This window comes from Azospirillum sp. UENF 211521 (assembly GCF_058780535.1).
In genome coordinates, this window is sequence record NZ_JBSNCF010000002.1 from 1,416,534 (window position 1) to 1,531,876 (window position 115,343).

Annotated in this window: 94 protein-coding genes and 1 pseudogene (2 of these 95 cut by a window edge); 54 read left to right on the plus strand and 41 right to left on the minus strand. The window is 70.5% G+C overall.

Features of this window, described 5'->3' with window-relative positions; all coding sequences use genetic code 11:
* On the plus strand, nt 1-863 hold the 3' portion of the coding sequence (locus ACWPN5_RS23210) for a LysR substrate-binding domain-containing protein (protein WP_492297590.1). 76 nt of this gene lie to the left of the window's left edge; 863 of the gene's 939 nt are visible here — the last part of the coding sequence; its start codon lies beyond the left edge, outside the window; its stop codon occupies nt 861-863.
* Nucleotides 864-897: 34 nt separating this feature from the next.
* Here the strand turns inward: ACWPN5_RS23210 and ACWPN5_RS23215 are convergent, their stop codons facing one another.
* Nucleotides 898-1,185: a hypothetical protein gene (locus tag ACWPN5_RS23215; RefSeq protein WP_145689449.1), complete on the minus strand. Its 288-nt coding sequence runs from the start codon at nt 1,183-1,185 to the stop codon at nt 898-900.
* 270 nt (nt 1,186-1,455) lie between these two features.
* Complete coding sequence (locus ACWPN5_RS23220; protein WP_145689450.1) at nt 1,456-2,187, minus strand: SDR family NAD(P)-dependent oxidoreductase; 732 nt, start codon at nt 2,185-2,187, stop codon at nt 1,456-1,458.
* A gap of 269 nt (nt 2,188-2,456) precedes the next feature.
* On the opposite strand from ACWPN5_RS23220, the gene ACWPN5_RS23225 reads away from it, so the two are divergent.
* The 6 genes from ACWPN5_RS23225 (at nt 2,457) to ACWPN5_RS23250 (ending at nt 10,023) form a co-directional block, all read left to right on the plus strand.
* Nucleotides 2,457-3,884, plus strand: coding sequence for an FAD-binding oxidoreductase (locus tag ACWPN5_RS23225; protein ID WP_492297593.1), 1,428 nt, complete (start codon nt 2,457-2,459; stop codon nt 3,882-3,884).
* A 63-nt stretch (nt 3,885-3,947) separates the two neighbouring features.
* A complete protein-coding gene (locus ACWPN5_RS23230) occupies nt 3,948-5,030 on the plus strand; it encodes an ABC transporter substrate-binding protein (RefSeq protein WP_492297594.1) in 1,083 nt (360 codons plus the stop codon).
* A 147-nt stretch (nt 5,031-5,177) separates the two neighbouring features.
* Nucleotides 5,178-6,308, plus strand: a complete 1,131-nt coding sequence (locus tag ACWPN5_RS23235) for an ABC transporter ATP-binding protein (RefSeq protein WP_492297596.1) — start codon at nt 5,178-5,180, stop codon at nt 6,306-6,308.
* 1 nt (nt 6,309) lies between these two features.
* Complete coding sequence (locus ACWPN5_RS23240) at nt 6,310-8,094, plus strand: ABC transporter permease subunit (protein WP_492297598.1); 1,785 nt, start codon at nt 6,310-6,312, stop codon at nt 8,092-8,094.
* Nucleotides 8,095-8,144: 50 nt separating this feature from the next.
* Nucleotides 8,145-9,065, plus strand: a complete 921-nt coding sequence (gene dapA / locus ACWPN5_RS23245) for a 4-hydroxy-tetrahydrodipicolinate synthase (RefSeq protein WP_200476480.1) — start codon at nt 8,145-8,147, stop codon at nt 9,063-9,065.
* 85 nt (nt 9,066-9,150) lie between these two features.
* Nucleotides 9,151-10,023 carry an IclR family transcriptional regulator gene (locus tag ACWPN5_RS23250; RefSeq protein ID WP_186466187.1) on the plus strand — a complete coding sequence of 291 codons (873 nt, stop codon included), beginning with the start codon at nt 9,151-9,153 and terminating at the stop codon, nt 10,021-10,023.
* Nucleotides 10,024-10,028: 5 nt separating this feature from the next.
* On the opposite strand, the gene ACWPN5_RS23255 is transcribed toward ACWPN5_RS23250, so the two are convergent.
* The 4 genes from ACWPN5_RS23255 to ACWPN5_RS23270 form a co-directional block, all read right to left on the minus strand.
* On the minus strand, nt 10,029-12,566 hold the full coding sequence (locus ACWPN5_RS23255; protein ID WP_492297601.1) for a dipeptide ABC transporter ATP-binding protein: 2,538 nt from the start codon (nt 12,564-12,566) through the stop codon (nt 10,029-10,031).
* A gap of 8 nt (nt 12,567-12,574) precedes the next feature.
* Nucleotides 12,575-13,522 (minus strand): ABC transporter permease, encoded by a 948-nt coding sequence (locus tag ACWPN5_RS23260; protein ID WP_145689457.1) that lies wholly within the window; start codon nt 13,520-13,522, stop codon nt 12,575-12,577.
* A gap of 10 nt (nt 13,523-13,532) precedes the next feature.
* Nucleotides 13,533-15,104, minus strand: a complete 1,572-nt coding sequence (locus ACWPN5_RS23265; protein WP_492297603.1) for an ABC transporter substrate-binding protein — start codon at nt 15,102-15,104, stop codon at nt 13,533-13,535.
* 103 nt (nt 15,105-15,207) lie between these two features.
* The gene (locus ACWPN5_RS23270; protein ID WP_492297605.1) at nt 15,208-16,116 is read right to left on the minus strand and encodes a LysR family transcriptional regulator; all 909 of its coding nucleotides are present in this window, start codon (nt 16,114-16,116) and stop codon (nt 15,208-15,210) included.
* A 111-nt stretch (nt 16,117-16,227) separates the two neighbouring features.
* Here ACWPN5_RS23270 and ACWPN5_RS23275 point away from each other — a divergent pair, with 111 nt between their 5' ends.
* The gene (locus ACWPN5_RS23275; RefSeq protein ID WP_492297606.1) at nt 16,228-17,643 is read left to right on the plus strand and encodes an MFS transporter; all 1,416 of its coding nucleotides are present in this window, start codon (nt 16,228-16,230) and stop codon (nt 17,641-17,643) included.
* A 3-nt stretch (nt 17,644-17,646) separates the two neighbouring features.
* Here the strand turns inward: ACWPN5_RS23275 and ACWPN5_RS23280 are convergent, their stop codons facing one another.
* Complete coding sequence (locus tag ACWPN5_RS23280; RefSeq protein WP_492297608.1) at nt 17,647-18,126, minus strand: VOC family protein; 480 nt, start codon at nt 18,124-18,126, stop codon at nt 17,647-17,649.
* A 99-nt stretch (nt 18,127-18,225) separates the two neighbouring features.
* Here ACWPN5_RS23280 and ACWPN5_RS23285 point away from each other — a divergent pair, with 99 nt between their 5' ends.
* Complete coding sequence (locus ACWPN5_RS23285) at nt 18,226-18,414, plus strand: hypothetical protein (RefSeq protein ID WP_145689462.1); 189 nt, start codon at nt 18,226-18,228, stop codon at nt 18,412-18,414.
* A gap of 22 nt (nt 18,415-18,436) precedes the next feature.
* On the opposite strand, the gene ACWPN5_RS23290 is transcribed toward ACWPN5_RS23285, so the two are convergent.
* Nucleotides 18,437-19,111, minus strand: coding sequence for a GntR family transcriptional regulator (locus ACWPN5_RS23290; protein ID WP_211111340.1), 675 nt, complete (start codon nt 19,109-19,111; stop codon nt 18,437-18,439).
* A gap of 157 nt (nt 19,112-19,268) precedes the next feature.
* On the opposite strand from ACWPN5_RS23290, the gene ACWPN5_RS23295 reads away from it, so the two are divergent.
* The 7 genes from ACWPN5_RS23295 (at nt 19,269) to ACWPN5_RS23325 (ending at nt 27,839) form a co-directional block, all read left to right on the plus strand.
* A complete protein-coding gene (locus ACWPN5_RS23295; protein WP_492297610.1) occupies nt 19,269-20,090 on the plus strand; it encodes an ABC transporter permease in 822 nt (273 codons plus the stop codon).
* A gap of 67 nt (nt 20,091-20,157) precedes the next feature.
* Entirely contained in the window at nt 20,158-21,162 is a 1,005-nt protein-coding gene (locus ACWPN5_RS23300) for an ABC transporter substrate-binding protein (RefSeq protein ID WP_492297611.1), read from the plus strand.
* Nucleotides 21,163-21,254: 92 nt separating this feature from the next.
* Nucleotides 21,255-22,025: an ABC transporter ATP-binding protein gene (locus tag ACWPN5_RS23305; protein ID WP_492297612.1), complete on the plus strand. Its 771-nt coding sequence runs from the start codon at nt 21,255-21,257 to the stop codon at nt 22,023-22,025.
* A 35-nt stretch (nt 22,026-22,060) separates the two neighbouring features.
* Nucleotides 22,061-22,924 carry an alpha/beta hydrolase gene (locus ACWPN5_RS23310; RefSeq protein ID WP_492297614.1) on the plus strand — a complete coding sequence of 288 codons (864 nt, stop codon included), beginning with the start codon at nt 22,061-22,063 and terminating at the stop codon, nt 22,922-22,924.
* Nucleotides 22,921-23,907, plus strand: a complete 987-nt coding sequence (locus tag ACWPN5_RS23315; protein WP_492297616.1) for an ornithine cyclodeaminase family protein — start codon at nt 22,921-22,923, stop codon at nt 23,905-23,907. The genes ACWPN5_RS23310 and ACWPN5_RS23315 overlap by 4 nt, the downstream gene beginning before the upstream one ends.
* Before the next feature lie 30 nt (nt 23,908-23,937).
* On the plus strand, nt 23,938-25,632 hold the full coding sequence (locus ACWPN5_RS23320) for a methyl-accepting chemotaxis protein (protein ID WP_492297618.1): 1,695 nt from the start codon (nt 23,938-23,940) through the stop codon (nt 25,630-25,632).
* Between the two features lie 170 nt (nt 25,633-25,802).
* Nucleotides 25,803-27,839, plus strand: coding sequence for an NAD(+) synthase (locus tag ACWPN5_RS23325; RefSeq protein WP_492297619.1), 2,037 nt, complete (start codon nt 25,803-25,805; stop codon nt 27,837-27,839).
* Nucleotides 27,840-27,842: 3 nt separating this feature from the next.
* Here the strand turns inward: ACWPN5_RS23325 and ACWPN5_RS23330 are convergent, their stop codons facing one another.
* The 3 genes from ACWPN5_RS23330 to ACWPN5_RS23340 all read right to left on the minus strand — a co-directional run bounded on the left by ACWPN5_RS23330 (nt 27,843) and on the right by ACWPN5_RS23340 (nt 31,171).
* Nucleotides 27,843-28,346: a hypothetical protein gene (locus tag ACWPN5_RS23330; protein ID WP_145689470.1), complete on the minus strand. Its 504-nt coding sequence runs from the start codon at nt 28,344-28,346 to the stop codon at nt 27,843-27,845.
* A complete protein-coding gene (locus tag ACWPN5_RS23335) occupies nt 28,343-29,836 on the minus strand; it encodes a nitrilase-related carbon-nitrogen hydrolase (RefSeq protein WP_492297621.1) in 1,494 nt (497 codons plus the stop codon). Before ACWPN5_RS23335 ends, ACWPN5_RS23330 begins: the two co-directional genes overlap by 4 nt.
* A 144-nt stretch (nt 29,837-29,980) precedes the next feature.
* Entirely contained in the window at nt 29,981-31,171 is a 1,191-nt protein-coding gene (locus ACWPN5_RS23340; RefSeq protein WP_492297623.1) for an OpgC family protein, read from the minus strand.
* A 181-nt stretch (nt 31,172-31,352) separates the two neighbouring features.
* On the opposite strand from ACWPN5_RS23340, the gene ACWPN5_RS23345 reads away from it, so the two are divergent.
* Nucleotides 31,353-32,108: an SGNH/GDSL hydrolase family protein gene (locus ACWPN5_RS23345; protein ID WP_492297625.1), complete on the plus strand. Its 756-nt coding sequence runs from the start codon at nt 31,353-31,355 to the stop codon at nt 32,106-32,108.
* 171 nt (nt 32,109-32,279) lie between these two features.
* Here ACWPN5_RS23345 and ACWPN5_RS23350 read toward each other — a convergent pair whose 3' ends face one another.
* The 5 genes from ACWPN5_RS23350 to ACWPN5_RS23370 all read right to left on the minus strand — a co-directional run bounded on the left by ACWPN5_RS23350 (nt 32,280) and on the right by ACWPN5_RS23370 (nt 35,943).
* Nucleotides 32,280-33,014: an amino acid ABC transporter ATP-binding protein gene (locus ACWPN5_RS23350; protein ID WP_014197879.1), complete on the minus strand. Its 735-nt coding sequence runs from the start codon at nt 33,012-33,014 to the stop codon at nt 32,280-32,282.
* Nucleotides 32,992-33,651 (minus strand): amino acid ABC transporter permease, encoded by a 660-nt coding sequence (locus ACWPN5_RS23355; RefSeq protein ID WP_492297627.1) that lies wholly within the window; start codon nt 33,649-33,651, stop codon nt 32,992-32,994. The genes ACWPN5_RS23350 and ACWPN5_RS23355 overlap by 23 nt, the downstream gene beginning before the upstream one ends.
* On the minus strand, nt 33,648-34,319 hold the full coding sequence (locus ACWPN5_RS23360; RefSeq protein ID WP_035677589.1) for an amino acid ABC transporter permease: 672 nt from the start codon (nt 34,317-34,319) through the stop codon (nt 33,648-33,650). The genes ACWPN5_RS23355 and ACWPN5_RS23360 overlap by 4 nt, the downstream gene beginning before the upstream one ends.
* A 78-nt stretch (nt 34,320-34,397) precedes the next feature.
* A complete protein-coding gene (locus ACWPN5_RS23365) occupies nt 34,398-35,189 on the minus strand; it encodes a transporter substrate-binding domain-containing protein (protein WP_035677591.1) in 792 nt (263 codons plus the stop codon).
* A 61-nt stretch (nt 35,190-35,250) separates the two neighbouring features.
* The gene (locus tag ACWPN5_RS23370) at nt 35,251-35,943 is read right to left on the minus strand and encodes a GntR family transcriptional regulator (RefSeq protein ID WP_200476450.1); all 693 of its coding nucleotides are present in this window, start codon (nt 35,941-35,943) and stop codon (nt 35,251-35,253) included.
* A 267-nt stretch (nt 35,944-36,210) separates the two neighbouring features.
* On the opposite strand from ACWPN5_RS23370, the gene ACWPN5_RS23375 reads away from it, so the two are divergent.
* From ACWPN5_RS23375 to ACWPN5_RS23385, 3 genes are read left to right on the plus strand one after another with little or no spacing between them, the layout of a single operon-like run.
* Complete coding sequence (locus tag ACWPN5_RS23375; RefSeq protein ID WP_492297630.1) at nt 36,211-37,002, plus strand: SDR family NAD(P)-dependent oxidoreductase; 792 nt, start codon at nt 36,211-36,213, stop codon at nt 37,000-37,002.
* Nucleotides 37,003-37,050: 48 nt separating this feature from the next.
* Nucleotides 37,051-38,223, plus strand: coding sequence for a zinc-dependent alcohol dehydrogenase (locus tag ACWPN5_RS23380; RefSeq protein ID WP_200476446.1), 1,173 nt, complete (start codon nt 37,051-37,053; stop codon nt 38,221-38,223).
* A 14-nt stretch (nt 38,224-38,237) separates the two neighbouring features.
* On the plus strand, nt 38,238-38,771 hold the full coding sequence (locus tag ACWPN5_RS23385; protein WP_145689480.1) for a cyclase dehydrase: 534 nt from the start codon (nt 38,238-38,240) through the stop codon (nt 38,769-38,771).
* A gap of 130 nt (nt 38,772-38,901) precedes the next feature.
* On the opposite strand, the gene ACWPN5_RS23390 is transcribed toward ACWPN5_RS23385, so the two are convergent.
* The 7 genes from ACWPN5_RS23390 to ACWPN5_RS23420 all read right to left on the minus strand — a co-directional run bounded on the left by ACWPN5_RS23390 (nt 38,902) and on the right by ACWPN5_RS23420 (nt 46,742).
* Entirely contained in the window at nt 38,902-39,105 is a 204-nt protein-coding gene (locus ACWPN5_RS23390; protein ID WP_114857739.1) for a YbdD/YjiX family protein, read from the minus strand.
* 27 nt (nt 39,106-39,132) lie between these two features.
* Entirely contained in the window at nt 39,133-41,199 is a 2,067-nt protein-coding gene (locus ACWPN5_RS23395) for a carbon starvation CstA family protein (protein ID WP_492297633.1), read from the minus strand.
* Nucleotides 41,200-41,343: 144 nt separating this feature from the next.
* Nucleotides 41,344-41,631: a DUF3325 domain-containing protein gene (locus tag ACWPN5_RS23400; protein WP_145689484.1), complete on the minus strand. Its 288-nt coding sequence runs from the start codon at nt 41,629-41,631 to the stop codon at nt 41,344-41,346.
* A gap of 2 nt (nt 41,632-41,633) precedes the next feature.
* On the minus strand, nt 41,634-43,256 hold the full coding sequence (locus ACWPN5_RS23405; protein ID WP_492297635.1) for a PepSY-associated TM helix domain-containing protein: 1,623 nt from the start codon (nt 43,254-43,256) through the stop codon (nt 41,634-41,636).
* A gap of 13 nt (nt 43,257-43,269) precedes the next feature.
* Nucleotides 43,270-43,551, minus strand: a complete 282-nt coding sequence (locus ACWPN5_RS23410) for a DUF3649 domain-containing protein (RefSeq protein WP_492297637.1) — start codon at nt 43,549-43,551, stop codon at nt 43,270-43,272.
* On the minus strand, nt 43,548-44,288 hold the full coding sequence (locus ACWPN5_RS23415; protein ID WP_492297639.1) for a cobalt ABC transporter substrate-binding protein: 741 nt from the start codon (nt 44,286-44,288) through the stop codon (nt 43,548-43,550). Before ACWPN5_RS23415 ends, ACWPN5_RS23410 begins: the two co-directional genes overlap by 4 nt.
* A gap of 30 nt (nt 44,289-44,318) precedes the next feature.
* Nucleotides 44,319-46,742, minus strand: a complete 2,424-nt coding sequence (locus tag ACWPN5_RS23420) for a TonB-dependent siderophore receptor (RefSeq protein WP_492297641.1) — start codon at nt 46,740-46,742, stop codon at nt 44,319-44,321.
* 655 nt (nt 46,743-47,397) lie between these two features.
* Here ACWPN5_RS23420 and ACWPN5_RS23425 point away from each other — a divergent pair.
* From ACWPN5_RS23425 to ACWPN5_RS23520, 20 genes are all read left to right on the plus strand, one after another.
* Nucleotides 47,398-55,128: a beta strand repeat-containing protein gene (locus ACWPN5_RS23425; protein ID WP_492297643.1), complete on the plus strand. Its 7,731-nt coding sequence runs from the start codon at nt 47,398-47,400 to the stop codon at nt 55,126-55,128.
* 134 nt (nt 55,129-55,262) lie between these two features.
* Entirely contained in the window at nt 55,263-56,660 is a 1,398-nt protein-coding gene (locus tag ACWPN5_RS23430) for a TolC family protein (protein WP_492297645.1), read from the plus strand.
* Nucleotides 56,657-58,339 (plus strand): ATP-binding cassette domain-containing protein, encoded by a 1,683-nt coding sequence (locus tag ACWPN5_RS23435; RefSeq protein WP_492297646.1) that lies wholly within the window; start codon nt 56,657-56,659, stop codon nt 58,337-58,339. Before ACWPN5_RS23430 ends, ACWPN5_RS23435 begins: the two co-directional genes overlap by 4 nt.
* Nucleotides 58,336-59,724: an HlyD family type I secretion periplasmic adaptor subunit gene (locus ACWPN5_RS23440; protein ID WP_492297648.1), complete on the plus strand. Its 1,389-nt coding sequence runs from the start codon at nt 58,336-58,338 to the stop codon at nt 59,722-59,724. Before ACWPN5_RS23435 ends, ACWPN5_RS23440 begins: the two co-directional genes overlap by 4 nt.
* Before the next feature lie 181 nt (nt 59,725-59,905).
* Nucleotides 59,906-62,992 (plus strand): ABC transporter substrate-binding protein, encoded by a 3,087-nt coding sequence (locus ACWPN5_RS23445; RefSeq protein ID WP_492297650.1) that lies wholly within the window; start codon nt 59,906-59,908, stop codon nt 62,990-62,992.
* Between the two features lie 14 nt (nt 62,993-63,006).
* The gene (locus tag ACWPN5_RS23450; protein ID WP_492297652.1) at nt 63,007-63,396 is read left to right on the plus strand and encodes a hypothetical protein; all 390 of its coding nucleotides are present in this window, start codon (nt 63,007-63,009) and stop codon (nt 63,394-63,396) included.
* 1 nt (nt 63,397) lies between these two features.
* Complete coding sequence (locus ACWPN5_RS23455; RefSeq protein ID WP_492297654.1) at nt 63,398-63,862, plus strand: hypothetical protein; 465 nt, start codon at nt 63,398-63,400, stop codon at nt 63,860-63,862.
* Nucleotides 63,859-64,587, plus strand: a complete 729-nt coding sequence (locus ACWPN5_RS23460; protein ID WP_492297656.1) for a hypothetical protein — start codon at nt 63,859-63,861, stop codon at nt 64,585-64,587. Before ACWPN5_RS23455 ends, ACWPN5_RS23460 begins: the two co-directional genes overlap by 4 nt.
* Entirely contained in the window at nt 64,575-66,797 is a 2,223-nt protein-coding gene (locus ACWPN5_RS23465) for a type VI secretion system protein (protein WP_492297658.1), read from the plus strand. The genes ACWPN5_RS23460 and ACWPN5_RS23465 overlap by 13 nt, the downstream gene beginning before the upstream one ends.
* 1,447 nt (nt 66,798-68,244) lie before the next feature.
* Nucleotides 68,245-68,757 carry a YcjF family protein gene (locus ACWPN5_RS23470; protein ID WP_145689502.1) on the plus strand — a complete coding sequence of 171 codons (513 nt, stop codon included), beginning with the start codon at nt 68,245-68,247 and terminating at the stop codon, nt 68,755-68,757.
* Nucleotides 68,758-68,813: 56 nt separating this feature from the next.
* The gene (locus tag ACWPN5_RS23475; RefSeq protein WP_167555913.1) at nt 68,814-68,984 is read left to right on the plus strand and encodes a hypothetical protein; all 171 of its coding nucleotides are present in this window, start codon (nt 68,814-68,816) and stop codon (nt 68,982-68,984) included.
* Nucleotides 68,981-69,742 carry a substrate-binding periplasmic protein gene (locus tag ACWPN5_RS23480; RefSeq protein ID WP_492297660.1) on the plus strand — a complete coding sequence of 254 codons (762 nt, stop codon included), beginning with the start codon at nt 68,981-68,983 and terminating at the stop codon, nt 69,740-69,742. Before ACWPN5_RS23475 ends, ACWPN5_RS23480 begins: the two co-directional genes overlap by 4 nt.
* Before the next feature lie 9 nt (nt 69,743-69,751).
* A complete protein-coding gene (locus ACWPN5_RS23485) occupies nt 69,752-71,461 on the plus strand; it encodes an ATP-binding cassette domain-containing protein (protein ID WP_492297663.1) in 1,710 nt (569 codons plus the stop codon).
* Between the two features lies 1 nt (nt 71,462).
* A complete protein-coding gene (locus ACWPN5_RS23490) occupies nt 71,463-72,779 on the plus strand; it encodes a prohibitin family protein (protein ID WP_145689507.1) in 1,317 nt (438 codons plus the stop codon).
* A gap of 7 nt (nt 72,780-72,786) precedes the next feature.
* The gene (locus ACWPN5_RS23495; RefSeq protein WP_492297665.1) at nt 72,787-74,466 is read left to right on the plus strand and encodes an ATP-binding cassette domain-containing protein; all 1,680 of its coding nucleotides are present in this window, start codon (nt 72,787-72,789) and stop codon (nt 74,464-74,466) included.
* Nucleotides 74,467-74,547: 81 nt separating this feature from the next.
* On the plus strand, nt 74,548-75,702 hold the full coding sequence (locus ACWPN5_RS23500) for an SDR family oxidoreductase (RefSeq protein WP_492297667.1): 1,155 nt from the start codon (nt 74,548-74,550) through the stop codon (nt 75,700-75,702).
* 23 nt (nt 75,703-75,725) lie between these two features.
* The gene (locus ACWPN5_RS23505; protein ID WP_492297669.1) at nt 75,726-76,151 is read left to right on the plus strand and encodes an SET domain-containing protein; all 426 of its coding nucleotides are present in this window, start codon (nt 75,726-75,728) and stop codon (nt 76,149-76,151) included.
* Entirely contained in the window at nt 76,148-76,975 is an 828-nt protein-coding gene (locus tag ACWPN5_RS23510; RefSeq protein WP_492297671.1) for a hypothetical protein, read from the plus strand. The genes ACWPN5_RS23505 and ACWPN5_RS23510 overlap by 4 nt, the downstream gene beginning before the upstream one ends.
* A gap of 60 nt (nt 76,976-77,035) precedes the next feature.
* A complete protein-coding gene (locus ACWPN5_RS23515) occupies nt 77,036-78,220 on the plus strand; it encodes a porin (protein ID WP_492297673.1) in 1,185 nt (394 codons plus the stop codon).
* A 140-nt stretch (nt 78,221-78,360) separates the two neighbouring features.
* Nucleotides 78,361-78,783 carry a VOC family protein gene (locus ACWPN5_RS23520; protein ID WP_492297675.1) on the plus strand — a complete coding sequence of 141 codons (423 nt, stop codon included), beginning with the start codon at nt 78,361-78,363 and terminating at the stop codon, nt 78,781-78,783.
* Nucleotides 78,784-78,823: 40 nt separating this feature from the next.
* On the opposite strand, the gene mnhG is transcribed toward ACWPN5_RS23520, so the two are convergent.
* From mnhG to ACWPN5_RS23565, 9 genes are all read right to left on the minus strand, one after another.
* Nucleotides 78,824-79,225 carry a monovalent cation/H(+) antiporter subunit G gene (gene mnhG / locus ACWPN5_RS23525; protein ID WP_492297677.1) on the minus strand — a complete coding sequence of 134 codons (402 nt, stop codon included), beginning with the start codon at nt 79,223-79,225 and terminating at the stop codon, nt 78,824-78,826.
* On the minus strand, nt 79,222-79,503 hold the full coding sequence (locus ACWPN5_RS23530) for a K+/H+ antiporter subunit F (protein WP_145626980.1): 282 nt from the start codon (nt 79,501-79,503) through the stop codon (nt 79,222-79,224). Before ACWPN5_RS23530 ends, mnhG begins: the two co-directional genes overlap by 4 nt.
* A complete protein-coding gene (locus ACWPN5_RS23535; RefSeq protein ID WP_492297679.1) occupies nt 79,500-79,988 on the minus strand; it encodes a Na+/H+ antiporter subunit E in 489 nt (162 codons plus the stop codon). Before ACWPN5_RS23535 ends, ACWPN5_RS23530 begins: the two co-directional genes overlap by 4 nt.
* Nucleotides 79,985-81,604, minus strand: a complete 1,620-nt coding sequence (locus ACWPN5_RS23540; RefSeq protein ID WP_492297681.1) for a monovalent cation/H+ antiporter subunit D — start codon at nt 81,602-81,604, stop codon at nt 79,985-79,987. The genes ACWPN5_RS23535 and ACWPN5_RS23540 overlap by 4 nt, the downstream gene beginning before the upstream one ends.
* Nucleotides 81,605-81,627: 23 nt before the next feature.
* Entirely contained in the window at nt 81,628-81,972 is a 345-nt protein-coding gene (locus ACWPN5_RS23545; RefSeq protein WP_145689519.1) for a Na+/H+ antiporter subunit C, read from the minus strand.
* Entirely contained in the window at nt 81,972-84,950 is a 2,979-nt protein-coding gene (locus tag ACWPN5_RS23550) for a monovalent cation/H+ antiporter subunit A (RefSeq protein WP_492297683.1), read from the minus strand. The genes ACWPN5_RS23545 and ACWPN5_RS23550 overlap by 1 nt, the downstream gene beginning before the upstream one ends.
* Nucleotides 84,951-85,065: 115 nt before the next feature.
* The gene (locus ACWPN5_RS23555; RefSeq protein WP_492297685.1) at nt 85,066-85,554 is read right to left on the minus strand and encodes a PTS sugar transporter subunit IIA; all 489 of its coding nucleotides are present in this window, start codon (nt 85,552-85,554) and stop codon (nt 85,066-85,068) included.
* A gap of 496 nt (nt 85,555-86,050) precedes the next feature.
* Entirely contained in the window at nt 86,051-86,995 is a 945-nt protein-coding gene (locus ACWPN5_RS23560; protein WP_145689525.1) for a D-2-hydroxyacid dehydrogenase family protein, read from the minus strand.
* Complete coding sequence (locus ACWPN5_RS23565; RefSeq protein ID WP_492297687.1) at nt 86,995-87,978, minus strand: phosphoribosylaminoimidazolesuccinocarboxamide synthase; 984 nt, start codon at nt 87,976-87,978, stop codon at nt 86,995-86,997. Before ACWPN5_RS23565 ends, ACWPN5_RS23560 begins: the two co-directional genes overlap by 1 nt.
* A gap of 96 nt (nt 87,979-88,074) precedes the next feature.
* Here ACWPN5_RS23565 and ACWPN5_RS23570 point away from each other — a divergent pair, with 96 nt between their 5' ends.
* Nucleotides 88,075-88,788: a 4'-phosphopantetheinyl transferase family protein gene (locus tag ACWPN5_RS23570; protein ID WP_492297689.1), complete on the plus strand. Its 714-nt coding sequence runs from the start codon at nt 88,075-88,077 to the stop codon at nt 88,786-88,788.
* On the opposite strand, the gene ACWPN5_RS23575 is transcribed toward ACWPN5_RS23570, so the two are convergent.
* Nucleotides 88,778-90,658 (minus strand): FHA domain-containing protein, encoded by a 1,881-nt coding sequence (locus tag ACWPN5_RS23575; RefSeq protein WP_492297691.1) that lies wholly within the window; start codon nt 90,656-90,658, stop codon nt 88,778-88,780. The two genes, ACWPN5_RS23570 and ACWPN5_RS23575, sit on opposite strands and share 11 nt — an antisense overlap.
* 166 nt (nt 90,659-90,824) lie before the next feature.
* On the opposite strand from ACWPN5_RS23575, the gene dacB reads away from it, so the two are divergent.
* The 4 genes from dacB to ACWPN5_RS23595 all read left to right on the plus strand — a co-directional run bounded on the left by dacB (nt 90,825) and on the right by ACWPN5_RS23595 (nt 95,008).
* The gene (gene dacB, locus ACWPN5_RS23580; RefSeq protein ID WP_492297693.1) at nt 90,825-92,291 is read left to right on the plus strand and encodes a D-alanyl-D-alanine carboxypeptidase/D-alanyl-D-alanine endopeptidase; all 1,467 of its coding nucleotides are present in this window, start codon (nt 90,825-90,827) and stop codon (nt 92,289-92,291) included.
* Nucleotides 92,292-92,526: 235 nt separating this feature from the next.
* Complete coding sequence (locus tag ACWPN5_RS23585; RefSeq protein WP_188261729.1) at nt 92,527-93,159, plus strand: chemotaxis protein; 633 nt, start codon at nt 92,527-92,529, stop codon at nt 93,157-93,159.
* A 5-nt stretch (nt 93,160-93,164) separates the two neighbouring features.
* Nucleotides 93,165-93,986: a class I SAM-dependent methyltransferase gene (locus ACWPN5_RS23590; RefSeq protein ID WP_492297695.1), complete on the plus strand. Its 822-nt coding sequence runs from the start codon at nt 93,165-93,167 to the stop codon at nt 93,984-93,986.
* Nucleotides 93,983-95,008 (plus strand): endonuclease/exonuclease/phosphatase family protein, encoded by a 1,026-nt coding sequence (locus tag ACWPN5_RS23595; RefSeq protein ID WP_492297697.1) that lies wholly within the window; start codon nt 93,983-93,985, stop codon nt 95,006-95,008. The genes ACWPN5_RS23590 and ACWPN5_RS23595 overlap by 4 nt, the downstream gene beginning before the upstream one ends.
* On the opposite strand, the gene ACWPN5_RS23600 is transcribed toward ACWPN5_RS23595, so the two are convergent.
* The 3 genes and pseudogenes from ACWPN5_RS23600 to panD form a co-directional block, all read right to left on the minus strand.
* Nucleotides 94,963-95,532: a hypothetical protein gene (locus ACWPN5_RS23600; protein WP_492297699.1), complete on the minus strand. Its 570-nt coding sequence runs from the start codon at nt 95,530-95,532 to the stop codon at nt 94,963-94,965. The two genes, ACWPN5_RS23595 and ACWPN5_RS23600, sit on opposite strands and share 46 nt — an antisense overlap.
* Before the next feature lie 69 nt (nt 95,533-95,601).
* Nucleotides 95,602-95,844 carry a hypothetical protein gene (locus ACWPN5_RS23605; RefSeq protein ID WP_145689542.1) on the minus strand — a complete coding sequence of 81 codons (243 nt, stop codon included), beginning with the start codon at nt 95,842-95,844 and terminating at the stop codon, nt 95,602-95,604.
* A gap of 218 nt (nt 95,845-96,062) precedes the next feature.
* Nucleotides 96,063-96,461: pseudogene (gene panD / locus ACWPN5_RS23610) on the minus strand (aspartate 1-decarboxylase); the annotation flags it as partial.
* A gap of 283 nt (nt 96,462-96,744) precedes the next feature.
* On the opposite strand from panD, the gene ACWPN5_RS23615 reads away from it, so the two are divergent.
* From ACWPN5_RS23615 to ACWPN5_RS23650, 8 genes are all read left to right on the plus strand, one after another.
* Nucleotides 96,745-97,296, plus strand: coding sequence for a chemotaxis protein CheW (locus ACWPN5_RS23615; protein WP_492297702.1), 552 nt, complete (start codon nt 96,745-96,747; stop codon nt 97,294-97,296).
* Complete coding sequence (locus ACWPN5_RS23620; protein WP_145689545.1) at nt 97,293-98,762, plus strand: CheR family methyltransferase; 1,470 nt, start codon at nt 97,293-97,295, stop codon at nt 98,760-98,762. The genes ACWPN5_RS23615 and ACWPN5_RS23620 overlap by 4 nt, the downstream gene beginning before the upstream one ends.
* Nucleotides 98,762-99,385, plus strand: coding sequence for a chemotaxis protein CheW (locus tag ACWPN5_RS23625; protein ID WP_145689547.1), 624 nt, complete (start codon nt 98,762-98,764; stop codon nt 99,383-99,385). Before ACWPN5_RS23620 ends, ACWPN5_RS23625 begins: the two co-directional genes overlap by 1 nt.
* Entirely contained in the window at nt 99,382-101,061 is a 1,680-nt protein-coding gene (locus ACWPN5_RS23630; RefSeq protein WP_200479928.1) for a methyl-accepting chemotaxis protein, read from the plus strand. Before ACWPN5_RS23625 ends, ACWPN5_RS23630 begins: the two co-directional genes overlap by 4 nt.
* 61 nt (nt 101,062-101,122) lie before the next feature.
* On the plus strand, nt 101,123-103,366 hold the full coding sequence (locus ACWPN5_RS23635; RefSeq protein ID WP_492297705.1) for a hybrid sensor histidine kinase/response regulator: 2,244 nt from the start codon (nt 101,123-101,125) through the stop codon (nt 103,364-103,366).
* On the plus strand, nt 103,363-104,463 hold the full coding sequence (locus ACWPN5_RS23640; protein WP_492297707.1) for a chemotaxis protein CheB: 1,101 nt from the start codon (nt 103,363-103,365) through the stop codon (nt 104,461-104,463). The genes ACWPN5_RS23635 and ACWPN5_RS23640 overlap by 4 nt, the downstream gene beginning before the upstream one ends.
* On the plus strand, nt 104,460-105,260 hold the full coding sequence (locus tag ACWPN5_RS23645) for a response regulator (RefSeq protein WP_145689555.1): 801 nt from the start codon (nt 104,460-104,462) through the stop codon (nt 105,258-105,260). Before ACWPN5_RS23640 ends, ACWPN5_RS23645 begins: the two co-directional genes overlap by 4 nt.
* Nucleotides 105,261-105,349: 89 nt before the next feature.
* Nucleotides 105,350-106,945: a hybrid sensor histidine kinase/response regulator gene (locus ACWPN5_RS23650; RefSeq protein ID WP_145689557.1), complete on the plus strand. Its 1,596-nt coding sequence runs from the start codon at nt 105,350-105,352 to the stop codon at nt 106,943-106,945.
* Nucleotides 106,946-106,982: 37 nt separating this feature from the next.
* Here the strand turns inward: ACWPN5_RS23650 and fdhD are convergent, their stop codons facing one another.
* From fdhD to fdnG, 4 genes are all read right to left on the minus strand, one after another.
* On the minus strand, nt 106,983-107,801 hold the full coding sequence (gene fdhD, locus ACWPN5_RS23655; protein WP_492297710.1) for a formate dehydrogenase accessory sulfurtransferase FdhD: 819 nt from the start codon (nt 107,799-107,801) through the stop codon (nt 106,983-106,985).
* A 67-nt stretch (nt 107,802-107,868) separates the two neighbouring features.
* The gene (locus ACWPN5_RS23660; protein ID WP_040134720.1) at nt 107,869-108,501 is read right to left on the minus strand and encodes a formate dehydrogenase subunit gamma; all 633 of its coding nucleotides are present in this window, start codon (nt 108,499-108,501) and stop codon (nt 107,869-107,871) included.
* Nucleotides 108,498-109,427, minus strand: coding sequence for a formate dehydrogenase subunit beta (fdxH, locus tag ACWPN5_RS23665; RefSeq protein WP_145689562.1), 930 nt, complete (start codon nt 109,425-109,427; stop codon nt 108,498-108,500). Before fdxH ends, ACWPN5_RS23660 begins: the two co-directional genes overlap by 4 nt.
* Before the next feature lie 3 nt (nt 109,428-109,430).
* Entirely contained in the window at nt 109,431-112,511 is a 3,081-nt protein-coding gene (fdnG, locus tag ACWPN5_RS23670; protein WP_492297712.1) for a formate dehydrogenase-N subunit alpha, read from the minus strand.
* A 490-nt stretch (nt 112,512-113,001) separates the two neighbouring features.
* On the opposite strand from fdnG, the gene fdhE reads away from it, so the two are divergent.
* The gene (gene fdhE, locus ACWPN5_RS23675; protein ID WP_492297714.1) at nt 113,002-113,916 is read left to right on the plus strand and encodes a formate dehydrogenase accessory protein FdhE; all 915 of its coding nucleotides are present in this window, start codon (nt 113,002-113,004) and stop codon (nt 113,914-113,916) included.
* Nucleotides 113,917-113,938: 22 nt separating this feature from the next.
* Here the strand turns inward: fdhE and ACWPN5_RS23680 are convergent, their stop codons facing one another.
* Nucleotides 113,939-115,343, minus strand: partial view of a cache domain-containing protein gene (locus tag ACWPN5_RS23680; protein ID WP_492297716.1) — the 3' portion only. It continues 704 nt past the right edge of the window; 1,405 of the gene's 2,109 nt are visible here — the last part of the coding sequence; its start codon lies beyond the right edge, outside the window — the gene reads right to left on this strand; it ends in the stop codon at nt 113,939-113,941.

The following is a 115,343-nucleotide window of genomic DNA, read 5'->3' on the forward strand; positions in this document are numbered from 1 at the left end:
CGCAGGATCTCGGCCTGACGCCCTCGGCGATCAGCCATCAGGTGAAGATTCTGGAGGAGCAGCTCGGCATCCGGCTGTTCCACCGGGTGCACCGGTCGGTCGCGCTGACCGACGACGGGCGGGCCTACGCCGCGGAGATCATCGCCGCCTTCGCCCGGATCGACACGGCGACCCGCAACGTCACGACGACGGGCAGCGGCACGACGATCCTGACCGTGCGCTCGATGCCCAGCTTTGCCGCGCAATGGCTGATGCCGCGGCTGGGGCGGGTGAAGGAGATCCACCCCGCCATCGACATCCGCCTGCGCGCGTCGGTCTCACCCATCGACCTGACGACGGGGGCGGTCGACGTGGACATCCGCTACAACCCCGGCCCGCCGCCGGCCGGCTGCGTGCTGGAGCTGTTTCCCGACGACGTCATCGTGCCGATGTGCTCCCCGGCGCTGGCGAACGGGCTGAACCCGATCCGCAAGCCGTCGGACATCAGCCGCCACATCCTGATCCATTCGGAAATCAACATCGTCGGCTGGCGCGACTGGGCGAACCGGCACCGCGGGGTCGAGCTGGACATGGAGCGCGGCCTGCGCTTCGACCGCTCCTTCATGGCGATCAACGCCGCGGCGAACGGCATGGGCGTGTGCCTGGACAGCCTGCTGCTCGCCCGGCAGGAGCTGCTGGCGGGCCGGCTCATCATCCCCTTCCCGACCCGTGGCCTGCGGGCGCAGGGGCATGGCTTCGTGACCCTGAAATCGACCGCCAACCTTCCCAAGATCCGGCTGTTCCGCGAGTGGCTGTTCAGCGAGCTGGAAGCCGGACGGCAGTGGGAGGAGCAGTTCCTGTCCTCACTGAACAAAAGCGATTAGGGCCTGTCAGGCGGCCGTGATGTTCGGCGGGTGCTTACAGTCCGCTGGCTTCGTCGTTCTTCTTCGCCTTCTCTTTCTTCGCCTGATCGTGATGCCACTTGATGGCGAAGAACATGCCCGTGCCCAGCACGATGATCTTGAACGGAAAGAAGACCATGGGGAACCAGTCGTACATTTTGAACATCTCCAAGCTTTGACGCTGCCCATCGTCGGGGAACCTGACGGCGGTCAGGTCGGGCGCGTGTCGTTGTCTGCGGGCGGGGCCGTCAGCCGGGTCGGCGTCGGAGCAGTCCGGACCACCGACCTCGCAGCGGGCGACCACGCACGCCGGTGCCGGGAGGGGGACGAGGCGGCCACTCCTGTTCGGATGACATCGCGTGTTCCTTCAGGAGGCAATGCCTGCATTCAATGCGTGATCCTATGCTCCATTTAGACCGACAATGTCAATTTGAATGCATCCAATACGCGTTCGAAATTCATACAAGCATGGGGGATATGGCCGATGCCCCGGCCGGAAGGCCGGCCGCTTGCCGCACGGTCTCGCGCAGACTCCCGGCGGTCCTTTGGAGCACGGACGGTACCGGAGGACGGGTCAATAGGGCAGCCGCCGACCGTCCCATGCGAACAGGCCACCGCTGTCCGTCGGCGTCAGATCGCCGAGGACACGGAGCAGATGCGCGGCGGCGACGTCGGCGCTGAACAGCCGGTCCGCAGCCACCCCGGCCTGGAAGGGGTGCGACAGGGGGGTGTCGACGGTGCCCGGATGCAGCGCGACGCAAACGGCCTCCGGCCGTGAGCGCGCCAGTTCGATGGCCGTGGTCCGGACGATCTGATTGAGCGCCGCCTTGGACGCCCGGTAGCCGTACCAGCCGCCGAGCCGGTTGTCGGCGATGCTGCCGACCTTGGCGGAGAGCGCCGCGAAGACCGCCCGCCCGCGCCGCGGCAGCCGCGGCAGGAAATGCTTGGCGGCCAGCGCCGGGCCGGTGGCGTTGACCTGGAACAGGCGCGCCATGGCGGTCGGGTCCAGGCTGCGCCAGCTCTTCTCCGGTTGCACCGCGTCCTGGTGCAGCAGGCCGCTGGCGATGAAGACGAGGTCGACCGTCCCCGCCATTGCCGCCGCCTCGGCGATGGAAGGCTCGTCGGCGAGGTCGAGAAAGCCGGTGCGCAGCTTGTCCGCCGGGGCGATGGGGCGGCGCGACAGGGCCACCACCTCCGTCACTCCCGGATCGGCCAGCAGCCGCTGCGTCACGGCGGCGCCGATGCCGCCGCTCGCCCCGATCACAGCGGCCCGGATCGACGTGGTGAAACCCGCGATTCCGCTCATGACGCCCCCTCCCGCGGAGAGTGACAACACCGCGCTCCGCCAATGGTTCAACGGCGTCGAGCGACGGCGGCGCGAACCGCCCCGCGTTTCAAATCTTGCGTCCGATCCCGCCGATAGGGTCGGAGGGTGCCTGTAACGACGCTTCCGCGCACCGAAAATTCGCCCTCTCTGCAAAAAGAGGTTTGTTGGAGCACATATCTCAAGCTATCATATTCCAGTTGTTGTAATCGTATATCGATCATTTACTGACTGGATCAAGGAGATCGCGGGTGGACGTGATCGCTGAACTGACGAGCCTGATCGGCGCCGACGCCGTCCTGACCGACCCCGCCGATCTGGACGCCGTGACCGAGGATTGGCGCGGGCGCTACCGCGGCCCGGCGCTCTGCCTCGCGCGTCCCGCCAACGCCGGACAGGTGGCCGACGTGGTGCGCTGCTGCGCCAAGCACGGCGTGCCGGTCCTGCCGCAGGGCGGCAACACCAGCCTGTGCGGCGGCGCCGTCCCGTCGGAGACCGGCCCCGCCCCGGTCATCCTCAGCCTGACCCGCATGCGCGCGGTCCGCGCCATCGACCCGGTGAACAACACGATGGAGGTCGAGGCCGGCTGCGTCCTCGCCACCGTGCAGGAGGCCGCCGCGGCCGCCGGGCGGCTCTACCCGGTCAGCCTGGGCGCCGAGGGCTCCTGCCAGATCGGCGGCACCATCGCCACCAACGCCGGCGGCACCTCGGTCCTGCGCTACGGCAACACGCGCGAGAACGTGCTGGGGCTGGAGGTCGTGCTGGCCGACGGCACCGTCTGGTCCGGCCTGTACGGCCTGCGCAAGAACAACACCGGCTACGACCTGAAGCATCTGTTCATCGGCTCGGAAGGCACGCTCGGCATCATCACCGCGGCGACCCTGAAGCTGCACCCGCTGCCGACGCGCCACGCGGTGGCCTGGGTCGGGATGGCGTCGCCGGAGGACGCGCTGACCCTGCTGACCCGCGTGCAGGAACGCAGCGCGGCCCGGCTGTCCGCCTTCGAGATGATCAACCGCCTGCAGCTCGACCTCGTGGTCGGCAACGTCCCCGGCCGGCGCAGCCCGATCGACAGCGCGGCCGACTGGCACGTCCTGATCGAGCTGTCGGACAACGGCTCCGGCGAGGCGCTCGACGCCGAGCTTCAGGCGATCCTGGAGGACGCCTTCGCCGACGGGCTGCTCAGCGACGCGGCGCTGGCCGCCAGCGAGGCGCAGCGCCACGCCATGTGGGAGATCCGCCACAGCGTGTCGGAGGCCAACAAGAAGGCCGGCGTCGGCCTGACCACCGACTGCGCGGTGCCGCTGTCGGCGGTGCCCGCCTTCATCGCGTCGGCGACCGCGGCGGTGCGCGCCCTGGTGCCCGATCTGCCGGTGATCGTGGTTGCCCATCTCGGCGACGGCAACGTCCACTTCATTCCCTTCTTCAGCTTCGATGCCTGGGAGGCCGCCGCATCGGGCGACCGCGACGCGCTTGCCGCCGCGCTGCGCCACGCCGTCAACGACGAGGCCGCCCGGCTCAAGGGCACCTTCAGCGCCGAACACGGGATCGGCCGCGTCCAGCTCGCCGAGATGGCCCGCTACAAGCCGCCGGCGGAGCTGACGCTGATGCGCGCGGTCAAGCGGGCGCTCGACCCGCAGAACATCTTCAATCCCGGACGGCTCCTGCCGCCGGGCTGACTTCCGCCTTTCCTTCCTCCGCAGCCTTTCCGCCGTCCCGGCCCATCCTCGAGGAGTTCCGACATGAGCACACGTCAATCCGGCTGGTCCCGCCGCACCCTGCTGAAAGCCGGCGCCGCCGGCACCGCGGCGCTCGCCATGCCGGCGATCTGGAGCCCGGCCCGCGCGCAGAACAAGCGCATCGTCGTGCGCGACGACGGCGGCATCTACACCAAGGCCTACGGCGAGGTCTTCTACAAGCCCTTCACCGCGGCCACCGGCATCGAGGTCGTCGGCGTCCAGGCCAACGCCGAGCCGACCGCCCAGATCCGCTCGATGGTCGAGGCGAAGTCCTACACCTGGGACATGGCCAAGATCAGCGAGCCGGCCATCCTCATGCTGACCAGCGGCGACAAGCCGATGCTGGAGAAGCACGGGCTGGAGAACGATCCGGCGGTCGCCGGCATTCCCAAGCAGTACATGTCGGAATACGGCGTCGGCACCAACGTCTACACCACCGTGCTGGCCTACCGCACCGACGCCTTCAAGGGCCGCAAGGCGCCGGCCTCCTGGAAGGACTTCTACGACGTCGCCGGCGTCGCCGGCCGCCGCGCCCTGCGCAAGCACCCCTTCGACACCATCGAGCAGGCGCTGATGGCCGACGGCGTGCCCACCGGCGAGGTCTATCCCTGCGACTTCGACCGTGCCTTCAAGGCGCTGGACCGCATCAAGAAGGACATCCCGATCTTCTGGACCAGCGGCGCGCAGGTCGAGCAGATGCTGATCTCCGGCGAGGTCGATCTCGTCCCGACCTGGGTGTCGCGCCCGCAGGCGGCGATCGCCGCCGGCGCTCCGGTCGGCATCGTCTGGGACCAGAACATCTGGGGCCTCGACAACTGGGCCATCCTGGCCGGCACCCCGAACGCCGACGCCTGCCGCCAGTTCATCAAGTTCACCTGCGACCCGAAGCGTCAGGCGGAGCTGGTGAAGTACTTCCCGGCCGGCGTCACCATGCCCGACGCCTTCAAGCACATCGACCCGGCGGTCGCCCCCAACTGCCCGACCTTCCCGGCGAACATCGAGAAGGGCGTCAAGATCAACGCGCAGTTCTGGCTGGACAACCAGCAGAAGGCGCTCGAGCGCTACAACGCCTGGCTGCTTAGCTGAGGCGACGGGACGTCGCGTCCCCGAAGACCTGTTGCTGAGGGCCCGTTTCTGAAGACCCGCGGTCGGCCGCCCCTCCCTGCTTGGCGGGGCCGGCCGCGGGGCTCCCGCATTCTTCCCCACTTTCTTTTCGACGCGAGGAGACCTGCCATGTCGTCGTCCAGCCTAACCGTCCAGGGCCTCGCCAAGCGCTACGGCGATTTCGTGGCGCTCGCCCCCACGGATCTCGTGGTCGCCGACGGTGAATTCCTGACCCTGCTCGGCCCGTCGGGCTCGGGCAAGACGACGTTGCTCAGTCTGCTCGCCGGGCTGGTTCCGCCCGACGAAGGAATCGTGCGCATCGGCGCGCAGGACGTGACCTACGCCCCGCCCTACGAGCGCGACATCGGCGTGGTGTTCCAGAACTACGCCCTGTTCCCCCACATGACGATCGCCGAGAACATCGCCTTCCCGCTGAAGATGCGGAAGATCCCGGAAGCCGAGGCGAAGAAGCGCGCCCGCGAGGCGCTTGAGATGGTCCACCTGCCGCACATCGCCGGGCGCTACCCGCGCGAGCTGTCGGGCGGCCAGCAGCAGCGCGTCGCGCTGGCCCGCTGCATGGTCTACAAGCCGTCGATCATCCTGATGGACGAGCCGCTGGGCGCGCTGGACAAGAAGCTGCGCGAGCACATGCAGCTCGAGATCAAGCATCTGCACCGCGAGCTGGGCACCACGGTCGTCTACGTCACCCACGACCAGGAAGAGGCGATGACGATGTCCGATCGCATCTGCCTGATGAATTCCGGCCGCATCGAGCAGCTGGGCACGCCGGCCGACCTCTATTTCCGCCCGCGCACGCTGTTCGTCGCCGACTTCCTCGGCGAATCCAACCTGCTGCCGGCCTCGCTGGGGCCGCGGGTGGGCGACGAGGCGGAAGTCCGGCTGGGCAGCACCGGCCTTCCGGGCCGCGCGCTCGCCAACGGCCAGGACCTGCCGCCGGGCTCCCCGGTGCGGGTGATGGTGCGGCCGCAGAACCTGACCATCGCCCGTCCGTCGGGGGATGAACCGGCCGTGATGGGCCGGGTGTCCGACGTGATGGTCACCGGCAGCCTGACCAAGGTCTACATGCAGCCGCTCGACGACGCCCTGCCGCCGCTGGTCGCCGCCTTCGCCACCCGCAACGAGGCCGAGGCGATCCGCATCGACGACGTGCTGGCGCTGTCCTGGGACAGCCGCGACGCCGTGGTGATCGCGGACCGCGGCCCGGCGGCCATGCCCGCAACCACGGCCAAGGCGGCCTGACATGAGCGACCAGATCATGACCATGTCCCACGCCGCCCCACGGCGCGGCGCCCCGCCGGCCTGGCGCAAACCGGTGCTGATGGGCGCCCCCATCGTCCTGCTGCTCACCGTCTTCCTGGTCTTCCCGGTCGGGCAGCTCCTGGCGCTCAGCGTCTACAACGGCCAGGGTTTCACGCTGGCGCCCTACCAGCAGCTCTTCTCGTCCAGCCTCTACGTCACCGTGCTGTGGATCACGCTGAAGATCTCGCTGGCGACGACGCTGGTCGCGGTGGCCGGGGCCTACCCCATCGCCTACCTGATCTCCGTCACCAAGGGTCCGGCGAAGAGCCGCCTGATCTTCTGGGTGCTGCTGGCCTTCTGGACCAGCTTCCTGGTGCGCGCCTTCGCCTGGGTCATCATCCTCGGCCGCAACGGCGTCATCAACGGCACGCTGATGTCGTTGGGCATCATCGACCGCCCGATCGACCTGCTCTACGGCTTCGGCTCGGTTCTGGTCGGCATGGTGCACGCCATGCTGCCGCTGGCGGTGATGACCATGCTGGCGGTGATGGAGAACATCGACCGCACCCTGCCCCGCGCCGCCAGCACGCTCGGCGCGCGTCCCGGCACCGCCTTCTGGACCGTCTATTTCCCGCTGTCGCTGCCCGGCGTCGCCGCCGCCGCGATCATGGTCTTCGTGACGGCCATCGGATTCTTCATCGTGCCGGCCCTGCTCGGCGGGCGGCGCGAGACGATGATCACCCAGCTCATCATCGACCAGATCCAGCAGACGCTGAACTGGGGCCTGGCGGGCGCCATCTCGGTGCTGCTGCTGATGGTGGTGCTGGCGGTGTTCCTGCTCTACGACCGCGTCTTCGGCTTCGCGACGCTGACCGGCGAGACCGCCGTGGCTGCGCACAACCGCGACACCGCCATGCGGCGGCTGGGCGGCCGGGTGCTCGGGCTTCTCGGCACGGCGAGCGACGCGCTCATCGGCCTGTTCCCGCGCCGCCGCCCGCGCGGCACCGGCGAGATGCCGTCGGCCGGCCTGCGCACGCTGGTGTGGGCGATGCTGGTGCTGATCAGCCTGCCGGCCTTCCTGATGGTCCCGCTGTCCTTCGGCGAGGCCGGTCTGGCCTGGCCGCCCACCGGCTTCTCGCTGCAATGGTACGAGCAGCTGTTCCAGTCGCCGCTGTGGATGCAGGCGCTGACCCGCTCGCTGGTGGTGGCCTTCGGCACCGGCCTGCTGTCGATGGCGATCGGCGTGCCGGCCGCCTTCCTGATGGTGCGCAGCCGCATGCGCGGCAAGGGCGCCATGCTGGCCTTCATTCTGTCGCCGGTGATCGTGCCGCGCATGATCATCGCCGTCGGCATGTTCTACCTGTTCGCCCAGATGGGGCTGGTCGGCACCATCCTGGGTCTGGTGATCGGCCACACGGTCGTCGCCGTTCCCTATGTGGTGATGACGATGACGGCGGTGCTGCGCAACTACGACACCCGGCTCGACCTCGCGGCGCAGAGCCTGGGCGCCCGTCCGCTGGCCGCGCTGCGCCACGTCACCTTCCCGATCCTGGGCGCCGGCATGCTGTCGTCCTTCCTGTTCGCCTTCGCCACCTCCTTCGACGAGCTGACCATCTCGCTGTTCTCGTCGGGCGGGCTCAGCGCCACCCTGCCCAAGCAGTTCTGGGACGAGGTGACGCTTCAGGTCTCCCCCGTCATCGCGGCGGTGTCCACCGGTCTGCTCGTCTTCGTCGCGGTGCTGATCTACGCCGCGGACCGGCTGCGCCGGCGCAGCCTGGCCTCCTGACCAGCGCCCGCGCCGACGCGTCCATCTCTTCGCACTTCCAAGGATACATCATGCTCGATGCCACCAAACTCCGCGGCATTCTGCCCGCCACCCCGACGCCGGTGACCGCCGACGGCACCATCGACGTCGCGGCGTCGAAGGCGCTGTTCTCCTGGCTGAACCGCCAGGGGATCGACGGGGTGGTTCCGCTGGGCGGCACCGGCGAGTACGGCGCGCTGGCGCGCGCCGAGCGCAACCGCTTCGCCGCCTTGACGGTCGAGGCGATGGCCGGCCGGAAGCCGGTGATCGCCGGCGTCCTCGACACCGGCTACCACGACGCCCTGGCCGCGGGCCGCGATTTCGCGGCGGCCGGCGTGGACGGCCTGCTGGTCCTGACGCCCTACTACACCAACCCGACCCAGGCCGGCATCCGCGACTATTTCCTGCGCTACGCCGACGAGTCGCCGGTGCCGATCCTGATCTACGAGATCCCCTACCGCACCCGCATCGCCGTCGATCCGGAGGTGCTGCACGAGCTGTCGCGCCATGAGCGGATCATCGGCATGAAGGCCTGCAACACCGACATGTACCATTTCCTGCGCACGATGGCCGGGCTGGACCCGTCCTTCGCCATGCTGAGCGGCGAGGACACGCTGTTCCCGATGCATGTGGCCGCGGGCGCCAAGGGCGGCATCGTGGTCACCGCCAACCTCCTGCCGCGTGCCTGGCGCATGGTCTTCGACCTCGCCGCGTCCGGCAAGACCGCCGAGGCGCTGGAGGTGCACCGCACCCTCATCCCGATGATGAACCTCGCCTTCGCCGAGACCAACCCCGGCCCGATGAAGTCGGTGATGGATCTCATCGGCGTGAACGCCCCGGCGATGCTGCCGCCGCTGCGCGAGCCGCGGGCGGAGCTGCGCGAGGCGCTGAAAAGCGAACTGTCGCGCCTCCTGACCACCTATGAAGGGCTGCCGGCCGCCGCGGTGGCCTGACCGGTAGCAACGCTTGCGCGTGGCATCCGGCACGCCGGATGCTATGCGTAGGCGAACCATGCCGACGACGCGAGGACGAGCACCGATGAAGGCCGGAAAGACCACCAGGACGGGCGGCATGGCGGAGGAGGACGGCCAACAGGCCGGCACCGCGCCGGCCGTGAAGCCGAAGGCCGACCCGCGCGAATCCTCGCTGTTCGTCGGCTCGACCGAGAAGACCTTCCAGATCCTGCACGCCTTCGACGGCCCGCACCGGCAGATGCCCTTGTCCGAGATCGCCAAGGCGGCGGGGCTGGACCGCAGCGCCGCCCAGCGGCTGGTCTACACGCTGGAGACGCTCGGCTACCTGCGGCGCGTCCACGGCACGCGCAACTACGCGCTCAGCCCGAAGATGCTGCAGTTCTCCTACAACTACCTGCGGGCGAACGAACTGATCGAGAAGGCGTCGCCCTATCTGCTGGAAATCAGCCGGAGCGTCGGCGAGACCGCCAACCTCCAGGAGCTGGACGGCCACGAGATCGTCTTCGTCGCCCGTTTCCCCGGCCGGCATCTGGTGAACATCGACATCATGGTCGGCAGCCGGCTGCCCGCCTACTTCACTGCGTCGGGAACCGCCATCCTGTCGCGCCTGTCGGAGGAGGAGCGGGAGGAGATCCTGGCCCGCACCGACCTCCGCCCGCTCACCCCCTTCACCGTGAACGACCCCGGCCGGCTGCGCGCCCGCGTGCAGGAGGCGGCCGAAAAAGGCTACGCCGTGGTGACCAACGAGACGGTGATGGGCGACATCTCGGTCGCCGCCGCCATCACCGACGAGCATGGGCACGCGGTCGCCGGCCTGAACATCTCCGTCCCCACCACCCGCTGGACGCCGGAAACGGCCGAACAGGAACTCGCCCGCCATGTGCTGGTGGCGGCGACCTCGATCTCCGTCAACAAGTTCGCCGGCTACCCGCGGTAACGGCGTCAGGACGGAAGCGTCGGCACGGCGGCGATCAGCCGCCGCGTGTAGGGGTGCTCCGGCGCGGCGAACAGGCGGTCGCCCGGCCCTTCCTCGACGATGGCGCCGGCGGCCATCACCACGACCCGGTCGGCGATGGCCTCGACCACGGCAAGGTCGTGGCTGATGAACAAATACGTCAGCCCATGCCGCTCCTTCAGCGCCGCCAGGAGATGCAGCACCTGCTGTCGGACCGAGACGTCGAGGGCGGACACCGCCTCGTCGAGCACGATGATCCTCGCCCCGGCGGCGAGCGCCCGCGCGATGGCGACGCGCTGCGCCTGCCCGCCCGACAGCTCATGCGGGTAGCGGTCCAGGATGGCGGGGTCGAGGTCGACCGACCGCATCAGCCCGGCCAGCCGCCCCTCCCGCTCCGCGGCGGGCACACCGGCCAGGAAGCGCAGCGGCGCCGTCAGGGTTCGCCGGATCGTCTTGCGCGGGTTGAGCGAGGACAGCGGGTCCTGGAAGACATACTGCACCGTCCGGCCCAGCGCACGCGGCCCTTCGGCGGCCAGCTCGGCGAGGGGACGCCCGTCGAGCCGGACGGTCCCGCCGGTCGGCCGGCTCAGCCCGACGAGGCTGCGGGCGAGCGTCGACTTGCCGCTGCCCGACTCCCCGACGATCCCCAGCGTTTCCCCGGCGGCCACCCGCAGCGATACGGCTTTCAAGGCAGTGATCGCCGGGCGTGACCGCCCGAACAGGGACCGGCGCGCCGCGTAGGTCTTGACCAGATCGCGAACCTCGACCGCCCAGCCCACCGACGACGCCCCCCGCGGCGACGTCTCCGGTCGCCGTGACCGCCCGAGGACCGGCACGGCGGCGAGCAGGCGCCGGGTGTAGGCGTGCCGCGGGCGGGTGAGGACGCTGCGGGTGTCGCCCTCCTCGACGATTTCCCCCTGGAACATCACGGCCACCCGGTCGCAGAGGCGGGCGATGACTCCGAAATCGTGGCTGATGAAGACGACGGCGAGGCGGCGGTGGCGGCGCAGATCGTCCAGCAGGTCCAGGATCTCGGCCTGGACGGTGACGTCGAGCGCGGTGGTCGGCTCGTCGGCGATGATCAGCTCCGGGTCGTTGGCCAGCGCCATGGCGATGCCGACCCGCTGGCGCTGCCCGCCCGACAACTCGTGCGGGTGGGCGTGGACGAGGGTGGCGGGGTCGGGCAGCTTCACGGCGGCGAACAGTTCCACCACCCGCCGGTCGGCCTCAGCCCGCGGCACCGGGCGATGGGCGCGCAGCGCCTCGGCCACCTGCGCGCCGACCGGCATCAGCGGATGGAGCGTCGTCAGCGGGTCCTGGAAGACATAGGCGATCCGCCCGCCGCGCAGCCGTTGCAACGCCCCGATCGGCAGCGTCAGCAGATCGTCTCCGGCGAACCGCACCGATCCGCCGCGAACCACGCCCGGCGGCGAGGCGACGAGCCGTGCGATGGACAGCGCCGTGACCGACTTGCCGGACCCGGACTCGCCGATGATGCCCAGGCATTCGCCGGGGGCGACGCACAGGTCGACGCCCTTCACCGCGTCCACCGGGCCGTCCGCCCGATTGCCCGCCGTGTCGAAGGCCGTGCGCAGGCCAGTGACCTGCAGCAGCGCGCCAGGGTCCGGGGCCGAATTCCCGCCGCCCCCGGCAGCCCGCTCCACCCGCGTGGCGGCGCCCGGCGCGCCGGGGATGCCGGAGCGCAGGCGCGGGTCGAGCGCGTCGCGCAGCCCGTCGCCGATCAGGTTCATGCTCATCACGATCAGGAAGACGACCAGCCCCGGCACCGCCGCGACGTGCGGCGCGGTGATCAGCGCCTTGCGCCCCTCGCTCAGCATCGAGCCGAGGTCCGCCTGCGGCGGCTGCGACCCCAGCCCCAGGAAGGACAGGCCGGCGGTCTCCAGGATCATCCAGCCCACGGTGGTCGAGGCGGTGATGATGATGACCGGCAGGACGTTGGGCAGCACCTCGCCCAGCAGGATGCGCGCCTCGCCCATGCCGGACAGGCGTGCCGCGTCCACGAACTCCCGGCGGCGCAGGCCGGCGGTGGCGCCGCGGACGTTGCGCGCGAAGAAAGGAATGTTGGCGACCACCACGGCGTAGAGCGCGTTGAGCAGCCCCGGCCCCAGCGCCGCCACGATGGCGAGCGCCAGCAGCAGGTAGGGGAAGGCCATCAGCACGTCGATGCCGCGCATCAGCACGCCGTCGGTCCGCCCGCCCGCGTAGCCGGCGACCAGGCCGATGGCCGACCCGACCAGCGCCGCGAGGAGGGAGGCCGCGACGCCGACCCCCAGGCTCAGCCGCGTCCCCCAGACCAGCCGGGCCAGCACGTCGCGCCCCAGGGTGTCGGTGCCGAGCCACGCCCCGGCGCTGAAGGGCGGCAGCAGGCGCCGGGCGGGGTCGATGGCGTCCGGGTCGGCCAGCGGCAGGACGGGCGCGGCGAGCGCGGCCAGGACGATCAGCGTCAGCAGCACGAGCCCCAGCGCCGCCAGCCGGTTGCGCATCACGCGGCGCAAGAGAGCCAAGCCGCCCCTCACGGCGCGATCCTCGGGTCGAGCAGGCGTTGCAGTATGTCGGCCAGCAGATTGAACAGCACATAGCTGGCCGCGACCACCAGGACGCCGCCCTGGACCAGCAGCACATCGCGCGTCGCGATGGCGTTGACCAGCATGCGGCCGATGCCCGGCCACTGGAACACCGTCTCGATGTAGACCGCTCCGCCCAGGACGAAGCCGGCCTGGATGCCGATCACCGGGATCACCGTCACCATGGCCGCCCGCAGCGCGTGGCCGAACACCACGCGGCGCTCCGTCAGCCCCTTGGCGCGGGCGGTGCGGACGAAGTCCTGGCGCAGCACCTCCAGCATGGCCGACCGCGTCAGCCGGGCGATCACCCCGGCGGCCACGATGGCGAGCGTCGCCGCCGGCAGCGCCAGATGCCACAGCAGGTCCGGCAGGTCCCCGCCGCCGTAGATGGAGACCATGCCGCTCACCGGCAGAAGCTGCCAGCGGACGGCGAAGACCAGGATCAGCAGCAGGCCGAGCCAGAAGGTCGGCATGGAGATCCCCACCAGCACGGCCAGAGTCACCAGCTTGTCGGCGAGGCCAAACTGCCGCACGGCGGACAGGATGCCGGCCAGCAGCCCGAGCACCGACGCCAGCACCAGCGCGGCACCGGCCAGCACCAGCGTGGCGGCGAAGCGCTCCGTCACCTCGTCGAGAACCGGCCGGTTGAGGCTGGAGGAACGCCCGAGGTCGCCCGCCAGCACGTTGCCCAGCCACGTCGCGTAGCGCACCGGCAGGCTGTGGTCGAGGCCGAGGTCCTGGCGGAGCCGCGCCACGTTCTCCGGCGTCGCGTAGGGGCCGAGGATCGCGGTCGCCGGGTCGCCGGGGATCAGCGCCATGATCAGGAAGACGATCACGCTGAGCCCGAACAGCACGGGGACGAGCGCCGCGAGGCGGCCGAGGATGTAAGACCTCACGGGCGCCCCCTCAATCCTTCGACACGCGGTCGAGCAACAGGAAGAAGGACGGCTCCAGCGCGAAGCCGCGCACCGCCGCGGTGGTGACGGCGTTCTGCTTCCAGTGCGCCACGAAGGCCCAGGGCGCATCCTCCACGATAATGCGCTCGGCCTGCCGGTAGAGCGCCCCCCGCTCGTCCCGGTCGCCGCTGCGCCGCGCCCGTTCCAGCAGCCGGTCAAGCTCCGGATTCGCGTAGTAGCCGGAGTTGAACCCGCCCGCCTCCGGCAGAGCGCCGGAGCGCAGGGTCAGGTACGGCAGGGTGTCAGGATCGTTGGTCATCCAGGCCATTTCGGCCATGTCCGCCGCCTCGCCCAGCCCGCCGTTCACCCGCGCCAGGAAGCTGTTCCATTCGTAGGTTTCGATGGTGACGGCCAACCCCACGGCGGCGAGGTTCGCCTGGATCGCCGTTCCCATGGCGACGGAGTCGAGCATCCCGGACCCGCCCTCCGCCACATAGAAGGTGAGCCGCGCGCCCTCCGCCTTGGCCTCCTTCAGCAGCGCCCGCGCCCTGTCCGGGTCGTAGGGATAGCCCGTGGCCGCGGGGTCGGTGGCCCAGTCGAAGGCGGGGGCGGTGGGGCCACGGGCCGGGATCGCCGTGCCCTGCAAAATGCTATCGGCGATGGCCCGCTTGTCGATGGCGTAATTCACCGCCTGCCGGACGCGACGGTCCTTCAGCGGCCCGTGCCGGGTGTTCAGGATCAGGAACCACAGGTGCGGCCCGGCCTGCTCGTGCACCCGGAAGCCGTCGCCGTCGCGGAACTGCGACAGCGCGTCGGCCGGCACCTCCACCATCACGTCCAGGCCGCCGGCCAGCATCTCCATCGCCCGGGTGTTGGGGTCGCTGACCGGGCGGAAGATCACCGCGCGCAGTTTGGCGGGTGTGCCCCAATAGTCCGGGTTGCGCTCGATGGTCAGGCGCCGGCTGCCCTGCCACTCGACGAAGCGGAAGGGTCCGGTGCCGACCGGCCGCCGGCCGAACCCCCGGCCCTCCTTCATCACGGCCGTGGGCGAGACGATCAGGCCCGTCGGGTAGGCGAGGTTGGAGAGGAAGGGCGCGAAGGGCTCCTTCAGCATGATGCGGACGGTGAGCGGGTCCGGCGCCTCGACCCGGTCGATGGCCGCGAAGAAGAAGGCCAGCGGGAAGGGGCCGGTGTCCGCGGCTGGATGCGCCTTGTCCAGCATGCGGTCGAAGTTGAATTTCACCGCCTGGGCGTCGCAGGGCGTGCCGTCGTGGAAGGTGACGCCCGGACGCAGCGCGAAGCGGTAGGTCAGCCCGTCGTCGGAGACGGTCCAGCGCTCGGCCAGCGCGGGCTCGACATCCAGGGTTCCGGGCCGGTAGCGGACCAGCCCTTCATAGAGGTTGACCAGGATGCGGAAATCGTTGGTGGCGGTGCTGACCGCCGGGTCCAGCGACGCCGGTTCGGCGATCTGGCCGACGACCAGCACGTCCTTCGGCACCGGCGCCGCCCGGAGCGGCGCGCCCGGCAAGGCGAGAAGAGCGCCGAGTAGCAGGCCCGCGAGCGCGCGTCGGAGTCCAGTCATTGCGTCCCAGTCGTCGAAGTCGATCCGACCGTATCAATGCCGGGAAGGGGAGGTTGTTGCGCCGCTCCCGCTCCGCCGCGGCCCCCTTGCGATGCTTCGCGGGTCAGTCCGGCTCCCGGCAGGCGGCGAGAATCCGACCGCGCAGCCAGCGGTGGGCCGGGTCGGCGTCCTGCCGGGGATGCCACATCTGCGTCACCACGACCTCGTCCAAGACGGTCGCCAGACCGGCGGGAAGCGGCAGGGTGCGCACCCCGGCCACCCCGGCGGCGAGCTGGCGTTCGGACACCAGCGCGGTCAGGTCGGAGGCGCGGACGATCGCCAGGGCCGCCGGGAAGCTCGGCACCACCGCCACCACCTTGCGGGCGAGGCCGAGGGCGGCCAGCGCCTCGTCCATGCGGTCGCGCACCAGCCCGCGCCGCGAGGTCAGCACATGGCCGCAGGCGGCGTACTGGTCCGGCGTCACCGTCTCCAGGCGGGCCAGCGGGTGGCCCTCCCGCACGGCGGCGACCAGCCGGTCGCGGAGCAGGCTCTGCACCTTCAGCTCCGGCGTGGTTTCCGAATGCACCCCGATGTCGAGGTCGATCAGCCCGTCGCGCAACGCCTGCGCGTCGCGGTTGCCTCGCGGCGCGAAGCGCAGAAGGACGCCGGGCGCTTCGGCGGCGACGCGGCCGACCAGCCGGGCCGCGTAGACCTCGATGAAGCTCTCGCTGGCGCGCAGGGTGAAGCCGCGCTCCAGCCGGGCGATGTCGATGGCCTCCGCCGGACGCAGCACCGCGCGGACCTCCTCGGCGAGGCCGGGCACCCGCTCCCGCAACTGGACGGCCCGCGGCGTCGGGACGAGGCCGCGCCCGGCGCGGACGAGCAGCGGGTCGCCGGTGACCGCGCGCAGGCGCGCCAGGGTGCGGCTCATCGCGGACTCGCTGAGGCCGAGCCGGCGCGCCGCCTTGACGACGCTGCCCTCCGACAGCAGCGCATCGAGCGCGAGGAGGAGGTTGAGATCGGGATCGGCCATGGAGCCCGAGGCTAACACATGGCGCTTGGTGCAGGAATAACCTGCACGGGCGGCGTCTTCCGCCATGCCAAGTGGAGAGCGACATTGATCCAACCCCTGTTGGAGACGCCAATGCCCCGTTCCGCCCTTGCCCGAACACCCGATTCCCCGCATCCCGACGGGCTGCCCATGCCCCGCCGCGCCGTGGCCGGCGCGTCCGTCATCGCGGCGATTGTGCTCGTCGTGCTCGACGCCGCCATCGCCAACCTCGCCCTGCCGACCGTCGCCAACACGCTCGGAGTTCCACCCGCCGACACCGTCTGGATCATCACCGCCTACCAGCTGGCGCTGGTGATCGCGCTCCTGCCCGTCGGCGCCCTCGGCGAGAGTCTCGGGCACCGCCGGGTGTTCACCGGCGGGGTGCTGCTGTTCACCGTGGCCTCCGCCGGCTGCGCCCTGGCGCCGACGCTGCCCTGGCTGATCGCCGCGCGCTTCGTGCAGGGGCTCGGCGGCGCGGCGGTGATGGCGCTGGGCGTCGCGCTGCTGCGCTTCGTCTATCCGCAGCGGCTGCTCGGCGCCGCCATCGGCTGGAACGCCCTGGCCATCGCGCTGGCCTCGGCGGCGGGACCGACGATCGGGGCGGGCATCCTCGCCGTCGCCCCCTGGCCCGTCCTGTTCGCGGTCAACATCCCGGTCGGGATCGTGGTTCTGGCGACCGCCCGCGCGCTGCCCGCCGTCGCGGGAACCAAGCGCCGCCTCGATCCCGCCAGCGTCGCCCTCAACACCGGCTTCTTCGCAGCCCTGGTGATGGGGGCGGAAGCCATCGCATCACAGCCCCTGCGCGGCGGCGCGCTGCTGCTGGCCGCGACGCTCTGCCTTGCCGGGCTGGTCCGGCGCGAAAAGGACCGCGAGGCGCCGCTGGTGCCGCTCGACCTGCTGCGGGTGCGCTCGTTCCGCCTGTCGGTGGTCGCCTCCGTCCTCTGCTTCACCGGCCAGATGGCCGCCGCCGTGGCCCTGCCCTTCTACCTGCAGCACGGGCTCGGCCAGGGCATCGTCACGGCGGGGCTGTTCCTGGTGCCGTGGCCGCTGGCGACCGCCGTCGCCGCACCCATCGCCGGCCGGCTGTCCGACCGTGTGGGAACGGGCTGGCTGTGCGCCGTGGGCGGCCTGCTGCTCGCCGCCGGCCTCGCCCTGTCGGCGGCCTGGCCGCTGGAACAGGACCCGCGGCCGCTGCTGGCCTTCATGGTGATGTGCGGGTTCGGCTTCGGGCTGTTCCAGACGCCCAACAACCGCAACATGCTGCTGACCGTGCCCAAGGCGCGCAGCGGCGCCGCCGGCGGGATGCAGGGCACCGCGCGTCTGGTCGGCCAGACCGCCGGCGCGGTGCTGATGACCGTGCTGTTCTCGCTGCTGTCCGGCCCGGAGGCGGCGCCGCGCCTCGGCCTCGCCGTGGCCGCCGCCCTCACCCTGGTTGCCGGCCTGACCAGCCTGCTGCGCGTCCCTGCGAAAGGCGCGGCGGAGGCCGTAGAGGCGCCGGCCCTCCGGTGATCGTCAGCCGCGCCGCGCGGCCTCGATCGCGGCGACGTCGATCTTCGTCATGCCCATCATCGCTTCGAAGGCGCGCCGCGCTTCCTCGCCGCCGGCCGCCAGCGCCTCGGTCAGCACGCGCGGCGTGATCTGCCAGGAGACGCCCCAGCGGTCCTTGCACCAGCCGCAGGCGCTTTCCTGCCCGCCGTTTCCGACGATGGCGGTCCAGTAGCGGTCGGTCTCCTCCTGATCGTCGGTGGCGATCTGGAACGAGAAGGCTTCGGTGTGCTGGAACGTCGGCCCGCCGTTGAGGCCGAGGCAGGGAATGCCGGCGACGGTGAACTGAACCGTCAGCACGTCGCCCGCCTTGCCGGACGGATAGTCGGCGGGCGCGCGGTGAACGGCCCCCACCGAACTGTCGGGAAAGACCGTGGCGTAAAAACGGGCCGCGGCCTCCGCGTCCGTATCGTACCAGAGGCAGATGGTGTTTTTGGCGGTCGTCATGGCGTGTCCCTTCCCTGTCGGAGCGTTGCCGATGCGCGTGAGGATACGCCCCCGCCCTTGTTGACGGGAAGGTTGCAATCCCTTTTGCAGAGGTGGCCCATGAGCGACCCGAAGACGCCGGACGACGCCGGCGTGCATCCCCCGCGCAGCTACGACCCCGACAGCCAGAAACCGGCCAGCGATCGCCCCAATGATCGGGACGAGGCCGCGCCCGGCACGCCGGGAACCGGCGAAAACATCGACCCCAGGACCGGCGAGACCTTCACCGAGGGCATCGGCGGCGCCTGATTTCCGCCGTCGCCGCCCGCCTTTATCGTCCGGCGGCTAAAGCCTGCATGGTCACGCGGGCGGCGCTGGCGATGTGCTCGTCGTAGAGCTGGCGCGTGCGCGCTGTGTCGCGGGCGGTCATCGCCTCGAAGATCTCGCGAATTTCGCGGATCGTGTTGGGCAGCCGCCCCGGCTCGGCCAGCGACACCCCGCGCAGCAGCTGGATGCGGTTGTGCAGCGCCTTGAGGATCTGCGCCATCGTCGGGTTGCCGCAGCCGGCGATCAGCGTGTCGTAGAACATGGTCTTCGCCGTGCGGATGCGCGACGGCACGCCTTCCGCCGCCGCCGCTTCGAAGGCCGCCATGGCGTCGGCGAGGATTGCCCACTGTTCCGGGCTGGCCTGGGCGATGAACTCCGCCGCAGCCAGACTCTCCAGCGCCCCGCGCACCTGATAGATCTGCCGCACGTCCTCCGCCGTCAGGGTCACCACCTCCAGCCCGCGCTGGGGCACGTTGTGGACCAGCCCCTCCGCCTCCAGCTGGCGCAGGGCCTCCCGCAGGATCGGACGGCTGACCTGCAACGTCTCGCACAACTCGCGCTCGACCAGCCGGTCGCCGGGGGAATAGCGCCCGTCGGCGATGGCCGCGCGCAACAGGTCGATCACCTGCTGGCGCAGGGGAGCGGCGACGCGGACAATATTTATCGGCAAATTTGACATAAAATTTCTCTTCTTGTCAGACAGTATGACGATCTGCTTGCGCCACACTACCACCTTCGATTAGCATACGTATCAACGACGATCCAAGGTGGCGGCCCAGAGGGCCAAACGCCACACCCACCACACCATACCATCACCTCGCACACAGGAGGCAGGCGTGCAGCGGAGTGCACAAGCGAGCGCCGATTCAAAAAGCGCCGGCGAGCCTGAGGCGGCGTCCGATCCCAACCGGCAGAGGCGCCGCGAACGGCTGCTCCAATTGGGCACGCTGGTCCTGCTGCTCGCCGTCTGGGAATTCGCGGCGCGCGACGCCAACAAGCTGCTGGTCGCGGTGCCCAGCGACATCGCCATCGCGACCTGGGAGCTGCTGCTGAACGGCGAGCTGTTCTGGGCCACGCTGGACAGCATGTCGACCTTCGTCCTGGGCTTCATCATCGCCTCGATCATCGGCATCGTGGTCGGCTTCGCGATGGGCACGAACCGCACGGTGGAGGTGATCCTCGATCCCTACATCAACGCGCTCTACGCCATGCCGCTGGTGGCGCTGATCCCCATCCTGATGCTGTGGGTGGGCATCGGCTTCCTCGCCAAGATCACGATCATCATCCTGTTCGCGGTCTTCCCGGTGATCATCAACACGGTCACCGGCGTGAAGAACGTCGACCGGCATTATCTGGACATCGGCAAGGCCTTCATGGCCTCGCGGTTCATGGTCTACCGCCAGATCATCGCGCCCTACGCCCTGCCCTACGTGGCGAGCGGCCTGCGCATCGCGCTCGGCCGCGGCATCATCGCGATGATCGTGGCGGAGTTCCTGACCTCCATCTCCGGCCTCGGCGGCCTGATCATCAACTACACCAACGCGTTCGAGACGGCCAAGGCCTTCGCCCCGGTCCTGGTGGTGGCCCTGCTCGCCAACGCGCTGACGGTTCTCGTTCAAAAGGTCGAAGAGCGTTTCGGCCGCTGGCGCCGCCGCTGAGCGGCCCGCCTCCCCCCACACCCCACGCGCCCCACACCACACCGGATTTGAGGAAGGAAGAGGGATCATGAGCATGATGTCCCGTTCGCTGAAGGCCGCCCTGCTGGCGGGTGCCGTCTCCGTGGCGATGAGCACCGCCGCGCTCGCCGCCGACGCGCTGAAGATCGGCATGCCGGCCAAGATGTTCCTGAACCTCGTCGAGTTCGTCGCGCAGGATCAGGGCTTCTACGAGAAGAACGGCCTGACGGTGGAGCTGGTGCACATCGCCGACAGCTCCATCCCCGTGCGCTCGCTGATCGCCGGGGAGCTGGACGTCAGCCAGGCCGGCATGTCGGAGACGCTGGCGGCGGCCGACAAGGGCGGCGCGCTGAAGACCATCGGCGGCGTCCACACCGGCCTGCATTACGCCTTCTACGCCAACGCCGCGTCGGGCGTGAAGGACGTCACCGACCTGCCGGGCAAGAAAGTCGGCATCTCCTCCCCCGGCTCGCTGCCGCACGTCGTCATCACCGCCCTGATGCGCCAGGCCGGCATGAGCGAGGACCAGATCAAGTCGGTCCAGTGGGTCTCGCTGAAGGGCTCCTCGGCCCGCATCAACGGCATCCTGACCGGCACCATTGACGCGACCGTCTCCAACTACGACCCGAAGGCCGCGCACGACAAGAACGCCAAGGTGCTGTTCGTCGTCTCCAAGAAGCTGCCGAACTACGTGATGACCCCCTGGGACGTCAACGACGCGACCATCGCCAAGAAGCGCGACGTGCTGAAGCGCTTCGTCAAGGCGGAGCTGGAGGCGACCCGCTGGATCTTCGACAACGAGAAAGGCGCGCTGGACGTCGCGAAGAAGCACTTCGACTACAACGACGAGCAGCTCGCCGAGTTCTACGAGTTCTACAAGGTCGGCGGCATCTGGAACCCGAACGGCACCGTCACCGCCGATCAGGCCAAGTACATGCAGGAGCTGAACGTCGAAGGCGGTCTGCAGAAGGCCGTCCACCCGGCCGAGAAGGTGCTGGACACCAGCATCGTCCAGGAGGTGCTGGCGGAGATCGGCAGCTACAAGCAGCCGTAATCCTCCCGTCGGGGCCGGCGTCGCACCGCCGGCCCCTCCCCCGCTTTGCCCCATTCCGCCCGCCGTCCCGCTTCAAGACCCGGTGCCGTCCCATGCCCAAGCTGTCCGTCCGCAACCTGACCAAGCGCTTCCCGGTGTCCGGAGGGCCGTCGATGACGGCGCTCGACGGCGTGGACCTGGACGTGGAGGAGGGTGAGTTCATCGCCTTCGTCGGGCCCAGCGGCTGCGGCAAGACCACGCTGCTGCGCATCATCCAGGGGTTGGAGACGGCGACCAGCGGCGAGATCCGCATCGACGGCAAGCCGGTCACCGGCCCCGGCCACGACCGCGGCTTCGTCTTCCAGCAATACGGCCTGCTGCCCTGGCTGACCGCCGCCCAGAACATCGGCTTCGCGCTTGAGGCCAAGGGCATCCCGCCGAACGGCCAGGGCGAGACGACGGAGCGCGTGCTCGCCACCGTCGGGCTGAAGGGCTTCGGCGACCGCTTCCCGCACCAGCTCTCCGGCGGCATGCAGCAGCGCGTCGGCATCGCCCGCGCCCTGGCGATCGAGCCGGAGATCATGCTGCTGGACGAGCCGTTCGGCGCGCTCGACGCGCTGACCCGCGAGATTTTGCAGAACGAAATGCTCGGCCTGACCGAGCGCATGGGCAAGACGATCCTCTTCGTCACCCACAGCGTGGACGAGGCCGTCTGCCTCGCCGACCGGGTGGTGGTCATGTCGCCCCGCCCCGGCCGCATCCGCGAGATCGTGCCCATCGACATCCCGCGCCCGCGCGCCAGCCTGGGCGAGGCGCTGCGCGACACGCCGGAATACGTCGCCAAGCGGCACCAGCTGTGGAACCAGCTGATGGACCTCGTCTGAGCGCCCCCCTTCTCCGGAACCCAGGAGGTCCCATCGTGTCAGTCACCCCCGACGATCACGAGTGGCAGTACAACCCCCGCCATTCCGTCCCCGACTTCGCCCGCCACGCCGAGCGCGCCGCCGCGCTGAGCCGCGCCGCCCGGGAACGGAACGCCGGACGGTACGATATCGCCTATGGCGACAGCCCTCTGTCCACGCTCGACGTGTTTCCGGCGGCAACGCCCGGCGCCCCGCTGCACGTCTTCCTGCACGGCGGCTATTGGCGCGGGCGGGACAAGGCCGACTACAGCTACGTCGCCGACGCGCTGGTGCCGCGCGGGGTGACGACCGTGGTCATGAACTACGACCTGTGCCCGGCGGCGACCCTGCCGGAGATCGCCCGGCGCACCCGCGAGGGACTGCGCTGGATCCACCGCAACGCCGCGGCGCTCGGCGGCGATCCCGACCGTCTCACCGTGTCGGGCCATTCCGCCGGGGCGCATCTGATCGCCATGGCCCTTGCCGACGACGCCGGGGCCGACGACGCCGGGGCGGACCGGCTGGAGGATGGCGCCATCAAGGCCGCCGTCCTGATCAGCGGCATCTACGAACTGGCGCCGGTGCTGGGCATCACCGTCAATGAGACCATCGGGCTGCGCCCGGAGATGGTCGACGGGGTCAGCCCGATGCGCCACCCGCCGTCCACCGCCACGGCCCTGACGGTCGTCGTCGGTTCGGCGGAGACGCCCGCCTGGATCGCCCAGTCGCGCGACTTCGCCACGCTGTGCCGGGGCCGCGGCTCGCGCTGCTCCTATCACACGCTGGCCGGGGAGGATCACTTCTCGATCATGGCACGGATGGAAAGGCCGGACGACGCGCTGTCGCGGCTGGTGCTGGATGCGGCTGGAGTAAAAGAATGATCGTCATCGATGAAACCGCCGCCCGCCGTCTGGTGTCCCCCGCCGACGCCATCGACGCCATGGACATGGCCTTCCGCGAAGTCTCCCGCGGGCAGGCGCGCAACTTCCCGGTGGTCCGCGAACGGCTGCTGCCGGGACCCGACGTCTACGGCATCAAGGCCGGCGGCGACCTCGCCATCGGGCTGCTCGGGCTGAAGATCGGCGGCTACTGGACGGGCAACCGCGCCCGCGGCCTGACCAACCACCAGTCCACCACCGTGCTGACCGACCCGGAGACCGGTTGCCCGACAGCACTGGTCAGCTCCAACCACCTGACCGGGCTGCGCACCGCCGCCGCCTGCGCCATCGGCATCCGCGAGTTGGCCCGGCCCAACGCCCGGGTGCTCGCCCTGATCGGCACCGGCGGACAGGCCGCGCACCATCTGGAGGCGGCGCTTCTGGTGCGCCGCTTCGACCGCATCCTGGTGGCCAACCGCGACCGCGCGCGGGCCGAGGAACTGGCGGCCTCCTTCGCCGGACCGGTCCCTGTCGAGGTGGTGGACGCCGAGACGGCGGCGCGCAACGCCGACGTGCTCATCACCCTGACCACGGCGCGCGAGCCGGTGGTCCAGGCCGGCTGGGTCCGCCCCGGCACGCACATCTGCGCCATGGGCGCCGACACCGCCGGCAAGCAGGAGCTGGACCCGATGATCCTGCTCGGCGCCTCCGTCTGGGTGGACGACTGGGCGCAGGCCTCCACGCTCGGTGAATGCCAGCACGCGCTGGCTCTCGGGCTGGCCCGCGAGTCCATCCGCGGCACGCTGTGCGACGTGCTGGAGGGCAAGGCGCCCCGCCGCACCGACGCGGACGAGATCACCGTCTTCGATTCCACCGGCATGGGCATCCAGGATCTGGCGATCGCCGCCTGGGCCGTCCGCGCCGCCGACAGCGACGCCGGGGCCGAAGCCGGCCCCACCATCCACCGCATCGATTTAGCGCGTTAACACCCAAACTGGGCGCCGCCCGAGGCCGACATGCAGTTGAAGAATGTGCGCATCGCCGGGAAGATTCTCGGCATCGTCGTGGTGCTGGGCACCGTTTCGGTGTCCACCGCCCTGGTCAGCGGCTATGGCCTCGCCACGCTCGGCGGGGAATTGAACCGGGTCGAGGAGGCGGGCCGCGAGGCGACGCAGGGCGCCCGGCTGAACCGCTATCTGGTCGAGCTGAGCCGCGCCGAGTACCAGATGGGCGCCAACCCGGCCAGCGTCGCCACCATCGAGGCCGTCGTCGCCGACCGCAAGGCCGAGGTCCGCGCCCATCTGGACCACGCCCGCACCGCCGCCGACGCGCAGCAGCGCCCGCTGCTCGACGGCATCGAAAGCAAATACGCCGCCTACGTCAGCAGCCTGGACGACACGGTGGCGGCGGCGAAGAAGCACGCCGACATGGGCATCACCTACGCCCGGCGCGAGGTGCTGAACAACGTCTCCGGCAGCCAGGAGTTGGTCGAGGGCCTGATCCAGTCGGTCCAGGAGTACAACGGCCTCACCGTTGCCAAGACGGCGCGGATCTCCGAGGAGGCGGAGGCGCTCGCGGACCGGACCACCTGGCTGATCGCCGCGGTCGCCCTGCTCGGCATCCTCGCCAGCGGACTGATCGGGCGCTGGCTGTCGGCGCGCGGCATCGTCGGCCCCATCGTCGAAGCGGTGTCCTGCCTGCGCCGTCTGGCCGGCGGCGATCTGGCGGTGGTCATCACCGGCGCCGACCGCCGCGACGAGGTCGGCGACATCGCGCGGGCGCTCGCCGTCTTCAAGGACAACGCGCTCGACCGCCAGCGCATCCAGGACGAGCAGGAGGCCGAGGCCCGGCATAAGCTCGACCGCGCCGAGGCGGTCGGCGCCACCATCCTGCGCTTCGACCGCGAGGTCGGCGAGGCCCTGCACGTCATGAAGGACGCCGCCGCCGCTCTGGAGGCCACCGCCAACTCCCTGTCCGCCGGGGCCGAGCAGGCGTCGGAGCGGATGACCGTCGTGGGTGCGGCCGCCGAACAGACCGCCGCCAACGTCCAGACGGTCGCCGCCGCGACGGAGGAGATGACCTCCACCGTTCAGGAGGTGTCGCGCCAGATGAACGAGGCGCGCGGCTTCGCCGACGAGGCGACGCGGCAGGCCCAGCAGGCCCAGCAGCGGGTCGGCGCCCTGACCGAATCCGGCCAGCGCATCAACGAGGTGATCGACCTCATCCAGGGCATCGCCAGCCAGACCAACCTGCTGGCGCTGAACGCGACCATCGAGGCCGCCCGCGCCGGGGAGGCCGGCAAGGGCTTCGCCGTGGTGGCGAGCGAGGTCAAGCAGCTCGCCAACCAGACGGCGCAGGCGACCGACGAAATCCGCAGCCAGGTCGGCGCCATGCAGGAGACCATCGGCGGCGCCGTGTCCGCCATCCAGACCATCGCCACGGTGATCTTCCGCCTGAACGAGATGGCCACCGCCGTCGCCGCCGCCGTCGAGCAGCAGGGGGCCGCCACCGCCGAGATCGGCCGCAACGCCGTCCAAGCGGCGCAGGGCACGGCGGAGGTGACGGGGACCATCGGAACGCTGCGCGTCGCCTCCGAATCGACCGCCGCCGGATCGGCGCAGGTCCTGCAATCCGCCCGCGAGGTGGCCGGCCGCGCCGTGGCCCTCAAGAGCAGCGTCGACGCCTTCATCGCCGAGGTGAAGACGGCCTGATCCCTCCCCGTTCCGTCGGCCATGATCAATGGGTTGAGCGGCGCGTCAGCAACCGCCAGAATGCGACGGGCGAGACGACCGGCGGCCTCCGCCGGTTTCCCTCCTGTGGGCTTGACCGCAGGACCGGTTGGGAGAGGATCACGATGACGGTTGACGGCGCGGCTCGGACCATGAGCTTTGGATCACTCTACCGCCATGGGATGGCCCGGGTCGCCGCCTGCACGACGCCCTGCACGATCGCCGACCCCATGGCGAACGCCGCGGCGGTGCTGGACAGCGTGCGGGAGTGCGACGAACAGGCGGTCGCGATCGCGCTGTTCCCCGAACTGGCGCTGTCCGGCTACGCCATCGACGACCTGTTCCTTCAGGACTGCCTGCTCGACGCGGTGGAGAAGGCCGTTACCCACCTCGTGGAGCAGTCACGCGACCTGATGCCGCTGATCCTCGTCGGCGCGCCGCTGCGCCACGCCGGCCGCGTCTACAACACGGCGGTCGCCGTGCATCGCGGCCGGCTGCTGGGCGTGGTTCCCAAGGTCCATCTGCCCAACTACCGGGAATTCTACGAGCGCCGCCATTTCGCCTCCGGCGCGGGCACCGAGGGTGGGACGATCCGCATCGGCGTCCACAGCGCACCCTTCGGCCCCGACCTGCTGTTCCAGGCGGAAGACCTCGACGGGCTGGTGGTCCACGCCGAGGTCTGCGAGGATCTCTGGGTCGCCGTCCCGCCCAGCTCCGAGGCGGCGCTGGCCGGGGCGACGGTGCTGGCGAACCTGTCGGCCAGCAACATCACCATCGGCAAGGCGGAGACCCGCCGCCTGCTCTGCAAGTCGCAATCGGCGCGCTGCATCGCCGCCTATCTCTACTCCTCCGCCGGCGCCGGGGAGTCGACCACCGATCTGGCCTGGGACGGGCAGGCGTCGATCTTCGAAAACGGCGAGACGCTGGTCGAGACCGAGCGCTTTCCCAAGGGCGCCCAGATGGCCGTCGCCGACGTCGACCTCGACGTGCTGCGCCAGGAACGGCTGCGCATGGGCACCTTCGACGACAACCGCCGCTCGCACGGGACGGCCTTCCGGCGGGTCGCCTTCCGCGTCGATCCGCCCGGCGGGGACCTCGGGCTGCGCCGCAACGTGCCGCGCTTCCCCTTCGTCCCGGCGGCGCGGGAGCGGCTGGAACTCGACTGCTACGAGGCCTACAACATCCAGGTCGCCGGGCTGGTCCAGCGGCTGCGGGCGACGGGCATGCCGCGCATCGTGATCGGCGTGTCGGGCGGGCTTGATTCCACCCACGCCCTGATCGTCGCCGCCCGCGCCATGGACCTGCTCGACCGGCCGCGCACCGACATCCTCGCCTTCACGATGCCGGGCTTCGGCACCAGCGACAAGACCAAGGGCAACGCGCTGCGCCTGATGAGCGCACTCGGCGTGTCGCACCACGAACTCGACATCCGTCCCGCCGCCAACCAGATGCTCAAGGACATGGACCACCCCTTCGCCCGCGGCGAGGCGGTGTACGACGTGACCTTCGAGAACGTCCAGGCGGGTCTGCGCACCGACTACCTGTTCCGCCTCGCCAACCAGCGGGGCGGCATCGTGCTGGGCACCGGCGACCTGTCGGAACTGGCGCTCGGCTGGTGCACCTACGGCGTCGGCGACCAGATGGCCCATTACAACGTCAATTCGGGCGTCCCGAAGTCGCTGATCCAGCATCTGATCCGCTGGGTCATCGGCTCCCGCCAGTTTCCGGACGAGGTGCTGGGCACGCTGGGCGACATCCTGTCCACCGAGATTTCGCCCGAACTGGTCCCCGCCGGCAGCGACCGCGCCCTGCAGAGTTCGGAAGCCGTCGTCGGCCCCTACGAGCTTCAGGATTTCCACCTGTTCTACACGCTGCGCTACGGGCTGCGCCCGTCGAAGATCGCCTTCCTCGCCCTGCACGCCTGGGCCGACCCGGCGCGCGGCGACTGGCCGGCGGGCTATCCGGTGGAGAAGCGCAGCGCCTACACGCTGGCCGAAATCCATTCCTGGCTGCGCGTCTTCATCCAGCGCTTCTTCGGCTTCAGCCAGTTCAAGCGCTCGGCCATGCCGAACGGGCCGAAGGTGACGGCGGGCGGCTCGCTGTCGCCGCGCGGCGACTGGCGCGCGCCGTCCGACGGCAACGCCCGCATCTGGCTGGAGGAGCTGGAGCGCGAGGTTCCCAAGGAGTAACCGCTACCCCGCCGAGCCGGTCCGTTCGTTCATCACCAGCCGGCCGGCCGGCCAGGAGCGGACCAGCCCGGCGGCGCGCAGTTCCGGCAGGGCGCGGGCAACCGCGTCGTGCGACAAGCCCGTCGCCTCGACCAGCGCCGGCCCCGACTTCGCCCCAGCCGCCAAGGCGCGCAGCACCGCCGCGGTCGGCGCTTCGGCCTGGGTGAGCGCCGCCTCGCTACGGGCGGGCCGGTTCGCCCGGCCGGCGGCGACCAGCGCGGCGATGGCGCGGAGTTGCCCAAGACGATGCATCGCCTCGGGGCGGCAGTCCTCGCGCAGGGCCAGCGCCGTGTGGCAGCGGGCGATCTCCCGCGCCAGGGCCGCGAGATCAGCGGCACGGTCCTGCACGAGGCACAGAGCCACCTCTTCCGCCAGGGTGTCCAGGTCCGCGTCGGCCTCGTCCCAGCGGCCGGCCGCGACGGCGTCGAGGACGTCGTCGGCCAGGGCCCGATACGCCTCCCCGCTCATGGACAGCCCTCCGTGTTCAGCTCCGGCCAGTTTTGCGGTTCCCAACGCGCCGCAACCCAGCCGGGCTCCGGCGCGTCGATGGGAAGCGACAGCCGGCGGATGCGCGACTTCTGCGCCGGGTCGGCGCGCGGCTGGAAGAACAGCGCCACCCCGCAATCGGTGATGCGCTTGTCTTCCTCCCCGTCGGCGTCGCAGACGCGGTTGAAGCGGTGCGAGAAGGCCATGCTGTTCGCCACCACCACCCGGCACGACCCGGCGCGGGAGGACTCGTCGCCGGCCTGGGCCTGCCACCGCTCCTCCGTCAGGCCGGCGTCCATCACCGGGGTGACGATCCAGTCCAGCAGCTTGGCCCGGCACAGCCACGCCGCCGGCTTCTCGCGCCCGAGATCCTCGCAGATCATCACCGCCAGACGGCCCATGTTGGGCAGCTCGACGATGGTGACGCCGTCCCCCGGCGCGATGAACTCCTTCGCCGCGTCGAGCAGCCGCCCGTCCGGACCGCGCACGTCGTACGAGCGGCACTGGTCGGCGTCGAGGTCCCAGCAGTGCAGCTTGGTCTGGCGGATAATCTCGGCCCCCGTCCGGTCGAGCAGGACCGCCGTGCTGCGCGGCTTGGCATCCCCCTCCCCGTCCTGCCGGACCCCGACGAGGACGTAGCGGATCGGACCGTCCACCGCGTGACGCCGCACCGCCGCCTGGATGGCGCCGAGCGTCGCGGGACCGGCGGTCACCTCGGGAAAGACGATAAGGGCCGCGCCTTCTGCGGCCAGAGCGTCGATGGCCGACACCGCGCGGGCGCCGAGATCGCCGGGAACGGCGGCGTACCAGTCCGCGCCGTCCTTGGCAAAGGTCCGCAGGGCGAGGTCGTCCTCGGCCAGCGCGAGCGGAACGACGCCGACGATGGGCGCCCAGTCGGGATCGCTGGGGCACTGGTCGGCGAACTCGGCGATGCGATGGAAGGCCAGCGAAACGGGCCTCTCGCCCTCCTCGCCGTGGGGGCACTCCGCCGCGAGGGTCGGTGGAAGCAGAAGCAGGGTGTGGAACAAGTCGGCCACGTCGAAGGACTCGCGCAGGGGCGTGACCTCCCGGATGTTCACCGAGCGGTCGAACAGGCCGGGCCGCAGGATGAGCTGACCCTCGGCAACGTCGCCGTTGAAGCGCCCACGCCGTTTGTACCATTGCCGCGCCCGCAGATGACCGTCGGACAGTGAGCTTTGCGTCAGGAAGCGCGAGGCCAGCGGCGCGAACCATTGGTCGATGGCCTGGGCCGCCAGCACACACCGGTCCAGCGGCCTCCCCTCGCCGGACGTATCGACCCAAGACTTGAGCGCATCGGCGCCGTCGTCAGCCTCCAACAGCGCCATCAGCCGGTGCAGCACACCGCCCGCATCGTCCGGTGCGAATTCCAGGCGCTGCGCGGCGCGTTCGGTCTCCTTCGGGTCTCGATCCAGTTGGTGCCGCAGCACAACGAACAGATCAGCCAGATGCATGCCTTCAACCACGCGAAGCGATGGATTTGAGCGGACGCCATCGGCATTTCCCTTTCCCCAGAGGGGAGAGGGCTAAGTCACCTCAAGCGCCCACATCCGTCCTGTTGAACAGCACGGCGGCGGCTTGGTTTCGCCGTTACGTTGTCAGGTGATGGCGCGCCGGACCTCCGCGCGCCGCGGCGCCGGAACGGCGACGCGCCCATGCAGCCACGCCGGAAGCGCCAGACTGGCGACCGCCAGGACAGTGATGGCCGTCTTGCCCAGCACGCCCACCGGCCGCACCGCCTCGTCGATCAGCACGATCCCGTAGGCGAGCACGACATGGTACGCGTAGACCTGCAACGAATGGCCGCCGAGATAGCGCAGGAAGCGCAACAGGAAGAGCCGTTGCAGGGCCTGCCCCGCCCAGCGCGCGGCGGGCGACGCGGCATCGACGCCGGCGGACAGCAGCCACGTCACCAGGAAGGCCAGCGCCGCGAAGTTCACCAGGAAGATCAGGCTGAACTCGGTGCGGTCGTGCAGGCTCCAGAAGCGCGCCGCCATGTCCTCCGGCACGAGGTCGAAGGTGAAGGCCAGCCGCCACGCCATGAAGGCGAGCACGACATACAGCGCGATCCGGGCGAGCAGCGTGCGGTCGGGAGACAGCCAGGGGCGCAGGTCGATCCGCTCCGCCGCCATCAGCGTGCCGATCACCAGCCCGGTCACGAACACGATCTGCCACGCCAGCGGGTTGAAGTGCCCGCGCAGTTCGAAGCCTGGAATGACCGAGCCGGCCAGCGCCTCCAGCGAGGCGGCCAGCGGCAGATGCAGGCCGAACTGCACCGCCGCCCACAGGGCGAAGCTCCCCGCGATGACCTCCCCGCCCTTGCCCGCGAGCGTCAGGCGGATCAGCAGCGGCGACGCCGCGAGGTACAGCGTGTACTGCGGCAGGATGTCCATCAGCGCCGGCTGGTGCAGCAGGAGCAGGACCGCCGGCAGCGCCGGGCCGAGCGCGCTGCCCAGTTGCGACTCCCAGCCGCTGCGCGCGCCGGGGATCAGCAGCGCCATCGCGACGACGGCGGCGAAGACCGCCACTGTGTACAGGTAGAGCTGCCAGACGCGGGCGCGCAGGCGCTTCCCGGCCTCCTCGTCCCGCCCGGCAGCGTAGAGGCGGCCGTAATAGAGCCCGACGATCAGCCCGGAGATGAGGATGAAGCCCTGCGCGTCCTCGACGAAGGCGAGTTGGTTGTGATTGACCAGGGCAACCGGGTTTCCGCCGTCGAACCAGATGTGGTTCACCAGCATGAACACGAGGAAATAGCCGCGCAGGCCATCCAGAAGATGGTGCCTGGTCATAACGCGTCCCCCACCTATTCGTCCGTATTCCGAATACAGACGAGCCCGGCAAAGCATCCCTTTTGACGAGGAACGAAATGGGGTTAGCCGCCCCCTCGCTTAGCGATGCATTAACCATGATCGCCTGACCATGGCTCCCGGACAGCGTGCCTCGACGAGGCGAACCAGGGGAGCGTGGCTCATGACGGGACGGGTGCTTGGCGGACTGATGGCCGCTTGGGTGTTGTGGAGCGGTGCCGCCGCCGCGTCGGCGCTGTGCCCGGTCCCGCCCGGCGCGGATTCCGCGGCCACCGGACTGGTGCACAGCCGGGCCGCCCTGGCCGCCGGGCAGCCGCTGACGGTCGTCGCCATGGGGTCGTCCAGCACGGAAGGCGTCGGGGCCACCACCATCACCGCCACCTACCCCGCCCAGCTCGACGCCATTCTGGAGCAGCGTCACGCCACCTCGGCCATCCAGGTCCTGAACAAGGGCATCGGCGGCGAGACGGCGGGGGCCAACCTCGTCCGCTTCGACAAGGACGTGCTGGCCGCCAAGCCGGACCTCGTGGTCTGGCAGGTCGGAACCAACGACAGCTTCCAGAAGGTGCCGCTCGACGCCTTCGCCGCCACTCTGCGCGACGGCATCGCCCGCATCCGCAAGACCGGCGCCGACGTTATCCTGATGAACCCGCAGTCCTTCCCCGGCGAGGCCAAGGTCGACTCCTACCCCGCCTACGCGTCGACCGTGGTGGCGCTCGGCCGCGAACTCGATGTGCCGGTGCTCGACCGCTACCGCATCATGGCGTGGTGGCTGGAGAGCCGGCACTTCGCCGCCGATCAGGTGCTGAGCACCGATGGCCTGCACCTGAAGGATCTCAGCTACCGCTGTCTGGCGGAGTTCGTCGCTGACATGATCGACACCCCGCGGGTGGTCAGCGAGAAAACCGCGGCGCGCTGAGCGTCTCCAAACATCCCTCTCCCGCCCCGGGAGAGGGTGCCCGCGAAGCGGGCGGGTGAGGGTCGCGCGAGGATCAAGACACCAATCCTCGGCAGTACCCTCACCCTTCCCACGCCTGCAGCGCGGGCCCCTTCCCTCTCCCGGGACGGGAGAGGGACTATCGTTTCCCAATCAGACCACCAGTTGCGCGCCGAGGAACTGCCGGAGTTCCGGGGTGCGGGGGTTGCCGAAGACCTCCTCGGGCGGGCCGATCTCGTGCACGCGGCCCTGGTGCATGAAGACGACCCGGTCGCAGACCTCGCGGGCGAAGCGCATCTCGTGGGTCACCATCATCAGCGTCATGCCATCGGCGGCCAGTTCCTTCACCACCGCCAGCACCTCGTTCACCAGTTCCGGGTCCAGCGCGGAAGTGATCTCATCGCACAGCAGGGCCATCGGCTGCATCGACAGCGCCCGCGCGATGGCGACGCGCTGCTGCTGACCGCCGGAGAGCTGGTCGGGGTAGGCGTCGAACTTGTGGCCCAAGCCCACCCGCTCCAGCATGCGGCGGGCCATCGCCTCCGCCTCGCGCGCCGGCGTCTTCTTGACGACCATCTGCGACAGCATGACGTTGCGCCCCGCCGACAGGTGCGGGAACAGGTTGAACTGCTGGAAGATCATGCCGACCTTCAGCCGCAGCGCCTTCAGGTGGAGGTCGTCGTTGATGAGCTGGGCGCCGGCCACCATGATCGAGCCGTCGTCGATCATCTCCAGCCCGTTGACGCAGCGCAAAAGCGTGCTCTTGCCCGAACCGCTCTTGCCGATGATGGCGACGACCTCGCCGCGCTCGACGTCCAGATTGATCCCCTTCAGGACTTCGACGTCGCCGAAGCGCTTCTTCACCTCAGTGATTGCGATGAGCGACATTGAGCTTCCTTTCCAGAATCTGGCTGCTCTTGGACAGGGGCCAGCACAGCGCGAAGTAGATCAGGGCGACCAGCCCGTAGACGGTGAAGGGTTCGAAGGTCGCGTTGGTGACGACCGTGCCGGCCTTGGACAGCTCCACGAAGCCGATGATCGAGGTCAGCGCCGTGCCCTTCACCACCTGCACGGAGAAGCCGACGGTGGGCGGGACGGCGACCCGCACCGCCTGGGGCAGGATCACGTAGCGCATCTGCTGGACGTAGCCCATGCCGAGGCTGGCCGACGCCTCCCACTGGCCGCGGGCGACCGATTCCACGCAGCCGCGCCAGATCTCCACCAGGAAGGCCGCCGTCCACAGGATCAGCGCCAGCCCGGCGGCCAGCCAGGCCGGGACGTCGATGCCGAACAAGCCGAGCCCGAAGAAGGCGAGGAAGAGCTGCATCAGCAGCGGCGTGCCCTGGAACAGCTCGACATAGCCCTGGACGAAGATTTGCCCGACCCGCGCCTTGCCGATGCGCAGGTAGAGCAGCGCCATCCCCAAAAGCCCGCCGCCGATGAAGGAGACCAGCGAGAGAAGGACCGTCCAGCGCGCCGCCAGCAGCAGGTTGCGCAGGATGTCCCACAGGGTGAAGGTCATCATCGCGCGGCCCTCCGCGGGAACAGCTTGTTTCCGACGCCGCGCAGCGCCTGCCGAAGCGCCAGCGCCAGCAGCAGATAGAGGCCGGTGGTCAGGAAATAGCTCTCGAAGGCGCGGAAGGTCCGCGACTGGATGAAGTTGGCGGCGAAGGTGATGTCCTCCGCCGCGATCTGCGACACCACCGACGAGCCGAGCATGACGATGACGATCTGCGACGACAGCGCCGGCCAGATCCGTTGCAGCGCCGGGATCAGGACGACGTGGCGGAAGGTCTCGAACCGCGTCATGGCGAGGCTGGCCCCGGCCTCGAACTGGCCGCGCGGGGTGGCCTCGATGCCGGCGCGGATGATCTCGCCGCTGTAGGCGCCGAGGTTGATGACCATCGCCAGGACCGCCGCCTGGAACTCGGTCATCTGCACGCCGAGCGACGGCAGGCCGAAGAAGATGAAGAACAGCTGGATCAGGAAGGGCGTGTTGCGGATCAGCTCGACGTAGGCGACGACCGGCGGCCGCAGCCAGCGCGGCCCGAGCGACCGCGTCCAGGCGCAGGCGATGCCCAGCGCCACCCCGAACAGCGTGCCGATCAGGGTCAGTTCGACCGTCGTCACCAGCCCCTTCAGGATGACGGGCCAGTATTCGGCGATCCACGAATAATCGAAGCGGTAGGTCATGCGGCCCTCCGGTCAGCCCCCCGTACGCCGGGCCGCCGTGGGGCCGAAGCCACCCGCGGCGCCCCGGCCTTATCGTCTTCAGAGGTCCTTCGGCAGGTCGGCGGACAGCCACTTCTGCGCGATGGCGTTCAGCGAGCCGTCGGCCTTGGCCGCCGCCAGGATGCCGTTCAGCTTCTCCAGCAGGGCCGGCTGCTCCTTGCTCAAGCCGATGTAGCAGGGGGAGTTCTTGATGAGGAACTTCAGCTCCGGCCGCTTCGGCGGGTTGCGGGCGAGGATCGCCGCCGCCACGACGTTGCCGGTCGCCACCACCTCGACCTGACCGGACAGGAAGGCGGAGATGGTGCCGTTGTTGTCCTCGTAGCGCTTGATGACCGCGTCGGCCGGGGCGATCTTGGTCAGCTCCAGATCCTCGATGGCGCCGCGGGTCACCCCGACGGTCTTGCCGGCCAGATCCTCCGGCTTCGCGGCGGTCACGCCGGCCGGGGCGAAGACGCCGTTGAAGAAGGGTGCGTAGGCGTCGGTGAAGTCGATGACCTTCTCGCGCTCGGCGTTCTTGCCGAGGCTGGAGATGACCAGATCGACCTTGTTGGTCTGCAGGAAGGGGATGCGGTTGGCGCTGGTCACCGGCACCAGCTCCACCTTCACGCCCATCTTGGCGCCGATCAGCTTGGCCACGTCGATGTCGTAGCCGAGCGGGGTCATGTCCGGGCCGACCGAGCCGAAGGGCGGGAAGTCCTGCGGAACGGCGACGCGCAGCGTGCCGCGCTTGGTGATGTCCTGAAGGGCGTCGGCCCGCGCGGCGGGGGCCTGGGCGATGGACAGGCCGGCGACGGCGGCGACGGCCAGGGCGAGCAGGGTCCTGCGCTTCATGTCTCTAACTCCTTTTTGGCTGGATGGGCCGGTTCTGGATGGAATGGGTTGCGTGAAAGGGTCAGGCGGGGGCGCCGGGCGAGAGGATCTCGCGCAGGCCGGCCAGGGGATCGGGGGCGGCGGCGAGGTCGAGTCCGTCCTCGACGCGCCGGATGTGCTCGTCCATCAGCCGCGCCGCCCCGGCGTAGTCGCCGTCGGCCAGCAGCGTCACGATGCCGGCATGGTCGTCGCTGGACGCCGCGGCGTCCTGGTCGGACTGGTAGAGCATCGAGACCAGCGTCGTGCGTGCGGTCAGGTCGCGCAGGATGTCGGTCAGGAAGGGGTTGCCGAAGGCGTGGGCGAGGTGGATGTGGAAGTCGCCGAGCAGGCAGGTGCGTGAGCCGACATGGCCGGTGTGCAGCGCCTCGCGCTCTTCCTCGACATGGGCGCGCAGGTGGGCGACGGCGTCGCCGCGCAGCGTGTGCTCCGGAAGCGTGTGCAGATCGCGCAGCATCCCGGTCTCGATCACCCGGCGCGCCTGGAAGGCGGCCCGCGCCTCCGTCGCCGAGGGCTCGACGACGAACCAGCCGCGCCGGGCGCTGACATGGACGATGCCGCGCGTCTCCAGCCGCATCATCGCCTCGCGCACGCGGGTGCGGGATACGCCGTAGACCTCGGCCAGCTTCGCCTCGCCCAGCCGGGTGCCGGGCCGCAGCCGGCCGCCCAGGATGGCGGAGATCACGCTGTCTTCGATGCTGTCGGGAAGCTGGGTCATCAGGCTGCCGCACCAATCTTGTATACAAGACTGTTGAGCAAGCGGCGTGCCAACCGGAAAAGCGCGGAAACGCTGGGGACCGACCCTTGTCGCGATCAAAAATTGGGCATGATGCCGACCTGATTAAGCCTTATGCACTCTTCTGCGGCATCGCCTCGTTGCGCTTGCCCCGGATGGTGGAGGACGGCGGCGGAAAAGGCGGAACCAACGGCCGCCAGCTCCAGTTGGGCTGAGGGACTCTCCCGCTTCGCAAAGAGGACCGTTCCCATGGCTCGTGCAGCCACCCATTCCCTTGCCATCGTCACCGGGGCGTCCACCGGCATCGGGCTCGAACTCGCCAAGGAATGCGCCCGGAACGGCTTCGACCTCCTGATTGCCGCCGACGATCCGGCCATCGAGGAGGCCGCCAAGGAGTTGCGCGCGCTCGGCGTCACGGTGGAGACGGTGCAGGCGGACCTCGCCACCCTCGACGGCGTCGACACACTGTGCGCAGCGGTGAAGGGCCGGCCGGTCGACGCCCTGCTCGCCAACGCCGGCCACGGGCTGGGCCACGGCTTCCTCGACCAGGACTTCCAGGAGGCCCGGCACGTCATCGACACCAACATCACCGGCACGCTGTACCTGATCCAGAAGGTCGGGCGCGGCATGCGCGACCGCAAGCGGGGCCGCATCCTGATCACCGGCTCGATCGCCGGCTTCATGCCGGGCACCTATCAGGCGGTCTACAACGGCACCAAGGCCTTCATCGATTCCTTCTCCTTCGCGCTGCGCCACGAGATCAAGGACTCCGGGGTGACGGTCACCTGCCTGATGCCCGGCGCCACCGACACCGAGTTCTTCGAGCGCGCCGGCATGGAGGACACCAAGATCGGCCAGGGCAAGAAGGACGACCCGGCGATGGTCGCCAAGGTCGGCTTCGACGCGATGATGCGCGGCGACGGCGACGTGGTGGCCGGCTGGAAGAACAAGCTGCAGACCGCCATGGCCGCCGTGACGCCGTCCGGCGTGCTGGCCGAGCAGCACCGCAAGCAGGCCGAGCCCGGTTCCGGCCACCACTGATCGATACCCGCCCGGCCCCCTTCCACCACCCCCACGGAGGAGCTTCCCATGAAAGCCCTGGTCTGGCACGGCACCGCGGACATCCGTTACGACACCGTCCCCGACCCGGAGATCGAGCAGCCCCGCGACGCCATCGTCAAGGTCACGTCCTGCGCCATCTGCGGTTCGGATCTGCACCTCTACGACCACTTCATGCCCGGCATGGAAAAGGGCGACATCATGGGCCACGAGTTCATGGGCGAGGTCGTCGACGTCGGGGCCGAGGCCAAGAGCGCCCTGAAGGTCGGCGACCGCGTGGTCGTTCCCTTCACCATCTGGTGCGGCGAGTGCGACCAGTGCCGCCGCGGCAACTATTCGGTCTGCGAGCGCTCCAACCGCAACAAGGCAATGGCCGACAAGCTGTTCGGCCACACCACCGCCGGGCTGTTCGGCTACACCCACCTGACCGGCGGCTATGCGGGCGGACAGGCGGAGTATGTGCGCGTCCCCTTCGCCGACCGCACCCATGTGAAGATCCCGGACGGGCTGACCGACGAGCAGGTGCTGTTCCTCGGCGACATCTTCCCCACCGGCTGGCAGGCCGCGGCGCAGTGCGACATCCAGCCGACCGACACGGTGGCGATCTGGGGCTGCGGCCCGGTAGGGCAGATGACGATCCGCAGCGCCGTCCTGCTGGGCGCCAAGCAGGTCATCGCCATCGACCGCGTGCCCGAGCGCCTGTCCATGGCCAAGGCCGGCGGCGCCATCACCATCAATTTCGAGGAGGAGAGCGTCGTCGAGCGGCTGAACGAGCTGACCGGCGGCAAGGGTCCGGAGAAGTGCATCGACGCCGTCGGCATGGAGGCGCACGCCACCGCCACGCTCGACTCCATGTACGACCGCGCCAAGCAGGCGCTGGCCCTGGAATCCGACCGCGCCCATGTGCTGCGCGAGATGATGTATGTCTGCCGCCCCGCCGGCACGCTGTCGATCCCCGGCGTCTATGGCGGGCTGATCGACAAGGTCCCCTTCGGCATGTCGATGAACAAGGGCCTGACCTGGCGCATGGGCCAGACCCACGTCAACCGCTGGACCGACGACCTGCTGCGCCGCATCCAGGAGGGCCAGATCGACCCGTCCTTCGTCATCACCCACACCGTGGGTCTGGCCGACGGACCGGGCATGTACCAGACCTTCCGCGACAAGCAGGACGGCTGCATCAAGGTCGTGCTCAAGCCGTAACAGGGAGGGGTGTCATGGCGTATTACCGCAGGAATTCGTCCGCCGACCGGATGGCCCGTGGCTTGGGCTGGTTCAGCATCGGCCTGGGTGTGGCCGAACTGGTGGCCGGGCGCCGGATCGCCCGCTGGATGGGGATGGAGGAGCAGGCCGGGCTGATCCGCTCCTATGGTGCCCGCGAGGTGGCGACCGGCGTCGGCTTGCTGGCGATGGGCGACGCCCGCCCCTGGATGTGGGGGCGGGTCGCCGGGGACGCGCTGGACCTCGCCACGCTGGCGTCGGCGCACCACGACGGCAACCCGCGCCGGGAGAACGTCGCCACGGCGCTGGGCGCGGTCGCGGCGGTGACGGCGCTCGACGTGCTGTGCACGGCGATGCTGCACCGGGAGGAGGCAACGGCCTGGACGCCGCACCCCGACTACAGCGACCGCAGCGGCCTGCCACGCCCGCCCGCCGCCATGCGCGGCGCTGCCAAGGACGCCCCGATCCCCGCCGACATGCGGACCCCGGACATACTGCGCTTCCAGCCGGCCGCGGCGGCTCCGCTATAGCCCTCGCCCCTCTGGGGAGAGGGTGGCCCGTAGGGCCGGGTGAGGGGGTTGCGCTTGTGCCAAACGGTCCAACCCGCGCAACCCCCTCACCCTAACCCTCTCCCCAGAGGGGAGAAGGGACAACACATCCTCAGCAACACCCCGCCTTGCCGGCGCCGTAGCGCGCCTGCAGACGGTTGTCGAGGAACTCGGTGTAGGTCATCGCCGGCTGGTCGGGGTGCCGGGTCCGCATGTGCTCCAGATAGGTGTCGTAATCCGGCACCCCGACCATGAGCTTGGCCGTCTGCTCGAAGTAACCGCGGAATCGGCTGAGGTTGCTTTTCAAGCCGCTCATCGGTCGTCCTTTTCCAAGATGCAGCGTTCAATCCCCGGCCCGCGCGGTGGCGCCACCCGTCGGGATTTCTCGGGTGGTCGGGCGGTCGCTGCGCAATGCCTTCAGGCAGGACAGGACGCCGAACACCAGCACCGCCAGCACCACCAGAACGAACAGCGAGGCCAGCGCCGCGTCCAGGTAATCGTTGAAGATCACCTGCCGCATCTGCTCCATCGAGGTCGCCGGGGCGAGCAGCCGGCCCTCGTTGGCGGCGGTGCTGAACCGCTCGGCGTGGGCGAGGAAGCCGATCGCCGGGTTGCTGTGGAAGACCTTCTGCACGCCCGCGGTCAGGGTGCAGATCAGCAGCCACGCCGCCGGCACCATGGTCACCCAGGCGTAGCGTTCGCGCTTCATCCGGAACAGCACCACCGTCGCCAGGATCAGGGCGATCCCCGCCAGCATCTGGTTGGAAATGCCGAACAGCGGCCAGAAGGTGTTGATGCCGCCCAGCGGATCGACCACCCCCTGATAGAGGATGTAGCCCCAGGCGGCGACGCACAGGCCGGTGGCGATCAGGTTGCCGGCCCAGGACGCCGTGCGCTGCAGCGGCTTGAAGAAGACGCCCAGCAGGTCCTGCAGCATGAACCGCCCGGCGCGGGTTCCGGCGTCGACGGCGGTCAGGATGAACAGCGCCTCGAACAGGATGGCGAAATGGTACCAGAAGGCCATCATGCCCTTGCCGCCGAACAGTTCGGAGAAGATCTGCGCCATGCCGACCGCCAGGGTCGGCGCGCCGCCGGCCCGCGACAGGATGCTCACCTCGCCGACGTCCTGCGCCGTCCGGGTGATCATCTCCGGCGTGATGACGAAGCCCCAGTTGTTGATGACCTGGGCCGCGGACTCCGCCGTGGTGCCGAGCAGCGCGGGCGGGCTGTTCATGGCGAAATAGATGCCCGGCTCGATGCAGGAGGCGGCGACCAGCGCCATGACGGCGACGAAGGACTCCGTCAGCATGCCGCCGTAGCCGATGAAGCGGGTGTGAAGCTCGTTCTCCACCATCTTCGGCGTGGTGCCCGACGAGATCAGAGCGTGGAAGCCCGACACCGCGCCGCAGGCGATGGTGATAAACAGGAAGGGGAACAGGCTGCCCGACCACACCGGCCCGGTGCCGTCGACGAAGCGGGTGACGCTGGGCATCTTCATCGGCGGCGCGACGAGCAGGATGCACAGCGCCAGCATCACGATGGTGCCGACCTTGAGGAAGGTCGACAGATAGTCGCGCGGCGCCAGCAGCAGCCACACCGGCAGCACCGACGCCACGAAGCCGTAGCCGATCAGGATCCAGGTGATCTGGATGCCGGTCAGCGTGAAGACCGGCGCCCACGTCTCGCTCTGCGCCACCTGTCCGCCGAGCAGGATGGCGGCGATCAGCAGGAAGAAGCCGACCACCGAGATCTCGCCGATCCGGCCGGGGCGCAGGAAGCGCATGTAGACGCCCATGAACAGGGCGATCGGCACGGTGGCGGCGACCGTGAAGAAGCCCCACGGGCTGTTGGTCAGCGCCTTGACCACGACCAGGGCCAGCACCGCCAGGATGATGACCATGATCATGAAGGTGCCGAACAGGGCGATGACGCCGGGGATGTCCCCCAGCTCGGCCTTGATCAGCTCACCGAGCGACCGCCCGTCGCGGCGCATCGAGACGAACAGGATCATGAAGTCCTGGACCGCCCCGGCGACCACCACGCCGGCCAGGATCCACAGCATGCCCGGCAGATAGCCCATCTGGGCCGCCAGCACCGGGCCAACCAGCGGGCCGGCGCCGGCGATGGCCGCGAAATGGTGGCCGAACAGGACGTACTGGTTGGTCGGGACGTAGTCCAACCCGTCGTTGTGGCGCATCGCCGGTGTCGGGCGCGCCGGGTCCAGCCGCATGACGCGGGTTGCGATGAACAGGCTGTAGTAGCGGTAGGAGACCAGATAAGTACAGACGGCGGCCACGACCAGCCAGAGGGCGTTGATGGTCTCGCCGCGCGCCAGGGCGACGGTGCCGAGCGCGAAGGCGCCCAGCACGGCGAGGACCAGCCACGGCGCGTGATTGAGGATGCGGGGCATGCGTACTCCTCCCAAACGATTCGCAATCGTTGAAAAGCACGATGAACCTGATGAAAACGATGGAGAATCATCCTCTCATCACGCCCGAACGGGAAGAGCAAACTCGCCGGTCGCGACAAAATGGGTCAAAAATAAGGCGTACCCTCAATTTGAGCGGGCAGCCCGCCGTTGCCGGATGATGAGGGCGCCATGGACGACACCGGCGCCCAGGCTGGTGTGACCGCTGAACATGACGAGGCCAAGCCCCCAGCCCTGCCACGACACGAGGAGACCCAGCGCGCCCAGCAGGGAAACCGCCCCGCCGACGCGCAGGGCGAGCGTCGCGGGCGCCGGCAGGGGCCGTCCGAACAGGTCATGCTGCGGACGATCCATCGCGAAGGCCAGCGCGGCGAACCCCGTCAGGCACAGGATGAAGGAGGACAGGTGGATCATGCTCATCCCTCGCGGAGAACGGCGCCACCGGCCGGCTTGTTGACGGTTTTGCGGGCGGGCCGCGTCTTGGGCTGGTGACGGAGGGTGCGGACCGCCAGGACGGCGTGGAGCGCCGCCAGCGCCCAGCACATCAGGTCCATGCCGACGAACACCCAGTCGCCGTCGGCCAAGCTGCGCCAGAAAGGCCGCTGCGTGGTCGCGGCGTTGAGCATGGGCAGCAACGCCAGCAGCGCCGCGGCCAGCCACAGCTGCTCGACCCAGGCCTTCTTTGCCGGACGCAGCACGCCGTGCAGCAGAGTCAGCGCCCAGACGATGAAGAAGCTGTGGATTTCCCAGTTGGCGCGGTCCGCCAGGGTCTCCGGCAGCAGGCGGTTCGCCCACAGGAAGGCCGCCATGGCGACCGACAGGCCGGCGATGCTGGCGATGTTCAGCCGCTCCACGACGTGGAAGCCGACATGGGGCCGGGCCGGATCGGGCAGCTTCTGCCGGCGCTTCACCGTCCACATCACCAGACCGGTGCCCACCATGGCGGTGCCGGCGAGGCTGACCAGGAAATAGAGCCAGCGCGTCACCAAGTCGCTGAAGCGCCCCAGATGCAGGGCGTAGAGTACACCGCGCGTCTCCGCCGCCGGCCCCACCCCTTCATGGACGGCCAGCAGCTTGCCGGTGGTCCCTTCAAATTCCAGATATTGCGGGCTCATCGACACGCGCCCGCCGTCGCCGCGCGCCACCGCCACCCGCGCCGCCGCGTCGCCGGGATGCGTGGCGGTGACCCGCCCGACGCCGTCGCGGCCCCAGCGCTCCTGGGCGTGGTGCACCATGTCCTCGATCGAGGCGAGCGGCGCCTTTTCGCCGCTGGGCTTGCCCGGCTGGATGAAGGCGCTGAGTTCGGCGTTGAGCTGCTGGCGGTCCGCCGCGGTCTTGATCCCCGCCTGCTGGCCCCAGGGCATGTAGAGCGCCATCAGCGTCACCAGCCCGGTGTAGGTGATCATGGCGTGGAACGGCAGCCCGAACACCGACAGCGCGTTGTGCGCGTCGAGCCAGGAGCGCTGCCCCTTGCCCCAGCGGAAGGTGAAGAAATCGACGAAGATCTTCTTGTGGGTGATGACCCCGCTGACGATGGCCACCAGCATGAACATCGCTGCGACGCCGGCGATCCAGCGTCCCCACACCACCGGCATGTAATGGAACTGGAAATGGAAGCGATAGAAGAAGTCGCCGCCCAGCGTCGCGCGCGACGACACCGTCTGCCCGGTCGCCGGGTCGAAATTGCCCTCGCCAAAACCGCGCTGGCCGGGAGCCGCCCCGGCGGTGCGCCAGAAGGCGTAGACGCTGTTGTTGCGGGCGTCCGGCAGGCGCAGGCTCCATTGCGGGCTGCCCGGCACCCGGGCGACCAGCTCGTCGGCCACCCGCTGGGCCACCACGGCCTGATCCGGAACCCCGCTCTGCGCCGGCAGTTCGGGGCGCATCCATTGCGACAGCTCGTCCTTGAAGTAGGACACCGTCCCGGTGAGGAACATCGCGTAGAGCACCCAGCCGAGAAGCAGCCCGACCCACGTGTGCAGGTCGGACATGCTCTGGCGGAGGCCACGGCCGTCGGGGCGCGCTTGCTGGTCCGTCGTCACGCTCGGCTCCCCATCACCAGACCGACCACGCCGCCAGCGACAGCGGCGCGGCCACGACAAGCAGGCCCGCCCAGGCGCGCAGCGCGCTGCGGACCGCGAAGACCCAGATCACGGCGGCGGCGTAGATGAGGAAACTCGCCATCTCGCCGGTGAGCACCGCCTGCGGCGTGCTCATGGGAAGCGCCAGCACCGCCACGCTGGCGAGTGCGGCCAGCGCATAGCCGCCGAGCAGGGCGGCGGCTATGCGCGAGACGAGCGGTCCAACGGAACGGACCCGTCCGGCCACGGAGGTCATTTGTTGGGCATCGCCGCCGGACCGGCGGGGACCGGCGCCAGACCCTCGGGGTGGACGTAGGTCACCGTGGTGACGTAGCTGACGCCGTCATACGTCTCGGCGCCGTTGGCGCCCTGACGCTCGCCGGGGGTGCGCTCGTTCAGGCTGACTTCGGCAACGTAGGTGCCCTTCCACGGCAGGTCGAAGGTGACCAGCCCCTGCTCGTCGCTGTGCTCCTCCTTGGCCCAGCCGGACTGGGTGACCAGCATCACCTTGGTCTTGGCCTTGGGCTGGCCCTGGAAGAGCAGCTTGAACTGGCCGGGCGTGCCGGTGGGCACCAGATCCAGCGTCAGCTTCGGCGCCTGCTCGGCGAAGCCGGTGATCAGGCGCGCGGCGGGGTGGAACCAGTTGGTGGTCTCCTTGTCCCCCTGCTTCCAGGTGTAGAGCGGGTAGAGCGTGTCCTCGGCGACAATGCTTTCGCCGTTGCCGGCCTTGAAGGGCAGCGCGAAGCCGTCGGCGGTCTTGGCGGCTTCGGCCTTCTGCTCGCCCTTGGCGGAGAGAAGGGTGGCGGCCGGCTTGCCGAACTTGTCGAGCAGGCCGGGCGAGACCTCGCGCAGGTTCTCGCCGAACTCCCCGAAGCGGATCGTGGCGTTGCCCTGCTCGGGCTGCTCGATCCAGATCTGGTGGGCTTGGGCGGGCATGGCGGCGGGCATGGCGAAGCCCAGCGCGGCGATGAGGGCGAGGGACAGTTTGTTCATGACGTCATCCAAAGGAATGGCTTGGCGGATTTAGAAATCGACGGTGGCGGACAGCAGCACCGTCCGCGGCGAGCCGACGGTCACGTAGGTGCCGGTGGTCAGCCAGTACTCCTTGTCGAAGAGGTTCTCGACGCTGGCGCGCAGCACGACGGGCTTGCCCGACACGTCGGTGGTGTAGCGGGCACCGATATCGAAGCGGGTCCAGCCGTCGAAACGCAGCGTGTTGGCGTTGGTCAGGTAGGAGCCGGAGGTGTGGATCACGCGCCCGTTGAGGGCGAGGCCCTCGACCCAGGGGGTGTCCCAATCCAGGCTGGCGGAGAAGCTCTTGTCCGGCACGCCGGCGGCGTCGTTGCCCTCTTCCGAGGCGACGGCGGTCTTCGTCAGCTCCGGCTTCAGGAAGGTCGCGCTGGCCATGGCGCGCAGGCCGGGCAGGATCTCGCCGTAGGCCGACAGCTCCAGGCCGCGGTTGCGCTGCTCGCCGTCATAGGCCAGCTCGTTGGACGCGGTGCGGATCGAGCTGGGGCGGGTGATCTGGAACAGCGCGGCGGTGGTCGTGATGGTCCCCCAATCGACCTTGACGCCGCCTTCGAGCTGCTTCGACTTGTAGGGCTCGAGCACCGCGCCGGTGTTGGCGTAGCCGGCGCCGACGATGGTGCCGCGCGACAGGCCCTCGGCGTAGTTGCCGTAGACCGCGACATTCTCCAGCGGCTTGACCACCAGACCGGCGAGCGGCGTCGTGGCGCTGGCGTCGTAGTTGCTGGTCTGCGCGCCGGTCGTCGTGCTGTAGCCCTTCACCTTCACCGTCTGGTCGCGCACGCCGAGCGTCAGCAGGACGCGGTCGTTGACGAAGGACAGCGTGTCGGCGATCGCGATGCTGCTCAGCGTCGTCTCGGCCGACTTGCGCGGATCGGTGCGCGGCGCGGTGATGACCGGCAGCGGCGCCGGGTTGTAGATGCTCGACGGGGCCGAGCCGGCGGCCTGGATGTAGGCGTTGCCTTCCTCCCGCTGGAAGCCGGTGTAGCCGATGTTGACCTGGTGGCGGACCGGACCCGTCTCGAAGCGCAGGCGCGCGCCGGCCGTGCCGCTGACCGTCTCGCTGTAGGAGTCGTAGTAGGAGTTGCGGACCGTGAAGTTGCCGAGCGCGTTCACGGCGGGGTTGGACTGCGGGAACACCTGATCGTTGGTGCCGTCCCGGTAGCCGATGCCGGCGTAGGCGGTCAGCCAGTCCGTCACGTCGAACTCAATGTTCGAGGCGATGGTCTTGTCCTTCTGGACCAGCTTGGTGTCCGGGTACCAGTTGCTGCGCGCGTCGGGCGGCGACGGGATCGCCGTCGTCGTAGACAGGATGCTGATCTGCGGGCGGAAATTGTCGGTGTCGTCGCGCTGGATGATGCCGTCGAGCGACCAGCGCAACCGCTCGCCCCGGTAATCCACCGCCAGCGAGCCGAGGCCGGTCTTGACGTCGCCGTCCTCGATCGAGGCCTCGCCGCCGCGCAGCAGGCCGTTGAAGCGCACGCCCCAGGCGTTGTTCTCGCCGAAGCGGCGCCCGGTGTCGACATGGACGCCGAAATTGGCGTCGCTCTGGTAGAGCCCGGTCACGCGGGTCAGCGGCTGGTCGCCGGCGCGCTTGCTGAGGATGTTGATGCCGCCGCCGATGCTGCCATTCGGGGCGATGCCGTTCATCAGCGCGCCCGGCCCCTTCAGCAGCTCGATCCGCTCGATGATCTGCGAGGGCACGCGGTTGGAGGACACCAGCCCGTACATGCCGTTGAAGCCGACGTCGCCGGACGGAACGGCGAAGCCGCGGATCTGGAAGGTGTCGTCGAAGCCGTTGCCGCCGGTGGTCGTGCGCACCGACGAATCGTTGACCAGCGTGTCGGCCGCCGTGCGCGCCTGCTGGTTCTCGATCAGCTCGGCGGTGTAGTTCGTCGTGCTGAACGGGGTGTCCAGCGTGTTCCTGGTGCCCAGCAGGCCCAGCGAGCCGCCGCGCGCCACCTGACCGCCGGCGTAGGGCGGCGGCTCGCCCGGCAGCGCGCCGGCGTTGGCCGACACCTGGACGGAGGGCAGCACCGTCGCCCCGGCCGGGGCGTTCACGACCGGCGTGGAGCCTTGCGCGACGAGGCCGTACCCCGACGGCGTGCCCGCGAGCTGATAACCGCTGCCGTCCAGCAGGCGGCGGAAGCCGTCCTCGACCGTCGTCGGTCCGCGCAGCCCCTGGGAGGTCTTGCCCCGGACCTGAGCCGGGTCCACGGCGATGCTCACCCCGGCCTGGGCGGCGAAGCCGCGCAACGCGGCGTCCAGCGGCCCCGCCGGCACGTTGGCGTCGACCGTGCGGGCCGCCGCCGTCTGCGCCTGCGCGGCCGGCGCGAAGGGAAGGCCGCCCGCGAGGACGGTGCTGGCAAAACAAACCGCCATGGCGACCGGGCGCAGTCCCGGCGCAAAGACGTCCTGCACGGGGCCGGCGGCACCGCGGCGGCGGGCGGTTGGACGCGGAGCGTCCGTGCCGCAAGAATGTAGCATAGAGCCGTTCCTCAATTAAAAGGTGTAGATGTGACGCAGCGTTTGCGACCGGCCCCGTGTCGGTTTCAAAAAGCCAGAGGGTCTGCGCTGATCGTCTGAATGCGAATGATTCTCATTCTAATCATTAAGCCGCCGGTTCCGCAAGGGGGCAACGTCGCCGTTACGACAATCGCGGCCGCTCCGCATCTCCCTGATCGGACTATGGAAATCCCGGCCCGGCATCGCTTTGGACAACCGGAGGACGGTGTGGAGCCCGTGTGCCCGGAACAACCGCGACCACCCTGCGGCGGAGCCCTCCCGCAACAGGCGGCGATGGCACCGCTCTTCACCATCTTCGGCGACCGAACACTGTTGCGATACAACTTATGATAAATTTCGAAGACAACCACACAGGCATCGCCTGCATGCGTTGGCTCTCATATGAATAACCACGGAATTACTAAGGACGGATGAGGTTGCACATCCCCTCCGCGAAACAAAACCGCTCTTCCTCCTGAAAAAATGTCGTCTGTATTTAGACATTTTTCAGCAAATCACTTTGTTATGGACACTCCCGAGATGCGACCGCCGCGACGGCGAGAGGGCCACCATGCCGGATACCCTGAACGCCACCACTCCGCTCCTGACCATCCCCGATGCCCTGGCGTCCGAAGCGGCGGCGGTGCTGCTGGGCGGCGATCCCGGCGCGCTGAAGGCGGTTCAGGAGAAGCTGGCGGCGGCACTGACCGGACAGGGCTTGCCGGAAGGCGCCGCGGGCAGCGTGGCGGACGGCTGGATGCGCGACGTCGCGGCGGGGGTCGGCGCCAGCGCCACGCCCGACGACGCCATTGCGCAGGCGAGCCGGGTCGCCGCCGGCACGGCGGCGCGCATGGCGCAAGCCGCGCAGGAAACTGCGGCTCTGACCGGAGAGCAGCGCTTGGCCGTCGCGCTGGCCCAGGGGCAGGGACTCGGGCCGGACAACGCCGCCAATTCGAAGGCGGCGTCCGATTTGTCGGCCGCGCTGTTCAGCGGGGTGATGGACCCGGCGGCCCGCCCGGCGGGCGCCGCCGACCCCATCGCCGCCCTGTCGCAGGCCTTGACCGCTCCTCCCGCCGCCCCGACGGCGCCGGAGGCCGTTCCCATCTCGCCCTCCGACAAGCTCGCCGCGGCGCTCGCCTCCGGCGTGGGGGTGCAGGACGCCGTGACGGCGCTCGGCCCCGCCCCGGGCGGTCACTTCGCCCAAGCGCTGGAACACGCCCTGTCCAGCGGCGCCGACGCCGCCGACGCCGTTGCCGAGGCGCAGGCGCTGAGCGCGGCCGGCGCGGTTCAAACCACATCCGTCGCCGTTGAGCAGACCGACGGCGCGCGCCTGCTCGGCGCGCTGGCCGCCGGAAAGACGGACGGGGCGGGCGGCGCCCTGGCCGGCACCCCCGCCTTCACCAGCGTCCTGAACGACGCGCTGGCGCAGGGCGCCGCACCCGACGCGGCGCTTGGCGCCTCAGCACGGGCGCAGACGGACATGGCGGCCCGGCAAGAGGCCGCCGCCGTGCCGGCGAAGCCGGCGGACGCGCTGGTCGCCTCGCTCTCGTCCGGCCAGAATGTTGCGGCCACCGTCAAGACCTTCGCCGCCGCCGCCGGGCTCGACGGCGCGGCGGCCGGCGGCTTCGGCGACGCCCTGGGGCGGGCGCTGTCCGGCGGGCAGGAGATGGCCGGCGCGCTGGGCTCGGCGCAGCAGACCGTCTCGACCGCGCTGGCCCTGTCGGCGGAAACCGCCAAGGGCGTGAAGAGCGACGGGCTGATCGCGGCGCTGGCCAGCGGGCAGAACGTGCAGCAGGCGGTGCAGGCGCTGGGCGGGTCCGGCGCCGCCTTCAACGCGGCGCTCGGGCAGGCGCTGGCGGACGGGCGCGCGCCCGGACAGGCACTCGCCGCCGCCCGCCAGACGGCGGAGACGGTGCAGCAGAACGCCCAGGGCAGCGAGGTTCCGGTGTCCGCCGAGAACAAGGCTCTGGCCGATCTCGCCAACCCGCCGCCCGCGGGCGAGGCGGCCAAGGAGGGCGCCAAGGCAGACGGCGACAAGAGCGGCGGTGAAAAGGCCAATGCAGAAAAGGCGGGCGAGCAGGTTGCCGAAGCTCCGGCCGAGGGCAAGGAGGGCGGCGAGAAGGACGACGCCAAGGAGGAGGCGAAGGGCGAAGACGGCGACAAGGCTGCCGATAAGCCCGCTGCCGATGCCTCCCCCGACGCGGCAGCGGCGAAGGGCGAATCGTCGCCTGCACCGGCCAAGTCCGGCATGGGAAGCGAGCCGGCGCTGAAGGCGATCAGCTTCGACGTGGCCGGCACCGCCAAGAGCGCCGACACCGTCACGCCCGGCGTCACGGCCCCCGCCCCCTCCTCCGGCGCGACGCCCGCCACCACGCCGGTCACCCGGACGCTGACCAGCGACCCCTTCGCCGTCGCCGCGCAAATCCAGCAGCAGGTGGCCCGAGCGCTCGAAGCCGCGGCCAACGCCCTGCCGGTGACGGTGCCGCCGGTGGCGGCGCCCACCCTCTCGTCCGGCTTCGACGCGGCCGCCTTCACAAAGGCGCTGGCGATCGCCGAGGGCACCGCGGCCCCGGCCGGCTTCGCCGTCTTCCATCTGATCGAGGCGATGTTCCGGCCCGGCGAGGCCGGGAGCAGCGTGATCGGCGTCGCCGTGGTGGCGAACCCCAATTCCACCTCCGGCGTCTGGCAGTACAGCCTGGACGGCGGGGCGTGGCGGACGGTGGGCACGGTCGGCGACGGCGCGGCGCTCGTGCTTCCGGGCAGCGCCCTGCTGCGCTTCCTGCCGGCCGACAACTGGAACGGCACCACCCCGTCGCTCGGGCTGCGGGCGGTGAACAGCGCGTGGACCGAGGGGTTCAGCGGCGCCGAGCACCGGCTGTTCACGCTGACCGGCGTCGGCGGCACCACCCCGCTGTCGGCGGACGTCGTCCCGCTGACGCTGGAGGTGACTCCGGTCAACGGCTCCCCGGTGGCGACGGGCACGACGGCGGTCCTCGCCGCCGTCACCGAAGACAGCGCCAACCCGGCGGGCGCCAGCGTGGCGGCGCTGTTCGGCGGGCTGTTCTCCGACCCGACCGACGCGGTGTTCGGCGCCGTCGGCAACGGCTTCGCCGGTGTGGCGGTGATCGCCAATCCGGCCGACGCCACCCAGGGACAATGGCAGTATTGGACCGGCACCGCCTGGGCCGCTGTGGGAACGGTGTCGGACGGCAACGCCCTGCTGCTGGCCGCCGACGCCACGCTGCGTTTCCTGCCCGCCGCCAACTGGAACGGCGTGCCGCCGAGCCTGACGGTGCGGCTGATCGACGATTCGCAGGGGCCGGTCACCAACGGCGAACGGGCGGACGCGACGGCGGCGGGCGGTGACAGCCGCTACAGCCTCGGCACGGTCGCCCTGACCACGGTGGTGAGCGCCGTCAACGACGCCCCGGTGGCGACCGGCACGACAGCGACCCTGCCGACGATTGCCGAGGACACCGCCAACCCGGCGGGCACCACCGTCACCGCCCTGTTCGGCGCCCTGTTCTCCGACGCCGCCGACGCGGTCAGCGGAGGCTCGACGGCCAACGGCTTCGCCGGCGTGGTGGTGGTCGGCAACGCCGCGACCGCGGCGCAGGGGACGTGGCAGTATTGGACGGGCACCGCCTGGGCCGGCATCGGCGCGGCGAGCGACGCCGACGGCCTGCTGCTGGCCGCCGACACGGCGCTGCGCTTCGTTCCCGCCGCCAACTGGAACGGCACCACCCCCGCCCTGACCGTCCGGCTGGTCGAGGACGGCGGCGCGCCGCTGGTCACCGGCAACCGCGTCGACCTAACGACCGGCGTCGGCGGCAGCAGCGTTTACAGCGCCGGCACCGTCGCGCTGACCGGCACCGTCACCCCGGTCAACGACGCCCCGATCGCCACCGGAACGACCGCCACCCTGCCGACGATTGCCGAGGACACCGCCAACCCGGCGGGCGCCACCGTCTCCAGCCTGTTCGGTCACCTGTTCTCCGACGCGACGGACACGGTGGCGGGCGGGTCCGCCGCTAACAGCTTCGCCGGCGTCGCCATCGTCGGCAACGCGGCGACCGCGCAAGGTGTCTGGCAGTATTGGACGGGCTCCGCCTGGGCCGCTGTGGGAACGGTGTCGGACGGCAACGCCCTGCTGCTGGCCGCCGACGCCACGCTGCGTTTCCTGCCCGCCGCCAACTGGAACGGCGTGCCGCCAAGCCTGATGGTGCGGCTGATCGACGACTCGCAAGGGCCGGTCGTCAGCGGCGAGCGGGCGGACGCGACGGGGGCGGGTGGCGACAGCCGCTACAGCCTCGGCACCGTTGCCCTGACCACCGCGGTCAGCGCCGTCAACGACGCCCCGGTGGCGACCGGCACGACCGCGACCCTGCCGACCATCGCGGAGGACACCGCCAACCCGGCGGGCGCCACCGTCTCCAGCCTGTTCGGTGCCCTGTTCTCCGACGCCGCCGACGCGGTCAGCGGAGGCTCGACGGCCAACGGCTTTGCCGGCGTGGTGGTGGTCGGCAACGCCGCCACCGCGGCGCAGGGGGTGTGGCAGTACTGGACGGGCACCGCCTGGGCCGGCATCGGCGCGGCGAGCGACGCCGACGGGCTGCTGCTGTCCGCCAACACGGCGCTGCGCTTCGTTCCCGCCGCCAACTGGAACGGCACCACCCCAACCCTGACCGTCCGGCTGGTCGAGGACGGCGGCGCGCCGCTGGTCACCGGCGGCCGCGTCGACCTGACCGGCGGAGTCGGCGGCAGCAGCGTCTACAGCGCCGGCACCGTCGCACTGACCGGCACCGTCACCCCGGTCAACGACGCCCCGATCGCCACCGGAACGACCGCCACCCTGCCGACGATTGCCGAGGACACCGCCAACCCGGCGGGCGCCACCGTCTCCAGCCTGTTCGCCCACCTGTTCTCCGACGCGACGGACACGGTGGCGGGCGGGTCCGCCGCCAACGGCTTCGCCGGCATCGCCGTCGTCGGCAACGCGGCGACCGCGCAAGGTGTCTGGCAGTATTGGACCGGCACGGGCTGGAGCGCCGTGGGGGCCGCCTCGGACGGCAACGCCCTGCTGCTATCCGCCAACACGGCGTTGCGCTTCGTTCCCGCCGCCAACTGGAACGGCACCACCCCGGTTTTGACCGTCCGGCTGATCGACGACTCGCAAGGGGCCGTGACCAGCGGCGGGCGGGTTGTCCTGACGAGCGTCGGCGGCAGCACCGCCTACAGCGCCGGGACCATCGCGCTGACCGGCACCGTCACCCCGGTCAACGACGCGCCGGTCGCCACCGGCACCGTGGCCGTCCTGCCGACCATCGCCGAGGACACCGCCAACCCGGCGGGCGCCACCGTCTCCAGCCTGTTCGGCCATCTGTTCTCCGACGCCGCCGACGCGGTGAGCGGCGGCTCGGCGGCCGACACGCTGGCCGGCATCGTGGTGGTCGGCAACGCCGCCATCGCGGCGCAAGGGGCGTGGCAGTACTGGACCGGCGCCGCCTGGGCCGACATCGGCGCGGCCAGCGGCGGCAACGGCCTGCTGCTGGCGGCGAACACGGCGCTGCGCTTCGTTCCCGCCGCCAACTGGAACGGCACCCCCCCGCCCCTGACCGTCCGGCTGGTCGACACGTCGCACGGCCCGATCGCCAGCGGCGCGCGGGTCGACGCGACCAACGTCGGCGGCAGCACCGCCTACAGCGCCGGAACCATCGCGCTGACCGGCGCCGTCCTTCCGGTCAACGACGCCCCGGTGGCGACCGGCACGACGGCAACCCTGCCGACCATCGCCGAGGACACCGTCAATCCGGCGGGCACCAGCGTCACCGCCCTGTTCGGTCATCTGTTCTCCGACCCGGCGGACGCGGTGCCGGGTGGCTCCTCCGCCAACGGCTTCGCCGGCGTCGTCATCGTCGGCAACGCGGCAACCGCCGGCCAGGGCGTCTGGCAGTACTGGTCGGGCTTCGCCTGGATCACCGTCGGCGCGGTCGCGGAAGGCTCGGCCCTGGTCGTCGCCGCCAGCGCGCTGCTGCGCTTCCTTCCCGCAGCCGACTGGAACGGCACCACACCGGCCCTGACCGTCCGGCTGATCGAGGACGGCGGCGCCCCCGTCGTCACCGGCGGCCGCGTCGACCTGACGACCGGCGTCGGCGGCAGCACCGTCTACAGCGCCGACACCATCGCCCTGACCGGAACCGTCACCCCCGTCAACGACGCGCCGCAGATCACCGCCGGCACGACGGCGCTGGCGACGATGAAGGGCGTGGCGGTGGCGGTCACCGGCCTGTCGGTGTCCGACGTCGACGCCGGCGCGCTGCCGATGCTGGTCACGCTGACTGCCGGCCACGGCACGCTGACCCTGGCCAGCGCCGGCTGGGACGCCGTCATCACCGGCAACGGAACGGACAGCGTCACCATCCGCGCGACGCTCGCCACCATCAACGGCCTGCTCGGCGCCGCCAACGGGCTCCTCTACACGGCCAGTTCCTACACCGGGGCCGACGCCATCCGGATCGTCGTGAACGATCTCGGCAACGGCGGGGCCGGCGGGCCGCTGACCGCGACCGCGACCATCGGCGTCACCGTGGCGCCGCCGAACGCCTCCCCCGTCCTGATCGACACCAACCTCGACGTCACCGTGGCGGCGGAGGCCCTGGCCGCCCCCACCGCGGGCACGGCCGGCTTCGCGGTGTCCAAGCTGGTCGGGCTGAACGGCAGCGGCCCGGCCAACGTCACCGACACCGACGCCGGGGCCGTCGTCGGCATCGCCCTGACCGGCACCAACGAGAGCTATGGCCGCTGGTGGTTCTCCACCGACAACGGCGCCAGCTGGAGCCTCGTCGGCGCGGTCAACGACAGCGATTCCGCCCTTCTGCTGCGCGCGACCGACCGGCTCTACTTCCAGCCCAACGCCGCGGTGCCGGCCACCGTCAACGGCGCCCTGACCATCCGCGCCTGGGACCAGACCACGGGCAGCGCCGGCTCCAAGACCGCCATCACCCTCGGCGACGGCAGCGCCTTCTCCGCCGCGACGGACACCGTCACCCTGCATCCCGGCGTGTTGATCCCCAACGGCACCTTCGACAAAGGGCTGACCGGCTGGAGCTACACCGGCGGCGCCACGGTGGGCGCGACCGGCGACGGCCATGAGGGCACCCTGACCTCGGCGGGCGGACAGTCGTCGACGCAGCTCGAGGACTTCCTCGGCCTCGCCCACGGCTCCATCGCGGCGGCGACCGGCACCATCCCGTCCTTCGGCCACGCGATGAAGCTGGCCAGCACCGTCACGGTGACGAAGGACACGACGCTGACCTTCGACTGGACCTTCATCTTCTCCGACCCCGGCTATCACGACTTCGCCTTCGTCAGCGTCAACGGCGTGGTCACCCTGCTCGCCAAGGAGGCGAGCGCCAGCGGCACGTTCAGCGTGGTGATCCCCGCCAACACCACCCTGACGCTGGGCTTCGGCACCTCCGACACCAGCGACAACAGCGTCAACCCGGTGCTGCGCGTCGACAACGTCAAGCTGACCACCGTCGCCAGCGACCCCATCGTGCTGGACATGGCCGGCGACGGGCTGGCCCTGCGGGCGCTGGCCGACGGCGTCCTGTTCGACGTCAGCGGCGACGGCGTGGCCGACCGCACCGGCTGGGTCGGCAAGGGCAACGCCCTGCTGGTGCGCGACGACAACCACAACGGGCAAATCGACGACGGGCGCGAACTGGTGTCGGAGCACTTCGGAAAAGGCTTCAACAGTAGCCTGGAGGCGCTCGCCTCGCTCGACAGCAACCACGACGGGCGCATCGACGCCGCGGACGCGAGCTTCGCCACGCTCCAGGTCTGGCAGGACGACGGCGACGGGGTGAGCCAGCCGGGCGAGCTGCGCACGCTGGCCGACGCCGGCATCCTCTCCATCGCCACCGCAGCCACCCCGACAGACACGACGCTGGCCGGCAACCACATCCTCGGCACCACCAGCATGACCATGGCCGACGGCAGCAGCCGCGTGGTGGCCGGCGTCGCCTTCGACGTGCAGGCCACCGTCGCGGCGCAGCTGCACAGCCAGCCGCTGGCCGCAGCGCCAGCGCCAGCGCCAGCGGCAGCGGCTCAGGCCGACCACGGACGCTTCGACTACGCGGCGCTGCTCTCCTCCGGCCTGGGTCTGCCGGACAATGTTCCGGTTGTGCAGAACGGAGTGGATGCACACGCGGGGGACTGGGCGATGGCCGTTCACAGCGCAGACACACATCACGTCACAACCCATGCCCCGACGATTGTGCCGGTTGCAGAAACTTCATGATCGACTGACAGAATTCGTCGCATTTTTAGGTATTTGGATACTGTTTTGTCCTAAATGAGTATGAGAGTTCTCGACTAAGATCATCATCGCTGTAAGCCAAACGGCTTAGACATGCGGCGATCTCCAGGACCCTCATGCACAAGTTTTGTCTTATCGCCACGGTTGCGCTTCCGCTCCTGACCGGAGCGCCACAATCTCTGGTTGCGGCTCCGCGCGACGAGGTGGTGGCGCTGATCGGCAAGGCGACGGAGACCCACGACCGCCTGCGCGGGGCGGAGGCCGCCGCCGACGGGGCCCGCAACGCCCTGCGGGTCAGCCACGGCGGCTGGTTCCCGACGCTGAGCCTGTCGGCCAACGGCGGGCGCGAGAGCACGACCAAGCCGGCGGGCCTGCCCAACACCGACATGAACGCCTCGCAGTTTTCAGCGCGGGCGACGCAGCTGATCTGGGACTTCGACGCGACCAACGCCGACATCCGGCGCGCCCAGGTGACGCTGGTCCGCGCCGACATCGCGGTGGAGCGCACCCGGCAGGAGTTGCTGGTGGAGGGCCTCACCGCCTACGCCAGCCTCGTCCGCGCCCACCAGCTGCTCGCCTTCGCCCGCCAGTCCGAAGACAACATCCGGCGCCAGACCGGGCTTGAGGAGGTGCGGCTTCAGGAGGGCTTCGGCTTCTCCACCGATGTCCTCCAGGCCAAGAGCCAGCTGGCCGGCGCCCAGGCCCGCCGCGTCGCGGCGGAGGAGGCGACGCAGACCGCGCAGAGCCGCTTCCAGGCCTTCTTCGGCCATGTCCCCTTCCAGGTCAGCAACGCCCAGGTCCTGGCGATGACGCGCGCCGGCCTGCCCGTCTCGATGGACGCGGCGGTGGAGGAGGCGCGCCGCCACAACCCGCGCCTTCAGGAACTGGCCCTGACCACCGCGGCGGCGCAGGAGGCGGTAACCGCGGTGCGCGGCCGCACCCTCTACCCGCGGATCGACGGCTTCGTGGAACACAACATCAAGCGCGACGTCGCCGGCCAGTCCGGGCGGCAGAACGAGCTGCTGTTCAAGCTCCAGGTCACCTTCTCGCTGAACACCGGCCTGACCGCGCTCAACAGCATCCGTCTGGCCGAGGCCGACCTGCGGGCCGCCGACGCCACCTGGGCCGACCAGGAGCGCACGGTGCTGGAGACCGTCCGCAACAGCTGGAACCGGCTGGAGAGCGCCCGCGCCCAGGTGCAGCTGCTGAACGATCAGGCGAGCCTCGCCGCCGGCTTCCTCGACGTGGCGCGGTCGGAGCGCGAGCTGGGCACCCGGTCGCTGATCGACATCCTCTCGGGCGAGACGACTCTCATCAACGCGCGCAGCGACGCCGCGGCGGCGGAGACGGAGCTGGTGCTGGCCGGCTACCGCCTGCTCGCCGCCATGGGCCGGCTGAACGCCACCGACATCCAGACCAAGCCGATGCCGAAGCTGACCGCGCCGGGCCGCGGCGCTTTCCGCGATACGGGCGGGCGCGATCCGGGCCGGCGCGGAACGGGAGATCAGCGATGAACGGCGGCGCCATCGGTCTGCTGGTGCTGCGGCTGCGCGCCAACCTGCGGCTGACCGCCCGCGTCTTCGCGGCGTCGCTGGCGGCGAATCTGCTCGGGCTGGCCTCGTCCTTCTACACGATGCTGGTGCTGAACCGCTACGTGACGCACGGCGTCGACTCCACGCTGGCGGCGCTGACCGTCGGCGTCGTGCTGTCCATCGCCTTCGAGCATCTGTTCCGCCACGTCCGGCTGGGCATCGCCGGGCGCATCGGACGCGCCGAGCACGAGCGTCTGACCACCGGGGCCTTCGGCATCCTGATGACCGCGCGCAGCGGCGCCGGATCGGCGGAGGGCGACGCGGCCCGGCGCGAGGCGCTGAGGGCGCCGGAGCAGATCGACTCCGCGCTCGGCTCCGCCAACCTCGCCACGCTGTTCGACCTGCCCTTCGCGCTCGGCTTCATCCTCGTGGTGGCGCTGATCTCCTGGCCGCTGGCGGCGATCTGCTTGGTCTTCACGCTGCTGGCCATCGCCGCCGGGCTGCTGGCCCAGGCCGACATGCGCGCGGTCGGGCGCGACCTCGCCCAGGCCGGCGCCGACGCCCAGGGGCTGGTTACCACGGCCATCGTCGGGCGCGACGCGGTCGCCCTGTTCGGCGGCGCCAAGCCGCTGCTCGGCGACTGGCAGCGCGCGGCCAAGGCGCTGCGCGTGGTCCGCGAGCGCATGTCGATGCGCCAGGGCCGCGCCCAGTCGGCGGCGCAGAGCCTCCAGGCGCTCCAGGGCGTGGCGGTCATCGCCACCGGCGCCGTTCTGGTGGTGCGCGGCGAGCTGGACGTCGGGTCGCTGATCGGCATCAACCTGCTGGTCGGCCGGGCGCTGGCCCCCTTCACCCGGCTGGCCCAGATCGGCGAGTCCCTGGCGATGGCCCGGCAGGCGCAGGCGCGGCTGGAGCAGTTCGCCCGCACCGCGGTCGAGCCGACCGGCGGCACCAGCCTGCCCCGCTACGCCGGCACGCTGGAACTGCGCGACCTGACCTTCACCCCGCCGGGCGGCGTCACGCCGCTGCTGCGCCGGCTGAACCTGTCGGTGCCTGCCGGCAACATCCTGGTGCTGAAGGGCCGCAACGGCTCCGGCAAATCGACGCTGATCCGCCTGATCGCCGGGCTGGCCGACCCGCAGGAGGGTGCCGTGCTGGCCGACGGCGTGGACATCCGCAAATTCGCCCCTTCCTGGTGGCGCCAGCAGATCGGGCTGCTGCCGCAGGAGCCGGTGTTCCTCAACCGCACGATCCGCGAGAACCTGCTGCTCGCCAACCCGCGCCTGTCGGAGACGGAGCTTCACGCCGTCCTGCACCGCGCCGGGGCCGACCGCACGGTGGCCGACTGCGCCCAGGGGCTCGACACGCCGCTGCGCAACTTCGGCCACGAGCTGCCGACCGGCCACCGCCGCCGGCTGGCGCTGGCCCGCGCCCTGGCGGTCGGCGGACGGCTGATCCTGCTCGACGAGCCGACCGACGGGCTGGACTCGGACGGCACCGCCACCGTCTACCGCACGCTGATCGAGCTGGCGCGCAGCGGCCACACGGTGATCATCGCCTCCCACGACCCGCGCATCCTCCAGGGCGCCTCGCTGGTGCTCGACCTCGACCAACCGAACGGCACCGTGGCTGCCCGTGAAGCGGCCGGGGTGGTGACGCCATGAAGCCGCTTCCCCTGCTGACCCGCAAGCCCGCCGCCGGCGCCGCGCCGGCCGTGCCGCCGGTCATCCCAACCGGCATTCCGGCCGCCCTCCCAGCCGCCCTGATGGGAACACAGGCCACGGACACGGAAAGCCGCTTCGGCGACGGCCTGTTCGCGGTCAGCATCGCCGCTTTCCTCGCGGCACTCGGCTGGGCGGCCATCGCCGAGCTGAACGTCTCCAGCAGCGCGCCCGGCGACGTGGTGCCGCTGTCCTACAACCAGTCGGTCCAGCATTTCGAAGGCGGCATCGTCCGCGACATCCTGGTGCAGGAGGGCGATTCGGTCACCGCCGGCCAAGCGCTGGTCGAGCTGGACCAGACCAAGATCCGCGCCGACCTGGAGGAGTTGAAGCTGCGCCTCGGCTCGCTGTCCGCCGACACCGCGCGGCTGGAGGCGGAGGTCGGGCGCCGCGAGGCCATAACCTTCCCCGACCGGCTGCTGCGCGAGCGGCCCGATCTGGTGGCGCAGACCCGCGACCTGTTCCGCGCCCGCCGCGACCGGCTGGCCTCCGACCTCGACATCCAGCGCCAGGACATCGCCCAGCGCGAGCAGCAGGTGGTCGCCGTGCGTGCGCGCATCGGCGGCTCACAGGTGGCGCAGGGGCTGATCCGCGAGCAGCTCTCCATCAGCGAGACCCTGCTGAAGCGCGAGATCACCAACCGCATGAAGCACCTGGAGCTGCTGCGCGACGACGCCCGCGTCAGCAGCGCCATTGCCGAGGACCGCGCCACGCTGGCCCAGGCCGAGGCGGCGCTGGCCGAGGCGCGCAGCAAGCTGGTGTGGATCGGCCGCAAGTACGAGGAGGAGAGCCGCAACGCCCTCGACGAGGCCCGCCGCAACCACGACGAACTGTCGCAGCGCCTGACCCGCTACCAGGACAGCCTGGATCGCAGCAGCCTGCGGGCGCCCATGGACGGCATCGTCAAGACGCTGGCCGTCTCGACCAAGGGCGCGGTGGTCAAGGCCGGCGAGACGGTGGTGGAGCTGGTGCCGCGCGACGGCAAGCTGGTGGTGGACGCCCGCCTGCCGGTGCAGGACATCGGCTATGTCCGCCCCGACCAGCCGGTGGTGGTGACGCTGGCCGGCGGGGACGCCTCGCGCTTCGGCCACATCGAGGGGCGGGTGCGGACGATCAGCCCCGACACGCTGCTCGACGCCAACAAGCAGTCCTACTACAAGGTCCGCGTCGAGCTGCCGGTGACCCGTTTCGACTACGGCGGCAAGACCTACGAGCTGTTCCCCGGCGTGCGCGTGACCTGCAGCATCCTGACCGGGCGGCGCACCATCCTCGACTATGTGTTCTCGCCGGTCCTCAACGGCCTCCAGCACGCGATGCAGGAGCAATGAGGATGACCGGACCGATTGCCGCTTTCCCTCTCCCCTCTGGGGAGAGGGTCAGGGTGAGGGGGTTGCGCGTGGAGGCACGTCCAGCACAAGCGCAACCCCCTCACCGGCCCTCCGGGCCACCCTCTCCCCAGAGGGGAGAGGGCTATTTCCACCCCGACACGGACCGCCCGAGGCCCACCCCATGCTGAGCTCGCTCCAGCCCCGCTCCCGGCCGCCGCTGCGCTGGTCGCACCTGACCAAGAAGGCGCGCTTCGCGCTGATCCTGGCGGCGGCGATGCTCGTCACCGTGCTGGTCTCCCTGGTCGTCCGCGCCGGCTTCCTCGGCGACAGCGCGCGCGAGCCGCTGACCGTCGCCGTCGTCGGGCCGCTCAGCGGGCCGGACGCGGCGCTGGGGCTGGCCCTGCGCAAGGGGGCGGCGCTGCGCGCCGACACCATCAACGCGGCGGGCGGCATCGCCGGCCGTCCCGTGGTGGTCAAGCCCTTCGACGACGAGGGCGACAAGGGCAAGTCGCTGGAGATCGCCCGGCGCGTCTCCAACGATCCCTCGGTCCTCGCGGTGATCGGCCACACGCCGGACGCCGCCGACAGCGCGACGGCGATCTACGCCCAGCGCCAGATCCCGCTGATCGCCCCGCGCCCGCTGGTCCGCCCGGCGGACGCCGCGCCCAGCCCCTGGCTGTTCAGCATCACGCTGGACCGCACGCACGAGACGCGCTTCCTCGCCAACTACGTGCGCAACGTGGTCGGCGAGCCGACCGTCGCCATCGTCCGCGAGGACAGCGAGCAGGCGGCATCGCAGGCCGGGCAGTTCGACGCGATCCTCCAGCGCTTCGGCACCAAACTGGTCGGCCAGTGGACCTTCGCGCCGGGCCGCGGCGGTGCGTCCGCCCTGCCGGCGCTGGCCCAGGCGGTGAAGGAGAAGATGCCGACCGGCGCCGTCGTCGTCATCGGGTCGGCGGTGGACAGCGCGCGGGTGGTGGTGGCGCTGCGCGACGCCGGGGTGCGCAACCTGATCGCCGGCAGCTCGGAGATGGCCTCGTCGGCCTTCCGCACCGAGATCGTCGCCCAGGCGCAGTCCAATCCCAAGGCGCTGACTCCGGAGGCCTACGGCCACGGGCTGCTGGTGTCCTCGCCCGTGCTGTTCGACACGGCCAACGAGCGGGCGCAGCGTTTCTACGGCCAGTATGTGAAGCGCTTCAACGCGGTGCCCGACTGGGCGGCGGCGCTGGGCGCCGACGGCGTGGACCTCATCGCCGGAGCCATCGCGAAGACGAACACGGCCACCGGCAAGCCGGACGGCGAGGCGCTGCGCCGCGCCATCGCCGACCACGACCGCGCCGAGACCGCCTTCCAGGGCACGGTCGGCACCTGGACCTTCGACGCGCGAGGCCAGGCGACCCTGCCGGTGATGATGGCCTCCTACAACGGCCTGAACCCAGTGGCGGCGCTGACCCAGCTCCAGCCGATACGCGAGGCCGGAGTCTCCAACTTCCTGGAAGAGGTCACCAAGGGCCGGGCGCTCTACGTCAACGACCGCTTCATGTACAAGACGGACGTCATCTACACCGGCGTCCAGCTCCACGAGATCCGCGACCTGAACCCGGACGCCAACGAAGCGACGCTGAGCCTGACGATCTGGTTCCGCTACCGCGGCGCCTTCAACCCGGCGGACGTCGTCTTCACCAACGCGGTCAAGCCGGTCGAGCTGGGCAAGCCCTACCGCGAGGAGCGCGGCGAGGTCACCACCTACGTCGCCTACCGGATCGAGGGGCGCTTCGCCCTGAACGTCTTCGACCAGCGCCCACCCTACGGCAGCCAGACCGTCGGCGTCAGCTTCCGCCACCGGACGCAGAACCGCAACACGGTGATGTTCGTCACCGACGTTCTCGGCATGTCGCTGGTCGACACCAACGACTTCGTGGAGAAGCTGAAGGCGATGGCCGCGGCGGAGACCGCGTCCGCCGCCGACCCCGGCCTCGCCGACCGCTTCCGCCGCGCGCTGGAGGGCGAGAGCGAAAGCTCCACCCTGCTCGACCAGCTCCGCGCCAAGCGGGTGCTGGCGCCGTCGCCCGGCTGGCGCCTGTCGCGCGCCTGGATCTCGCAGGACGTCGCCTCGGTCGGCAGCGAGGGCGATCCCAACTACGTCGGCTTCGGGCGGCCGCAGCCGGACTTCTCGCGCGTCGACTTCGGCGTGGTCGCGGCGCCGGACTCCCCGGCGGCGCGCGACTTCATCCACCGCGACTTCTTCGTCTACATCGCCATCTTCAGCGCCGTTCTGGCGGTCTTCGCCGCCGTCATGGACCGCCGCGACCGCGGCCAGTTCTGGAAGATCCAGACGCTGTTCATGCGCATCCTGTCCTGGCCGCTGCTGCTGATGTCCGTCGGCAACATCGTGCTGGACCAGGCGGTGGCGACGCTGCCGCCGAGCGGAATCGCCATGGTGGTGAACGGCGTCAACGTGCTGTGGTGGATCGTGCCGGCCATCCTGGTCGACCGCACGCTGGAGCGCTTCGTCTGGACCCCGCTGGAGATCCGCACCCAGCGCAAGATCCCCGGCATCGTCCGCCGCTTCTCCACGCTGATCGTCTTCGGCTTCGCCGGCTGCGGCATCATCGCCTTCGTGCTGAAGCAGCCGATCACCAGCCTGCTCGCCGCCTCCGGCCTCGTCGGCATGGTCATCGGCCTCGCCATCCAGGCCAACATCGCCAACGTCTTCTCCGGCATCGTCCTGAACATCGAGCGGCCGTTCCAGATCGGCGACAGCATCCAGATCACCGATCTGGTGCGCGGCGTCGTGGTGGACATGACGTGGCGCACGGTGCGCATCCGCAACGTCGCCGGCTTCATCGTCGCCATGCCCAACGCCAAGGTGTCGGAGGCGACCGTCATCAATTTCAGCGCGGTCGACCGGGTGTCGATGAAGCTGGAATATTACGCCGACGCCCGCCACGACCCCGGCCGGATGGGCGGCCTGCTGACCACCGCCCTGCAGAACGCCGACAAGGTGCTGCCCAGCGCCACCGGCGGCCCGGCCTTCGTCCGCTATGACGGCATCCGCGGCGTCAACGGACAATGGCTGTGCAAGTACAACCTGTTCTTCTGGGTCGAGGACTACGACGCCAGCTTCGTCGTGCCCGAGCTGGTCTGGCGGTCCGTCTACCGCACGCTGGCCGAGGCCGGCATCGAGCCGACCCCGCCCGACCTGATGGAGGCCGCCGGCCCCGCCGCGGTCGCCACCAACGCCCAGCGCCAGGCGATCCCGGTATGAGCAGGAACACCCACATGATGCGAACCCTGATCGCCGCGACGGCGCTGCTGCCGGTCCTGCTCGCCGGGACGGGCTGCGCGCCGCTCGGCGGCGACCGCCCCGGCGCGATCCTGGAGAAGCTGGCCGACGGCGACTACGACGTCGGCATCCGCTACCCCGCCAAGCGCGCCCGCTACGTGATGATCGTCGAGGAGGACGAGGACGGCTTCGTCGTGACCAACCGTCCGGCCGCGGGCCGCGAGGTGGACACCGTCCCGGCCCCGGCCTCAACCCCGGTGGTGGCGCAGCCGCAGCGCAACGACCGGGTGCTCGCCCCTTGCGCCGAGGCGACCGGCAACTGGTACCGCCACACCCCGGCGGGCTACGTCTGTGCCGGCCAGTCGGCGCCCGGCGGCGGTGGCTGACATGAAGCGCCTCGCGATTATCCTATCCCTGACGCTCGCCGGCTGCGCCGCCAGCGGACCCACACCTAATGCGGGGGGCGCCGACGCCCCCGTCCTGCGCATCGTCGCCGAGCCCGACGCCAACGGGCGCCGCCCGGTCGCGGTCGATGTGGTGCGGGTGGCCGACCCGGCGCTGGCCGGACGGCTGGCCGGGCTCGACGCCGCGGGCTGGTTCCGCGACCGCGAGGCGCTGAGCGCCGAGGCCGGCAGCCGCATCGCCATCGCCTCCTGGGAGATGGTGCCGGGCCAGAGCGTGCTCCTGCACAGCCTGCCCCCCTTCGCTACACCCCCGATCCAAACCCTCGTCTACGCGCGGTACGGCGCGCCCGGCGCCCACCGGCAGACGCTGGACGGCGCCGGCGCCCTGGACGTGCGGCTGGGACGGGACAGCTTCACCGTGGCTCCGCTGACGGAGGGAACGCCGTGACCGCCCAAATCGCTGCGGCGCAATCCGCCCCTACACCGAAGGCCGTCCTCGCCGGCGCCAAACCCGCCGGTACGCTGGCCCTGTTCCGCGCCTTCCAGGAGGATCTGCTGGCCGGCTGCGCCGACGCGCAGGCGCCGGCGGGAACGGTGGCCGACCGTCTGACCGCCACGCTCCATGGGATGAGCGGCGCCGCCGTCTCGCAAGGGCCGGGCGCGCATGGCACCGTGGTCAAGGCGGTCTTCGCCATGGCCATGCTGGCCGACCGCGCGCTGACCCAGACGCGGCCCGCCGACGCCGTGGTCTCCAGCCGCCTGTTCGGCGCGAACGCAACGCTGCAAACCCTGTTCGTCCAGGCCGACGACCTGATCCGCCAAGGCGCCAAGGCCGACCGCGGGCTGGCCGCCGTCTATCTCGCGGCGCTGGCGCTGGGCTTTCCCGACGACACCCAGGCGACCGCCCGCCGCCCCGCCCTGCACCGCATCGTCGTCGGCGAGCGCGCCGCGGCCAGCCATCCCAGCCCGCGCGCCTGCGAGCCGACGGACGGCGCCGTGCCCGGCTACCTCGCGCCGTCCGCGCGCCGCTGGTGGTGGGCGGTGGGCGGGACCGCCGTGCTGTTCCTGGTGGTCTCGCACCTGCTGTGGGCCGGCGCCGTCGGCGGCATCCAACGCGATCTGAACGGCGCCCGCGCCGCGGTCGAGGATATGGGGCTGTCATGGTCCTACTGATGCTCACGCTGGAGCTGGTGCTCTCCACCATCGGCTCCGCCATCGTCCATCTGCTGTCCTTCACCGTCACGCTGGCGCCCTACGCGCTGCTGGCGCTGCCGCTCTACATCTTCTATCGCCTCGGCCGGATGGTCTGGCCGAAGCTGCGCGGCTGGCGGCGCAAGCCCACCGCCAAGGGCACCGGCCAAAAGAAGGCGCCTGCGCGCCGGACCGCCCCGCCGGCGCCGCTGCGCGTCCGCGCCGAGGCCCCTCCCCCCACGAAGGCCGCAGCCGACACGCCGCCCAACGCCCGCGTCTACGGCGAGGGGCTGGACATCCTGACGCGGCAGATGCGCGGTCCCCTGCGCCGCGGCGACATCCCGTGGTTCCTCGCCTTCGGCGTCGGCGGACCCGCTCTGCTCGCCACCGACCCGACCCATGTCCGCTGGCCCGAGGACGGCAACGGCGAGAACGGCTGCTGGTGGTTCTGCGAAGGGGCGGCGATCCTGCACGCCGGCGCCGATTCCGCCGACGGCTCCCGGCTGGGCGCGTCCTGGCCGGCGCTGGTCGCGGCGATGCGCAAGCGGCCGATGCGCCGCCCGCTGGACGGCGTCCTGCTGATGGTCGGCGCCGACGAGTTGCGCGCCGCCGCCGAGCGCCCCGGCCCGCGCGACGCGCTGGCCAGGCGGGGCGCCGCCCTGCGGGAGCGCCTGCGGACCCTGCGCGACGAGCTCGGCGTGGTCGGCCCGGTGCATGTGGTCGTGGTCCGCGCCGAGGCGCTGGACGGCTTCACCGACCTCTGCGCCGCCATGCCGTCGGCCCTGCTGGACGGCGTGCTGGGCTGGACCAACCCCCAGGACTGGGCCAAGCCCTTCGAGCCGCGCCGCATCGACGAGGCCTTCGAGGCCATCGCCGCCGACATCGCCGTTCTGGAGGCCGACGCCTTCGCCGCCGGCACCGCCGGGGTGCGGCTGCCGCTGCTGCCGGCGTCCCTGGACACGCTGCGCCATCCGCTGGCGCTGTTCCTCGACGGTGTTCTGGGCGGCGACGACCAGGCGGAGCCCTTCCCGCTGCGCGGCATCGCCCTGACCGGCGCCTACGCCCCGGCCATCGGCGGGCGCCGCCCGGTCTTCGCCCGCAACCTGCTGCCGGGCCGCGCCTTCGCCGAGGCCGGCTATGGGCGGCCGTCCGACGCGGCCTACCAGCAGGCCCACAAGCGCCGCCGGATGGCCCAGGCCGCGCTCGCCGCCTCGGTCGCCGGCCTGTCGGTCGCCGCGTGGCAGGGCGTGTCCAGCGTGTCCGCCGGCAGCCCGCCGGTCGCCGCCGCCACCGCCGACCTGCGCCGGGCGCTGCTGGCGCGCGACGCCGTCACCGACGGCCCCCTGGCCGGTCGGGTGATCGCCGCCACGGCGGTGATGGAGCGCAGTTCCCTCGCCACGCCGCTGCTGCCGACCTCGCTGGTCAGCACCTTCGACGAGGACAAGAAGCGGCTCGCCTCCGTCACGCTGCGCCGCTCGGTGCTGCGGCCGATCCGCGACGCCCTGCTGCCCAGCGCCACCATGGCCGACCTGCCGCCGGTCGCCAACCCGCAGCGAGTTCGAGGATCTGCCCGCCTTCCGCCGGCTCGCCGAGCAGCTCGACCGCATCGGCGGGCGGCGCGACGCGCTGGAGCGCTACGACCGCTTCCGCCGCAACAGCGGCTTCGACGAGCTGAACGCGCTGGCCGAAAGCGTCTACGGCGCCGTCCCCCGGTCGCCGATGACGGCGACGGACGGCTACATCACGCGCATCGCCGCGGGCGCCGACCTGCCCAACCTGGACGCCCGGACCATCGCCGCGGCGGTGCGCGCGGAATCGGTGCAGCTCGCCGCTCCGCTGGCCGAGGAGCTGTATGGCCGCAACCCGCTCCGCCAGCGCGCCGAGGCCCTGGCCGAACGGCTGCGCGGCCTGCCGGAGACGCCGACCGCCGAGGATGTCGACGACGTCCGCCGCCTGACCGCCGCCGTCGCCGAAGCCGTTTCCTGGCCCATCGCCGGCGCCCTGCAGGAGCCCGCCCGCGGCCTGCCCGACGCGATCCGGGTGGCGCTCCAGAAGGCCGCCATCGCCGATCTGCCAGGCCGCGACACCACCGACCGCATCACCGAGGCCCTGTCCACCGCCGCGACCGGCGCCCGCGCCGCCGTCCTGGCGCTGGACGCGCCGCAGACCGGAACCCTGTTCGCGGTGGGTGACGGCGGCGCGTTGGTTCTCAACCCGGCGGTGACCGCGCTGCCGGACGCCCTGGCCGCCGACCTGCCCGCGCCGGTTCCCGACGCTCCGCCCGCCGAAGCCGTCAAGCCGGCCGAAGCCAAGGCCGCGGCATCCAAGCCCGCTGCGCCCAAGCCCGCAGAGCCGAAGCCCATTTCGCCCGAAGCGGAGCCGGCCAAGCCGGTCGCGGTGGCCCCGCCTCCGCGGCCGGCCCCATCGCCGGAACCCGCGGCGCCACCGCCCGCCGCGCCACCATCCGCTAATGTGGAGGCGCCGGCCGTCGTCGCGCATCTGCCGATCCCGCCCAGACTGCCGCCGGAAACCTCCGTTCCGGACAGCGACGTCGCCCTGTCGAAGCTGTCCACCGCCTTCGCGCAGACCCTCGCCGGGCGCTTCCCCTTCGTCGGCCCGGAACAGGCGCGCGGGGCGGCCGACGCCGACCCGCAGGACGTCCGCCGCTTCTACCGGCAGCTCGATGAGCACCGGGCGGCGGTGATGCGGGCCGCGACCCCCGACGTCGCCGCCTTCCTGGAACGGATGGAGGCCGCCCGCCCCCTGCTGGAGGCCATCGCCCGCCCGGCCCCCGTCAGCGTCCGCCTCACCTACGGAGCCAACCGCGCGCAGGAGGTCGGGGCGGAGCACATCATCGACTGGTCGGTGCGCTCCGGCGCCAGCGCGGTGGGGGCGGCGGCCAACGGCGGGACGCTCGCCTGGACGCCGGGCCAGCCGGTGCTGCTGAGCGCCCGCTGGGCCGCCGGGTCGCCCTACCGTCCGAAGGGCGCTGCGGCCGGCGGAACCGCCGCCGCGACCGGCGACACCATCACCCTGGCCGAGCGCGGACCGTGGGCGCTGCTGCGCCTGCTGAAGAGCCACGCCGCGTCCTCGTCGCGGGACGGCCTGCTGCTGCGCGTCGCCCTGCCCACGCAGACCATCGAGGGACAGCCGGCGCGCGACACCGTCCTGGTCCTGGGAGCGGCGGTCAGTATGGGCGGGCGCAACGAACTTCCGGCGCGCTCCCTCGATCTGCCGGCCCGCTTCCCGCAGAGGTAGTGAAGTTCATTATACAAAGAAAAGCTCATGATGAACTTTGTCACAATTCGCAGAAAGATGACGCAGCTTCCGACAAAAACTCCGACGGTGGTCATAGGCATTTAATGCGTTGTTAAGTACTGAAAATGTATCAAGTCGTTGGGACATATTGGATCGTTGGGCTGCCGTTCTCTGTCCAGCGAAAGTCCTGAGGACCCCCGCCTAATTTACCAGAAGCAATAAGGGCATTCTTTTACCAATCGCTTTTACAGCGGTTGATTGGCGATGTTTTGTTTCTTTCGGGATGCTGAGCTTGCGACGCATAACGTCCTAAGGCGTGTATCGAAAACCAAAGTTTCCACCTGAAATCAACCTCACCTGACCCTCGAAAGGTTTCGGATCATGGTAGACCGCAAGAAGCGCGCCCAGGAACTGATCAAGTATCACAGCTACGCCTCGGGCGCCTTCGGACTCATCCCCGTTCCCGGCGCGGACGTCGCCGCGGTCAGCGTGGCCCAGCTCAACCTGATCCATAAGCTCGCCAAGCTCTATGAGATCGAGTTCGCGCAGGAGCGCACCCGCGCGATCATCGGCGCGCTGATGGGCGGCGTCATGCCCGGCGCGCTCAGCTCCAGCGTGCTCGGCTCCGCCGTGAAGGCCGTTCCGTTCATCGGCACCGCCCTGGGCGTCGCCGTCATGCCGGCCCTGTCGCTGGCCGCCACCCAGGCGCTCGGCCGCGTGTTCGCGCAGCACTTCGAGACCGGCGGCACGCTGCTGGACTTCGACGTCGAGGCGATGCGCGAGCATTTCCGCAAGGAGTTCGAGGCCGCCCGGAACGAGGCCAAGGACGAGGCCGGCGAGGCCCCCGCCGCGGCCCCGCAGATGGAAGAGCAGCCGGTCCAGAAGGCCGGCTAAGGGCACGACGCCGGGGCGCCGGGCAAAGAAGGCCGAGCAAAGAAGGAAGCATCGCCGTGTTCGAGCTGATCTACATCGGTCTCTGCCTGCTGGTCGGGTTTCTGGGGATCGGCCGCCGCGGCGGCTTCCTGCTTTACGCCTTCCTGGCGGTGGTTCTGACCCCGCCCGGCGCCCTTCTCGTGATGATCCTGCTGACCACCCGCGCCAAGAAGCGGGCGAAGGCATGACGGCGGCGACGGCGTCCGTCCTCCGCCCGGTCCTGCGGCTCCTGCTGCCGGTCCTGCTGGCGCTGTTCGCCGCGATCCTTCCGGCGCGCGCCGAATACTGGACCATCGCGTCGGAAGACCATTTCCCGCCTTACAACTACTCCTTCAACGGCACCCGCACGGGGATCGACACCGAGATCGTCGTCGCCCTGCTGAAGGAACTGACCATCACCCCGGTCCACCGGCCGCTGTCCTGGACGGAGGTCGTCCGGTCGATGGACGAGAACACGGCCGACGTCGGGTTCCAGTTCATCGCCTCGCCCGCCCGTTTCGCGCAATACAACATGATCGGCCCGTTCCGCACCGGCACGACCGTCTTCATGGTGCGCAAGGACTCCCCCATCGCCTTCGAGCGGCTGGAGGACCTGACCCCCTACCGCATCGGCGTGGTCGACGGCTTCGCCTACGCGCCGGATTTCGACGCCGCGACCTATCTGGAAAAGGTCCCGTCGAGCAGCAACGTGGTCAATTTCCGCCGCCTGATCCTGGGCCGGGTGGACGTGATCGTCGGCGACCTGCACGTGCTGAACCACATGGCCAAGCAGGACGGGCGGCTGAAGGACGTGCGCGTCCTGCCCAAGCCGTTGGGCCTGATCCCCCGCTACATCGCCATGCCCAAGGCGCGCAAGGAGAAGGCGGAGCGGCTGCAGGCCGCCTTCGTCAAGCTGCGCGACAACGGAACGATCACCCGCATCCTCGACTCCTGGCTGGCGGAGTGAGGCGGAGCGATGAGCAAGAGCAAGACAAGCAAGCGCGTCGCCCCCAGCCGGCCCGTCTCGGCCCTGCTTCCCCTGATCGGGCTGGCCGACCGTGAGATCCTGACCCGGCTGGTGGTGACCGGCTGCGTCGCCGCCACCGCCAACCTCATCAGCCTGATGAGCCTCAGCGCCGAGCTGAACGGCTGGATGCGCGGCGAGGTGCTGGACACGCCCTTCCTGATCTTCTGCCTGGCGCTGCTGGTCTCCTACGCCTTCAGCAAGCGCTTCGTCGGGCTGGTGCTGACCACCGGCTTCAGCGCGCTGGCCGGGGTGCGGCGGCGCTTCCTGCAGACCGTCACGCTCGGCAACCACGCCGACATCCTCGACATGCAGGCGCGGCGCTCCTTCGACCTCGGCAACCACCATCTGGAGCGCATCGCGGCGCTGCTGCCCAACCTGTCGATCGCCGCCAACATGATGCTGGTGGCGGTCGTGGCCTACCTCTACCTGTGGACGCTGACCACGGTGGGCGCCACGCTGCTCCTGGTGGCCGGCGCGATGATCGGCGGCTGGTACGTGCGCGAGGCGCAGCGGACCCGCGCCCTGCTGGGTCAAGCCAAGGAGTCCGAGGTGCGGATGCTCCAGGGCTTCTCCGAGATCGTCGGCGGCAACGCCGAGATCAAGCTGGGCAAGGCGCGGCGCGACGAGCTGGCCCAGGCGGTCGAGGCCGACGTCGCCCAATGGGAGGACCTGAAGCGGCGCCACGGCCGCAATCTGGGCGAGCTGTTCTCCTGGATCGCCACCATCGTCATCGGCTTCTCCGCGGTCTTCGTCTTCATCTTCCCGCGCATGGGCGCGCTGTCGACGGCGGAGCTTCCGCTGGTGACCTCGGTCATCCTGTTCCTCGCCCGGCCGCTGTCGAAGTTCCTCAACGCCGTGCCCGACTACATCGCGGCGGAGGACGCGGCGAACCAGCTCACCACCCTGCTCGCCGCCATGCCGGCGGCGGAATACGCGCCGTCGAAGCTGGCCCGCGCGCCGCGCCGCTTCTCCGCCATCGAACTGCGCGGCGTGCGCTTCGCCTACCGCGCCGGGCTGCGGCCCGAGCCCTTCGTGATCGGTCCCATCGACATGACCATCCCGGCGGGCAGCGTCGTCGGCATCGTCGGCGCCAACGGGTCGGGCAAGTCCACCCTGCTGCGCGTCATCCCGCTGCTGTTCCGCCCGGACGAGGGGCAGGTGCTGCTCGACGGGCAGGCGGTGGAGGGCGACCGGCTGGAGAGCTACCGCGACCTGTTCTGCGCGGTGTTCCAGGACCACCATCTGTTCACCCGCCTGCCGCAGGGGCCGACCTTCGACGCGGAGCTGTTCCGCGAGATGCTGGCCTATCTGAAGATCGACCATCTGGTGCCGGAGACCGGCGACGGCCTGCTGAACCGCGACCTCTCCAAGGGCCAGCGCCGCCGCGTCGCTCTGGCCGTCGCGGTCGCGGAGGGGCGTCCGATCATCATCCTCGACGAATGGACGTCCGACCAGGACGCCGAGTTCCGCACCCGCTTCACCAACGAGATCATCGGCAAGCTGCGGGCGCTCGGCCGCACCGTGATCTTCGTGTCGCACGACGGCAACGCCTCGTCGGTCTGCGACGTCACCATTCACATGACAAACGGGCAGATGGACCTGCCGGCCGACAAGGCCGCGCCCCGCCCCGCCACGGCTTTGCTCCAGGAGACCGCGTGACATGGCTGACCAGGCCTTCACCTACGACGACGCCGACGCGACGCCGCAGCCGAAGTCGCGCCTGCGCGCGCTGCTCGGCAACTGGTACGAGGAGCACCGCCGGTCGCTGCTGTGCACGCTGCTGGTCGGTATTCTGATCTTCCTCTACTTCGCGCCGTCGATCGTCGTCTTCATCCCGGCCGGCCACGGCGGCGTGCTGTGGAAGCGTTTCCACCAGGGCACCCAGATGGCTCCGGCCCTGGCCGAGGGCGTGCACGTCATCTTCCCCTGGGACAAGATCGAGGTCTACGACCTGCGCCTGCAGGAGGACACCCGCTCCTACTCGGCCATCGCCAATGACGGCCTGAACGTCAGCATCGAGATCACGGTGCGCTACCGCCCCTACGCGGAGATGCTGGCCGCCCTGCACAAGAACGTCGGGCCGAACTATCTGGAAGTGCTGCTGGTGCCGGAGGTCGGGTCGGTCTCGCGCGAGATCGTGTCGCGCTTCAAGGCCGACGAACTTTACGCCCACCGCCGCCTGCGCGTTCAGACCGAGACTTTCGAGCAGGTCGCCGACCGCGTGATGTACGCCCAGATCATCGGGGCCGAGGACACGCCGAAGCCGGACGGGCGGACCAAGACCGGCTATCTGCTGATCCAGGACATCCTGATCCGCAACGTCTCGCTGCCCGAGGCGATCATGGTGTCGATCGAGCGCAAGATCCAGCAGGACCAGGCCGCCCAGGAATACCAGTTCCGCCTGCAGCGCGAGCTGTTCGAGAGCCAGCGCAAGCAGCTGGAAGGCCAGGGCATCCGCGCCTTCCAGGAGACGGTCCAGGCCAACCTGACCGAGAACTACCTGCGCTGGCGCGGCATCGAGGCGACGCTGGAGCTGGCCCATTCGCCCAACGCCAAGATCGTCGTCATCGGCAACGCCGCCAGCGGCGGGCTGCCGCTGATCCTCGACGCCGCTTCGGGCGGGGGCGCCACCCTCCCGATGCCCGGAACCCCCGCCCCCGGCGCGCCGCAGGCGGGGGCCGCGACGGTCACCATGCCGAGCGGCCTGCCGGTCCCGCCCGCCGCGCAGCTCCCCTCGCTGAGCGGCGAGGGCACCCCCGGACAGGTGCCGGTCGCCCAGATGCCCAGCCTGAACCAAGCGGGCGCCGAACCCGCGCCGGCCACGGCGGGCCACGCGCCGGCGGCGCCGGTCCCCGGCGTCAAGCCCCAGGCCGCAAGTGGCGCAGCGGGTGCTGCAAAGGACGGCAAGGCCGCGTCGGCCCCCATCCTGTCGACCATGTCGCCGTCCCGTCTGCTCGACCTCATTCAGCCCAAGTGAGCCGGCGATGGATCTCTGGCGCATCCTGAGACGCGACGCCCTGCGCAACATGCAGCCGCTGATGCTGCTGGCGGTGCTGGCGGCGGCCCTCAACCTCGCCCTGCTGACCTCGCTGAACAGCGCGCTGGTCATCATGGACGATCCGGAGGGGTTGCAGCGCCTGCTGTTCATCTTCCTGCTGTCCGCCTTCTCCTGGCGGTTCGCGCAGGGCTGGATGATGAGCGCGGCGTCCAAGCGGATGCAGGCGGCGCTGGCTGTCCTGCGCGTCGACCTGCTGCGCCGGGCGGTGGCCGCCGACCTGCCCGACGCCATGGCGGTCGGCTCCACCCGCCTCGCCCAGGTGGCCGGGCCGGAGTTGCAGCTTCTCGCCCAGGCGGTCCCGACCCTGGTCATCAGCTTCCAGTCGGTCGCGGCCATTGTCCTCTGCCTGCTCTACCTCGCCACACTGTCGAACGCCGCGGTGCTGATCGTGCTGGGCTTCCTGACGGTCGGCGGCGTCCTGATCGCGCGCTCCGTGCTGCGGCTGGAGCGGCTGTCGGAGACGATCCATGAGGCCGAGGGCGCGCTGTCGGAACGGTCGGACCACATCCTGCAGACGCTGCGCGAGTGCAAGCTGAACCGCCGCCGCGCCGCCAACGCGCTGTCCGACGCCACCGCCTGCGCCGAGGCTTTGCGGACGGAGCGCCACCGCTTCGGCGCCGAGTACAGCCACTACTTCACGCTGAGCGAACTGACCTATTACGCGGCGCTGGCCGGGATCATCTTCCTGCTGCCGGCGGTGACCAGCACCGACATCGCGACCGTCGTGCTGGCCGGCCACGCCGCCGCCTTCATCGCCTATCCGGTCATCACCATCGTCGCCTCCTACCCCTCCTACATCAGCGCCGAGACCGCCGCCCGCTCCTATCTGGCGGTGGAGGCGGAGCTGAAGGCGCCCCCCCGCCCCGCCACACCCCGTCCTGCGCAGCGCCGGGCCAAGGACGCGCCGCCGACCGGCTTCGCCGACTTCGCCACCCTCGCGCTCGACGGAGCGTCCTACCGCCACCCCGGGCGCGACGGCACCGGCTCCTTCACGGTCGGTCCCATCGACCTGTCGGTGCAGCGCGGCGACGTCGTCTTCGTCACCGGCCACAACGGCGCCGGCAAGAGCACGCTGATCCACCTGCTGCTCGGCCTCTACCCGGCGCAGCGCGGCAGCCTGACGGTGGACGGCGCGGTGGTGACGGCGGACACGCTGGGCTCCTACCGCGACCTGTTCTCCGTCGTCTTCTCCGACAACCACGTCACCCGCCAGCTCTACGGCGCGGTGTCGCTGGAGGACGGCTTCGCCGACGAGCTGCTCGACCTGCTGGAGATGTCCGACAAGGTGGCGGTCGAGGACCGCGCCTTCACGACGGTGGACCTGTCGCAGGGGCAGAAGAAGCGCCTCGCGCTGGCCGCCGCCCTGCTGGAGCGCAAGCCCGTGCTGGTGCTCGACGAATGGGCCGCCGACCAGTCCCCCTATTTCCGGCGGAAATTCTACCGCGAGATCATTCCCTGGATGAAGGCGCGCGGCATCACCGTGATCGCCGTGACCCACGACGACGCGTATTTCGACGCCGCCGACGTGCAGATCCAGGTGGAGCAGGGCGGTATCCGCCGGCTCGACACCCCTGCCCTTCCGGCCCCCGACCTGCTGCCCGCCTGATCCGACCAACGGATCGGGCCCGGTCGGTCGGAGCCACCAACCGAACCCTCCCCTCCCCCAGACGCGAGACCGAGGCACACCATGATCCTTCTCACCGGCGGCACCGGCTTTCTCGGTGGTTCCTTCTACCTCGACGCCGTCAAGAACGGGACCGCGGCGGACTGCCTGCTGCTGATCCGCGGCGCCGACGAGGCCGCCTGCCGCGCCCGTCTCGCCACCAACCTGATGCGCTGCGTCGACCGCGCCACGGCCCAGGCCTACGCCGATCTCTGCCAGATCATTCCGGGCGACCTGCAGTCGCTGGCCACCAGCACCGACCCGCGGCTGGACGCGGTGACCCACATCGTCCACGTCGCCGCCGACACCTCCTTCGACAGCCGCCATTCGGTCTGGCAGATCAACGTCGACGGCACGCTGGCGCTGGCCGCCCGCGCCCGCCGCATGAAGCACCTGCAACGCTTCCTGCACATCGGCACCGCCTTCTGCTGCGGCGAGACGCCGTGGCTGGAGATGGTCGAGGAGGCCCCGGCCCCCGGCCACGACACGCCGCACATCGTCGAATACACCCGCAGCAAGGCGGCGGCGGAGCGCGCCCTGGCCGCCGGCTTCCCCGACCTGCCGATCGTCGTCTGCCGCCCGTCCATCGTCGTTGGCCACACCGCGATGGGCGTGCGCCCCAGCGCCAGCATCTTCTGGTTCTTCCGGCTGGTCGACCGCACCGGCGTCCTGCCCTGCTCGCCGGACGGCTTCATCGACATCGTTCCGGTGGACTGGGCCTCGGCCCGGCTGCACGACCTGCTGCGCAAGCCCGACCTGAAGCACAACCTCTACCACATCTCCGCCGGCCTCGGCAGCCGGACGACCTGGAGCGACTTCCAGGCCGCCTTCGCCGCGCACGGCCATGAGGGCACCCGCCCCTACAGCTTCTTCGACCCGAAGGGTCCGGAAGGCTGGAAGCCCTTCGACCGCGCCTTCCGGCTGGCCTTCCCGCAGCGCGACATTCTGCACCGGACGATGATGGCGGGCGGGCGCAAGTACCACCGCTTCACCGCGCAGGACATCGCCTTCGACAACAGCCGCCTGCTCGCCGAGGGCTTCACCCCGCCGCCGCGCTTCGCCGACTACATCGGCGTCTGCCTGACCAACCCCGGCACGACCATCGCCGAGCAGTTCGTCGACGACGCCGCCAGCTTCGAGTTCGACGAGTCGCTGGCGCCGGCCACCGCCGCCGCCTGACGTTACTCCTGGAGAAGGACGCCATGCCGCTCCTCATCGCCACCCGCCTCGCCTCCAGCCCGATCCACGGGCTGGGGCTGTTCGCCGAGGAGGCGGTCGCCGCCGGCACGCCGGTGTGGGCGTTCGACGCCCGCATCGACCGCCTGCTGGCGCCCGACGACGCCGTGCTGGCCGAGTTTCCGCAGATCGCCCGGCTGGTCGACTTCCACGGCTGCGTGATCGAGGGGGTCGGCATCCTTCTGCCGGGGGACGACGCCCGGTTTCTCAACCACGCGGACGGTCCATCCATCGGGCGGGCCGATCCCGGCGACTGGCGGCGCTTCGTCGCCCGCCGCGCCATCGCCGCCGGGGAGGAGATCACCTGCAACTATGAGGACATCTGCGCCGACGTGCGCGAGGCCGGGGCGGCGCTCTATCTGACCGGGGCCGGGGCCGGGGCCGAGGAATGACCACGCCCGCGGCGCGCCCTCCCCTGCGGACCAGCTTCGTCGAGCCGGCGGCCCTGACGCCCGAGCGCCGGGCGGCGATGTTCGCCCTGCTCAGCGTCTGGTTCGAAGGCTACGGCGAGGACTATTTCAACGAGGAGCTGGAAGACCTCGACCACTGCGTGCTGCAGGAGGACGCCGGGACCGGGGAACTGGTCGGCTTCGCCACCGTCTACCGGCAGGCGGTGGAGATCGGCGGCACCGCCGTCGGCGCCTTCCACACCGCCCATTGCATCCTGGAGCGCCGCTTCTGGGGGTCGAACGAACTGGTGCGCTCGATGGTCGCCGAGATGGTCGCCCGCGCCCGCGCCGACCGTTCGGGACGGCTGTGGTACTGGAGCTACAGCGCGGTCGGCTACCGCTCCTACCGCTACATGCCGATGCTGTTCGTCCGCCACACGCCGCATCCGGACCAGCCTCCGGACGACCTCGACCGGGCCTTCCGCGACCACATCGGGCGGGAATGCTTCGCCCACTACTACGACGCCGACACCGGCACCGTGGACTGGCAGTGGCAGGGCTACGGCCTGACCGAGGAGGCCCGCGCCATCAGCGAGGCCAAGCTGGACAGCCCGGCCGTCGCCCAGTTCCGCCGCGTCAACCCGCGCTGGGCCGACAGCGTGGAGATCCTCTGCCTCGCCCGGCTGGAGGACGGCAACCTCACCGCCTTCGGCCGCCGCTGGTTTTGTACTAACCCTCTCCCCTCTGGGGAGAGGGTGGCCCGTAGGGCCGGTGAGGGGGTTGCGCTTTTGCCGAACGGTCTGACACGCGCAACTCCCTCACCCTAACCCTCTCCCCGGAGGGGAGAGGGGATTTCAAAACATCACCCCGCAAGCCTCGACCCTGGAATGACGACGCCCATGAACGCCTTCTCCCTTCGCGCCGCCGCTCTCGCCGGCACCGCCTTCGCCGCCCTGACGTCGGCCCCGGCCCTGGCCGAGCCGAGCTTCGACCTGATCCTCGGCGGCGACGCCTATTTCCAGGGCGCCTACATCCGCCAGCAGCAGGACGAGGGCCTGCGCCCGCGCGAGTTCGCCAACCGCTACCGTCTGGTCGTCACCCCGACGGCCACCGCCGACAACGGCCTGACCTACGGCGCGCGGCTGCGCATCGTGGCGGGCAACGGTGATCCCACCGTCTCGACCCGCAACATCGAGAACGACCGCGCCTTCCTGTTCGCCAACGGCGCCTTCGGCACGATCCAGGCCGGCGTCATCAACGGCCTGTCGGACGAATACGGGATGATCGGCCCGAACGTCGAGGGCGTGGCCGGCAGCCCGGACAGCAACGGCATCCTGTTCCTGAACGGCTCCTCGACCTTCGGCGCCCTGCCGCTGGCCGCCACCAGCCTGCGCACGCTGATCGCCTACGACACCGGGACCAAGTTCGTCTACATCACGCCGAGCTTCGGCGGCCTGTCGGCGGCGGTGTCCTACATGCCGCGCAGCGGCGACTCCAACAGCTCGGTCAACCGCCGCACCACCGACGCGCTGGGTGACCTGCTGTCCTTCCGCGACGTGGTCGAGGTCGGCGGCGCCTTCCAGACCGCGGTCGGCGATTTCAGCGTCGAGGGCAGCGCCTTCTACGCGACCGGCAAGGCGGTGCGCCAGACCGACGGCGTCGTCAGCCAGTCCTTCGAGGACCTGAACTCCGTCCATGTCGGGGCTAACGTCGGCTACGGCCCGGTGAAGGTCGGCGCCAGCTACGCCTACAGCGGCGACAGCGGCTACGCCGAGGGCCTCGCCCAGACGCGGGCGCAGCAGAACTGGATCTTCGGCGCGCAGTACAGCGCCGGGCCGCTGCTGTTCGCCGCCAACTACCTGCGGGCGCTGGGCAACGACAGCGCGACCATGTCCACGCCGAGCAAGGCGGACATCTGGCAGGGCGGCGTCACCTGGACCGTCGCCCCCGGCTTCACCGCCGGGCTGGAGTACGACTACGTGCAGTCCGCCCTGCAGGCGGCCCGCCCCGACGGCGGCGACCTGAAGGACCGCGCGCACATCGTGATGCTCGACACCCGTCTGGCCTTCTGATCGGGCCGACCGCTGCGGCCCGTGGAAAGCTCCAGGGGCCGCAGCGTTTTCGCGCCATCGACCCGCGCTGAATTCGTTTGTTGGCACCACGGAGCGCGGTCTACCCTGGCCACCCGAACCAACGTCAAAAGGGTGCGCCGGTGTTCGCGTTCCATCTCGCCTTTCCCATCCGGGACATCGAGGAAACCCGCCGTTTCTACGTCGATGTCCTGGGCTGCCGCGAAGGGCGCTCCACCGAGCGGTGGATCGATTTCGACTTCTTCGGCAACCAGATCTCCGCCCACCGCTCGTCCGAGCCGCGCTCGACCGAGACCAGCATGGTCGACGGCAAGGCGGTGCCGCTGCACCATTTCGGAGCGGTGCTGCCGCGCCCGGTGTGGGACGCGCTGAGGGCGCGGCTGGAGGCCGCCGGAGCGACCTTCCTGCTGGAGCCGCAGATCCGCTACCCCGGCAAGCCGTCGGAACAGGGGACTTTCTTCATCCTCGACCCCTCGGGCAACGGGCTGGAGTTCAAGAGCTTCACCGACGACTCCGGCATGTTCGCCCAGGTCGAGGCGACCTGAATAAGAAAGGTCGAGGCGACCTGACGCGCCGAGGGACGGTCTACACCGGCGGAGCGGCGTCCGGGGCCGGCGGCGCGGCGCTCTCGACCGGCGGGACCGGCGGCGCCGCCGGCACGTCGTCGCTGCCCTCGCTGCGGTCGCGGTAGAGGGCGGCACGGGCGAGCAGCATCAGCGTGATCGGCGTGGTCACCACCATGAAGATCGCGATCAGAATTTCGTGCAGCACAAGCCGCGACTGCAGCACGGTGAAGCAGAGCATCGAGGCCAGCAGCACGGAGCCGATGCCCATGGTGGTGCCCAGCGTCGGAGCGTGGACGCGCTCGTAGAAGCTGCGCAGACGCACGAACCCGATCGACCCGATCAGCGCCAGCGAGGCGCCGAGCAGGAGGAGAAGCGCCACCGGGATCGCCGCCCAGACCGGCAGGTCGGCCAGATGCGTCATTCGATCACCTCTCCGCGCATGAGGAACTTCGCCAGCGCCGCCGTCGCGACGAAGCCGAGCAGCGCGATGATCAGCGCCGCCTCGAAATAGAGCGTGCTGCCGGTGCGGATGCCGAAGGTCAGCAGCAGCATCGTGGCGTTGACGTAGAGCGTGTCGAGCCCGAGCACCCGGTCCTGCGCCCGCGGCCCGCGCAGCACGCGGTACGTCGCGCAGGCCATCGCGGCGACCAGCAGGATCTGCGCCAGGAAGATCGACCAGAGCAGCAGCGTGGCGGTCATTCGAAGATCTCCATCAGGCGCTTCTCGTACCGTCCCTTGATGGTGTCGATCCAGGTCTTCTCGTCGACCAGATCGAGGATGTGGAGAAGGATGCTGTTGTTCGCGGAGTTGTATTCCACCCAGATCGTCCCCGGCGTCCCTGTGATGATGCAGGCCAGAGTCGCCAGACCGTAGGGCGCCCGCATGTCGAGCGGGATGCGCAGGAAGCCGGACACCCGCTCCGTCTTGCGCGGGTTCAGAATGATCTTGGCAACCGCGAGGTTGGAGCGCGCGACGTCGGCCATCACCAGCCCGGCCAGCGCGAACGCGGCACGCGGCCGCTTCAGCCGTCCGCCCGGCGGGTCGAGGGCCCGGAAGCCCCAGAGCGCGATGGTCGCCAGGATGGTCCCCATCAGGATCGAGCCGAGCGCCACGCTCTCGGTCAGCAGCAGCCACATCGCCACGAGCGCGGCGGTCAGCAGCGGGTACGGCCACCAGCGCTTCATGGCGCGACTCCCTTGCCGGTTCCCGGCGCCGCGGTGGTCATCACCCCCTGGACGTAGCGCTCCGGTCCGTGCAGGGAGCGGGCAGTGTCCTCCATGTAGCGCATCACCGGCCCGGCCTGGACGGTCAGCGCCACGCAGAGCGCCAGCAGCAGCATTACCGGCCCGAGTTCCACGAGGCGCACGCGCGGCAGGTCGCCAGCGGGCGACGCCCAGAAGACGTCGATGCCGGTGCGGCTCATCGCGACCACCGTCGCCAGACCGGACAGGATCAGCGCCGCCATCAGCGCCCAGGTGGTGATGGGAAGCCCCTCCGCCCCCTGCGCCAGCATCGGCGCCAGGATGGCGAACTTGGCGAGGAAGCCGGACAGCGGCGGCAAGCCGGCGAGCAGCAGCGCGCAGGCCATGAAGGCGATGCCGAGGATCGCCATGATCGCCGGGATCGACACGCCGATGGCGTCGTCGTCGTCGGATTCCTCGTCCTCGCCCTCGCCGAAGGCCTCGCGGGTCACCGCCAGCACGTCGGCGCCGACCATGCGGCCGCGCTCCACCAGCTCGATCAGCAGGAACAGCCCGGCGATCGCCAGGACGGAACTGGTCATGTAGAACAGGGCGCCGCCGGTGACCGCCGCCTGTCCGGCGCCGATGGCGGCCAGCAGCGTGCCGGAGGAGACCAGCACGCTGGCCCCGGCCAGCCGCGCCAGATTTTGCGTCGCCAGCACCGCGATGGAGCCGAAGGCGATGGTCAGCACCCCGCCGATCAGCAGCCAGTGCCCGCCGAACCCCGCCGAGGTCCCGGCGCTGTCGCCGAAGACCAGCAGCCAGATCCGGATGATGGCGTAGATGCCGACCTTGCTGAGGATCGAGATGATCGCCGCCGACGGCGCGCCGACCGTGGTGTAGGTGTTCGGCAGCCAGAAGCCGAGCGGCCACATGCCGGCCTTGATCAGGAAGGCGACGCCGAGGATCGCCGCCCCGGCCTCCAGCAGCCCGCGGTCCTCCGGCGCCACCGCGGCGATGCGGACGGCCAGCTCCGCCATGTTCAGCGTGCCGGACACGCCGTAGATCATGCTCACCCCGATCAGGAAGAGCAGGGACGCCGCCAGATTGATGGCGATGTAATGCAGCCCGGCGCGGACACGGGCGAGGCCGGAGCCGTGCAACGCCAGCCCGTAGGAGGCGGCCAGCATGATCTCGAAGAAGACGAAGAGGTTGAACAGGTCGCCGGTCAGGAACGCGCCGTTCAGCCCCATCAGCTGGAACTGGAACAGCGAATGGAAATGGGCGCCCGCCCGCTGCCAGCGCGCCAGCGCGAAGACAAGGGCGGACAGGCCAAGGATGCCGGTCAGCACCAGCATCATCGCCGACAGCCGGTCGAGCACCAGGACGATGCCAAACAGCGACGGCCAGTCGCCCAGCCGGTAGACGCGCACCGTGGCGTCCGCCCCGGTGGCGGTGTGGTCCGTCAGATAGAGCAGCAGCACAGCCAGCGCCAGCAGCACCGAGGCCGACACCACCCCGAGCGTGGCCTTCAGAGCCCGCCGCCGCTCGTCGATCAGCATCAGCAGCGCGCCGACCAGCAACGGGATGATGATCGGCGCGATCACCAGATGATTCATCCAAGCGCTCATTGGCCACCCGTTCACCGGGACTTCTCCTTACCGTCCACATGGTCGGTTCCCGTCAGGCCTCGCGCGGCGAGGAGCAGGACGAGGAACAGCGCCGTCGTCGCGAAGCTGATGACGATGGCCGTGAGGACCAGGGCCTGGGGCACCGGGTCGGCGTGGCTGGCGAGGCTGCCGGCCATGCCGCGCTCCAGCACCGGCGCCGCCCCCGTCCGCAGGCCGCCGGTCGAGAAAATGAAGAGGTTGACGGCGTAGGAGAGCAGCGACAGGCCGATGATGACCTGGAAGGTGCGGGGACGCAGCAGCAGCCAGACGCCGGAGCCCGTCAGCACCCCGATCCCGAGGGCGAGGATAAGTTCCATCAGTCGTCTCCGGTTGCGGCGGTCGGGGCGCCAGTCGGGGCAGCGGTCGCGACCGGAGCGGGCGCCGCGGGGGCGCTCGCCGCCGGAGCGCGGGGTGCGGCGGCGCGATGGCCGCGGACCGACTGGCGGGCCAGCGCGATCAGGGTCAGCATGGTCGCGCCGATGACCAGGGCGAACACGCCGATGTCGAACAGCAGAGCGCTCGCCGTCGGAATCTCGCCGATGAGCGGCAGGTGCGCGTAGGCGAAATAGGTGGTCAGGAAGGGCCGGCCGAACAGCAGGGCGCCCAGGCCCGTGCCGGCGGCCAGCAGAAGCCCGAGGCCCATCCAGCGCAGCGGCAGCACGCGCAGCCGTGCCTCCACCCACTGCGTGCCGCCCAGCATATATTGCAGGATCATGGCGATCGAGCCCATCAGCCCCGCGGCGAAGCCGCCGCCGGGCAGGTCGTGGCCGCGCAGCAGCAGGAACAGCGCGACCATGCCGACCACCGGGAACAGCAGACGCGCGATCACCGACGGAATCAGCAGCCAGTCGGCCACCGTGTCGCCCTCCCGCCGCTCCGGCCGGGCGATGTCGTAGGCGCTCTGGTCGCGCTGCTGCTCCGGCACGTCCACGCTGTCGGGGGCCGGGCGGAAGCGGCGCAGCAGCGCGTAGGCGGTCAGCGCCACCACCCCCAGCACGGCGATCTCGCCCAGCGTGTCGAAGCCGCGGAAGTCGACCAGGATCACGTTGACGACGTTGGTGCCGCCGCCCTCGGTGTAGGCGCGCTCCAGGAAATGCTGCGCCAGGATCTCCGGCGGGAAGCGGGTCATCACGCCGAAGGCCAGCCCGGCCATGCCGAGGCCGGCGGTGATGGCGATGGCGAGGTCGCGCAGGCGGCGCCCCGTCCGCATCACCTCCGACGTGCCAGTGCCGGGCAGCCGCTTGGGCAGCCAGCGCAGGCCGAGCAGCAGCAGGATCGTGGTGACGATCTCGACCAGCAGCTGGGTCAGCGCGAGGTCGGGGGCGGAGAACCAGACGAAGGTGACGCAGGTGACCAGACCGGTGCCGCCGAGCAGGATCAGCGCGGCGAGGCGGTGGAACTTGGCCTGCCACGCCGCCCCCAGCGCGCAGGCAGCACCGATCGCCCAGATCAGGGCGAGCACCGGATCGATGCCCTGCGGCACCAGATTGCCCGGACCGAGGCCGCGCCGGTAAACCGCCCAGCCCGCGGCCAGGATGGCGACGCAGACGACCAGCCGGAGCTGCGGCTGCAGCCGCCGGGTGCCGAGCAGCCCCTCCAGCGTCCGGGCGAGGCGCCAGGACAGGAAGACCATGCTGCGCTCGAACATGCGGCGGCCTTCCAGCCGGCTGATGAAGGGCGGGCCCTCGATGTTGCGGCGGAACAGCGGCTGCAGCAGGAAGTAGAGCGTCACGCCGGCCGCCAGGGCGAGCAGGCTCATCACCAGCGGCGTGTTGAAGCCGTGCCAAACCGCCAGGCTGTATTCCGGCGTCGCGGCGCCGAGCGCGGCGTGGGCCGCCATGTTCAGGTACGGCCCCACGGTGGCCGCGGGCAGCAGCCCGATGATGATGCAGGCCAGCGCCAGGATTTCGACCGGAAGGCGCATCCAGGCCGGTGGCTCGTGCGGCAGGTGCGGCAGGTCGACCGGGTCGGGGCCGAAGAAGGCGCCGTGGATGAAGCGCAGCGAATAGGCCACGGCGAAGGCGCTCGCCACCATCGCGGCGAAGGGCAGGATGTCGAGCAGGAAGGTCACGGACCCCTGGGCCGTCAGCGTCTCAGCGAAGAACATCTCTTTCGAGATGAAGCCGTTCATCAACGGCACGCCGGCCATGGCCGCCGCCGCCACCATCGCCAGCCGCGTCGTGAAGGGCATGAAGCGGTTCAGGCCGGACAGGCGCCGGAGGTCGCGGGTGCCCGTTTCATGGTCGATGATGCCGGCGGCCATGAACAGCGACGCCTTGAAGGCGGCGTGGTTGATGATGTGGAAGATCGCCGCGACCATGGCGAGTTCGCTGTTGAGGCCGAGCAGCAGCGTGATCAGCCCGAGATGGCTGATGGTCGAATAGGCCAGAAGTCCTTTCAAGTCGTTCTGGAAGATCGCCACATAGGCGCCGATCAGCAGGGTGGCCAGACCGGCGCTGCCGACGATCCAGAACCACGCGTCCGTCCCCGCCAGCACCGGCCACAGCCGGGCCATCAGGAAGACGCCGGCCTTCACCAGCGTCGCCGAATGCAGGTAGGCCGAAACGGGGGTGGGCGCCGCCATGGCGTGCGGCAGCCAGAAATGGAACGGGAACTGCGCGCTCTTGGTCAGCGCGCCCATCAGGATGAGGACCAGCGCCGGCAGGTAGAGCGCGTGCTCGCGGATCTTGTCGCCCGAGGCCAGGACCACGTCGAGGTTGTAGCTGCCAACGATGTGGCCGAGCAGCAGCACCCCCGCGAACAGGCACAGCCCGCCTGTCGCGGTGATGGTCAGCGCCATGCGCGCGCCGTCGCGCGCCGCCGCCGTGTGGTGCCAATAACCGATCAGCAGGAAGGAGAAGAGGCTGGTCAGTTCCCAGAAGAAGGCGATCTGGATCAGGTTGCCGGAGAGCACCACCCCCGTCATCGACCCCATGAAGGCCAGCAGGAACGCGAAGAAGCGGGGGACCGGGTCGTCCGCCGACATGTAATAGCGCGCGTAGAGCACAACGAGCGCGCCGACGCCGAACACCAGACCGGCGAACAGCCACGCGAAGCCGTCCATCCGCAACACGAGATCAAGGCCGAGCGACGGCATCCAGGCCATCGAATGGCGGATCACCCCGCCCGCCGCCACCGTCGGGTAGGCGGCCCACACCAGACCCAGCCCGATGATCGCGATCGCACCGGCCAGCCACGCCGCGGTGTTGCGCGCGTGCGTCGGCAGCATTCCGGCGACGATCGCGCCGACGAACGGAAGGCCGGTGGCGGCCAGGAGCAACAGGGCGTCGGACATGGTCTGTGACAATGGGGTCTCGGGCAATCGGAGGGGCCAAAATGCTGAGAACTGTCGGCTTTACGAATATAGGAAGGATGGGGTTCCCTCGCCGCGCCGGCCAGAAATCGCTCGGTCAGAAATCGTCGTCGTCAAGCTCCCGTTCGGCGTTGGGGGGAAGCGCCTGCCGGACGAGCTGCACCACCGTGTCGGGCGTCTCCGCCTGACGCAGCTTGCGCAGGGATTGCGGATCGCGCAGGGCCTTGCAGATCTCGCCCATGACGGGGAGCAGGCCCTTGCGGGTCGCGGTCGGCCAGAGGACGAGGAAGAACAGGTCCACCGGCTCGTCGTCGCGGGCCTCGAAATCGATGGGTTTGCGGAGCCGGGCGAACAGCACCAGCGGGTTTTCGGCCCCGCGCAGCTCCGTGTGGGGAAGCGCCACGCCCTTGCCCAGCGCCGTGGAGCCGATGTGCTCCCGCGCCTGCAGGGCCTTGAGGATCTCCTCCTTGGGGGCTCCGATGCGGCTGGACGCCTCGGCGGCAAGAAGGTCGAGCAGGGTTTCCTTGTTGGCCGGCCCTGCATCGAGAATGACGTTGTGTGCGGACAAGAGGTCCGAGATGTTCATTCCTGTCTCCATGGGTGGCAAACCTTCCGTCTCCTGTCCCGACCGTCCGCGGTCCGTGCCGGGATGGCCGTGAACCAACAGACTTCCAATCAAATTCGGCACGCCTTGTCCACAATGGCAACACGCACAGCGCCAATCGCCGCCGGGACCGGTGGCCGCCCCACCCCACGGACACGCAACCCCAGCAGGGCCTGCGCCACGCAACGAAACTCGTTCCTCTCCCGCCCCCGCCGCAGGTTCCACACCCATTTTGGGAATGGAATCGCGCCCCGCAAGTGGCGGGGTGGCCATCCATCTACGTCTTGGCCGCGGCTGTAATCCCACAATCCGTGCTGCGGGGGCGAAAAAAGCGGGCGGGCGGGACGGAACGCGGCGCCTGGAGGGCTGATCCGGGAAAGACACGGAAGCCTGAAAATTATCAAGGGCTTGCGCCCATGCGAGACGCCCCGCCCTTTCCCGCGCCATGGGGAAAGGGCGGGGTGGTGCCGTCCCGTCCTTACGCGAGCATCCGCACCGGCTCGCCGGCGTGCCAAGCGAGGATGTCGTCCAGCGCGTCGCGGTAGAAGACCTCGTAGTTCTCGCGGGTGACATAGCCCAGATGCGGCGTCAGCACCGTGTTCGGCGCCTCCAGCCAGGGACTGTCCGCCGCAAGCGGCTCCACGGGGAAGACGTCCAAGCCGGCGCCCGCGATGCGGTGCTCGTGCAGGGCCGCCAGCAGGGCGTCCCCGTCCACCAGACCGGCACGCGACGTGTTCACGAAGAAGGCCGAGGGCTTCATCGCGTCGATGTCGTCCACCCCGACCACGCCGCGCGTCCGCTCGCTCAGCACCAGATGGACGCTGACGATGTCGGAGGTGGCGAACAGGTCGCGCTTGTCCAGCCGGGAAACGCCGGCCGCCGCGGCCCGCTCGTCGGTCAGGTTGGGACTCCAGGCCGCGACCTCCATCCCGAAGGCCTGTCCGACCCGCGCCACCTGGGTGCCCAGCTTGCCCAGCCCGACGAGGCCGAGGCGCTTGCCGGCCAGCCCCTGCGTCAGGCCGGCCTGCCAACGCCCGGCGCGCAGGCCGCGCTCCTCCTGCGGGATGCGCTTGACCAGCGCCAGGATCAGGCCCCAGGTCAGCTCCGCCGTCGGGGTGCCGACCATGCCGGTGCCGCAGACGGTGATGCCGCGGGCCTTGCAGGCCTCCAGGTCGATGGCGTTGTTGCGCCCGCCCGTGGTGACGAGAAGCCGCAGGTTCGGCAGCGCGTCGATCAGCGACGCGGGGAACGGCGTGCGCTCCCGCATGATGACCAGGACGCTGTAGGGGGAGAGCGTGCCCGCCAGTTCCGCCGCCGGGATCGGCCGTTCGAAGACCGTCAGCGCGCTGCCGTTGGGCAGGCGATGCCACTCCGCCAGATCGCGCGCGACGTTCTGGTAGTCGTCGAGGATGGCGATCTTCATCACGGCTTCGCGAAATAGGGCGCCAGATTGGCCCGGATGCGCTCCACCGCCGGCGTGACCTCCGTCGGAACCTGGAAGGTCTGGCCGGTGATCGTCTCGAAGGCCTCGATGTAGATGCGGGCGGCCTCCAGCACGACCTCCGCCGGGATTTCCGGGATGGCGTCCTTGTAGGGGTCGCAGCGCTGGGTCACCCAGCTGCGCACGAAGTCCTTGTCGAAGCTCTCCGGACGCTGCCCGGCCTCGTACCGCTCGGGATAGCTGGCGGCGAACCAGTAGCGGCTGCTGTCCGGCGTGTGGATCTCGTCGGCCAGAATGATGTTGCCGGCCTCGTCGAAGCCGAACTCGTACTTGGTGTCGACCAGGATCAGTCCGCGCGCGGCCGCGATCTCGCGGCCGCGGGCAAACAGGGTCAGCGCCTTCGCCGTCACCTCGTCCCACTGGGCCTGGGTCAGCAGCCCGCGCTCCACGATCTGGGCGGCGGTCAGCTCCTCGTCATGGCCGGCGTCGAAGGCCTTGGTGGTCGGGGTGATGATCGTTTCCGGCAGCTTCTGGTTCTCGCGCAGCCCGTCGGGGAAGACGTGGCCGTACATCTCGCGCCGGCCCTTCTTGTACATCGTCCACAGCGAGGTGCCGGTGGTGCCGGCCAGATAGTCGCGGACCACGATCTCCACCGGCATGATGGTCAGCCGCTTGGCGACCACGACGTTGGGGTCCGGGTATTCCAGGACATGGTTCGGGCAGAGGTCCTTGGTCGCCTCGAACCAGTAGCGGGCGATCTGGGTCAGCACCTGCCCCTTGAAGGGGATGGCGGTCAGGATGATGTCGAAGGCCGACAGCCGGTCGGTGGCGATGATGACGCGCCGCCCGTCGGGAAGGTCGTAATTCTCGCGCACCTTGCCCCGGTAGTGGTTGGGCAGCTCGGGAATAGCGGCGTCCTTGACGACGTTGGACAGATGCGGAGCAAGCTGAGCGGTATCGACCATGATTCCAGATCCGGCAAAAGGGAGGCGCATGATAGCGCAATCGCCGCGCGGGGCCAGCGCGGTTATAGTCCCGAATCCGGGGAATGGGGACATCCGATGTGGGGAACGGGAGAAATTCAACTCTGTTATGCCGACCTGCGCGGGCTGGCGCACCGGCTGGAGGCGTTCCGCGCCCTGCTCTCTCCCGACGAGGCGGCGCGGGCCGCCCGTTTCGCGACGGAGGAGCTGCGCGCGCGTTGCGTTCTGCGGCGCGGGCTGCTGCGCCATCGGCTCGGCCAAGTGCTGGAGCGCGACCCGGCCACCCTGTCCTTCGCCTACGGTTCGATGGGCAAGCCCTTCCTGCCCGGCGGCCCGGCCTTCAACCTCGCCGACTGCAAGGATCACGTTCTGATCGCCATCGCCCCTGGCGCAACGGTGGAGCTGGGCGTGGACGTCGAACGGCTGCGGTCCGTGCCGGACGCCGAGGGAATCGCCGAGCGATTCTTCGCGCCGGAGGAGCGGGCCGCCTTCGCCGCCCTGCCCGAGGCGCTGCGGGACGAAGCGTTCCTCAACGGCTGGACCCGTAAGGAGGCCTTCATCAAGGCGACCGGCCAGGGGCTGTCCACGCCGCTCGACCGCTTCGCGGTGGAGTTGGTGCCGGGCCGCCCCGCCCGGCTGCTCGGCCTGGACGGCGCGCTGGAGGCCGGGACCGCTGCGGACTGGTCGCTGTTCGACCTGCGCCCGGCGCCGGGGCTGGTCGGCGCGCTGGCGGTGCGCGGCGACGGCTGGCGCCCCGTGTTCCGCCCGCTGGACGACGCGTTCAGCGCTTGACGATTTCCCAGGCGATGCGCGCCGGCTCCTCGCCCAGCTCCGCCGAGCCGATGACGATCTCGCCGCGCGGCGGCAGCGGCAGCGGTTCACCGGCCTTCAGCCGCCGCGGCTCGGCCACCCCCGGAACGGCGATCTGGGTGCCGTTGCGGCTGAGATCCTCCACCACGAAGACGCCGTCCTGCCGCAACACCGCCGCGTGCCGACGCGAGGCCGAAGCGATGTCGAGGACGAACTGGCACTGGGACGACCGCCCAATGACGAGCTGGGTCCCGTCCTCCGGGATCGCCCGGGTCTGGCCGCGCCAGAACAGCACCAGCCGCTCCGCCGCCGCCTTCGCGACGTCGATCAGGACCGTCTCCTCGGTCGCCCGCGTCACGACGTCTCCAACGGGAGCGGCCAGCAAGGGGATGCTGAGCGACCGTTCGGCGTCCGGAATCGCCGCGATCTTGGCGATCAGCCCCTCGGCCAGCGCGCGCGGGATGCCGGCGGCGCGCAGGCGGCGGCCCAGGCCGCCGCGCACGTCGTCGGTGCTGACGCCGGGGGCGACCAGCTCGCGGGCCGATGTGATGCTTTCGAACTCGGTGGCGACCTGCCGGATCAGGACGCTGAGCTTGTTGCGCCCGAAGGGACTGGTGGCGAGGTCGAGCAGATAGCCGATGCGCTGGGCCGGCGCCGGCAGGCGGGTGGCCAGACGCTGCACCGCCGTGTCGAAGGACGCGTCCTGCCCGCCGTGGCTCCACACCGTCTTGGCGCGCCGGGTCAATGCCTCGGCCATGCCGGCGCCACCCAGGAAGCCGTCGAAGTTGGTCAGCCGGTCGACGATCATGCCGAAGGCCTTGCCCTCGGCCGCGGTGCCGGTGCGGGTCAGCGGGGTCAGGCCGGCCAGACCGCCCTGGACGCGGCGCAGCAGCGCCTTGCGCGTCTCGTCGAAGCCGCCACCGCCCAGCGCGTTGGACAGGGCCAGCAGCTCGTCGGTGTGGGGAAGCCGGTCGTCGAGGTCGCCGTGCATCGCCGCGATCAGGCTTTGCAGCGCCGCGCCGAGGTCGGGCGCGTAGCCGATCAGCGCGCGCACCGGCTCCCGCCCGTCCACCGTCTCCGCCAGCATCTGGTCGAGCAGGCGGCGGTTCGCCTCCTCCTCCCCGTCCTCGCGGTGGAAGCGCAGCAGCGCCTTGACCTTGCCGGGCCAGTCGCGGCAGGGCTCCAGCACCGCGGCGAAGGCGTGGGTGACCAGCCGGTCGCGCTCCTCCGGCGGGCGCTCTCCCGCCGCCGCCGCCAGCAGGCCGCCCACCCCGCCGCGGGCCAGCGCCGCGTCGAAGGGCGCCAGCGTGTCCGACGCCTGCGCCATCTCCTTCAGCTTGGTGAACATCCGCATGAGCTGGTCATGGCGGTCGAACGGCTTCACGCCCAGCAGCGGCGCCTGAAGGGCGGCGAGCCGGCTGACCGCCGGATTGAACAGCAGGGCCTCCCGCTCGAAATAACGCAGCGGGTAGTAGCGGTGGAGCTGCTCGGCCGGGATCACCGCCTGATCGTCCCAATAACCGCGCAGCAGGCGCAGCAGCAGCATCCGGCTCTCGTAGGAAAAGAGCTGGAGCGCGTCGGTGCAGAGAGTGGCGGGCCCGACGTCGGTCTCGTCGATGGTGGAGATGGTGGTCGGCTTGCCGCCGCCGGAGCTGGACTTCTGGAAGATGACCTCTTCCTTGCCGGCCTGATTCACTTTGGAAATCCGGACAACCGGAAATTTCGCAAGACGAAGCAGATAGGCGGCGCGTTCCCGCGCCGCGGCCTCGTCGGCAAAGACGCCGTCGATGTTGGGTTTGCCGCCCTGCTCGACGACCACTTCGAACGTGACGCTTCGTCGCCGTGACATCATGGGTCTTGCAACTCATTCCCAAAGGCGTGGCGTCTTTTCCTGACCGTCATCGTACGGGAAGCGGATTGTCTGCGCAGCAAGATTCCGGGCCCGGCCCATGCCTGAATCGGGCCCGGCCCACGATTGACGCGGATGCGGACCGCAGCCTTGCGTTAGACTGTCCGCCATGCGGATTCCGACCTTCTCCATCCTCCTCCTGCTGGCCTGCGTCTCCGCGGTGTCGGCCTGCGCCTCCCCCACTGCCGCCACCGGTCCGGACGACCGCCAAGCGATCGCCCGCAACGGCTTTTCCGCCGACGACGTCGGCTACGTGCTGTTCGATCCGGACAGCGGCGCCGTCCTGGCGGAGCGGCAGCCGGCCAAGCCCTTCGCCCCGGCCTCGGTCGCCAAGCTGCCGGCGATGGCCGCCGCCCTGGCGGTGCTGGGGCCGGACCACCGGTTCGAGACGACGCTGCATGTCACCGGGCGGCTGGGCAACGGCGTGCTCGACGGCGACCTGATCCTGAAGGGCGGCGGCGACCCGTCCCTGTCCAGCGAAGGGCTGGCGGAGCTGTTGCGCGACCTCGGCGCGCTGGGGGTGACGCGGGTGACCGGGCGCTTCCTCTACGACACCTCCGCCCTGCCCGAGATGGCGGAGATCGACGCCGGCCAGCCCTGGACCGCCGGCTACAACACCGGCGTCGGGGCGCTGTCGCTGAACTTCAACCGCTTCCGCTTCGACTGGGCGCGCCCCGCCGCCGCCGGCCAGCCGGTGCGGGTCAGCGCCTGGTCGGTGTCCGACGCCGGGCGCGTGCCGCTGGACAGCGTGACGGTGCAGGTGGGCGCCGGAGTGGGCGCCGCCTTCACCCCGCTCACCGCCACGGATGGGGCAACGGCCAATGGGGAGCCTGGGGGCGAGCGCTGGCGATTCGCCCCTCAGCCGGGCATGGCGGCCAGCCTGTGGCTTCCGGTCACCCGGCCCGGTCTGGCGACGGCGCATGTCTTCCGCCGGCTGGCCGCGGAGGCGGGGATCGCCCTGCCCGCCCCCGCTCCCGGCACCGTGCCGCCGACCGCCACGCTGGCCGCCCTGCACCGCAGCGAGCCGCTGGAGACCCTCGCCCGGCAGGTCCTGCGCTACTCCAACAACCTGTCGGCGGAGCTGATCGGGCTGGCCGCCGCCCGGCGGCTGGACCCGGCGGTGCGGACGCTGCCGGAGTCGGCGGCGGTGCTGACCGCGCCGGCCATGCTGGCGGCCCCGCGCACCGACTGGACGGGGCTGCGGCTGCTCAACCATTCGGGGCTCAGCGCCGCGTCGCGGATCACCCCGGCCCAGACCATGGCGCTGATCCAGGGCGCCGGCCCGGCGGTGCTCGCCCTTCTGCCCGGCGAAGACGAGGGCAAGGTCCTGCCCCCCGGCGTGCGCGCCAAGTCGGGCACGCTGGCCTACGCCAAGGCGCTGGCCGGCACGCTGACCACGGCGCGCGGCCGGACGCTCGGCTTCGCCTTTTTCGTCACCGACGAGGCGCAGCGCGCCGCCATGGACCGGACGATGGACCGCCGCATCGCCGAGATCCCCCCGGAGGCCCGCGCCTGGCTGGCCCGCTCCCGCAAGCTCCAGGCCGACCTGCTGGAGTTGTGGATCGCCGGTTTGTGAGAGTCTTCCCCCTCTCCCGCCCCGGGAGAGGGTGCCCGCGAAAGCGGGCGGGTGAGGGTCGTGCGAGGATTGAAGCATGATCCTTGGTGGCACCCTCACCCTTCCCACGCCTGCGGCGTGGGTCCCTTCCCTCTCCCGGGGCGGGAGAGGGGGCAATGGCGCCCGCAACCGTGACGCTTGGCGAAGGGCGACGGTCGGTTGTACACTGCGACCGAATGTCCCACCGAGGTCCTGGATGCCGATCAGCCCGCGCGCACGCCGACACCAGCAGGGTTCCGACACGCCGGACATCGCGGCCAACCGCTACCACGACCGGCAATTGGGCGCGGAGGTGGTCAACATCGTGGTCGGCGGCTGCGTGGTCAGCGACGATCCGAACGTCGTCATCACCACGACGCTGGGTTCCTGCATCGCCGCCTGCCTGTTCGATCCCGTGGCGGCGATTGGCGGGATGAACCATTTCCTGCTGCCCGACCACAACGGCGACCGGCTGTCCATCTCCTCGCGCTACGGCAGTGCCGCCATGGAGCAGCTCATCAACCGGCTGCTGGCGGCGACGGGGCGGCGCGACCGGCTGCGCGCCAAGATCTTCGGCGGGGCCAGCGTGAACGGCGCGCCGCGCAGCGCCGGCATCGGCCAGCGCAACGTCGAGTTCGTCATGGAGTATCTGGCGGCCGAAGGCATCCCGACGATGAGTTGGGACGTCGGCGGCACCGCGGCCCGCGCGGTGCGCTTCTACCCCACCTCTGGCCGCACCCAGCGCCGCCTGATCGGGGAGGAGACGGTGCGCGACATCGCGCGGTCCGAGACCTCCTTCATGGACCGGCTGCGCAAGACCGGGATCGATGGCGACGTGGAACTGTTCTGATCCCCATGCTCCATGGATTGTCCCGCCTGCTGCCCGCCATCGCGGACCAGAATCTCGACGAGGCCGCCGTCTACCAGCGGGAGTCGCTGTACGAGCGTCCGCGCTACGAGGGCGCCCGCGGCCTGATCCCCGCCGCCGGCCCCCTGCTCTGCCCGCTCTGCGGGCGGGAGGCGGCGCGCTTCCTGCCCTTCGGCCTGGGCGGGCGGCGCAACGCCCGCTGCCCGGACTGCGGGTCGCTGGAGCGCCACCGCTTCCTGTGGAGCTTCCTGGCGGAGCGGACCGACGTGCTGCGCCGGTCGCTGCGCATCCTGCACACCGCCCCCGAGCCCTGCCTGGAGCCGCTGCTGCGGGCACGGCACGGCCGGCGCTACGTCACGCTGGACCGCTTCAACCCGGCCGCCGACGTGCAGGCCGACCTGACCGACCTGCCCTTCCCAAATTGTCGATTCGACCTCGTGCTGTCCAGCCACGTGCTGGAGCATGTCCCCGACGACCGCGCCGCGCTGCGCGAGATTGCCCGCGTCCTGACGCCCTCCGGCCGCGCCGTCCTGCTGTTCCCCTACGACCCCAAGGGGCCGACGCAGGAGGACCCGGCGATGGACACCCCGGCCAAGCGGCTGGCCGCCTTCGGCCATCCCTATCACTACCGGATTTATGGTACGGATACCCCCCAGCGCATGGCCGAGGCCGGGCTGGACGCCACGCTCGTCTCCTCCACGGCGATGCTGAGCGCGCACCGGCGGCGGCGGCGGCGCATCAACCGCAACCACCTGTTCCTGGCGCGCCCGCGCGCCGTGGCGGGCCGGGCGTCCGGGGAGGGGTCATGAGCAGCCGCAGCATCCGCATCGCCACCTTCAACCTGGAAAGCCTGGACGACACCGGCGACCTGTCCTTCGAGGAGCGCGCCGCCGTGCTGCGCCCGCAGCTGGAGCGGCTGGACGCCGACATCCTGTGCCTTCAGGAGGTCAACGGCCAGCGCGACGCGAAGGGGGAACCGCGCACCCTGCGCGCTCTGAACCGGCTGCTGGAGGGCGGCCCCTACGCCGATTTCCACCGGACCTCCGGCGGCGAGGGGACCAAGCTGGCCGACCGCCACAACCTCGTGCTGGTCAGCCGCTGGCCGATCCTGGCGGCGCGGCAGTACCGGCACGATCTGGTGCCCTCCCCGCAGGTCCGCATGGTCACCGCCGACCCGGCCCAGCCCGGCGGCGACGCCGTGGCCTGGGACCGCCCGGTGCTGCATGGCGAGATCGGGCTGCCCGGCGGGCGGCGGCTGCACGTCTTCAACCTGCATCTGCGCGCGCCGATCGCCGCGCCGGTGCCGGGGCAGAAGAAGAACGCCTCCACCTGGAAGAGCGTCGGCGGCTGGGCTGAGGGTTTCTATCTGGCCTCGATCAAGCGGGCCGGGCAGGCGCTGGAGGCCCGGCTGGCGGTGGAGCGGGTGTTCGACGCCGACCCGCAGGCGCTGATCCTGGTCGCCGGCGACCTCAACGCCGAGATCGAGCAGACCCCCGTCCGCATCATCCGCGCCGACCTGGACGAGACCGGCAACGGCCATCTCGCCGGGCGGTCGCTGGTGCCGCTGGAGCGCTCCGTGCCCGAGGAGCGGCGCTTCACCGTGCTGCACGGCGGCGACGCGGTGATGCTCGACCATCTGCTGGTGTCGCGCGCCTTGCTGGGCTGGTTCCGCGCCGCCGAAATCCACAACGAGGCGCTGGGCGACGAGTTGGTCGCCCACGCCACGGTCAGCCATTCCCCGGAAAGCTATCACGCGCCGCTGGTCGCCCGCTTCGAGCTGCCGGATCAGACGGTGACGGAGACGATGGCGCCCGGCGAGCCGGCGCCGTAGGCCCCCGCGGCACGGGGAGCGGGAGCGGCGGGGACGGCAGCGGGGATGGTGCCCGCCGTTGCGCTTGCCGCGGCGGGCGGCGTTTCGCCGGACGGCGTGCCGTTCGGCACGGCGGCGCCGAATCCCGGTCCGGCGTTCCGCCCCGCACCGCCCGACGGCGCGGGACCCTTGCCGGCGCCACGGTCTTCCGCCGCGTCGGTCGCGCCGCCCAGGCGGCTGGCAGTGCGGCGGTATTCCTCCACCACCTGCTGCGCCGGAATCTGGTTCTGGGTCTCGCCCGACGAGCGGTCGCGGAAATAGATGACGGCCAGCCGGGCGTCCTGGTCGTAGCGCAGGACCGGGCTGATGTAGCCGCCCGCCACCACCACCGGATCGGACGGGGACCCAGCCGTGGGTTGGGTCGCGGCGTTGGGCGGGGTTTGGGAGGTCGGTGCCGTGGCGTCGGCCACGGACTGCGGCGTCGGAACCGCCGATGCCGGAGTCGGCCGGTTCGCCTGGATGCCGGAAACGTTTCGGATGTCCATGGCTGGCCGCCTTTCCCCTGCGGACCCGGAGCCGGACGAGCCGGGCGGGCCCCGATGGACGACGCGCGATCAGACCGTGATGTTGAGGTTCTGTCCGCGGGTCGGGGTGGTGTTGCCGCCCGACGACAGGGCCTGCTGGCTCTGCTGCGCCTGCTGGTCCTGGGCCTGGACCTGCTGACGGCGATCCTCTTCGGCCTTCTGTGCCTGCTGGTTCGCGTCGGTTCCCCGGGTTTGCTGCAGGGCCGCCGGCCCGCTGCTTAACGGTGTCGTGAAGGGCTGCTGTTGGAAGCCCCCTATGCCGCTGACGCCCATGACACGCACTCCTCGCTGTCCGCACTCCCAAGATGGTAGAGTAGGCAAAAATTGCCGCGCGTTCAAGTGGGACTCACGGCCTATTCCTCGCAAGACACGCGCAAGTCGCCGCAGCGCTCGCTTTGCGCGTGGACTCGCCGTGAGCCGCGTCTTTTATTTGCGCAAATGCGGAAGCGAACAGGTCAGGCCGGTTCCGGTTCCAGGAAAGCGCCCTCGCGAATCGCGAAGTCGAAGCGCCCGCCGTCGAGCGCCGTCACGTCGTAGGTCAGCGACCGGTCGATGCTGTTGTCGGCATTGAAGGTCAGCACCCGCGGCCGCAGCGTCGCCAGTTCCGTCGGCTGGCAGTACCAGGAGGCGGCGATGATCACCTCGTCCCCCGGCTGGCAGCTCCGCGCCGCCGAGCCGTTCAGCACGCAGCAGCGCGAACCGCGCTCGCCGTAGATCACGTAGGTGCTGATCCGCGCGCCGGAGTTCTTGTTCCAGATCTCCACGAATTCCAGCGGATAGATCCCGACCGCTTCGCAATGTTCCGGATCGAGCGTGATCGATCCCTGGTAGTTCAGGTTGGCGTCGGTGACACGCAGGCAATGCAGCTTCGCTCGAACAACCTTGATCATGGAGCCCTCCGGTCGTGTGGCCGCGGGCCGGACGGTGGCGGCCGGGGGATGTTTGTAACCGCAACTGCGAAAACAGCAAGCGTTCCGGCAGCCATGGTATGACCGGCGTCATACCGCTACCTTGGGCTGAGGCTTTTGCCTTTGGTGGTATTTCCATCCCAGGTGCGATGCGGCATGTTCTGCGCCGGTTTCAAGCCCCCCGGCGCCGCCCAATAATTAAGGGTCCTGGGTCCGGCCGCGTGTTTCGGACCCGACAACTGACGTAGGAAGGTGTGCGCCCGCGATGGCTGCGACGGCATCCGCGACACGGTATGTGATCTTTTCCGTCTCCGGCAGGGCCCTGGCCTTGCCGGCGGACTCCGTGCGCCGGTTCCTGCCGCTGCCCCGGCTCGACCGCCCGCCCGCGGCGCCCGCCGTGGTCGCCGGCCTGTTCCGCTACCAGGGCCGCGCCGTCCCGGTCCTGCGCCTCGACCTGCTGTTCGGCTTCGAGGCCGCGCCGCCGGAGCTGTACGCGCCGCTGTTCCTGATCGACTGGGACGGCCGCCCGCTGGCGCTGCTGGCCGACCGGGTGTTCAACATCCTGCCCGTCTCCGACACGGAGCGGACGGCGGCCGACCCCGGCCTGTCCTTCAACGGCTGCGCCGTGGCGACCATCCCCCACGGCGGCCCCCATGATGGCGGGACAGCCACGGTGATCGATCCGGCCCGTCTGCTGACCGAGGCGGAGGGCCGGCTGCTCGCCGCCTTCCAGGCCATGGCCGACGAGCGTCTGGCCCGGCTCGGCGCCCCCGATTCCGAGACCGGCAATTCCGAGATTGGCGGGGAGGCCCGATGAACCGCATCGACGCCATCCTGCGCGATCCCGTCTTCCCCCGGATCAAGGCCGCCGTCATCGGGGCGACCGGGCTCGCCTACTACGCCGACAAGGACGCCGCCCTGGCGGAGCGCATCAACCGCCGCCTGTCGGACAAGCCGACCCTCGGCCTCGGCGCCTATCTGGCGCAGCTCGCCGGGGAGGGGCCGACCGGGCCGGAGTATCAGGCGCTCATCAACGAACTGACGGTCGGCGAAACCTTCTTCTTCCGCTACGCCGAGCAGTTCGAGGCGCTGTGCGCCGTCGCCATTCCCGAATGCCTGCGCCGCAACCGGGAGAGCCGCCTGCTGCGCATCTGGAGCGCCGGCTGCTCGATCGGGCCGGAGGCCTACACGCTGGAAATCCTGCTGAAGCGGCATTTCGCCGACCAGCTCCGCGACTGGCAGGTCAGCATCGTCGGCACCGACCTGAACGCCAGCTTCATCGACACGGCGCGGCGCGGCGTCTACGGAAACTGGGCGGTGCGCGGGCTCGACCCGGCGGTCCTGGCGGAATGCTTCGACCGGCAGGGCGACCTGTGGGCGGTCAAGCCGCGCTTCCGCGAATGGACGAGCTTCTCCGTCTTCAACCTCGTGGAGGGGCCGCTGCCCAACTACCCGCGGGGTCTGGGCGCTCTGGACGTCGTGCTGTGTCGCAACGTCATGATCTATTTCGACGAGCCGACGCGCACCCGGCTGCTGGAGAACCTGCACGAGGTGCTGGTGCCCAACGGCTGGCTGGTGGTCGGCCATGCCGAGACGGGGCAGCAGGTGAACAGCCTGTTCACCCCCGTGCCGGTGCCGGGCGCCACCATCTACCGCAAGCCGCGCCCCGGCTGCGCCCCTGCGACGGCCCTTCCAGCGGTTCCTGCGGCGGCGCTGCCCGCCTTCACGCCCGCCACGCTCGCCGAACCGAAACCCGCGGACACGAAGCCTGCGGAAACAAAGTCTGCCGAGACGAAGCCCGCGAAGAAGCGGAGCACGGCGACGGACCCCGCGGCGCGGTTGCGCGCCACCGCGGCGAAGCCGACTCCCTCCCCCCTTCCCACCCCGCAGCCGACGCCCTCTCCTGCCGGCAACCCTCCCGTGGCCGACGGCGACCGGGCGGCGGCGCTGGACGCCTGCATCGCGCTGGCCGAGCGCAACCGCCTTGACCCGGTGGTCCACTACCGGCTGGGGCTGCTGGAGGAGGAGTTGGGCGTCGGCGACCCGATCGCCGCCTTCAAGCGGGCGCTGTATCTGGATTCCGATTTCGCGCTGGCCGACTACCATCTGGCGCTGGCCTACTGGCGGCGCGGCAAGCTGGCCCCGGCGCAGCGCCATTTCCGCAACGCCCGCGCCACCGTCGCCGCCCACGACGCGACGGAGCTGGTGGCCGAGGGCGGCGGCCTGACCGTGGCCGAGCTGCGCAGCATGATCGACCTCTGGTTCTCGGGTGAGGAGCCGTGATGGACGACCGGACCGGAGCCGGAGAGGCGGCCGATGTGAAAGACGGCATCGACTGGGACGCCGTCCGCGCGCGCTTGGCCCGCCAGAGCCGGGATACGGAGCAGGCCGCGGCGCCGGGCGGCGCCTGGGCCGACGCTCTGCTGCGCCGCCGCGCCGAGGATCTGGCGCGCGTCCCCTCCGCCGACGAGGCCGACGCCGCGGCGGAGGCCGAAGCCCCGGTCTCCCTGCTGGTCGGGCGGGGAGCGGACGGATCGTATGGGCTGGACCTGCGCCATCTGTCCCGCATCGTGCCGCTGCCGCGGGTCGCGCGCGTGCCCCACGCGCCGCCGGAGCTTCTGGGGCTGATCGCCATCGACGGGCGCGTGATGCGCCTGTTCGACGTGGACCGGCTGTGCGGGCGCAACGCCGTTCCCGCGGGCGGCGGCTTCGCCGTCGTGCTGCGCGGCGGCGAGCGGCCGGTGGCGTTGCGCCTGCGCACCGTGGACACGGTGACGGAGCTGGAAAGCAGCCTGAAGGCCCCGCCCGAGGCCGGGCCCTTCGTGACCGCCATCACCCGGAGCCGCGTCGCCGTGCTGGACGTGCCGGCGATCCTGGAGACGCTGAGGAGCATGAAAGAAGAATGAAACTGAAGGTCAAGCACAAGCTGATGCTCAGCTTCGGGGTCGTCTGCCTGCTGACCGGGCTGCTGGCGGCGTTCCAGATGATGCGCTTCGCGGACGGCATGAAGGTCATGATGGGCATCGCCACTTACGACATCCAGGTGTCGGAGGCGGTGCGCGAGATCGAGGTGACCGAGAGCAACCTGCGCAGCTTCCGCGAGGCGGCGACCCACGCCGCCGCGCTGGCCCAGGTCCAGGGCGCGGCGCCGCCGGACATCACACAGTTGCGCCAGCGCTACCGCGACGGCTCGATGATCATGTTCGACCAAGTCAACAAGCTGAAGCGCATCGCGTCCGATCGGGCCGAGGAAGGCACCACGGAGGACCGGCGCCGCATCTGGGGCGAGCTGGTCAGCCAGATCAACAGCTTCGACCAGTATTCGCACCGCATGCTCGACGAGGCCAACGCGCTGATGGAGCGGGTCGCCGCCGGGTCCGAGCCGGAGGCGCTGGCCCGACTGACGCGGGTGGAAGAGATGCGGGTGGCCATGGCGGGCCAGCTCGCCAGCCTGCACAGCGACATCAGCCGCCTGTCGGAGGCCGGGCGCCAGAACATCCGCGCCCTCTACGACGACGCGGTGCGCTCCTCGATCCTGGCGCTGGTCATCGTGGTGGCCCTGGCCGTCGCCATCGCCATCCTGATCGGCAGCTCGGTCACCAAGCGGCTCGGCACCGCCATCGGCTACGTCACCCAGGTGGGCAAGGGCGACCTGACCAAGACGGTGGTCGTGCCCGGCGACGACGAGCTGGCCGAACTGGGCACCCACCTCAACGAGATGACCGGCAACCTGCGCAGCATGGCCAGGACCACCCGCGCCACCGCCGAGAGCATGCACGCCGCGACCGCGCAGATCCGCGCCTCGACCCAGCAGCAGGCGGCCAGCGTCGCCCAGCAGCTCGCGGCCGTCGAGGAGACGACGGCGACGCTCAGCGAGATCACCGAATCCGGCGCGCAGATCAACCGCCGCGCCCAGGACGTGGCGCAGAACGCCCAGGTTGCCGCCTCCAACTCCGAGACCGGCCTGAAGGCGGTGGAGGACACCAACCAGGCGATGGACGCCATCCGCGAGCAGGCGGAAGCCGTCGCCGAGAACATCGTCATCCTGTCGGAGCGCACCCAGGCGATCGGCGAGATCATCCTGACCGTCAACGACATCGCCGAGCGCTGCCACCTGCTGGCGCTGAACGCCGCCATCGAGGCCGCCGCCGCCGGCGAGCACGGCCGGACCTTCGCCGTGGTGGCGAGCGAGATCAAGAGCCTCGCCGACCAGTCGAAGGAGGCCACCGCCCAGGTCCGTTCCAACCTCAGCGAGATCCAGCACGGCATCAACGCCTCGGTCATGCTGACGGAGGAGGCGGTGAAGCGCGTCGGCGCCGGCAAGCGCCAGACCGACGCCACCCAGTCGACGATCCGCGACCTTGCCGAGAGCGTGCAGGAGAGCGTGCTCGCCTTCCAGCAGATCGTCGCCGGGACCAACCAGCAGCAGATCGGCCTGGAGCAGGTGATCCAGGCGCTTCAGAACATCCGCGAGGCGAGCAGCCAGACCGCCGCCGGCACCCGCCAGCTCGAAGGAGCCGCCACCAACCTCAACGATCTCGGCCAGGGTCTGGTCGAGGCCGTGCGGAACTACCGCGTGTGATCATGGCCACGGCACGCGGCGGCGGGGGCACGGACAAGGACGGGAGAAAGGTGCGGGCGGCATGAACGACATTCGCACGCGCCTGCTCGCCGCCTTCGACCTGGAGCACAAGGAGCACCTCGCGGCCATCCGCGAGGCCCTGCGCGCGGTCGAGAAGGACCCGGCCCACCACCCCGATCTGGTGGAGATCCACCGCCGCGCCCACAGCCTGAAGGGCGCCGCCCGCGCCGTCGACCTGCCGGAGGTCGAGCGGCTGTCCCACTGGCTGGAGGCCGCCTTCATCGCCATCCAGCGCGGCGCCGTGCCCTTCGACGCGACGGCCCGCGACGTGGTGCGCCGCGCGCTGGACGCCATCGAGGACGTGGTGGCTTGGGCGACGCGCGGCGGCGGTGAGGTGGACATCGCCGAGGTGCTGGCCGAGCTGACCCGCATGGGCGGCGAAGGCGGCGGGCCGGAACCGGTCCAGCGCCGCCCCGCCGCCGCGGAGGCGGGCGTCGCTTTTCCGGCCGCCAAGCCGCGCCCGGCCCGCTCCGTCGATGCCGGTGAAAGCGCGGCCCTGGTCCGCATCCGCAGCGCCGGGCTGGAGCGGCTGTTCACCGCCGCCGCCGGCCTCCTGCCGGAGATCGAGAACCAGTCCGCCCTGGTCGCCGAGCTGCGCGAGCTGCGCGGCGAATGGCGCGCCCTGGAACGGAGCTGGCACGCCATGCGGCCCCGCCTGCTCCGCGGTTCCCAGGATGTTTCGGGGTCCGGAACCACCTCCTTCGCGGGCGACGAGACGGCCTTGCGCCTGTCCTCCTTCGAGCGGCGCTTCCGCGCGCTCGGCGCCTCGCTGGACGCGGCGCACCGCGCCCATGACCGGCATCTCTGGTCGCTGCGCCGTTGGGGCAGCGGCTTCCAGGACGAGGTGCGGCAGCTCCGCATGCTGCCGGCGGAGTCGCAGTTCAGCAACCTCGGCCGGATGATCCGGGACATCAGCCGCGCCCAGGGCAAGGAGGTCGAGGCGGACATCCGCGGGCTGGAAACCCAGGCCGACCGGGTGGTCCTGCAACGGCTGAAGGACCCCATTCTGCACATCGCGCGCAACGCCGTCAGCCACGGCGTCGAAACCCCGCAGGAGCGGGTGGTCGCGGGCAAGCGCGCCGCGGCGACCGTCCGCTTCGAAGCCTCGGTGGTCGGCCGCCGCCTCGTGCTGCGGGTCGAGGACGACGGGCGCGGCCCGAACCGCGAGGCCATCGCCCGCCACGCCGTCGAGCGCGGCCTGCTGGGCGCCGACGAGGCGGAGACGGCGCCGGAGGAACGGCTGCTCGACCTGATCTTCGAGCCGGGATTCTCCACCGCCCCCACCGCGAACGAATACGCCGGGCGCGGCATGGGCCTCGCCATTGTGCGGCGGGAGGTCACCCGGCTCCAGGGCTCGGTGACGCTGGCCGCGCGCGAGGGCGGCGGGACCGTCGTCACGGTGGAGGTGCCGCTCAGCCTGCTCAGCCAGCGGCTGGTCTTCGTGGCGGTCCAGGACGACATCCTGGCGATTCCCAGCAACGACGTGGCGCGTGTGCTGCGCGTCCCGGCGGACACGCTGTTCACCGACCTCGCCGCCCCGACCATCCGGCTGGACGAGGAGGACGTTCCGGTGACGCCGCTGTCCGCCTTGCTCGGCTACGACGGCGCCATGCCGCAGGGCAACGGGGCGCCGCTGGCGCTGGTCGTCCTGCGCGCCGCCGGGCGGCGGGTCGCGCTGGTCGTCGACGCGCTGTTGGCCACCCGCGACTCGGTGGTCACCCCGGCGGAGGAGGTGGGAATCGACGCCGCCCGCTTCCTCGGCACCGTGCTGATGGACGACGGATCGCCGGCCCTGGTGCTGAATCCCGCCGCCCTGTCGCCGCGCCCCGGCATGTCTCTGCCGCCGCTGGTCCGTCCGCTGGACGAGTTGGCGCGGCGGCGGCCGCACATTTTGGTTGTGGACGACTCCATCACCACGCGAACCCTGGAAAAGAGTATCCTGGAGGCCCATGGTTACCGGGTCACGCTGTGCGTGGATGGACGCGAGGCGGTCGAAACGCTCGGCGAGCTGGAGGATGTGAACCTGATCATCAGCGACGTGGAGATGCCGAGGATGGACGGGTTCGCCCTGCTCCAGGCCGTCAAGGGCAACCCCATGACCTCCGATCTGCCGGTGATCCTGGTCACCTCGCGCGCCAGCGACGAGGACCGCGAGCGCGGGCTGGACCTCGGCGCCGACGCCTACATCGTCAAGACCCGTTTCGACCAGAACGAGCTTCTGGCCGGCATCCGGCGGCTGCTGTGAGCGGCGCCCGCAAGATCCGCGTGCTGGTGGTGGAGGACTCGCCGGTCGTCCAGCAGCTCCTCGCCCACGTCATCGGCGAGGACCCGCGGCTGGAGCTGGCCGGCATCGCCGCGTCCGGCGAGCAGGCGCTGCGCATGGTCGACTCGCTGCGGCCGGACGTGGTGTCGCTGGACATCCGCCTGCCGGGCATCGACGGCTTCGCCGTGACGCAGCGGCTGATGCGCGACCATCCCGTGCCCATCGTCGTCGTCGCCTCCGACGTGCGCGACCTGGACATCCCCATGCGGGCGCTCCAGGCCGGGGCGCTGGCGGTGGTGGAGAAGCCGGGCAGCATGGCCCGCGCCGATTATCAGACCGTCGCCCGGCATCTCTGCACCCAGCTCACCATCATGAGCCAGGTGAAGGTGATCCGGCAGCGCGGGCGTCCGCGCAACGGCGATGAGGAGTTCCCCGGCAACGGTGGCCGCGGCAAGGGTGCCGCCGCCGCCCCGCCGCCGCCCTTGCCACCGTCCGTGGTGAAACGGCAGTTCCGCGCGCTGGGGATCACCGCCTCGACGGGCGGGCCGGCGGCGCTGGTGAAGCTGCTGCGTGGGCTGCCGACCAGCTTCCCCCTGCCCGTCTTCGTGGTGCAGCACATCGGCGCGCCCTTCGTGGCCGGCTTCGCCTCCTGGCTGGGGTCGGTCACGCCGCTGCCGGTGGCGCTGGCCTCCGACGGGCCGCACCGGCCCGGCCATGTCTACGTCGCCCCCGGCGAGCTTCATCTGACCGCCGAACCCGGCGGGATGCGGCTGGTCCACGGCGATCCGGTCTGCGGCCAGAGGCCGTCCGGGGACGTGCTGTTCTCCTCCCTGGCCTCGGCCTTCGGCGCCGCCGCCATCGGCGTGCTGCTGACCGGTATGGGGGAGGACGGGGCGCGCGGCCTGACCGACATGCGCCGGGCGGGCGCCTACACCATCGCGGAGCACGCCTCCACCGCGGTCATCCACAGCATGCCGGGGACCGCGGTCCGGCTGGGAGGCGTAACCGAGGAGCTGCCCATCGACAAGATGGCGGCCCGTTTGCTGGAACTGGTTTCGACGGGAGTGGAGCCCTCATGAGTGGACCCCGGGCGCTGATCGTCATCGCCTCGCAAACGCAGGGACTTCTCCTGAAGCTGATGCTGGAGGAGCAGGGCATCGAGGCGAGCTGCGTCGAAACGGTGGAGCCCGCGCTCGCCGAACTGGCGCGCCGTCCCTTCGACCTGCTGGTGGTCGAGGCCGACGGGGAGGCCGCGCGCACGCTCGCGGAGCTGCGGCGGCGCTGCCCGGCCCCGGCCATGCTGCTCGGTTCGGCGGAGCGGGCGGCGGAGACCGGCGCCGCCGCCGACGTGCAGTGGGCGGACCCCGCCGATTCCCAGGGCGTGGTGCAGCAGGCCATGGCGCTGCTCGACCGGCGCAACGCGCCGCCGACCGTGTCCGACATCCTGCGGCGGGCGCGCATCCTGGTGGTGGACGACAGCGCGACCTACCGGGAGTTCCTGCGCGCCGAGCTTGAGGAGGACGGCTGCCACGTCGTCGCCGCGCGCAACGCCGACGAGGCGGTGGCGGCGCTGGAGGACGGCGGGCTGGACTGCGTGATCCTCGACCTCGTGATGCCCGGCACCAGCGGCACCCAGCTCTGCGAGCGGTTCGACCGCTTCCGGCGGCGCCGCGGCCTGTTCTTCCAGATCGTCATCCTGACCAGCCAGGAGGGCGACGACCGCCTGACCGCCAGCCTGACCGCCGGCGCGGACGACTTCGTCGGCAAGTCGCAGCCGATGGACATCCTGAAGATCCGCCTGATGGCCCTGCTCCGCCGCAAATACATGGTGGAGGACCACCTTGCCCGCCTTTCCCCACCAATGCCTTCCGCATAGGCGTCTATAGGGCTTTCAGGCGCTTTCATCCCCAGAGCACCAAAGGTTAAGGTGCTTCACCTTCAGCTCCAGCGGTTAGAGAGACCGACGTGACGCCTCGGCACAGCAACAGGACCAGCATCGACGCCGCGCCCGCGGAGACGGAGTGCGTCGCGAACGCGCTGCGCGTCTGCCGCGCCGCCGCTCTGCCGGCCTTCGTGCTGAGCGGACCACCGCACGCCGCCACGCTCTTCGCCAACGACGCGCTGTGCGCGCTGCTCGGCAAGGAGCCGATGGCGGGCGGGCAGCCGGCCCCGGCCTGGTTTGGACCGGTCTGGCCGGCGGTGCTGGGCGCCGTCGATCCGTTGTTCTCCGACGACACCGAGGAACCGGTCGGCATCGAGCTTCTGCCCGTGGGCGACGCTGACCCCGCCGCGTTCGAGGGCGTGCCGCTGACCGAGGACGGGCGGACGGTCGCCGTGCTGGCCCTGGCCAGGCAGGCGGCGCCCGACGACCGCGTCGTCGCCCGGATGGAACGGGCGATGCGCTCGGAGATCGAGCGGACGACCGCCGCGCGTTCCCGCTTCCTGGCCTCGGCCAGCCACGACCTGCGCCAGCCCTTCCAGGCGATGCGCCTGTTCCTCGACGCGCTGTGCAGCCAGATCAGCGACGAGAAGGCGCTGAGCACGGCGGAGATGCTGGGCAACGCCATGACGGCGGGCGAGCGGCTGCTGAACGCTCTGCTCGACATCTCCACGCTGGACGCCGGCACGGTGACCCCGGACCCGCAGCCGGTCGCCCTGGACGAGCTTCTGGGCCAGCTCGTCCAGGAGTTCCGGCCGCAGAGCGAGGAGAAGGGCCTGCGCCTGCGCGCCCGCCTGTGCCCCGGCACGGTGGAAACCGACCCGGTTCTGTTCGGGCGGGTGATGCGCAACCTGCTGACCAACGCCATCCGATACACCCGGCATGGCGGGCTGCTGCTCGCCATGCGGCGGCGCGGCAACCACTGGCGCATCGATGTCTGGGACACCGGCTTCGGCATCCCCGAAGAGCAGTTGACCGCGATCTTCGACGAGTTCCACCAGCTCCAGAACCCCAACCGCGATCCCAACCGCGGGCTGGGCCTCGGCCTCGCCATCGTGCGCCGGCTGGCGGAGCTTCTCGGCCTGCAGGTCGAGGTGCGGTCGCGCATTGGACGCGGCACGGTCTTCTCCGTGTCGCTGGAGGCGGCGACCCCGCCGGCCGAACCGCCCTGCGGCCACCCCGCTCCCCCGCCCTCCGCCGCCAGCGCTCCGCCGCTGACCGGGATGACCGTTCTGGCCGTGGACGACGAGGCCATGGTGCTGACCGGCCTGCAGATGATCCTGGAAAGCTGGGGCTGCACCGTCGCCGCCGCGAGCGACATGCGGGAGGTCTTCGCGGTGCTGGACGGCTTGCCCGACGCGCCGTCGGTCATCCTGACCGACCTGCGGCTGCCCGGAAAGGTGTCCGGCTTCGACGTGATCGACCGGGTGCGCCGCCTCTACGGCCGCGAGATCCCCGCCGTGGTGCTGAGCGGCGAGACGGCCCAGAGCGCCCTGCTGGAAGGCCAGCGCCGCGGCTGCTCGTTCCTGCACAAACCCCTCCACCCCGGCGACCTGCGGCAGGTCCTGGAACGGCTGCGCGGGGGCGGGGACAAGGGTGGGGAAAAGGGCGAGGGGGCGTAAAGCCGACCGCCCCCCGCGACGTCCGTCGCGGAGCCGCTCACACCCAGCGGTCGCCGTGGCTGTAGACGACCAGCCGGTCGCCGCGGGCGAAGCCGGCCAGCGACACGCCGCAGCTTTCCGCCATGCGCACCGCCAGGCCGGTGGGGGCGGAGATGGCGACCAGCCCGCTGATGCCCAGCCGGGCGGCCTTCTGCACCAGCTCGTAGCTGGCGCGGCTGGAGGTCAGGACGAAGCCGCCCCGCCGGTCCACGCCCGTGCGCACCAGCCAGCCGATCAGCTTGTCCAGCGCGTTGTGGCGGCCGACATCCTCGCGCACCGCCAGGATCTCCCCCGCCGCGTCCACCCAGGCGACGCCGTGGGCCGCCCCGGTGGCGCGGTGCAGGGTCTGCCGCTCGGCGAAGCGGGGCAGCGCGCGCTCCACCGCACCGACCGACAGCCGCCCGCCCGAAGGGACGGGCCGGCCGGACCGGGCGATGGCCTGGAGGCTTTCCACCCCGCAGACGCCGCAACCCGACCGCCCGGCGATGCTCCGCCGCTTGCCCTTGAGCGCCAGGAAGCGCTCCATCGGGATCTCCATGCGGACCTCGATCCCGTCGCAGCCCTCCACCACCCGCAGGCTTTCCAGCTCCTCCGCGTCGGCGATGATCCCCTCCGTCAGGGAGAAGCCGAGACCGAACTCCTCCAGGTCGTCGGGGGTCGCCAGCATCACCGCATGGACGATGCCGTTGTAGGCGATTGCGACGGGCACCTCCTCCACCACCGCGTCGTCGCAGAGCTGTGCGGCGTCCGGACCCAGCCGCAGGACGGTCATGCGGTGGGTGGTGGACGGCGCGGCGACGTCGGTGGCGAAGCTCATGGCGGTATCCTTCTTAGGAATTCCCCTCTCCCCTCCGGGGAGAGGGCTATAAAGCGCTCTCAAACGATCAATGCCCGGTTTCCTTGCCGGTCACCTGACGGAACCAGCGCGGATGGTGCTTGCGCGCCCAGGCGTGGGTGACCACACCCTCGACCATGGCGCGGATCGTGCCCTGCACCCACAGCGCGGCGTAGACATGGACGATGATGCTGGCGATCAGCACCAGCGCGCTGGCGGCGTGGACCAGAAGCGCCACGCGGATGATCGGGATCGGGAAATAGCCCGCGAAATAGGGCCGCCACGCGATCACCCCCGACACCAGCAGCAGGATCATGCACAGCACCATGACCCAGAACATGCCCTTCTGGCCGCCGTTGTAGCGGCCGATGTCGCCGACCTCGTTGCCCTTCATCACCTCCTTCACCGACATCATCCACTTCACATCCTCCTTGTTGATGAGGTTGTGGTGGGCGTAGCGGAAGAACTGGCGGGCGAAGGCCAGGAACATCACCACCCCGACGAAGGGATGGACGATGCGGGCGAGCTGCGGCGTGCCGAACACGCCGGTCAGCCAGAAAAAGGCCGGGTAGAAGAAGGCCAGCCCGGAGATGGCCAGCAGCACGAAGCAGACCGCCACGATCCAGTGGTTGATGCGCTCCGCGGCGCAGTAGCGTTGGATCAGCTTTTCCGACGTCTTCACAGCGCGTTCTCCCGTTCCTTATGCTTGGTGCCCTGGGCGGGCGGGGCCGGCGGCGTGCCGTGGTCCGCCTCGTCCTCGTCTTCGGCGCGATTCGGGCCGACCGTGATGTAATGGAAGAAGCCGAACAGGCCGGCGGCGGCGACGCCCAGCGTCGCCAGCGGCTTCAGCATGCCCTTCCACACCCCGACGACGGCGCTGATCGACGGGTTGTCCGGCAGGCCGGAGTAGAGCGTCGGCTTGTCGGCGTGGTGCAGCACGTACATGACGTGGGTGCCGCCCACCCCGGCGGGGTCGTAGAGGCCCGCCTGGTCGTAGCCGCGCGACTGGAGGTCGGTGATGCGGGTCTGGGCAACCTCGATCATGTCCTCCTTGCTGCCGAACTGGATGGCCCCGGTCGGGCAGGTCTTGACGCAGGCCGGCTCCTGCCCCACCGCGACGCGGTCGGAGCACAGGTTGCACTTGTAGGCCTTGCTGTCGGCCGGGCTGAGGCGCGGCACGTTGAACGGGCAGCCGGAGATGCAATAGCCGCAGCCGATGCAGTTCTCCTGGTGGAAGTCCACGATGCCGTTCTTGAACTGCACGATGGCGCCCGGCGACGGGCAAGCCTTCAGGCAGCCGGGGTCGGCGCAGTGCATGCAGCCGTCCTTGCGGATCAGCCACTCCAGCTTGCCCTTCTCCTCCACCTCGTTGAAGCGCATGACCGTCCAGGCCTGCGAGGACAGGTCGGTCGGGTTGTCGTAGACGCCGACGCAGGTGCCGACCTCGGCACGCAGCTCGTTCCATTCCGAGCAGGCGACCTGGCAGGCCTTGCAGCCGATGCAGACCGTGGTGTCGATCAGCTTCGCCACCTCCTGCGGGTTGCGCGCCTGCGGGGTCGGCGTCGGGGTGGCGGACCGGCGCAGGATATCGAGGGATTGCAGTGCCATGACTTACGCCACTCCGATCTTCTCGACGTTCACGAGGAACGCCTTGTATTCCGGGGTCTGGGTGTTGCAGTCGCCGACGGCGGGCGGCAGCGTGTTGGACAGGAAGCCCTTCTTGGCCACCGTCTCCCAGCCCCAGTGCAGGGGGATGCCGATCTGGTGGACGGTGCGGCCCGCCACCTTCAGCGCCTTGATGCGCTTGGTCACCACCGCCTTGGCCTTGATGTGGCCGCGCTTGGAGGAGACCTGGACCCAGTCGCCGGCCTGGATGCCCTTCTCCGCCGCCAGCGTCTCGCCGATCTCCACGAACTGCTCCGGCTGGGCGATGGCGTTCAGCCGCACGCTCTTGGTCCAGAACTGGAAATGCTCGGTCAGGCGGTAGGTGGTGCCGACGTAGGGGAACTGGTCATGGGTGCCCAGCCGCTCGCGGTCGGCCTTGAAGATGCGGACCGCCGGGCTGCTGACCACCTTCGGGTGCAGCGGGTTGGTGCCGAGCGGGCTTTCCATCGGCTCGTAATGCTCGGGGAAGGGGCCGTCCACCAGCTTGTCGGTGCAGAACAGGCGCCCGACGCCCTCCGGGTTCATGATGAAGGGGTTCATCCCGTCGGCCGGCGGCGAGTCCACCTTGAAGTCCGGCACGTCGGCACCAGCCCAGGCGGTACCGTTCCACGCGATCAGGGTGCGCTTGGGGTCCCAGGGCTTGCCCGACGGGTCGCAGGAGGCGCGGTTGTAGATGATGCGGCGGTTGGCCGGCCACGCCCAGGCCCAGCCCGGCGTGTTGCCGAGGCCGGCGTCGGTGTTGTCGCGCCGGGCCATCTGGTTGCCCGCCTGCGTCCAGGAGCCGGCGAAGATCCAGCAGGCGCTCATCGTCGTGCCGTCGTCGCGCAGCAGGGCGAAGTTGGGAAGCTGCTCCCCCTTGCGGGCGAGGAACTTCGCCGGGTCCTTGGGGTCGGGGATGTCGGCCAGCGCGCGGCCGTTCATCTCCTTCGCCAGCTCCTCCGGCGTCGGCTCCAGCGGGTTCTTGTAAGGCCAGGAGAGGTTGAGAATCGGCTCCGGCGCGGTGCCGCCCTCCTTGGCGTAGAGGGTGCGGACGGCCATGAACAGCTCGGCCAGGATCTCCTGGTCGGTCTTCGCCTCGCCCGGCGGGTTGGCGCCCTTCCAGTGCCACTGCAGCCAGCGCGAGGAGTTGACGATGGCGCCGTCCTCCTCGGCGAAGCAGGTCGAGGGCAGGCGGAACACCTCGGTCTTGATCGACGCGGTGTTGACCTCGTTGACCTCGCCGTGGTTCTGCCAGAAGGAGGCGGTTTCCGTGGCGATCGGGTCGATCACCACCATGTATTTCAGCTTGGCGAAGTCCGCCGCCGTCTTGCGCGCGTCGGGGAAGGAGGTCAGCGGGTTGAAGCCCTGGACGATGAAGCCGTTGACCTTGCCGTTGTGCATCAGGTCCATGACCTGCAGCACGTCGTACATCTTGTCCCACTTGGGCAGCCAGTCGTAGCCCCAGTTGTTCTCCGCCGTCGCCTTGTCGCCCCAGAACCACTTCAGCAGGCTGACGAAGAATTTCGGCGTGTTGGCCCAGAAGTTGAGCTGGCCCGGCGCCTGCGCCTTCGGCGCGGTCTTGGCGATGTAGTCGGCGAAGGTCGGGTGCGCCTTCTCCGACGGCAGGGTCAGATAGCCCGGCAGGTTGGTGGACAGCAGGCCGAGGTCGGACAGGCCCTGGATGTTGGAGTGGCCGCGCAGGGCGTTCACGCCGCCGCCCGGCATACCGATGTTGCCCAGCAGGAGCTGGATCATCGCCATGGTGCGGATGTTCTGAGCGCCCACCGTGTGCTGCGTCCAGCCCAGCGCGTAGAGGATCGTGCCGACCCGGTCGCGCACCGCCGTGGAGCCGAGATGCTGGCAGACGCGCAGGAAGCCGTCCTTCGGCGTGCCGGTCAGGTCCTCGACCAGCTCCGGCGTGTAGCGCGCGTAGTGGGCCTTCATCAGGTTCCACACGCAGCGCGGATGCTGGAGCGTCGGGTCGGTCTTCGCCGTGTTCCCGTCCGCCTCGACCTCGTAGTTCCAGGACGAGCGGTCGTACTGGCCCTTGGCCGCGTCGTAGCCGCTGAACAGCCCGTCCTCGAACCCGAAGCCTTCCTTCACGATGTAGGCGGCGTTGGTGTAGGCGCGGACATAGTCCCACTGGATCTTGTCGTTGGCGACCAGCCAGTTGATGACGCCGCCCAGGAACACGATGTCGGAGCCGGCGCGGATCGGCAGATACTCGTCGGCCACCGCGGCGGAGCGGTTGTAGCGCGGGTCGACGACGACGATGCGCGCGCCGCGCTTCTTCGCCTCGACCGCCCACTTGAAGCCGACCGGGTGCGCCTCCGCCGGGTTGCCGCCCATGATCAGGATGAAGTCGGCGTTGGAGATGTCCACCCAGCTGTTGGTCATCGCCCCGCGCCCGAAGGTCGAGGCCAGCGCCGACACGGTCGGGCCGTGGCAGACGCGGGCCTGCGCGTCGGTGCCGACGATGCCCAGCGAGCGCATGACCTTCTGCGTCAGGATGCCCGTCTCGTTGGACGAGGCCGACGCGGTCAGCATGGCGGTGGACAGCCAGCGGTTCACCGTCACGCCGTCGGCGGTCTTGGTGACGAAGTTGGCGTCGCGGTCGTCCTTGATGTGGCGGGCAATGCGCTCGATCGCCTCATGCCAGGAGATGCGCTTCCAGCTGTTCGACCCGGCCTCGCGGACCTCCGGGTGTTTCAGGCGGTTCGGGCTGTGGATGAAGTCCAGCAGGCCGGCGCCCTTGGGGCAGAGCGAGCCGCGGCTGACCGGATGGTCGGGGTCGCCCTCGATGTGGATGATCTCGGCCTTGGCGTTCTTGGCGCCGTCGCCCAGGCTGTACATCAGCAGGCCGCAGCCGACCGAGCAGTAGGGGCAGGTGTTGCGGATCTCCTTGGCGCGGGCGAGGCGGAACTGGCGCACCTCGGCCAGCGCCTCGGACGGCAGGAAGCCCAGAACCCCCATGCTGGAGGCGGCGAGACCGCCCGCCGTGACCTTCAAGAACTGCCGCCGTGATACCTGCATGGGTGTGATGGGCATGAAACCTCCCTGATGTCGGCCCTGGTGTCAGGATGTGCCGGCCCGGCGCTTGAGCGCCTGGAGCCGGTGGCGCCGCGCCGTCCGGGGTGACCCGGCCGGAGTGGCGCATCCCCCAAAGGGCAGATTCCGTGCCAGCCGGTGCCTATGGCGGAATGCGGGGACTTTGCTGGGGCGGACGGACGGAACGGCCATGCCCGCACCGCGCCGAGGGACATTTTGTCCGGCCGGCGATGGACAAAATGTCCCTAACGTTTGTGTGGAGGACAATCTGTCGAGGGTGGGGGCAGCTAAAATCCCTCTCCCCTCCGGGGAGAGGGTCAGGGTGAGGGGGTTGCGCTTCTGCCGGACGTGCCGCCATGCGCAACCCCCTCACCGACCCTTCGGGCCACCCTCTCCCCAGAGGGGAGAGGGCTATTGGTCCCTCCTGGCACCGTTCTTGCGCTGTGCTATCCCTTCCGACTGTTCGTGATCCGTGACCGGGAAAGCCACCATGACCGCCTCCTCCTCCGACGCCCCGATTTCCGAAGCGGCGATGTCCGAAGCGACGATGTCCGAGGCGACTGCCGCCGCCATGGCCGCCGCCGGTCTGGTGCCGGGCCAGTCGCCGGCCCCGCGGCGCCTGCCCGACGCGGCGATCTTCACCCGGCGGGCGGCGCGCCTGCGCGCGCTGGCGGAGGGGCACGCCATGGGCGACTGGCTGCGCTTCGTCGCCACACTGGCCGATGCCCAGGCGGCGGTGGTCGCCACCCCCGCCACCCTGCCGCCGGAGGAGCAGTGGGCCGCCGACCTGCGCGCCCTGGCCGCCAAGCTCGACGCCCTGCCCGGCGGCGCGCACGACGCCCTGACCGCGCTGGCCGCGTCCGACGCCGACACCCTGGAGGCGCTGGCCGGGCGCTGGGCCGGCGACGCGCTGGAGGACGGCGACCTCGCCGCAGCACCCTTCCTGGCCGCGGCCTTCCAGACCGCCTGGACGCGCCACGCCGAGGCGCTCGACCCGGCGTCGGTCACCGCCCACGCCACCGCCGCCGCCTGCCCGGTCTGCGGCGGCGCGCCGGTCGCCGGCGTGCTGCAGGTCGGCATGGAAAGCGGCGGCCTGCGCTATCTCCATTGCGGGCTCTGCCACACCGCCTGGCACCATGTGCGCTCGTCCTGCGTGGCCTGCGGCGACGGCAAGGACGTGTCCCAGCGCTTCGTCGAGGGGGCGGACGGCACGGAGGCCAACAACGCGGTGCGCGCGGAGACCTGCGACGCCTGCCACAGCTATCTGAAGCTGCTGTTCCTGGAGAAGGCGCCGGGCCTCGACCCGGTGGCCGACGACCTCGCCACCCTGGCGCTCGACCTGCTGCTGGGCGAGGAGGAATACCGCCGCATCGGCGTCAACCCGTTCCTGGCGGTTGCCGGGTAAAGAGACGCCGGATAAAGGGGAATCAGCCCCCCGCGGTGATCCGCTGGGCGGCGAAGAAGGGCGCGGTCGGCTGGTCGGAATAGACGGCCTGCCGCCGCAGCCACAGGGTGAAGCGGGTGCCGCGCCCCGGAACGCTCTCCACCGTGATCCGCCCGCCGTAGCGCTGGACGATGGCGTAGCTGATCGACAGGCCGAGCCCCGTCCCGGTCTGCTTCTTGGTGGTGAAGAAGGGGTCGAAGATGCGGGCCAGATCGCCCGCCGCGATGCCGTGGCCGGTGTCCTCGACCCCCACCAGCACCCCCTCGAACGGCTCGGCCCCCGGCAGACGCTCGTCCGGGCCGATGTCGCGGCTGTCCAGCGTCAGGCTCCCGCCCTCCGGCATCGCCTGCATGGCGTTGACGATCAGGTTGATCAGGACCTGCTGAAGCTCGCCGCGGTTCATCTCCACCGGGCCGCCGGCCTGGGCCTTCAGAGTCACCACGACCCGCGCCCGGTTCAGGTTGTGGCGGGTCAGCACCAGACAGTCGGACAGCACGCCGTTCACGTCGGTCGGCTCGGCGTAGCCGGCGAAGTCGCCGGGCCGGGCGAATTGCAGCAGCTTGGTCACGATGGCGTGGATGCGCCGGGTCTGCTCGTCGATCAGCCGGACCTCCTGGCGCACCGGCTCGATCCCATCGCCCAGCACCTCGCGCAGCAGGTCAAGGTTGCCCTGGATCACCGCGACCGGGTTGTTGATCTCGTGCGCCACCCCGGCGGTCAGCTCGCCGATGGCGGTCAGCTTCTCGTTCATCACCAGCTGCTGCTGGGCGCGGCGCAGGGTGGCGTTGGCCTCCTCCAGCGCGGCCGTGCGCAGCGCCACCTTGCGGTCCAGCTCCTCGGCAGAGCGCTGAAGCTCCCACCGCCGTGCCGCCACCGAATCCAGCAGATGGTCGAAGGCGCGGGCCAGCCGTCCCAGCTCGTCCCGGCTGGCGGTCGGGCCGATGCGCGCGGAATCCTCGCCCCTCTCAATGCGGACGATGACGCCGGCCATGCGCTCCAGCGGGCGGAAGATGGCCCGCGCGCCGCGCAGGCCGACCAGCGTCCCCAGCCCCGACACCAGCAGGAACAGCAGGAACAGCCCGGCCAGCGCCTTGTACAGGGTGTCGCGCAGCGGCGATTCCAGGAACCCGACATAGAGCATGCCGATCCGCCGCCCGGCGGTGTCGGCCAGCGGCTGGTAGCCCGACACATAGGTGTCGTTGACCACGAAGGCCGAACCCAGCCACGGCTCGCCGCGGTCCAGCACCTTCTCCGCCACCGCCTGCGACGCGCGGGTACCCAGCGCCCGCTGCCCTTCGAACAGCCGGACGTTGGTGGCGATGCGGGTGTCGCCGAGGAACAACGTGGCGGTGCCCTGGCTGCCCAGCGGCAGCGAGGCGTCCTGATAG

Bases quoted from the DNA above. Each gene is read 5' to 3' on its own strand.
- ACWPN5_RS23220 (WP_145689450.1), bottom strand. From the start codon at position 2,187: ATGAGCGGAATCGCGGGTTTCACCACGTCGATCCGGGCCGCTGTGATC.
- ACWPN5_RS23230 (WP_492297594.1), top strand. From the start codon at position 3,948: ATGAGCACACGTCAATCCGGCTGGTCCCGCCGCACCCTGCTGAAAGCC.
- ACWPN5_RS23235 (WP_492297596.1), top strand. From the start codon at position 5,178: ATGTCGTCGTCCAGCCTAACCGTCCAGGGCCTCGCCAAGCGCTACGGC.
- ACWPN5_RS23240 (WP_492297598.1), top strand. From the start codon at position 6,310: ATGAGCGACCAGATCATGACCATGTCCCACGCCGCCCCACGGCGCGGC.
- dapA (WP_200476480.1), top strand. From the start codon at position 8,145: ATGCTCGATGCCACCAAACTCCGCGGCATTCTGCCCGCCACCCCGACG.
- ACWPN5_RS23250 (WP_186466187.1), top strand. From the start codon at position 9,151: ATGAAGGCCGGAAAGACCACCAGGACGGGCGGCATGGCGGAGGAGGAC.
- ACWPN5_RS23265 (WP_492297603.1), bottom strand. From the start codon at position 15,104: ATGACTGGACTCCGACGCGCGCTCGCGGGCCTGCTACTCGGCGCTCTT.
- ACWPN5_RS23270 (WP_492297605.1), bottom strand. From the start codon at position 16,116: ATGGCCGATCCCGATCTCAACCTCCTCCTCGCGCTCGATGCGCTGCTG.
- ACWPN5_RS23275 (WP_492297606.1), top strand. From the start codon at position 16,228: ATGCCCCGTTCCGCCCTTGCCCGAACACCCGATTCCCCGCATCCCGAC.
- ACWPN5_RS23280 (WP_492297608.1), bottom strand. From the start codon at position 18,126: ATGACGACCGCCAAAAACACCATCTGCCTCTGGTACGATACGGACGCG.
- ACWPN5_RS23285 (WP_145689462.1), top strand. From the start codon at position 18,226: ATGAGCGACCCGAAGACGCCGGACGACGCCGGCGTGCATCCCCCGCGC.
- ACWPN5_RS23290 (WP_211111340.1), bottom strand. From the start codon at position 19,111: ATGTCAAATTTGCCGATAAATATTGTCCGCGTCGCCGCTCCCCTGCGC.
- ACWPN5_RS23300 (WP_492297611.1), top strand. From the start codon at position 20,158: ATGAGCATGATGTCCCGTTCGCTGAAGGCCGCCCTGCTGGCGGGTGCC.
- ACWPN5_RS23305 (WP_492297612.1), top strand. From the start codon at position 21,255: ATGCCCAAGCTGTCCGTCCGCAACCTGACCAAGCGCTTCCCGGTGTCC.
- ACWPN5_RS23315 (WP_492297616.1), top strand. From the start codon at position 22,921: ATGATCGTCATCGATGAAACCGCCGCCCGCCGTCTGGTGTCCCCCGCC.
- ACWPN5_RS23320 (WP_492297618.1), top strand. From the start codon at position 23,938: ATGCAGTTGAAGAATGTGCGCATCGCCGGGAAGATTCTCGGCATCGTC.
- ACWPN5_RS23325 (WP_492297619.1), top strand. From the start codon at position 25,803: ATGAGCTTTGGATCACTCTACCGCCATGGGATGGCCCGGGTCGCCGCC.
- ACWPN5_RS23330 (WP_145689470.1), bottom strand. From the start codon at position 28,346: ATGAGCGGGGAGGCGTATCGGGCCCTGGCCGACGACGTCCTCGACGCC.
- ACWPN5_RS23335 (WP_492297621.1), bottom strand. From the start codon at position 29,836: ATGCATCTGGCTGATCTGTTCGTTGTGCTGCGGCACCAACTGGATCGA.
- ACWPN5_RS23340 (WP_492297623.1), bottom strand. From the start codon at position 31,171: ATGACCAGGCACCATCTTCTGGATGGCCTGCGCGGCTATTTCCTCGTG.
- ACWPN5_RS23345 (WP_492297625.1), top strand. From the start codon at position 31,353: ATGACGGGACGGGTGCTTGGCGGACTGATGGCCGCTTGGGTGTTGTGG.
- ACWPN5_RS23350 (WP_014197879.1), bottom strand. From the start codon at position 33,014: ATGTCGCTCATCGCAATCACTGAGGTGAAGAAGCGCTTCGGCGACGTC.
- ACWPN5_RS23355 (WP_492297627.1), bottom strand. From the start codon at position 33,651: ATGATGACCTTCACCCTGTGGGACATCCTGCGCAACCTGCTGCTGGCG.
- ACWPN5_RS23360 (WP_035677589.1), bottom strand. From the start codon at position 34,319: ATGACCTACCGCTTCGATTATTCGTGGATCGCCGAATACTGGCCCGTC.
- ACWPN5_RS23365 (WP_035677591.1), bottom strand. From the start codon at position 35,189: ATGAAGCGCAGGACCCTGCTCGCCCTGGCCGTCGCCGCCGTCGCCGGC.
- ACWPN5_RS23370 (WP_200476450.1), bottom strand. From the start codon at position 35,943: ATGACCCAGCTTCCCGACAGCATCGAAGACAGCGTGATCTCCGCCATC.
- ACWPN5_RS23375 (WP_492297630.1), top strand. From the start codon at position 36,211: ATGGCTCGTGCAGCCACCCATTCCCTTGCCATCGTCACCGGGGCGTCC.
- ACWPN5_RS23380 (WP_200476446.1), top strand. From the start codon at position 37,051: ATGAAAGCCCTGGTCTGGCACGGCACCGCGGACATCCGTTACGACACC.
- ACWPN5_RS23385 (WP_145689480.1), top strand. From the start codon at position 38,238: ATGGCGTATTACCGCAGGAATTCGTCCGCCGACCGGATGGCCCGTGGC.
- ACWPN5_RS23390 (WP_114857739.1), bottom strand. From the start codon at position 39,105: ATGAGCGGCTTGAAAAGCAACCTCAGCCGATTCCGCGGTTACTTCGAG.
- ACWPN5_RS23395 (WP_492297633.1), bottom strand. From the start codon at position 41,199: ATGCCCCGCATCCTCAATCACGCGCCGTGGCTGGTCCTCGCCGTGCTG.
- ACWPN5_RS23400 (WP_145689484.1), bottom strand. From the start codon at position 41,631: ATGATCCACCTGTCCTCCTTCATCCTGTGCCTGACGGGGTTCGCCGCG.
- ACWPN5_RS23410 (WP_492297637.1), bottom strand. From the start codon at position 43,551: ATGACCTCCGTGGCCGGACGGGTCCGTTCCGTTGGACCGCTCGTCTCG.
- ACWPN5_RS23415 (WP_492297639.1), bottom strand. From the start codon at position 44,288: ATGAACAAACTGTCCCTCGCCCTCATCGCCGCGCTGGGCTTCGCCATG.
- ACWPN5_RS23425 (WP_492297643.1), top strand. From the start codon at position 47,398: ATGCCGGATACCCTGAACGCCACCACTCCGCTCCTGACCATCCCCGAT.
- ACWPN5_RS23430 (WP_492297645.1), top strand. From the start codon at position 55,263: ATGCACAAGTTTTGTCTTATCGCCACGGTTGCGCTTCCGCTCCTGACC.
- ACWPN5_RS23435 (WP_492297646.1), top strand. From the start codon at position 56,657: ATGAACGGCGGCGCCATCGGTCTGCTGGTGCTGCGGCTGCGCGCCAAC.
- ACWPN5_RS23440 (WP_492297648.1), top strand. From the start codon at position 58,336: ATGAAGCCGCTTCCCCTGCTGACCCGCAAGCCCGCCGCCGGCGCCGCG.
- ACWPN5_RS23445 (WP_492297650.1), top strand. From the start codon at position 59,906: ATGCTGAGCTCGCTCCAGCCCCGCTCCCGGCCGCCGCTGCGCTGGTCG.
- ACWPN5_RS23450 (WP_492297652.1), top strand. From the start codon at position 63,007: ATGATGCGAACCCTGATCGCCGCGACGGCGCTGCTGCCGGTCCTGCTC.
- ACWPN5_RS23455 (WP_492297654.1), top strand. From the start codon at position 63,398: ATGAAGCGCCTCGCGATTATCCTATCCCTGACGCTCGCCGGCTGCGCC.
- ACWPN5_RS23465 (WP_492297658.1), top strand. From the start codon at position 64,575: ATGGTCCTACTGATGCTCACGCTGGAGCTGGTGCTCTCCACCATCGGC.
- ACWPN5_RS23470 (WP_145689502.1), top strand. From the start codon at position 68,245: ATGGTAGACCGCAAGAAGCGCGCCCAGGAACTGATCAAGTATCACAGC.
- ACWPN5_RS23480 (WP_492297660.1), top strand. From the start codon at position 68,981: ATGACGGCGGCGACGGCGTCCGTCCTCCGCCCGGTCCTGCGGCTCCTG.
- ACWPN5_RS23485 (WP_492297663.1), top strand. From the start codon at position 69,752: ATGAGCAAGAGCAAGACAAGCAAGCGCGTCGCCCCCAGCCGGCCCGTC.
- ACWPN5_RS23490 (WP_145689507.1), top strand. From the start codon at position 71,463: ATGGCTGACCAGGCCTTCACCTACGACGACGCCGACGCGACGCCGCAG.
- ACWPN5_RS23495 (WP_492297665.1), top strand. From the start codon at position 72,787: ATGGATCTCTGGCGCATCCTGAGACGCGACGCCCTGCGCAACATGCAG.
- ACWPN5_RS23500 (WP_492297667.1), top strand. From the start codon at position 74,548: ATGATCCTTCTCACCGGCGGCACCGGCTTTCTCGGTGGTTCCTTCTAC.
- ACWPN5_RS23505 (WP_492297669.1), top strand. From the start codon at position 75,726: ATGCCGCTCCTCATCGCCACCCGCCTCGCCTCCAGCCCGATCCACGGG.
- ACWPN5_RS23510 (WP_492297671.1), top strand. From the start codon at position 76,148: ATGACCACGCCCGCGGCGCGCCCTCCCCTGCGGACCAGCTTCGTCGAG.
- ACWPN5_RS23515 (WP_492297673.1), top strand. From the start codon at position 77,036: ATGACGACGCCCATGAACGCCTTCTCCCTTCGCGCCGCCGCTCTCGCC.
- mnhG (WP_492297677.1), bottom strand. From the start codon at position 79,225: ATGACGCATCTGGCCGACCTGCCGGTCTGGGCGGCGATCCCGGTGGCG.
- ACWPN5_RS23530 (WP_145626980.1), bottom strand. From the start codon at position 79,503: ATGACCGCCACGCTGCTGCTCTGGTCGATCTTCCTGGCGCAGATCCTG.
- ACWPN5_RS23535 (WP_492297679.1), bottom strand. From the start codon at position 79,988: ATGAAGCGCTGGTGGCCGTACCCGCTGCTGACCGCCGCGCTCGTGGCG.
- ACWPN5_RS23540 (WP_492297681.1), bottom strand. From the start codon at position 81,604: ATGAATCATCTGGTGATCGCGCCGATCATCATCCCGTTGCTGGTCGGC.
- ACWPN5_RS23545 (WP_145689519.1), bottom strand. From the start codon at position 81,972: ATGGAACTTATCCTCGCCCTCGGGATCGGGGTGCTGACGGGCTCCGGC.
- ACWPN5_RS23550 (WP_492297683.1), bottom strand. From the start codon at position 84,950: ATGTCCGACGCCCTGTTGCTCCTGGCCGCCACCGGCCTTCCGTTCGTC.
- ACWPN5_RS23555 (WP_492297685.1), bottom strand. From the start codon at position 85,554: ATGAACATCTCGGACCTCTTGTCCGCACACAACGTCATTCTCGATGCA.
- ACWPN5_RS23560 (WP_145689525.1), bottom strand. From the start codon at position 86,995: ATGAAGATCGCCATCCTCGACGACTACCAGAACGTCGCGCGCGATCTG.
- ACWPN5_RS23565 (WP_492297687.1), bottom strand. From the start codon at position 87,978: ATGGTCGATACCGCTCAGCTTGCTCCGCATCTGTCCAACGTCGTCAAG.
- ACWPN5_RS23570 (WP_492297689.1), top strand. From the start codon at position 88,075: ATGTGGGGAACGGGAGAAATTCAACTCTGTTATGCCGACCTGCGCGGG.
- ACWPN5_RS23575 (WP_492297691.1), bottom strand. From the start codon at position 90,658: ATGATGTCACGGCGACGAAGCGTCACGTTCGAAGTGGTCGTCGAGCAG.
- dacB (WP_492297693.1), top strand. From the start codon at position 90,825: ATGCGGATTCCGACCTTCTCCATCCTCCTCCTGCTGGCCTGCGTCTCC.
- ACWPN5_RS23585 (WP_188261729.1), top strand. From the start codon at position 92,527: ATGCCGATCAGCCCGCGCGCACGCCGACACCAGCAGGGTTCCGACACG.
- ACWPN5_RS23590 (WP_492297695.1), top strand. From the start codon at position 93,165: ATGCTCCATGGATTGTCCCGCCTGCTGCCCGCCATCGCGGACCAGAAT.
- ACWPN5_RS23595 (WP_492297697.1), top strand. From the start codon at position 93,983: ATGAGCAGCCGCAGCATCCGCATCGCCACCTTCAACCTGGAAAGCCTG.
- ACWPN5_RS23600 (WP_492297699.1), bottom strand. From the start codon at position 95,532: ATGGACATCCGAAACGTTTCCGGCATCCAGGCGAACCGGCCGACTCCG.
- ACWPN5_RS23605 (WP_145689542.1), bottom strand. From the start codon at position 95,844: ATGGGCGTCAGCGGCATAGGGGGCTTCCAACAGCAGCCCTTCACGACA.
- ACWPN5_RS23615 (WP_492297702.1), top strand. From the start codon at position 96,745: ATGGCTGCGACGGCATCCGCGACACGGTATGTGATCTTTTCCGTCTCC.
- ACWPN5_RS23620 (WP_145689545.1), top strand. From the start codon at position 97,293: ATGAACCGCATCGACGCCATCCTGCGCGATCCCGTCTTCCCCCGGATC.
- ACWPN5_RS23625 (WP_145689547.1), top strand. From the start codon at position 98,762: ATGGACGACCGGACCGGAGCCGGAGAGGCGGCCGATGTGAAAGACGGC.
- ACWPN5_RS23630 (WP_200479928.1), top strand. From the start codon at position 99,382: ATGAAACTGAAGGTCAAGCACAAGCTGATGCTCAGCTTCGGGGTCGTC.
- ACWPN5_RS23635 (WP_492297705.1), top strand. From the start codon at position 101,123: ATGAACGACATTCGCACGCGCCTGCTCGCCGCCTTCGACCTGGAGCAC.
- ACWPN5_RS23645 (WP_145689555.1), top strand. From the start codon at position 104,460: ATGAGTGGACCCCGGGCGCTGATCGTCATCGCCTCGCAAACGCAGGGA.
- fdhD (WP_492297710.1), bottom strand. From the start codon at position 107,801: ATGAGCTTCGCCACCGACGTCGCCGCGCCGTCCACCACCCACCGCATG.
- fdxH (WP_145689562.1), bottom strand. From the start codon at position 109,427: ATGGCACTGCAATCCCTCGATATCCTGCGCCGGTCCGCCACCCCGACG.
- fdnG (WP_492297712.1), bottom strand. From the start codon at position 112,511: ATGCCCATCACACCCATGCAGGTATCACGGCGGCAGTTCTTGAAGGTC.
- fdhE (WP_492297714.1), top strand. From the start codon at position 113,002: ATGACCGCCTCCTCCTCCGACGCCCCGATTTCCGAAGCGGCGATGTCC.